This is a genomic window from Streptomyces sp. BK340, assembly GCF_007827595.1.
In the GTDB taxonomy this organism is placed as follows: domain Bacteria; phylum Actinomycetota; class Actinomycetes; order Streptomycetales; family Streptomycetaceae; genus Streptomyces.
Genome location: NZ_VISR01000025.1, coordinates 1 through 115,343 on the forward strand (window position 1 = coordinate 1; position 115,343 = coordinate 115,343).

The window sequence follows — 115,343 nt, forward strand, 5'->3', positions numbered from 1 at the left end:
TCGTACTGGACGTACTTGGGCTTTCGCCCGGTGCGGCGAGAGTGCGTGCCAGGCGTCGTGGGGCAGACGGGAATTTGACGACAGGGCCTAGGCGAGGGAGGAGGCCGGTTCCCCGGTCAGCTTCGCCTCCGCCGCCGCCAGGATCTCGGTGACCCGCAGGCCGAACGCGGCGTCGCAGGGGTGCGGGCGGCCGGTGCGGGTGGCGGCGAGCAGGGCGTCGGCGGCGCGGGTGAGGGCGGCCACGGCGCCCTCGGAACTTCTCGGCAGGAGCGACACCCCGGCCTCGCCCCGCAGTTCGAGGTCGGCCCCGGCCGCCGCGGGCGGTGCCGTCAGGCTCAGCGTGAGCGTGCTGGACGCGCCCGTGGCGTGGTCGAGGACCAGGTGCACGGTGTCGGAGGGACCGTACGCCGCCGCCAGGACCTGCCGTACGTCGCCGAGGACCGGGAGCAGGACCGACAGGGCATGCGGTCCCACATCCCACAGCGCCCCCTTCTCCCGCCGCCACGGGGAGGCCGCGAACGGGCTGTCGCTCGTGAACACCGCCCCCAGCCACTGCGCCCGCGCCGTGAACCAGCCAGTCGCGGCGGCCTGTTCGTCGATCCATGCCTCCGGTTCCTTCTGGAAGCGTGTGGTGAAGAACACGACCGAGGCCACCCCGGCCCGCTCCGTGGCCTCGGCCACGGCCCGCCCCTCGGCGACCCCCACCGCCAGCGGCTTGTCCAGGAGGAGATGACGGCCCGCCCGCGCCGCCCGCACGGCCAACTCGGCCTGTACGGAGGGGGGAAGGGCCACCGCCACCGCGTCCACGTCGGCGAGCAGCGCGTCCACGTCGTCGTACGCACCGACGCCGCACTGCTCTGCCAGCGTGGTGGCCGCCTCCGGGCGGCGGCCCCAGACCCCGGCGAAGTCCAGACCGGTGTGCCCGGCGAGCGCGGGGGCGTAGGCCGCCTGGGCCCACGGGCCGGTTCCCAGCAGTCCGATGCGCATCTCGCGTTCCTTTCCGCGGGCCGGTCGCCACGGCCTCACGATGCCGTGTTCCGGTCGCCGTCGACGTACGACGCCGCATGGTCTCCGTGCCCGGCCAGCCACATCGCGATGGTCTCGGCGATCGGCTGGCCGGTGTCCATCTCGACGAAGCCGAACTGGCCCGACTGGTTGCACTCCAGGAACCACCAGATCCCGTCCGAGTCCTCGGCGAAGTCGAAGGCACCGTACGCGAGTTCGGCGTCCTTCATGTAGCGGAGGACGGCCTCGGCCACGCGCGGGGGCACTTCCGCCGGGAGCCAGGGGGAGACCGACGGGGCGAAGCGGACGTCGATGTCGTCGGGGTGGCCGTCCGGGTCGGCCGGCTTGCGCGCGGCCAGCAGCCGCTCGCCGACGACCGTGAGCCGGATGTCGGCCCGCTTGGGGATCCGCCGCTGCAGCAGGGTCGGACCGAAGGCGACGGCCGCGAAGTCCGCGTCCGGCGCGACCCGGCTGGTGGGCACCGCCCGCGGCGGTTCCTGGGGATGCGCGCCGGAGACGGGCTTGACCACCAGGTCCGGGAACCGCTCGGCGAACTCCCGGGCCGCCTGCGGGAACGTGGTGATCAGGGTGGCCGGCACGGCGAGCCCGCTGAGCTGGGCGAGCCGCAGCTGCCAGGGCTTGTGGCGGGCCCGGCGGGCCGCGTCCGGATGGTTCATCCAGCGCGCGCCGGTACAGCGCAGCATGCCGTACAGCGCCTGGGCGGACTCCTCGGTCAGCCAGGCGGAGGGCTGGCCGGCCCGCAGGGCCGCGTCACCCGGCCTGCGCACCCAGATGGAGCGCAGGCCGTTCATGCTCACGAGGCGCCCGCCGACGGACAGGTGCCCGCGGCAGGCGCCCTGCACGTACTCGCCCGACAGTGCCACGCCGTTGGTGAGGTCGGCGGGATCGAGCCGGACCACGGGCACGCCGGCCCGGCCCAACTGGAGGACCACCATGTCCGCCGTCACGTCCTCTTCAGTGGTCAGGATGAGCACGGTCATCTCGCACAGGCCCGCGTTCAGTCGTCGAAGTGAGTCTTGGAGCCGGCCGTGGAGGTCGTTGTCCCCAGTGCCCTCAGAGTCGCGTGGTCGGTGGCGGCGATCCGCCCGTCCGGGAGGACGTTCAATTGCAGTCCGGAGTCGTACGCGTACGGAGCGGTGACGTCCAACTGCACAGCGGGGCGCGCGTAGTTGAGCGTGAACGGTTGCATGGTCTCTCCCTGATTCGGCTTTCACGTCCTTATACGAATCGAACGGGTGGTTGGTTTCCTTACACTCCGTAACCGGGGTCCGGAGAGGGTTCGTTCGGGGTACCAGACAGGAGGACGTCACCTCGGTTCAGAGGAGTTGCGCGGTCCGCCCACGGGTGTGCGGTGCCTTGCGTTCCGTTTCACTCCGTGAGGGCGCCGCGGGCCGCGGCGAGGGTCTGCTCGGCATAGCCGCGGCCGAACAGCACCACGTGCACCAGCAGCGGGAAGAGCTGGTGCAGGCCGACGCGCCGCCGCCAGCCGTCGGCCAGCGGTGCCGCCTCCTGGTACCCCGCCAGCACCCGCTCCAGATGCGGGCAGCCGAACAACTGGAGCATCGCCAGGTCGGTCTCCCGGTGTCCGCCGTGCGCCGCCGGGTCGATGATCCGGACCGCCCCGTCTGTGGCCCACAGCACATTCCCGTTCCACAGGTCGCCGTGCAGCCGGGCGGGCGGTTCGGCCGGTCCGGCGAGATCCGGGAGCCGCGCACAGACCCGCTCGATCACGGCGGCCTCCCCGGGCCGGATCGTGCCGGCGTCCACCGCGCCGCGCAGATACGGCAGCACGCGGTGCTCGGCGTACCAGCCGGGCCAGTCGTGCCCGGGCGTGTTGCGCATGGGCGCGAGGCCGATGTACGCCTCCTGCGGCCCACCCGGCGGCGGTGCGCCGAACGCCGGTGCCCCGGCGGCGTGCAGGGCCGCGAGGGCGTGGCCGAAACGTAACGCTGCCGCGCCGTCGGGCTGCCCGGTCGGCACGCGCTCGGTGACCATCCACCGCTCGTCGTGGCCGAGCACCTCCGGTACCCGGACCGCACCCGCGGCGCCGAGCCAGCGCAGCCCGGCGACCTCGGCGCGTACGGCGCCCGGGGCCCCGCCACGCTTGACCATCAATGCCGTTCCGTCCTCCAGTGTCACCTCGGCGGGCGACCCGGACGGCGTCCGCGTGGCTGTGACCCGGCGCCCGGTGAGCCGTGACGCCGCCTGTCCCGGATCCTCGTCTCGGTTGACCACGGCCCCAGCGTACGGCCCCGCAAATGAGGTTCCTCTGAGGGCGCTTCGACGGTTGATACGACTTATTTCAGCCAAACCCAGGCAGTAACTACCCGTGTTGATGCCGTACGACTAGCGTGAGGGCGCCGCGTCGCCACACCAGGGGCACAGGGCCCTGACGGGACTAGCGAGCGGCGGAGGGTTATCCCCCTTGACCACAGCATCCGTGCTGATGGCCGACGTCTTCGAGGTTCAGCCCTACACCTCCCACTGCGAAGTCATCTTCGGCGAGGGCGCACACGCCGTCATCGGCGTGTCGCCGGGCAACAGCTACTTCTCCGCCCAACGCCTGCACGACCTCGCCCGCTGGGGACTGGACCATTTCGACAGGGTCGACTTCGTCTACACCGACCTGTACGTGGCCGAGATGTACGAGGCGTCCGGCTACCCGCCGGACGAGGCCCGCCGCAAGGCCGTGAAGAATCTGCGGGGCGTGCGCGCGAAGGTCCGCGACGCGGTGACGGAGACCGACCCGGACGGTACCCGGCTCGACTGGCACCCGATGTCGGCCTTCCGCACCAACCCCGCCTACCAGGAGATCCACCGGCAGCTGAAGCACCGGCTGACGTCCGACGGCGACTTCCGGCGCGTCTGCAACGCCCTGGTGAGCCGTTTCCTGTCGGCCCGCGGCGAGCGGACGAGCGAGCGGCAGCGCGAGGTGTGCCTGGAGTACGTGTGCGCCGAGGCGCCCCTGTTCCTGGACACCCCCGCCATCCTCAAGGTGCCCTCGTCGCTCAACTGCTACCACCAGCTGCTGCCGATGGCCGAGCTGTTGTACTCCCGCGGCGCCGGACTGCGCGCCTCCCGAAACCAGGGCCACGCCATCGTGACGCCCGCCGCCCAGCAAGGAGCCGCGGCATGACCACCGCCCCCGACATCCGCACCGAAACGCCGCCGCCGGACTTCCCGTTCTCCTGGGACGGCACCCGTGTGCCGGCCGAGGTCGAGGAGCTGCGCGCCGCCACTCCCGTCCGGCGCGTGCGGACCATCGCCGGCGACGAGGCGTGGCTGGTCTCCTCCTACGACCTGTGCCGGCAGGTTCTCAAGGACGACCGCTTCTCCCTCAAGGACACCTCCGCGCCCGGCGTCCCCCGCCAGTACGCGCTCACGATCCCGCCCGAGGTCGTGAACAACATGGGCAACATCACCGGGGCGGGGCTGCGCCGGGCGGTGCTGAAGGCGCTCAACCCCAAGGCCCCCGGCCTGCTGGCCCGGCTGCGCGAGGACGCCCACCGCCTGGTGGACCTGATGGAGGCCGAGGGGCCGACGGTGGACCTGCGCGACGCGTTCTGCGAGCCGTACTCGGCGGGCATGCACTGCCGCATCCTCGGCATCCCGCAGACCGAGGCCCCGGCCTTCCTGCGCAGCCTCGACATCGCCTTCATGAACTCGGCGTGCCCGATCACCGGCGCGAAGATCAACTGGGACCGGGACATCACCCGGATGACCGCCCTGCTCGACGACCCGGCCACCCACGGGCTGATGGGCGAACTCGCCGCCCTGCGCGACGACCCCGACTACGCACACCTCACCGACGAGATGCTGGCCACCGTCGGCGTCACCATGTTCGGAGCCGGCACCATCTCCACCTCGGGCTTCCTCGCCATGGCCCTGGTCTACCTGCTCACCCACCCCATAGCCAGGGACCTCCTCAGGGACCGCCCCGACCTGATCGGTCCGGGCGTGGAGGAGCTGCTGCGGGTGAACCTCTCCATCGGCGACGCCCTGCCGCGCCTCGCCCTGGAGGACGTCCTGCTCGGCGACGTGCGGGTCCGCCGGGGCGAACTCGTCCTGGTCCTGGTGGAGGGAGCCAACCTCGACCCGGAGAAGTTCCCCGACCCGCACCGCTTCGACGTCCACCGTGACAACACCGCCGACCACCTCTCCTTCGGCGGCGGCGCCCACTACTGCCCCGCCACCGCACTCGGCCGCGCACACGCCCGGATCGCCCTGGAGGTCCTGCTCGAACGCCTGCCGGACCTCGCGCTCGCGGTGCCGCCGAGTCAACTGGTGTGGCGCACCGGCTTCATGAAGCGGATCCCCGAACGGCTCCCGGTGGCCTGGTAACCCACAGGCTCCCCGTACGTCCCGTACGGCGTCCCCGGTCCGGAACCCCGGACGGGGACGCCGACATGCGCCACCGTCACCGGCGTGCGGACTCCCGTCGTGTCAGCCCGACCGGATTGCCGGGCGGCAGCAGCCCCGAGTCCTCGACGGTGCGGGCCAGCGGCTCCAGCAGCTCGGCCAGGCGTGCGGTGCGCTGCGCACCGAGCGCGGTCCACGGGCGCTCGGCCGCCTCGTCGGTCCGCATCTCGATGTGCGCGCGCCCGGCGACACCCGCGCGGGTCAGCGATCCGTCCTCGGCGAGGAAGCCGCGCTCCCGCAGGGCGGCCTCGGCCGCCGCCCAGTCCTTCGGCTCCCATCCGCGGGTCTCCCGCAGGAACGCCCCGTCCGACTCCCCGGCGGCCGCCTTGAGCACCATGGCCTCGACCGGCCCGAGCCCCAGGCCCACCAGAACGGCGACATGCCCGTCGCCCCGGTGCTCGCGCAGGGTCGTCAGGGCCTGCCACAGCCGTACCGTCGGCCGCTCGGGCCGCTCCAGCGCCTGGTTGGCCGCGGCCAGCACCCGTCCCGGAACGTCCGCCGCGGCCGCCGCCTCCCACGCGAGATCGGCCGCCTCCGCCAGCTCCGCCGAGCCCGTCACTTCCGGCCCGAACAGACGGGTCATGGCCGCGTCCATGGCCTCCCCGCGGGCCGCCAGCACCTCCTCAGGAGCCGCGTACCCCCAGGCGTCGGGCAGCGCACGGGCCACCCGGGCGGGGTGGAAGACGAAGAAGGATCCGGTGACCACGGACGGCGACACCGCGCCCAGCGGAGCCGCCCGCAGCGCGAAGTACCCCATCCAGAACCCGCGCATCCCCAGCCGGTCCGCCGCCTGCCGCGCCTCGGGCGCGAAGTACACGAGATCGTGCACCGGTTCGTAGCGCTCCCACATCGTCCGTGCCGTCCCGCCCGCCACTGCTTCCTCCCACCGTGTCGGCCTGTTGCGCTGCCGGCACCAGCCTGCGTTGTGACTGCTGTCATAACAAGCGGGTTCGGGTCGGTTTCCCGCTCCTCGTGATCACTCGGGCAGGGCCTGGACGCGCCCGACGACATTGCCGAGCAGCCCCGTGAACCACACCCCGTGGTCGGGACCGGCGGCGATGCGGAACGGCACCGTGTCCGCGCCGCCCGGCACCGGGAAGACGGTGATCCTGCCGGCCGTGTCGACGTGACCGATCCGGCCGGCCTGGTCGGCGTACCACACCTGCCCGTCCGGGCCGAGGGTGATGCCGCTGGGACTGCTGTCCGGGCCGGGCAGCGCGATCCCGGTGACGTGTCCGGTGGAGTCGATCCGGTCGACCGAGTCCGAACCGGACGTGGTGAACCACATGCCGCCGGGGCCGGTGACGATGTCGTCGGGAAAGCCGGACGCGGAAGGCAGCGCGAACTCGGTGATCCGGCCGGAGCCGTCGATCCGCCCGATCTTCCCGCCGGTCAGCTCCGTGAACCACAGCGCTCCGTCCCCGCCCGCCGCGATGGAGTTCGGGCAGGCGCTCGGGGTCGGGACCGGGTACTCGGTGATCCGGCCGGAGGCGGTGATCCGGCCGATCCTGTCGCCGTCCGCCTCGGTGAACCACAGGGCGCCGTCCGGTGCGGACGCGATCCCGGCCGGGAAGCCGTCCGCCGTCGGTACCGGGAACTCCGTGAGCTGTCCGGAGGTGGTGATCCGGCCGATCCTGTTCGCCCTGCCCTCGGTGAACCACAGGGCCTGGTCCGCGCCCGTGGTGATGCCGAGCGGGAAGCTGTCCGGACCGGAGGTGGGGAAGTCGGTGACCTTGCCCTCGACGGTGACCCGTCCGATCCGCCCGACTCCTGGCGCCGCGAACCACACGGCCCCGTCCGGTCCCGTGGTGAGGCCGGCGGGGAGGGTGTCGGCCGTGGTGGTGATCGGAAACTCCGTCACATCTCCGACGTCGGCCCGGGCCGGGGCGGCGACGACGGCGATCCCGGCCAGGGCACCCAGCGATGCCGTGAGCAGTCGGCGGATGCCGCGTCCGAGCACGGCTGCGGGGGAGGGCATGGCACGGCTCCTTCTCGTTCTCGGCGGGGCGAGCGGCAGGGGGGGTGCCGCCGTGCCGTGACGGATCGCCGGACCACCCCATCATCGTCAAGTCCCCGACCTCGGACACCTGGTGGCTGTGGGGAGACACGTGCACGACGAACGGCGTCTGCTACGCCCGGCAGAGCACCGACCGGGCCTCGGGCACCTGGACCGGGCCGGGCGGACGCGACGTTCTCCGTGGGCCACTGACGGCGCCGGCCGAGCGGCGGGCGGGCGGGTGACGGGAACTGGTCCGAACGAGGGGCATTGCGGCGTGTCGATGGGACAGACGGGTGGAGCGATGACACGGCTGGGCGGCCCGGATGGTGCGCGGCAACCGGCTGGCTGACGGTGGTTCATGTCGAGGCCGGGTTCATCGAGCCGATGTCGAATCCGCTGCCCGGCCACGGCGGAAGGACCTCGACATGCGTTCTGCCCGCATCCTGCTCGCCACGGCTGCCGCCGCGGCCGCCCTCTCCTTTGCCGCACCCGGCGCCGTGTTCGCCGTGTCGGGTGGGGACGACGGCGGCCGTGACGACTCCTCGTACAGCAGGAACCAAGACAGCGATTCCAGCAACGACAGTGACTCCGGCGGCGGCCACGGCAAGGGCTCCGGCGGCGACCACGGCAAGGGGTCGGACAGCGACAACGACAACGACTACAGCACGGACCGCGACAGCGGTGGCAGCCACGACTCGCCGCGCGGCGGAATGCACACGGGCGGCGGTGCCCTCGCCGCGGTGCGGGGTGACGACGACTGGAGTTCGAGCAGCGACGACAGCAGGTTCGACCCCGAGACCTACAAGAACAAGGACGAGGACAGCGGCGGCAAGGGAGACAGCGGCAAGGGAGACAAGGAGGACAGCGGCAGCGGCAGCGGCAAGGGAGACAAGGACGACTGGGGCGGCGGCGGTGACGACCAGGACAAGCCGCGCGGCGGCATGCACACCGGAGGCGGCGCCCTCGCCACGCCCGGTGTCACCGCGGGCGGGCTCGCCGTGCTCGCGGTAGGCGCCACCGGCATGTACGCACTGCGCCGGAAGAAGGCCGCCGAGCCGGCGTCCTGACCGGACTCCCGCATGCCAGGGGATGCGGCCGCCGTCGGCGCACACCGTGCCGGCGGCCCGCCCCCCAACCCCGATCCGCTTGCTGCCGTGCCCGAGTGAGGTGGTGTCCGATGGCAGCAGATCCCTCCTCCCCGCCCCCCGACGAAGCGGCGACGGACGAGCCGACCCCCGGATTCGGCGGCCGCCTGACCCTGTGGGGCGTGGCGATCGCCGTCCTCGCCGTCAGCCTGTTCGGCGGGCATCACGGGGTGAACGGCACCCCGGACGTATCCCGTACCGCGGGCGCGACCGGTGCCGCGACGGGCGACTCCCACCAGGCAGGCCTGCCGCTGCCCCACTCCGTGCCGCTCCGGCTCCTCATCCCGAAGATCTCCGTGGACGCACCCTTCGCCGCCCTCACCCTCGGCCCCTCCGGGCAGCTCGAACCCCCGCCGACGGCCAACACCAACCTGGTCGGCTGGTACTCCGACGGCGCCTCGCCCGGGGAGGCGGGCACGTCGGTCATCGCCGGGCACGTCGACACGGTGACCTCCGCGGCCGTCTTCGCCAACCTCGACCAGCTGGAGACCGGCGACCGGTTCTCCGTCGACCGGGCCGACGGGCGGCGGGCGAACTTCGTCGTGGACGACACGGAGACCTTCGCCAAGGACGACTTCCCGAGCAAGCGCGTGTACGCCGACACGGCGCGCCCCGAGGTCCGGCTCATCACCTGCGCGGGTGACTACGACCACTCGGTGGGGGACTACACCGACAACCTGGTGGTCTTCGCCCACCTCGTGTGACGCCCCGGCGGACCGCTGCGGGTCAGAGGGCGCCGTCCGCGAAGGGGCCGCCCGGGGCGAAGGCCAGCGCGGCGAAGCGCTCGCCGATCCGGCGGTGCGTGGCGGCGTCCGGGTGGAGGTCGTCGGGCAGCGGCAGTTCGGCGCTGTCGGCCTCTCCGTACAGGTCGCGGCCGTCGAGGTGGTGGAGGTGCGGGTCCTCGGCCGCCCGCTGCCGCACGATCCGGGCCAGCTCCTCCCGGACGACCGTGAGGGTGAGCTTGCCGTACGCCCGCTCCGCCGGATCGCCGGTGGCCCGGAACCGCAACTGCCCCGAACCCAGGGAGCCGAGGTCCAGGGCGCACGGGCCGGGCGTGTCCTCGTGGATGGGGCACAGGATCGGCGAGATCACGAGGAGGGGGGTGTCCGGCCGGCCCTCGCGGATGGTGTCGAGGAAGCCGTGGACGGCGGGGCCGAAAGCGCGCAGCCGCATCAGGTCGGCGTTGACCACGTTGATGCCGAGCTTGACGCTGATCAGGTCGGCGGGAGTGTCGCGCAGCGTGCGCGCGGTGAACGGGTCGAGGAGGGCGCTGCCGCCCAGGCCGAGGTTGATCAGCTCCACCCCGCCGAGGGAAGCGGCGAGCGCCGGCCACGTGGTGGTGGGGCTCGCGGCGTCGGAGCCGTGGCTGATGGAACTGCCGTGGTGCAGCCACACCTTGCGGCCCCGGTCCGGCACCGGCTCGACGGGCGCGTCGGCGCGCAGGGCGACCAGCTCGGTGGTCTCGTTGTGCGGCAGCCAGATCTCGACGTCCTTCACCGTGGCCGGCAGGCCGGTCAAGCGCACGGTGCCGACCGGGCCGGGCCGCCGCTCGGCGGTGCCGGCGGCCATGTCGATCGTCAGGGTGTTGCCGCCGGTGACGGACGCGCTGCCGGCCGGGCGGCCGTCGACGAGCAGGTCGTACACGCCGTCCGGGCGCGGCGGGGCGCCGACGTAGACCCGTTTGGTCGGCAGCGTGTCGAGCTCGACGGCGGTGGCACGCGTGCGCAGGGCCAGCCGTACGCCCGACGGCTGGGACTCCACCATGTGCAGCTGCGGGTCGGCGCACTGGGCCCGAGCCCGGGCCGGAAGCCGGTGCGGCAGCAGTCCGTGTCCGGTGCGTTCCAGGTCGAGGGCGCCGCGTACGAGGTCGGCGGTCAGGGGGACGGTGAACCAGTCGTACGAGGACATCGGTGCGAGCCTGTCGGTAGAAGGGGCGGAGGGGGAGTCAGGGCGCCGGCCAGTTGCGCAGCAGTGCGTCGAGGACGTCCAGGATCCGGGTCCAGGACTCCTGCGAGTCGGGTGCGCTGTGGCTGAACCCGCCGGCCGACTCGAGGCTGACGTAGCCGTGGAAGACGCTGCCGAGCAGCCGGACCGCATGGGTCTGGTCGGGCTCGGCCAGGTCGTACCCGCGCAGGATCGCCCGGGTCATCTGGGCGTGCCGGCCGCCCGCGCTCGCGGCGGCGGCCTCCGGGTCGAGCCGGAACCGGGCGGCCTCGTAGCGGCCGGGGTGCTCGCGGGCGTAGTCGCGGTAGACGTTCGCGAAGGCCCGGAGGGCGTCCTTGCCGGCCCGGCCGGCCAGCGCTTCGGCGGCGCGGTCGGCGAGTTCCTCCAGCGCGAGCAGGGCGATCCCGGTCTTCAGCTCCTGGGAGTTCCTCAGGTGCGAGTACAGGCTGGCGACCTTGACGTCGAAACGCCGGGCCAGCGCGGACACCGTCACCTGCTCGAAGCCCACCTCGTCGGCCAGCTCCGCTCCCGCACGGACGAGACGCTCCGCGGTCAGTCCTGCGCGCACCATAATCTTCCTCCCATTTGCCGAAATTGATTATGCAGTTACCTAAACCTTTTAGGCAAATTGGATAGGGATGTAGCCGGGCTCGGTGCGTTGGGCATCGCCACGTGGTCGGCGGGGACCAAGCCGACCGTGGGCCGGAGGCCGGCGGCGAAGTGGAGGCCGGTCGCGAACACCCACTTTTTTGTGGGTACTTGGCAGCCCCGCCCCGCCGGGAGAGGCTGTTCTCCGAGGTCAGGGGTAGCCGGGCAGAGGGAGTGGAGGTGAGGGCGACAGGGCGTCAGGAAGCCGGCCGGGGCGCGACGAGCCGCTCCAGGCGGCGGTGGCCCCAGTCGGACAGCGGCCCCAGGGCCTCGGCCAGGTCGCGGCCGAACCCGGTCAGCGAGTACACGGTCTTCGGCGGCAGCACGTCGTGCACCTCCCGGTGCACCAGCCCGTCCGACTCCATCTCGCGCAGCGCCTGAGTCAGCACCTTCTCGCTCAGCCCCGGCAGCCGGCGCCGCAGCTCGCCCGGCCGGTGCGGACCGGACTCCAGCAGCCACAGCAGCGTGGTCTTCCACTTGCCGTCGATCACCGCGATCGCGGCGGTCACTCCGCACACGTTCGGATCCACGGAGGGCATGGCCCGCCGGGTCATCGGCCTGGGGCACGGCACGGACGGTTTCATCCGGGTCGCGGACGTGCTCCAGCGGCGCTGACGCCGGGGTGCGCCCCCCCGTGCCGGTGGATGTACGGAACGTGACGGACGCCGACCCGCGACTTGTGTGTGTGTTCGTGCGATGGAACGCTTCCCTCCGCCGGCCGCGACCACGGTCGGCGAAGCTGTGAGCATGGGTTTCCTGGGAGACGGACAGTCTCCCGGAGCCGGCCGTGGGACGAAACGGGGAGTGGACCGATGGAGCTGGAGCTTCGGCACCTGCGAGTGCTGTGCGCGATCGCCGACGCGGGCAGCGTGGGCCGTGCCGCAGCGCACCTCGGGTACTCGCAGCCTGCCGTGAGCACCCAGCTCAGACGCATCGAGCGCCACCTGGGTGAGCCGCTCTTCGAGCGGAGCGCGAGCGGAGTGCGGCCCACCCGTTACGGCGCCGAGGTGGTCGCCCAGGCCCGGGACGTGCTGACCCGCGCCGACGCCATCGGCCACCGCCCCGCCTCCGCCCGGCCGCGCCGTACGCTGCGCGTGGCCGCGACCAACTCGCCCATGCTCTCCGGCACGGTGTCCCGCGTCCGCACCAGGCTGCCGGATCTCTCCCTCGCCGTGACCAGCGTCTACGCCTCCTCGCGGATCGTCGAACTGCTGGAGGAGGGCACGGTGGACGCTGCCATCGCCGCCGACTACCCGGGCATGGAGCTGCGGCACTCCTCCGCCGTGCAACATCGCGGGATCGTCACCGAGCCGACGTTCGTCGCCCTGCCCTCGCGCCACCGTCTGCGCCAGTCCGCCCAGGTGCAGCTGGCCGACCTGGCCGAGGACGACTGGTTCGTGACCCCGGACGACGGCGCCGGCTGGCCCGGGGTGTTCTACGACGCCTGTGCCGCGGCCGGGTTCCAGCCCGTCGCCGTTCACGAGTTCCTCGGCGACCAGACCCAGCTGCAGAGCATGATCGCCGACGGCCTCGGTGTCTCCCTGGTGCAGCCGACGCTGCGCCCGATCCCGCACGTCACGGTCAAGCCGCTGGCCGGCTCCCCGCTGTGGTGCCGGTATGTGCTGGCCTGGCGTCCCGACACCGTCACCGCAGACGTCGTGGAGACGCTCTTCCAGTCGGCCCTCGGCGCCTACCGCGATCTGGTCGCCCAGGCTCCGCACTTGAGGACCTGGGCATCGCGGACCTGGAGCATCGCCGGGGCGTAGCGGCCGCCGGCGCGGCGGGCCGCGATGTTATGGGCCCGTAGTGTCATGTGCTATGTCACACGCCATTGTTGTGCGGGTGGCGCGCTGAGACAGTGCCACACACGCCTCAACACCCCACAGAGGCGCATCCCTTCGTGGAGGAATCCCGATGCGCTATCGCTTCGCGCTGCCCAGACGCATGGCCGGCGCCGCCGCCGTCTGCGTCACCGTGGCCGGCCTGCTGTCCACCCCGGCGCTGGCAGCACCCCGGCCGAACTCCGGTACCGCCGCGCACACTTCCGGCAGGCACGCCCCGGCACCACCTCCCACCGGCCCGACCGCCGGTGCCGACGAACGCCCCGCGACCCAGGCGAAGAGCCTCAGCCCCGCCCAACTCCCGCCCCATGCACCGACGTTCACCCGCAGCATGGAGACCGCGCCGCACGGCGTGACCAAGGCGGCCTCCTGCACTCCGGCCGACTTCGGCAGCCGTACCGGTTCCGCCCTCGTCTCGTTCGTGAAGGCGTCCTCCACGGACTGCGTGAACACCCTCTTCTCGGTCACCGGCAGGGACGCGCGCGACATCTTCCGCCAGGCGCAGATGCTGTCCGTGGCCAACGCGTTCACGCGTACGGCCGGGCAGTACCAGGGCGACAACTCCGGCAGCCTGCTGCAGCTCGTCCTCTTCCTCCGCGCGGGCTACTACGTGCAGTTCAACCACCCCGGCGACGTCGGGTCGTACACCTCCCGGCTCACCACCGCCGTCACGGGCGGCCTGGACACCTTCTTCGCCCGCTCGCGCTCCCGGGACGTGACGGCCGCGAACGGCGACATCCTCGGCGAGACCGTCATCCTCACCGACAGCGCCGACCAGCAGGGCCGCTATCTGTACGTCTACCGGCGGCTGCTGGGCGACTACGACAGCTCCTACGACGCCGTCGACAGCATGGTCAGGGCCGTCAACGACGTCTACACGCCGCTGTGGCGCGGCAACTGGAACCCGGCGTACGTGCAGGCGGTCGACGCCGACCCGCGCGTCATCGACACCCTGTACGACTTCGCGCTGGCCAACACCGACCAGCTCGGCACCGATCTGGCCTTCCTGGACTCCAACGCCGGGATGAACCTGGCCCGTTACGTCGAGCACCCGGAACTGCGCGAGACCGTGCAGCCGTTGACCAAGGATCTGCTGGACCAGACCGCGATCACCGGCCCCACGGCCGGGCTCTGGGTCGCCGTGGCCACACAGGCCAACTACTACGACAGCGCCGACTGCTCCTACTACGACGTCTGCGACCTGCCGGCGAAGCTCACCAGGGCCGTCCTGCCGGTCAGCCGCCAGTGCGACGCGAACGTCACGATCCTCGCCCAGTCCCTGACCGCCGCCGACCTCGACGCCGCCTGCGCCAGCGTGCTGAACCAGAGCACCTACTTCCGCGGCGTGGTCAAGGCCGACGGAGCGATACCCGGGCAGTACGTGTCCACGATCCGGCTCGTGGTCTTCGCCAGCCGGAGCGACTACCAGACCTACGCCGGCCCGATCTACGGCATCAGCACCGACAACGGCGGTATGACCCTCGACGGCGACCCCTCCGACCCGGCCAACCACGTCACGTCGATCATGTACCAGAAGAACTACGACGACGGCTTCGTGGCCCGGATCTGGAACCTCAACCACGAGTACACGCACTTCCTCGACGGCCGCGACGACATGAAGGGCGACTTCACCCGGCAGACCTCGGTGCCCGACGTGTGGTGGATCGAGGGCGTCGCCGAGTACGTCTCCTACAGCTACCGGGGCCTCGCCGACGACCAGGCGATCCAGGAGGCCGCCAAGCACACGTACCGGCTGAGCACCCTGTTCGAGAACACCTACGCCAACAGCGACGTGACCCGCACCTACCCGTGGGGCTACCTCGCCGTGCGCTACATGACCGAGCGGCACCCCGACGACGTCCGGCGCATGCTCGACCGCTTCCGTGCCGGTGACTACGCCGGCGGATATGCCGTCTACCACGACGGCATCGGCAACCGCTACGACGCCGACTTCGACCAGTGGCTCACGGCGTGCGCCGCGGGCGCCTGCGCCAGGCCTTCGGCGGCCTGACCGCCCGCGCCCGAGCGGAACGGCCGCCGACCGGAACCCCGGTCGGCGGCCGCACGTGTCACGCGGGTCCCCGGCGTCAGACCGCCGTGGCCGGGTACGTCGGGTACTCGACGCCCGAGACGTGCTGGACGACCCGGACGACCTGGCAGGAGTAGCCGAACTCGTTGTCGTACCAGAGGTAGAGGATGGCGTTGTCGCCGTCGACCTTGGTCGCGCCGGCGTCGACGATCGAGGCGTGGCGCGAGCCGACGAAGTCCATGGAGACGGCGTCGGGGGCGGTGGTGAAGTCGATCTGGCGCTTCAGCGGCGAGTTCAGCGAGACGTCGCGCAGGTAGTCGAGGACCTCGTCGCGGCTGGTCTCACGGCCCAGGCGCAGGCTCAGGATGGCGATCGAGACGTCCGGGACGGGGACGCGGATCGAGCTGCCGGTGATCGGGGCCTTGAGGTCCGGCAGCGCCTTGGCGACGGCGGAGGCGGCACCGGTCTCGGTGATGACCATGTTGAGCGGCGCGGAGCGGCCGCGGCGGTCGGCCTTGTGGTAGTTGTCCAGCAGGTTCTGGTCGTTCGTGAACGAGTGGACGGTCTCCACGTGACCGCGCAGGACGCCGAACTCGTCGTCCATCGCCTTCAGCGGCGGGACGATCGCGTTGGTGGTGCAGGACGCGCAGGACAGGATCTGCTCGTCCGGCTTGATGGTGTCGTGGTTGACGCCGTGGACGATGTTCGGGACGTCACCCTTGCCCGGCGCGGTCAGGACGACCTTGTCGATACCGGGGCGCAGGTGCTTGGAGAGGCCCTCGCGGTCGCGCCACTTGCCGGTGTTGTCGATGAGGATGGCGTCCTTGATGCCGTGCGCCGTGTAGTCGACCTCGGAGGGGTCGTTGGCGTAGATCACCTTGATCGCGTTGCCGTTGGCGACGATCGTGCCGGTCGCCTCGTCGACGGTGATGGTGCCGTTGAACTGGCCGTGGATCGAGTCGCGGCGCAGCAGCGAGGCGCGCTTGACGAGGTCCGCCTCACCGCCACCGCGGACGACGATGGCGCGCAGGCGCAGGCCGTTGCCGGACCCGGCCTTCTCGATCAGCAGGCGGGCGACGAGGCGGCCGATGCGGCCGAAGCCGTACAGGACGACGTCGCGGCCGGCACCGCGCTCGATCTTGTTGGCACCCGTGGCGCCGGCGACGGCCTCGGCGGTGAACTCGGCCACCGACAGACCGCGGTCGTCGGTCCGGTAGGTGGCGGCGAGCATGCCGATGTCGATCTGGGACGGGCCGAGATCGAGGGTGGTGAGGGTCTGCAGGAAGGGCATCGTCTCGGTGACCGAGAGCTCCTCGCCGGCGATCTGCCGGGCGAAGCGGTGCGTCTTCAGGATGCTGACCACCGACTTGTTCACCAAGGAGCGGCTGTGCAGCAGGACCGTCACGTCCCGCTCGCGGTGCAGCTTCCCGATGATCGGGATCATCGACTCCGCGATCTCCTCGCGGTTCTTCCAGTTGGTGAACGAGTCGTCGTTGACAGTCACAGATCCATCTTTCGAGCTAGGCAGCGCTCAGATGATAACAACAACCGGTTCGGGTCTTTACGGGGGTCCTGAATCAGGGTGGAAGACCGTAAGAAACCCGGGTCGTGATTTGCGCGCCCGCACCGCCGTGACCATGGTCTGAGGGTGATCACGTCCTCCGTACCCCGCCCCGAGCCGGCCGCCCCGTCCCGCACCTTCCGCGGCCCCTCCCTGCCCCTCGTAGCCCGGCACCGGTTCCCCGAAGGCGCCCTGCCGGCCCTCGCACTGTTCGCGGCGGTCCGCACCGCCGGCATCCTCGTCGTGATCGTCGCCAACCACCTCACCGGGCACCCGCTGGTCAGGAGCCTCGCCCACTCCTGGGACTCCCGCTGGTACCTGCACATCGCCTCCCACGGCTACGGGCACCTCATCTGGATCACCCAGAGCGGCGGGGTGCAGGCCGACTGGGCGTTCTTCCCGCTCTACCCCGGGCTCATCCGGGCCCTGACCACCGTCCTCCCGCTCACCCCCGGCCAGGCCGCGCTGCTCGTCGCCTGGGCCGCCGCGGGCGTGGCCGCCCACGGCATCTACGTCCTCGCCCACCACCTGTACGGGCGTGCCGTCGCCACCGCCCTGGTCGGACTGTGGGCCGTCCTGCCGCACTCCGTCGAGCTGACCATCGCCTACACCGAGTCCCTCTTCGCCGCGCTCGCCGTCTGGTCGCTGTACTGCGTGCTCAGGGGCCGCTGGCTGTGGGCGGGTTCGCTGGCCGCGCTGGCGGGTCTGTCCCGGCCGACCGGATTCGCGGTGGCCGCGGCCGTCGGCCTCGCCGCCGCGCAGGAGGTGCTGCGGCAGCGCGGCCGGGTACCCGCGACCCTGTGGGCCGGCGCCCTGATCGCCCCGCTGGGCTGGCTCGCCTACGTCCTGTGGGTGGGGCAGCAGACCGGCGACCCGCTCGGGGGCTACTTCAAGATCCAGAGCGCCTGGGACTCGCGCTTCGACTTCGGCGCCGGCGCCCTGCGCTTCCTCAGGGCGCTGTTCCTGCACGGCGGCGGCTTCGTCTACCCGGCCGCCCTGATGATCGTCGCGGTCTCCGTCGTCCTCTTCGGGCTGCTCTGCCTGGACCGCGCCCCGCTCGCCCTGGTCGTCTTCGCGGCGGTTCTGATCCTGCTCGTGGTCGGCGGCTCCGGCTCGTTCTCGTCCAAGCCGCGCTTCCTGCTGCCGGTCTTCCCCCTGCTGATCCCTCCGGCCCGTGCCCTCGCCCGCACCTGGCGGGTACGCCCGGCCCAGGCCCTGCTCGTCGGCGGCGCCCTGGCCGTCGTGTCCCTGCTGTACGGCGCCTACGTGACGGTCGTGGCCCACTCCCCGCTGTGACCCGCCGGGCGACCCGGGTACGGGCGGAAAGCGGCCGTCCTGCACGGGAAACACGGCTGCCGCACCCGGAATCGGCTGGATCCGGGGTGGGTTCACCGGAAAGATCGTGCGGAGTCCTGACGAGAGAGGCGTGTCGATGAAGCTGCACACCCGCGAGTGGGGGACCGGGGACCGGATCGCTGTCCTGGTCCACGGGATCATGTCCGACCACAGGACCTGGCGCCGGGTCGCGCCGGCGCTGGCGGACAAGGGCTACCGGGTCATCGGCGTGGATCTGCGCGGGCACGGTGCGAGCGGCCGGGGGGAGTACGGCGCCGAGATCTGGGCCGACGATCTCGTGGAAACCCTGCCCAAGGGCCCGGAGCTGGCGATCGGCCACTCGCTCGGTGCCATGGCGCTGGCCCTCGCCGTCGAGCGCCTCGTACCGGACCGGGCGGTCTACTGCGACCCGGCCTGGGAGCTGGGCGGCAACGCCGCCGCGGCCGCCATCGCCTTCCCGTCCTTCAAGGACGCGCCCCGTGCGATGATCACCGGCTTCAACCCGCGGTGGGAAGAGGCCGACGTGGAGATCGAGTTGGCCACGCTCGCCGTCTGGGACCCCACGACCGCCCACGCCCTCCCCGACGCCTACGCGGTCAGCCGGACCCCGGCCCGCCCGGTGGTGCCCTCACTGGTCGTGCTGGCCGACCCCAGCCGTCTGGTGTCCCCGGAGGCGGCGGGGGAGCTGGCGCGGAGGGGCTTCGAGATCCGCACCGTCCAGGGGGCGGGGCACACCCTCTACCGGGACGACTTCGAGGGGTTCATGTCTGCGCTGGACGGATGGATGTGAGGGGGCGTCCGCCGCACGGACGACGGGCCCGGTACGGCTGAGCCGCACACATGGGGAAATCCTCACCCCCCTTCCGGGGGTCTGCCGCAGTGCCCCGGGTGCCCGCCGCGTGATCGGCTGTGGGCACCGGATTCGATCGAGGGCGGCCGAGGGGTGGCGGACAGGTGCGGTATCGGTGGGGGTGTGCGGCGTGGGTCGTGGGTGTGGCGCAGTTCTTCGTCCTGCAGGGCGTAGCCGGGTCGGCGTGGGCGAGGCCGTACAGCTGGGCGCGGAACAACATCAGTGATCTGGGCAACGCGCACTGTGCCTGGCAGCCGGACCCCGAACCGCGCTACGTCTGCTCGCCCGAGCACGCGCTGATGAACGTCTCGTTCGTCACCCTCGGTGTGCTGTTCGCCGCCGGTGTCCTGCTGACCGGTGCCCTGTGGCGGCGCGGCGCGGCCGCGACCGCCTCCCGGCTGCTGCTGGCCGGTGCCGGTGCCGGGTTCGTGCTGGCCGGGCTCGCGCCCGCGGACATGCACGAGAACCAGCACGTCCTGGGCGCCCTGCTGATCATGGCGACCGGCAACCTCGGTCTGCTGCTCTCGGGTGCCGCCCTGGACCTGCCCCGTCCGCTGCGGTGGGGGAGCGGACTGCTCGGCGTCGTGGCACTCGCAGCCTTCGTGCTCTTCCTCTCCCACCAGTACCTCGGGCTCGGCATGGGCGGCATGGAACGGGTGGCGGCGTTCCCGCTGCTGGTGTGGGCGGCGGCTCTCGGTGCCCGGGGGCTGGTCGTGCGGGGCGCTCGGTGACCGTCGGTCCCAGGGGCGGATTCCCCTGAGGCGGGATCATTCAATAACGGTAAAATCTAGACGTTTGCCCTGACGGGCCACCGCCCATCCGGAGTGACCGATGCCCCGCAAGCGCTCCACGGACGACGGCGACGAGCTGCTGGCCAGACTCGGTTCGCTCACCGCCCAGGCACGCGAGCGCGCGGAGCTGCAGCGCACCCAGGTCGAGCTGGCCATCGCGCTGCAGCGCGGCATGCTGCCCCGGGACCTGCCCGCCGCCCCGGGCCTGCACCTCGCGGTCCGGTACGCACCCGCCTGCCACGGCCTCAACGTGGGCGGCGACTGGTACGACGCCTTCGCCCTGCCCGAGGGCCTCGTCGGGCTGTGCATCGGCGACGTGCAGGGCCACAACATCGAGGCCGCCGCCTTCATGGGCCAGGTCCGGGCCGGGCTGCGTGCCCTCGCCTCGGTGACCAGCGAGCCGGGCGAACTCCTCGCCCGGACCAACGAGCTGCTGCTCTCCCTGGGCAGCGACCTGTTCGCCACCTGCACCTTCCTGCGGCTCGACCCGGCCACGGGCGTGCTGGAGAGCGCGCGGGCCGGGCACATCCCGTTCATCTGGGCCACGGCGGACGGGAAGTCCGGCGTGGTGGACGACCAGGGCGGGCCACCGCTGGGCGTCGAGCCGGGGATGGAGTACCCGGTGACCCGGCACCGGCTCACCACGGGCGGGGTGTTCGTCCTGCTCACCGACGGTGTCGTGGAGGGCCCGTCGCTGAGCATCGAGGACGGCCTGGACCAGGTGGTGCGGCTCGCGGGCATCGCTGCCGTCGCGGGACTTGAGGCGCATGCGCTGGCCGCGGCCGTGATCAAGGGCGCGGAGAGCGTGGGGCACGAGGACGACGCCGCCGTGCTCGTCGTGGGCCTCGACGGGCCGGGGGCGTGGCTGTCCGACCGGTGGGGCGCCCTGAAGCCCGGCTTTCAGCCATAGAGCGGGACCGGACGGCCCTCGCCTCGCCGGCTGCGGGCCATCGGTGTGAGATTGCTGCTGTGGTGGGTTTCGAGGATCTGCGCCGGCCCGGCGGCTACGTCGTCCGGGTGCTGGCCGTCGCGGCCTGCTACTACGGCGCGGCGCGGCTCGGGCTCCTGCGCCGGCTCGTCGTCGAGGGCTCCGTGTTCACCCCCATCTGGCCGCCCACCGGCGTCGCCGTCGCCGCCCTGCTGATCTTCGGGCTGGGCTGCTGGCCCGGAGTCGCGATCGGGGCGCTCGGCGCCATCCTGTACCTGATCACCCCCAGCATCGACGTGCTGGGCTTCCTGGTCGGAAACACCGCGGCGCCCGTGTGCGCGGCGCTGCTGCTGCGCCGCGCCGGCTTCCGCACCGACCTCGGCCGGTTGCGTGACGGCCTCGCCCTGGTGTTCCTCGGCGCGCTGACCGCCATGCTGATCAGCGCGACCATCGGCGTCGGCCTCCTCGTCCTCACGGGCAAGCTGGCCGAACACAGTTTCTGGGCCGTCTGGCTGGGGTGGTGGGTGGGCGACGCGATGGGGGTCCTGATCGTCACCCCGCTCCTGCTGCTGCTGCTGTTCAGGTCCCGCTGGCCGCCGCCGCTCGTGCGCTGGAAGGAGGCCACCGCGCTGGCGATCGTGACCTTCTGTGTCGTACCGCTGGCCGCCTACAGCTCGATCAGCCTGCTCTTCCTCGTGTATCCGCTGATCATCTGGGCCGCCCTGCGCTTCCAGCTCGTGGGCAGCATGCTCTGCGCGCTGGTCACGTCCGTGCTGGCCACCGTCGCCGCGACGGACGGCGTCGGGGCGTTCGCGGGGCTGACCCGGATCGAGGTCATGGCGAAACTCCAGGCCTTCAACGGCGCGATGGCCCTCACCGCGCTGCTGCTGTCGGCCGTCATCACCGAGCAGCGCAACACCCGCCGCTCCGTCGAGCAGGCCTGCCAGGAACTGGCGCAGGTCCTGGAACACCTCACCGCGGGCGAGCTCCCGCCACCCCACCCGCCCCCGGAACCCGACGACCGGTCGTGGCCCAAGGCCTAACCGCCCCGGCCCGCATCGATTACTCACACTTGGTTGAACAGTCCAGACTGATAAACCTATTGTTAGTAAACGTGGACGTGGAGAACAGGACCGAGAACGGCACCCGCCCCCCGGGCCCGCCGCAGGACAACACGGCGCTCGCGGCCGCGCTGCGGCTGGCCATGGGCCGGACCGTCCGCAGGCTGCGCCAGGCGCACGCCGTCGGGGACGTGACCCTCTCCGGTGTGTCCGTGCTGTCCCGGCTGGCCACCGCCGGGCCGGACTCGCCGGGTTCGCTCGCCGAGCTGGAGCGCGTCCGCCCCCAGGCGATGGCCACCACGCTCGCCGGGCTCGAACAGCGCGGACTGGTCAGCCGTACCCCCGACGCGGCCGACGGACGGCGGGCCGTCGTGTCGATCACCGACGCGGGCCGCGCCGTGCTGGCGGAGCGCCGCTCCGAGTCCGTGGCCCGGCTCGCCCAGGCCCTGGACGGGTTCACCCCACAGGAGCGCGACGCCCTGCGCGCCACGCTGCCCCTCCTCGACCGGCTGGCGGAGCAGCTGTGAGCGGCCAGGCGCCGGGCAGCGCCCCGGGCGGGTCCGCCGACGGCCCGCGCGGCCGCCTGCTCGCCCGCTCCGCCCGCCTCCGCGACACCCCACCAGGACCCGGCTACAAGTGGGTCGCCCTGTCCAACACCACACTCGGCGTCCTGATCGCCACGATGGACGCCTCCATCGTGATCATCTCGCTGCCCGCGATCTTCCGCGGGATCGGCCTGGACCCGCTCGCCGCGGGCAACATCGGCTATCTGCTGTGGATGATCCTCGGCTATCTGCTGGTCTCGGCCGTGCTGGTCGTCGTCCTCGGCCGGCTCGGGGACATGTTCGGCCGGGTCCGCATCTACAACCTCGGCTTCCTGGTCTTCGCCGGTGCCTCCGTCGCGCTGTCCCTCGACCCGTTCCGGGCCGGCGCGGGCGCCCTGTGGCTGATCCTGTGGCGCATCGTGCAGGCCTTCGGCGGCTCCATGCTCACCGCCAACTCGGCCGCCATCCTCACCGACGCCTTCCCGGCCCGGCAGCGCGGCATGGCCCTCGGCATCAACCAGATCACCGCGCTCGCCGGGCAGTTCCTCGGCCTGCTCGCCGGCGGCCTGCTGGCCGCTGTCGACTGGCGTGCCGTCTTCTGGGTCAGCGTCCCGGTCAGCGTGACCGGCACGATCTGGTCGTACCTCAGCCTGCGCGAGACCGCGGCCGGCGGACGCGGCCGGATCGACTGGCTCGGCAACATCACGTTCGCCACGGGCGCCGGCATCCTCCTCGCCGGCATCACCTACGGCATCCAGCCCTACGGCGGCCACGCCACCGGATGGACCAACCCCTGGGTGCTCGCGGGCCTGATCGGCGGCGTCCTCCTGCTGCTCGTGTTCTGCGTGGCCGAGACCCGGGTCGCCGAACCGATGTTCCGGCTGTCCCTGTTCCGGGTGCGGGCCTTCGCCGCCGGCAACCTGGCCGCCCTGCTGACCGCGATCGCCCGCGGCGGGCTGCAGTTCATGCTCATCATCTGGCTGCAGGGCATCTGGCTGCCGTTGCACGGCTACGACTTCGAGGACACCCCGCTGTGGGCCGGCATCTTCATGCTGCCGCTGACCCTCGGCTTCCTGATCGCCGGCCCCGTCTCCGGGTACCTCTCGGACCGGTTCGGCGCCCGCCTGTTCTCCACGGCCGGCCTGATCGTGGTCGCCGGCTCCTTCCTGGGCCTGCTGGCGCTCCCCGTGAACTTCGCGTACGGCCCGTTCGCCGCGCTGCTGTTCCTCAACGGCTTCGGCCAGGGCATGTTCTCCGCGCCCAACACCTCGTCCGTGATGGGCAGCGTCCCCGCCCGCTACCGGGGCGTGGCCTCCGGAATGCGCTCCACCTTCCAGAACTCGGGCACCGCCCTGTCCATCGGCGTCTTCTTCTCGCTGATGGTCTCCGGGCTGGCCTCCTCGCTGCCGTCGACGCTCAGCAGCGGGCTCCAGGCACACGGCGTGCCCGCCGGCACCGCCCACGAGGTGGCCTCACTGCCCCCGGTCAGCACCCTCTTCGCGACCTTCCTGGGCAACAACCCCATCGGCCACCTGCTCGGTTCCGGCGGCACGCCGGCCCACCTGACGGCAGCCCAGCGCGCCACCCTGACCGGTCACACCTTCTTCCCGCAGCTGGTCTCCGGCCCCTTCCACCACGGCCTGAGCATCGTCTTCGGGGTCGCCGCCGGCATGGCCCTGGTCTCGGCCCTCGCCTCCGCCCTGCGCGGGGGGCACGAGCCCGTCGGCGACGACACACCGAAGGGCTCCCATCCCGCGTACGCCCGCAAGGGGTAGTGGTCCGAGAGGTTCGTGTACGTGTACGACGTCCCCCAGCTGGAGACCGTCCAGGGCGCCGACTGCTCCTTGACGACCTCGCAGGCGCGCGGCCAGCCGGCCCAGCAGTCCGAGGGCCAGGATGATCGCGCCGAACTCGATCAGGAAGACCGCGGAGGAGTGCATCCGCCTCGCTCCCGGCCGAGTATCGCGGCGGCCGCGTCGACGCCCTCACGGGTGCCGATCATGATCAGGGTGTCCCCGCCGGCCAGCCGGAAGCCGGGAGAGGGGATCGCCTCGGCCGGTCGCAGTACGGCCACGATCGACACGCCGGTGTCTCGGTGCACATCCGGGTGTCGCCGAGCAGCCGCCCGTTCCAGTGCGACGTGGCGGACAGCCGGGCCCGCTCGGCCACCAGACCCAGTTCGGTGGTGTATGGACAGCAGGTTCGGGCTGTGGTGTGTCGGCTTCAGCGCCTCGGCCAGCGCCTCCGCCTCCCCGCGGGTGAGCCGGACGGACAGCGCGCAGGCGTCGGGATCGTCACCGCGGTAGGCGCTCAGCGTTCTCGGCCCGTCGCGACGGGCCACCACCGACGGCCGGCGCCGCTGCCGGGTCGTGAGGTCGTACCGGACACCGATGCCCGGCAACGGTGTCGTACTCGTGCGTGCGGCACCCATGGCCGCCCCCCGCCCCATTCGCAGGTTTCTTGGTGAAACCATTACCGGAAGCCTGACCTGACGGCGAAATGGCCGTCGCAGGGTTCCGGGTGGGCAGGGGGGTGAGCGGGTTACGAGGCGGAGCGGAGGCCGTTCTCGCCGTGCCCCTGGTCGGGCTGGCAGCTGAGGCACAGTGCGTGGTCCCCGTCGCGGGTGACGACGGTTCCCCATCCGAGGCACTGCGTGCAGTCGCGGGCGAGACGCAGGTCGGGGTGCGGGGACGGGAAGGGACTGTGGTGGGCTCCGTAGGCCATGCGGGAAGCGGCTCCTTGAGATCGCGGAGGCGGGGGCCGGACTGCTTCCATTATGTCCTATTTTTTTCTCTTATGTCAGTGACGGGTGTCACTGCGTGCCACGCTTCAGCCCAGATTGCCCAGCCGCGCGTCCCGCCACAGGTCCACACCGCCGTCGGTGGCGTACTTGTCGATCTCGGCCAGTTCCTCGGCGCTGAAGTCGAGGTTCTCCAGCGCGGCCACGTTCTGCTCCAGCTGCTCGACGCGGGAGGCGCCGATGACCAGCGAGGTGACCCGCTCGTCCCGCAGTGCCCAGGCCAGCGCCATCTGGGCCAGGGTCTGCCCGCGCCGGGCGGCGATGTCGTTCAGGGAGCGCAGCCGCTGCCGCATGTCCTCGGTCAGCCATGCCCGGTCGAACGACGTGCCGGCCGCGGCCCGCGAGCCCTCGGGCACGCCGTCGAGGTAGCGGCCGGTCAGCAGGCCCTGGGCGAGTGCCGTGAACCCGATGACACCGAAGCCCTCCTCCTCGGCCGCGTCCAGCAGGCCGTCGGTCTCGATCCAGCGGTTGACCATGCTGTACGACGGCTGGTGGATCAGCAGCGGGGTGCCGAGCTCGCGCAGGATCGCGACGGCCTGGCGGCTGCGCTCGGAGTCGTAGGAGGAGATGCCGACGTACAGCGCCTTGCCCTGGCGGACGGCCGTGTCGAGCGCGCCCATCGTCTCCTCCAGCGGCGTGCTCGCGTCCAGCCGGTGGGAGTAGAAGATGTCCACGTAGTCCAGGCCCATGCGGCGCAGGGACTGGTCCAGTGAGGCCAGCATGTACTTGCGGGAGCCGCCGCCCTGCCCGTAGGGGCCGGGCCACATGTCCCAGCCGGCCTTGGTGGAGACCACCAGCTCGTCCCGGTACGGCGCGAGGTCCTGCTTCAGCAGCCGGCCGAAGTTGATCTCGGCCGCTCCGTACGGCGGACCGTAGTTGTTGGCCAGGTCGTGGTGGGTGATCCCGAGGTCGAAGGCGCGCAGGGCGATCTCGCGCTGCGTCTCGAAGGGGCGGTCGTCGCCGAAGTTGTGCCAGTAGCCCAGGGACAGGAGCGGGAGGTCCAGTCCCGAGCGGCCGGTGCGGCGGTAGCGCATGGTGCCGTTGTAGCGGTCGGGGTCCGCGACGTGGTTCATCGGGTCGTCTCCGGGTGGTGCCGTAGGGGGGTGCCCTTCGTGTGCGAAGGGGCTCGTCCACCCTGCGCCTTCATGATTCGTAAGTCCAACCGCTGCCTCGCATGGCATTGAGCGGTCCGGTTTCTGAATCCGGCACGGTACGGCCGTGCTGTTCGATCCTACGAACTTCTCCCGAGACGGGTTACCGGCCCCCTCGGTGTTTGATAGGAAACTTTCCTACCAGTGCCGGTACGGACCAACCTCCCACCCCCCACCCCTACTTGGAGTCCTAGTGGAGCACACAGAGCGCGAATCGGCAGTCTCCGCCCGTCTCTCCCGCCGGACCGTCGTCGCCGTCCTCGGCGCCGTCGCCTCCGGCGCCCTGCTCGGCGTCGAGCGCGTCGCGGCGGCACCGGCTGCCGCGCCCGGCCTCGACGACCCGGCGAAGAAGGAGACAGCCATGCGGCTGGTCTCCAGCGCGGAGAACTCCTCGCTCGACTGGAAGGCCCAGTACAAGTACATCGAGGACATCGGCGACGGCCGCGGCTACACCGCCGGCATCATCGGCTTCTGCTCCGGCACCGGCGACATGCTCGACCTCGTCCAGCTCTACACCGACCGCAAGCCCGGCAACGTCCTGGCCAAGTACCTGCCGGCCCTGCGCCGGGTCAACGGCAGCGACTCGCACAGCGGCCTGGACCCCGACTACCCCAAGGACTGGCGCAAGGCGGCCCAGGACTCCGCGTTCCAGCAGGCGCAGAACGACGAACGCGACCGTGTCTACTTCAACCCCGCGGTCGCCCAGGGCAAGGCGGACGGGCTGCGCGCCCTCGGCCAGTTCACCTACTACGACGCCATCGTCATGCACGGCGACGGTGACGACCCCACCAGCTTCCGCAACATCCGCAAGCGTGCCCTGCGCAGCGCCAAGCCGCCGGCGCAGGGCGGAAACGAGACGACGTACCTCAACGCCTTCCTCGACGCCCGGGTGTGGGCCATGAAGCAGGAGGAGGCGCACAGCGACACCAGCAGGGTCGACACCGAACAGCGGGTCTTCCTGCGCAAGGGCAACCTCGACCTGAACACCCCACTGGACTGGAAGGTCTACGGGGACAGCTACCACATCGGCTGACCCAGGACAGGCGCGGCAGCTCCACGGCACCGGCCACCGGAAGCGTCGCTTCCAGTGCCGTGGCCTGCCGCGCCGTGAGGCGCTGGACCACGGCCGCGGCCACGGCGGCCCGGGCACAACGGGCAAGCTGCCATGGGGCCCTGACGGTGGGTGCGGACACGGGGGACACCTGCCTGTCGGAAACGGCACGCGCGCGGATGCGGCCGAGCCGGAAGACCGGCGGACCGGATCGTGGGGCAGACGGCCCCGCGCCGCTCCCCGCGTCGGGTGGCGCACTCGCCTGCCGGCCCCCTGACGGGGAAGGATGGGGTCGGAGCGATCGATCACACCGATGCGGAGGAGCGGACTCATGCCGCACGAGCGAGCCGGCCGGCCGGCCGGTCCCGAGGACCTTGTCGACGTGGCCCGGCTGGTCACGGCGTACTACGCGCTGCACCCCGACGCGGCCGACCCGGCGCAACGGGTGGCGTTCGGCACCTCGGGGCACCGGGGTTCGTCCCTGGCGACCGCCTTCAACGAGGACCACATCGCCGCCACCAGCCAGGCCATCTGCGAGTACCGCGCCGCCCAGGGCGTGGACGGCCCCCTGTTCCTCGGTGCCGACACGCACGCCCTGTCCGAGCCCGCGAAGGTCACCGCCCTGGAGGTGTTCGCGGCGAACGGCGTGACCGTACTCATCGACAGCGCGGACGGCTACACCCCCACGCCCGTGGTCTCGCACGCGATCCTCACCCACAACCGGGGCCGCAGTTCGGGCCTGGCCGACGGCGTGGTCGTCACCCCCTCGCACAACCCGCCCGCCGACGGCGGCTTCAAGTACAACCCGCCCAGCGGCGGCCCGGCGGCCTCCGAGGCGACCTCCTGGGTCCAGGACCGCGCCAACCAGATCATCACCGGCGGCCTGAAGGACGTACAGCGGCTGCCCTACACCCGTGCGCTCGCGGCCGGCACCACCCGGAGGTACGACTTCCTGGGGGCCTACGTCGGCGACCTGCCGAACGTCCTGGACCTCGACGCGGTCCGAGCGGCCGGCGTGCGCATCGGCGCCGACCCGCTCGGCGGAGCGTCCGTCGCCTACTGGGGCCGGATCGCCGAGGAGCACGGCCTGGACCTGACCGTGGTCAACCCGAACACCGACCCCACCTGGCGGTTCATGACGCTGGACTGGGACGGCCAGATCCGCATGGACTGCTCCTCGCCCTATGCGATGGCCTCCCTCATCGAGCAGCGCGACCGCTTCCGCATCGCCACCGGCAACGACGCGGATGCGGACCGGCACGGCATCGTCACCCCCGACGCGGGCCTGATGAACCCCAACCACTACCTCGCGGTCGCCATCTCCTACCTCTACCGGCACCGCGAGCAGTGGCCCGCCGACGCGGGCGTCGGCAAGACGCTGGTCTCCTCCACGATGATCGACCGCGTCGCCGCCGACCTGAACCGTCAACTGGTCGAGGTGCCGGTCGGGTTCAAGTGGTTCGTGGACGGGCTCGCCGCCGGCACCATCGGGTTCGGCGGCGAGGAGTCGGCCGGCGCGTCCTTCCTGCGCCGCGACGGCTCGGTGTGGACCACCGACAAGGACGGCATCCTCCTCGCCCTGCTCGCCTCCGAGATCACGGCGGTCACGGACAGGACGCCGTCCGAGCACTACGCGGACCTGACCGCCCGCTTCGGCGAACCCGCCTACGCCCGCATCGACGCCCCGGCCACCCGTGAGCAGAAGGCGCTGCTGGCGAAGCTGTCCCCGGCCCAGGTCACCGCCGACACCCTCGCCGGAGAGGCGGTCACCGGCGTCCTGACCGAGGCGTCGGGCAACGGCGCCGCCATCGGCGGGATCAAGGTCACCACCGCCAACGCCTGGTTCGCGGCCCGCCCTTCGGGCACCGAGGACGTCTACAAGGTCTACGCCGAGTCGTTCCTCGGCCCTGACCACCTCGCCCGGGTGCAGGAGGAGGCCAAGGGCGTGGTGCTGGCCGCGCTCGGCGGCTGAGGCCCAGGGCCGTACGACGGATACGACAGATACGACGGCGTGCGCTCATCGGTCGCACCGGTGTGCGCACGCCGTCACCGCGTGTGCTCAGCCGCGGCCACGACCCCGCTCCAGCCGGTCCAGCACGGCCTGTGCCATGGCGGCCTCGCCCTTGGCGTTCGGGTGTGCGGGGGCCGCGGGCGAGGCCGGCTGCAGCGGCTCGATCCAGCGGTCCGCGGGCGCCTTGCACATGTCGTGGCCGACCGTGGGGCCGTAGGTGTCGACGTACTCGGCCCGGTTCCACGCGGCGACCAGGCGCAGCATCAGGTTCAGCCGCTTCTCGGTGTCCCGCAGGTAGGGGAAGTCGCGCTGTCCGAACGGCACCGAGGGGAAGCAGCCGCTGCCGTCGTCCGGCAGCAGGTCCGGATAGCCGACGAGGACCACCCGCGCGTGCGGGGCCCGGGCGTGCACGGCCCGCAGCACCCGGTCGATCTTCGGCGCGGTCTCCAGAACGGTCAGCGCCAACCGGTCGTAGCCCCCGGCCTTGTACGAGCGTTCGCAGGGGTTGCCTGTCGGGTCCTGGGCGCCGAGGCGGGCACAGGTGCCGATGATCGAGCCGAAACCGACGTCGTTGCCGCCGATCTGCACCGTCACCAGGTCGGTGTCCCGTCCCAGCGCGTCGAGCTGCGGGGCATCGGTGCCCTGCGGCTTCCACATCTCGTTCGTCGTGGCCCCGGCGCAGCTCACGTCCTTGAACACGGTCGCCTCGCGCTGCGCCGCCACGAGCGAGGGGTAGTTGTGGTCGGAGCGGGCGCAGTCGGCGTCCGTCTGGCGCGGGATGAGCGGGCCCGAGGTGTAGGAGTCCCCGAGGGAGACATAGGTGAGCTCGTGGCCCTGTGCCGCCGCGGGCACCGTCGACGCGGCGACGAGGGCGCAGCCCCCCAGTGCCGCCCCCAGCACGCCGGTTCGCCGCCGGCCTCTCGCCCCGCCCGGCGCATGCGTGTCGTTCGCCATGGATTCCTCCCCCTGAGGCCGTGACATCGCACGGCTCCGCCCTGAAAGAGCGGTCCGCGCGCTCAACTGGGTCTGTATACCGTCCGGTAGGTCTCACGGACCAGAAGCGGGAAGCAACATTCGCGCCGGGAAGCGGGGTGGGTGCGGCGCAGGCGCGGCGGCCGTAAAGCGGTGTCTGGCAAAGAACCGACCCACTCCGCAAACGGGGGCCCGCGTTCCGCGCGCTCGGTACTGCGCCGAGTTCAGCGACGGCAGCAACACCGGCTCCGGACCCGTCCACACGCCCGAGACGCGCGTGCTCTGCGCCTGACGGACCAACCGGACGGAGGGTGCGAGTGACCTGAATCGGACCCTCGGGCCAGATCTTCATCCGGTCTGGACCACTGGCGCTTCGCCCGGCGGGCCCCAGCGGCCCGCCGGTGCGCCGTCCGGGGCCCGGCCTCCGGCTACATCCGTCTCGCCGACTTGACCGTCACCTTCGAGGGCCCCTGGTCCACGTACGTCTCGGCGTTCACCCGGCCGGTCTGGACGGCACGCCATCCGCCCGAACGGTTCTGTCATCTCGTCTACGGCGTACCCGAGGCCCTGGTCCCGCTCGCCGTCCGCACCGCGCACGAGCGCGGCGCGGCCGTCTGCGGACCGGTCACCGGTGAACCGCCCAACCCCTGGTCCGAGTTGACTCCCGCGCTGACCGGGGCTCAGGAGTGACCAGCTCAGCCGGTGTGGAAGGCTTCGAGGGTCCGCAACAGCCCGACGGAGGAGAGTCACCGGCATGGCCGTCATCCACCACACCACCATCACGCCGACCAAGGTCGAACTCCTCACCGCCTGGCTGCCCACCCGGCCCTGGTACCGCGGCGCTCCGGACGCCCCCGTGCTGACGAAGTCCGGCGGCTTCCGGCTGGACGACCCGGAGGGCGAGGTCGGCATCGAGTTCATGGTGGCCACCGACACCTCCACCCCCGAGCCGACCGCCTACCTGATCCCCCTCACCTATCGCGGCGCGCCGCTGGAGGGGGCCGAGGACGCGCTCGTCGGCACGATGCAGCACGGCGTGCTGGGCAAGCGCTGGGCCTACGACGGCTGCCACGACCCGGTGCTGGTCGCCGAACTGCTCTCACTGATCGAGGGCAAGGCGCAGGCGATGGCCCAGAGCATCAGCGACACCCCCGACCGTGAGGTGACCCGCTCCTACGAGGGGGAGCCCTTCTCTCCGCAGGACTTCACACCCCGGCCCACCGACGACGAGCAGGGCACCCACCTCCCCGCACCGCACGGCACGATCCTCCATCTCCACCGCGTCCTGCGGCCCGTCCCCGAGAACATGCCGCTGCCCGAGCAGGGAGCGCTCGGCCATGTCGCGGGCGGCTGGCCGGGACCGGACGGCACCCGGCTGCGAGCGGTGTTCATGCGCCTGGACACCCACTGATCGCACCGCCGCCGGGGAGATCGACATGCCGGGGGCCGGCGGCCGGGGTGTAGTGGGGCGGAGGAAGGTGAGCCCATGCCCGGACGACCCGGCCGCCCCGATCCGCTCCCGAAGGCGCTCCTCGTCGTGACGGCCGCCACGGGAATCGTCGACGCGGTGGCCTACCTGGGCCTCGGGCAGGTCTTCACCGCCTTCATGACCGGCAACATCCTCTTCCTCGGCTTCTCCCTCGCCGGCGCGGAAGGGCTCTCGCCGATCGGATCCGGTACGGCGCTCATGGCGTTCAGCGTCGGCGCGGTCGTCGGCAGCCGTCTGGGCGCCGCGCTCTCCGGGCGGCGGCGCCGCTGGCTGTTCACCTCGGCCGCACTCGCGGCCGCCCTTCTCGTGACCGCGGCGCTGACCGCGATCGGCCTGCGCCCCGTCGGCGCGCATCCGGAACCGCGCCACTACGTCGTGACCGCGCTGATCGCGCTGGCCATGGGGATGCGCAGTGCGACGATGTGGCGCCTCGGGGCGGTCCTGAACACCACGCTCATCACCGGCACCCTCGTGACTCTGATCAGGCGGTCGCCCCTGGGCGGCGGGACCGGGGACGGTGCCCAGCGCTACCGCGCCGCCGGCCTGCCGGCGGTCCTGGTGGGCGCGGTTGTCGGCGCCCTCCTGCTGCGGGTGAGCATCACCGTGACCCTGCTGCTCGCCGCAGCGGGCGTGCTCGCCGGCATCGGGGGATACGTGGCGCATCCGGCGTCGCGGTCCTGACCCGCACCGCACCGCCTCAGGTCATCAGGAGCACCGCCACCCACTTTCCGGAGCCTTCTGGCATGCCCTGGTCAAATCTGTCACTCTTTCGGCAGTCCTCGCCCTGACCCCATGAGGGCGCGGCGCACCACCCCGCACAGCGATCGCGCAACCCCAACCCCGCGGCCGCCCCGGCGCACCCCAGCCGGCCGGGCGGCCATCGAGCAGGCCGGAATCCCGGCCGCCGCAAAGGAGTAGCGTGTGAGACCGACCCCCCACAAGGCCCTCGGCGCCGGTGCTCTCACCGTCGCCGCGCTGGCCGCCCTCTCCCTCCCCGCCACCCCCGCCGCCGCCCAGCCCGCCGGGCAACCGGTGGCCGCCGCCTGCACTCCGGCGCAGACGGTCACCAACGGGGGCTTCGAAAGCGGCACCTCGCCCTGGACCCAGTCCTCGTCGAGCGTGATCACCAGCCGCACCGGCGAGAGCGCCCACGGCGGCTCCTCCTTCGCCTGGCTGAACGGTGTGGGCAGCACCCACACCGACACGCTCTCGCAGAGCGTCACCATCCCGAGCGGGTGCAGCTCCGCGACCCTCACCTTCTGGCTGCACATCGACACCGACGAGACGACCTCGTCCATCGCGTACGACAAGCTGACGGCCAAGATCGGCAGCACCACGCTGGCGACGTACTCGAACCTCGACGACAACACCGGCTACGTGCAGAAGTCGTTCGACGTGTCGTCGTTCGCGGGCCAGACCGTGAACGTGTCCTTCACCGGAACCGAGGACTCCAGCCTCCAGACGAGCTTCGTCCTGGACGACGTCGCCCTCGCCACCTCCGGCGACACCACCCCGCCGCCGGCGGACTCGACCCGCACCCCCGCCGCGCCCTCCTACACCGTCAGCCTCAGCAGCGACACCAGCGGCACCGTCTGGAACGGGCACGAGAGCGTGTCCTTCACCAACGCGTCCGCCACCGCGCTCAGCGAGGTGTACCTGAGGCTGTGGGACAACTACCACGGCACCTGCTCGGCGATGCCCATCACGGTCACCAACGTCACCGGCGGCACCGCGGGCGCGCTCTCGGCCGACTGCACGGCCCTGAAGGTCACCCTGCCTGCACCGCTGAACCAGGGGCAGCCCGCCACGATCGGCTTCGACCTGGGGGTCACCGTGCCCAGCGGCGCCGACCGGTTCGGGCACGACGGCGCCTTCAGCTTCATCGGCAACGCCCTGCCCGTCCTCGCGGTGCGCGACAGCGCGGGCTGGCACCTGGACCCGTACACCAACAACGGCGAGTCCTTCTACTCCCTGGCCGCCGACTTCAAGGTGACCCTGGACCACCCCAGCACCCTGCTGGTCCCGGCCACCGGTACCTCCACCGACACCCCGGGCTCCAGCGGCCGTACGGTCACCACCGCCACCGCCTCCAAGGTCCGTGACTTCGCCTGGGCCGCCGGACCCTTCACCAAGATCTCCGGCACCTCGCCGGGCGGCGTCCCGGTGAACATCTACTCCGTCTCGGGGATCAGCTCCTCCAGCGCCCAGTCGATGCTCAGCACCGCCAAGACCGCCGTCGACGCCCACGCGGCACGCTTCGGCGCCTACCCCTACGGTGAGCTGGACGCGGTCATCGACAACAACTACTGGTTCGGCGGGATGGAGTACCCCGGCTTCGTCCTCGACCTGGTGAGCACCACGGCGCTCACCCATGAGATCGGCCACCAGTGGTGGTACGGCATCGTCGGCGACGACGAGTACAACAGCCCGTGGCTGGACGAGGCCTTCACCGACTACGCCACCGACCTGGCCCTCGGCAAGACCGGCAGCAACTGCTGGAGCAGTGTCTCCTGGGCCTCCAGCGCGGAGAAGATCACCAACTCGATGGCCTACTGGGACGCGCACTCGTCCCGGTACTCCACCGTGGTCTACGGCTACGGCAAGTGCGCCCTGCACGACCTGCGGCGCGTCCTCGGCGACACGGCCATGGCCAAGCTGCTGAAGGACTACGCGACCGCGCACTGGTACGGCGTCTCGACGACGGCCGAGTTCAAGGCGGCCGCCCAGGCCGCCACGAGCACCGACCTGACCTCCTTCTGGACGCAGCACCGCATCGACGGCTGACCCACGCCGGAGCGGCCGGTCATGGGCGGCGCCTGCCCGGCGCCGCCCATGACCATGCGGGTAGGACGGCCCGGCCACTCACTTGGCGTAAATACCCGGCCGATATGGCGTAGTTGGTCGGGATCCGGAGTGCGGGGTGGTCAGCCTGCAGGTCTGATGGATCCCGTGACGAGCCATATAGCCCGAAATCGCCGCCGCTCACGCTGGTCCGTGGCCAGCGCACTGACCGGCCTCCTGCTGACCCTGTCGATCCCCGCGGCCGTGCCCTCGGCGGCCGAGTCCACAGTCGAGCGCGGCAGCGCCTACATGGGCATGGGGGTACTCGCCCACGACGGCGAAACCGCCACCGACGACGGCCCCGTGTCGGTCCCACGGGTGACCCAGACCGAAGGCGTCGACGTCGCCAGCTACCAGGGCGACGTCTCCTGGAGCACCCTGTGGAACAGCGGCGTGCGCTGGGCCTACACCAAGGGCACGGAGGGCACGTACTACACGAACACCTACTTCAGCCAACAGTACGACGGCGCCTACGACGCCGGCCTGATCCGTGGTGCGTACCACTTCGCGACCCCGGACACCACCGGCGGCGCCGCCCAGGCCGACTACTTCGTCGACCAGGGCGGCGGGTGGTCCAAGGACGGCAAGACGCTGCCCGGCGCGCTCGACATCGAGTGGAACCCGTACGGCGACGCCTGCTACGGCAAGTCCCAGAGCGGGATGGTGAGCTGGATCCGCGACTTCCTGGACCGCTACAAGGCCCGCACCGGCCGCGCCGCCGTCATCTACACCGCCACCAGCTGGTGGAGCGACTGCACCGGCAACTATGCGGGCTTCGGTGCCACCAACCCGCTCTGGGTCGCCCGGTACGCCTCGTCGGCGGGGACGCTGCCGGCCGGCTGGTCGTCGTACACGATGTGGCAGTACACCTCTTCGGGCCCGACCGTCGGTGACCACGACAGGTTCAACGGATCCCTGGACAAGGTGAAGAGCTTCGCCGCCGGCTGACGCGCCGTCGGCAGTGCTCGGGCGGCCGGCCAGGTGCCAAGTGCCCTGGCCGGGCGGCCGTTGTGTTCCCGGGAGACGCCCCGCGCCGGCCGTGTTCCGCAAGTGACCCACATGGCGCGCACCCCGGACGCCGACGCCCCCCGGCATCCACGACGTGCTTCGGGCCGAGCGGAGAGGGCAGGATTCGAACCTGCGCGGGCCGTGAGGCCCGACCTCGAGACGTACTCGCCGGTCCCCGATAAGCCACTCCGGGCACCTCTCCTCGCTCCCGGCCCGGTCTCCCGTGCCGTTCACGAGAACAACAGTGACAGGGACCGCTGACGGCACGCTGACACGCCGGGTCGGGACCGGCCTGCCGTCAGGTCACCTCCGAGGCGGCCCTCGTCACTGGCCCACCCTTCCGTCGACGCACTCGCGCAACAGGTCGGCGTGCCCGCAGTGCCGGGCGTACTCCTCGATCCTGTGCACCAGCAGCTCCCGAACCGGGATCCTGTCCTTCCCCACCCGCTCGCCCAGGTCCGGGTGCCGGGCCAGCGCGGCGTCGGTCGCCGCCTGCTCGCGCTCCAGATCGGCGTAAGCGGCGTCGACCACGGCCTGCTCGGCGACGGCTCCGTCGAAGTCCCCGTCACGCACGCCGTACAGCTTCGGCAGCGGGTCGCCGTCGGTGATCCAGTTGCGCCAGTCCCGCTCCACCTCGGCGAGGTGCCGCACCAGGCCGAGCAGCGACATCGTGGACGGCGGAACCGACCGACGGGCCAGTTGCTCCGCGTCCAGGCCCTCGCACTTCATCCGCAGGGTCAGGCGGTAGTTCTTCAGGTAGTCCAGCAGCGTCGCCGACTCGCCGTCCGGAACGGGGCCTTCGCGGGGGTCGTCGTCCGGGTCGGCCCACATGTCGGGGTAGACGGTCGCCTGGGTCCACCGCGCGGGTTCGTCACTCATGCGTCGCATGGTCGTCTGCGATGGCCCGGCCGCGCCACCGAGTTATCGCCGTCGCCGGGAACACTCCACACGAAGTCCTCACCGGCCTGGGCGAGTTGACCAGCAAGGTCCACACCGCCCGACGCGGCGCCCGGGTTCTCCCTCTGCTGCTCGGCGCGCTCACGAACGCCCCGTGACAGGCGGCGGCTGCACCGTGATCACGCAGGGGTCGCCGGTCCACTGGCCCCTCGGACTCGCCCTCGCCTACACCGCGGCGGCGTTCTTCTGCATCCGCCGCTCCTGGAACCGCGGAGTCGGCGCCCCGGTCCGCTGACCAGGCCCGTCGCGCGGGGGAGTCCGTCACGCTCACGGTCACCTTCCAGGTGCCGTCCCCGTTGTCGGCGCAGCCGGACTTCAGTACGGGTGCGGATCCTGCGTGGTGATGTCGGTGCCTCTCTCACAACCGGGTATCTGCTCCCGTCCAGGTCGGACTTCTGCCCCGATGGGCTCTCCACCCTGCTGCCGGACATGGCGCCTGTCGGGAGGCGTACTCCGTCCGGGGCGTTCGCAGCTTGCCGGAAGGAAGTACTCGGCCTGGTCGGGGCAGTGGGGCACTGGTGTGCCTATTGAGCCGGTCGGCTAGCTGTCGCCGTGTCGGATCGGAGAACAGCCCCAGGTGGCGGCGCCGACCCTCACCATGCCAGTGATCATGAAGCGAGGCGCTGTTGCGTCTCTACTCAGAGAGGAACGAGGAGAATGCGTCGTGGCATTCCTCTGTCGGTGATGCTGTCAACCCTGGCAGTTTTGGCCTGCCCCACATCGGCCTCCGCCGAAGACACCCCGGTGACGCTGGAAGTGACCGGTGGCGGCCTGGGTATCACCGTGCCGTCGGGATCGGTCGACCTGGGTTCGACCATTGTGAGTTCCAGCCCGCAGACGGTCTCCAACCAGCTGGGTAACGTCACTGTGACGGACCAGCGTGGCGGCACTGCCGGCTGGACCGTCACGGCACAGGCCGTGGACTTCACGGGGCCCAACAACACGACCATCTCGGTCTCCGCGCCGAACTCCAGCACGTACCACGCCCCTCAGGCGAGCGTGATCGGTACGGCCACGGTGACCCCGAGCGACCTGAGCCCCATGTACCCGCCGGGCCCCGTGCAGGTCGCCACCCAGGTCTCCGGCTCGAACTCGGCCACCTGGAACCCGACGATCTCGATCAGGGTCCCCGCGAACTCGCTTGCGGGCACGTACACCTCGACCATCACGCATTCCGTGGCGTGACGTAACAGACCCGAGGATTCTTCTGGTGCACAAGTACATTCCGGCTGGAGCGCTGTGTCTGCTGGCGCTGGCCGGGACCATCTGCGGCCCTCCGTCCGCGATCGCGGCACCCCGTGCCGCGGGGGCGGGGGGCTCAGGCGGCTACGGCAGCTTCTCCGTGCGGCTCCTCGACGTCCCCGCGGCCCTGGTCAACGACACACGCGCACGGCAGTACATCATCGACAACCTGCGACCCGGCACCACCATCCGCCGACGCGTGGAGGTGGCGAACACCTCCGACGAACCGGCGCGCGTGGTGATGTATCCCAGCTCCGCGCGTATCATGCACGGGTCGTTCGTCGGAGCGCTCGGAAGACGCAGAAATGAACTGACCTCCTGGACGTCCCTGGACAGACGGCGGCTCATCGTGCGGCCCCACTCCACGGCCCGCACGTCCGTGACGATCCACGTACCCAGGGACGCGGCCCCCGGCGAGAGATACGGCGTCGTCTGGGCACAGATGTCCGGGGGAAACGGCCCTGGTGTCAACCTGGTCAACCGCGCCGGCATCCGGCTGTATCTCTCCGTCGGCGGTCACAACCCACCACCGACCAGATTCAGGGTCGGCACGATGACCGCCGAACGCGACCGGGCAGGCCGCGCCATCGTCAGAGCTCAGGTCCACAACACCGGAGGCCGCGCCCTGGACCTGAGCGGGACCCTGAGCCTGACCAAAGTGCGAGGGAGCATCAGCGCGGGCCCTTACCCGGTACAGCTCGGCACCACTCTCGCACCCGGCCAGTCAGAGACCGTGACCGTCCTGGTGACCGACCAGGTGGCCAACGGCCCCTGGACGGCGACACTCCACCTCAAGAGCGGCCTGTACGAGGACACCTACCGCGCCTCCATCACCTTCCCCCGTCACCCAGGCCAAAGCCGGTCGGCCAGGGCGCACGCCGTCACCGGCAGCGCCATGGCCACTTACGGAGGAGCGGCCGGGCTCCTCCTGGCTGGTGCCGTCCTGCCTGTCACCGTGATGCTGCGCCGCCGAAAGGCAGCGGCACAGCGCACGTGAGATGACGCCCGGTGTGCGGTGCGCGGTGTGCGGTATGCGCTGCCGCGGTCAGCCGCAGCGGCCCCGACACGGGCGCCGATCCATCAAACGGGAGTCCAGGCGCCCATATTGAGGCCCATTCCCTCCGGCAGGAGGGGGCAGCCGTGTGCCCGGCCACGCAACCGGTCGACGAGCCTGACCGGAAGTCGACGGTCGGGCGCACGGCGTTGAGGATCCGGGTGGACTCGGGCGGTCCGAGCCCACCCGTGCTGACCGCGATCGCGGGCCCCCCGCCCCGACGGCCGTCATCGCGGCGGCCACCGTGCCCGAACGGGTCGCCGTGGCCCCGGCGTCGGGGCCGAAGTTCGTCCCTCCGAGACGACCAGGTCGGGCACGTGGGTGCCGAACCCGGTGGAGACTCCGAAGGCTCTGCGCGGTCGCGATGGGGCCGGCTGCGTCTGCCGGGGGTGGCCGGGCTGGGCCACGTGGGCCGCCGGTGGCCGGCCGCGCCGATGCGCGTGATCGCCTGCTCCTACGTCACCCAAGGGCTCGACGGCAGCGCCACGGCCTTCGTCGGCCGGCTGCTGCTCTCCCTGCTCCCGGCCGGCGCCGACGAGGAGATGCACAGCCGCGGTCTGATCCACCAGGCCCTCACCCCCGCTCGCTCCGCTCCGCGCCACCCTCGCGGTCGCGGTGCCCGGAGGTCGCGCCGAGCGAATCGGCCGAAACGAACCCGTCCCCGGCCGGTGCGCGGGGCACGGAGCGGGTGCGACCGGGAGATTCCGGCGACCCGGCCGGAAGGACAGCCGGGCAACCCGGTCTGCGTCCGGTGCTGCGTCTTCTTCCCTATGGGCCCTCGTGCGGCGACGGCAGTCTGCTGGAAAACACGGCTTGGAGGCGCACAGTGACAGCAGGCCCGGCCCCCGCGGGGGCACAGACCGACGGCGACACCCTCACGGCATCCTTCGCGCAGCGTCGGCTCTGGTTCCTGGACCAGCTGGCCGGACATTCGACCGGGTCGATGCTTCCGCTCGTCCTCAGGCTGCGCGGGAGCCTCGACGTGCCGCGCCTGGAACGGGCCCTGTCCGGGATCGTGGAGCGGCACGAGGTACTGCGCACCCGGTTCACCTCCGTCGGCGGGGAGCCGGTGCCGGTCGTGGACGCCTCCGGCGGGATCGTCCTGGAACGGACCGAGGCCAACGGCCCCGACGACCTCTTCGCCCGGTACCTGGGCCGCCCCGTGAACCTGTCCACGCAGCACCCGGTCCGGGTCACGCTCGCCCGGGTCGCGCCCGGCGAGCACCTGTTGCTGGTCGAGGTCCACCACATCGCCGTGGACGGCTGGTCCTGGGGCGTCCTGCTGGACGAACTCGCCGCCGGATACCGAGGCGAGCCCGTCGCTCCGCCCGCCGTACGGTACGCCGACGTCGCCCGCTCCCAGGCCCTGCGGCTCTCCGGGGCCCGGATGGAGCGGCTGCTCGGCCACTGGCGCGACCGCCTCGCCGGTCTGACCCCGCTCGACCTGCCCACCGACCGGCCGCGCCCCCAGGTCTGGGACGGGTCCGGCGGCGTCGTCCGCTTCGACCTGCCCGCCGACCTGGTCGCCGACGTCGACGCCCTGGCCCGCTCCCGGCGCGCCACCCGCTACATGCTGCTGCTCACCGTCTACCAGGCGCTCCTCGGGCACTGGTCGGGCCGCACCGATGTCGCCGTGTGCAGCACGCTCGCCGACCGTGCCCAGCGCGGTGCCTCCGGCCTCATCGGCCCGCTCGTCAACACGGTCGTGCTGCGCACAGACCTGGCCGGCCGGCCGGGCTTCGCCGCGCTGCTGGACCGCGTGCGCGGGCGGGTGCTGGCGGACCTCTCGCACGCCGAGGCACCGTTCGACCACGTGGTCGCAGCGCTGGGCGGCGGGCGGGACCTGTCCCGGCACCCGTTGGCCCAGGCCTCGTTCACCCTGCTCAACAGCCCGATCCGCCCGGTCCGTATGCCCGGCCTGGCCGTGGAGCTGGTCGAGCCGCCGCTGACCGAGACCCCGCTGGACGTGTTCCTCGACCTCACCCTGCGCACGGACGGCAGCATCGCCGCCGTCCTGCAGTACGCCACCGCCCTCTTCGACGCGGCCACCATGCGGGCGTTCGCCGACGCCTATGTGGCCCTGCTGCGGGCCGTCCTGGCCGAACCGGACACCCCTGTACCGGAGTTGGCGCGCACCCTGCCCACGGCGGGGCCGGCCCGCCCCCGCCCCGAGTGGCGGCACGCTCCTGACCGGCCGGCCGGCCCGCCGCCCCCGGTCGCCTTCCGCGGGCCGTCCGAGGCGACGGCCTTGATCTGCGGCGACGACCGCGTCACCTACGCCGACCTGGACGGCATGACGGGTGGGCTCGCCGCCGCGCTCAGGGCTGCCGGGGTCGGCCCCGGCAGCCCGGTGGGCGTGCTGCTGCGCCGTGGTCCGTGGTCCGTTGCCGCGATCGAGGGGGTCTGGCGGGCGGGCGGGACGTACGTCCCCCTGGACCCCGAACTGCCGTCGGAGCGGCTGCGGTTCATGGCCGAGGAGGCGCAGCTGGCGTGCGTGGTCGCCGATTCCGCGACCGTCGAGGCTGCCGCGTCCCTGGCTCCGGCCACCGTCGACGTCACGGTCGTGACCCCGGCCGCGGACGGGCCCCGGCACCGCCCCGACCCCCGCGAACTGGCCCACGTCATCTTCACCTCCGGCTCCACCGGACGCCCCAAGGCGGTCGGTGTCGAACACGCCGCCCTCGCCTCCCATGTGACCGCCGTCCGCGAGCGGCTCGGCATCACCGCCGCCGACCGGGTGCTGGCCTTCGCCTCCTTCTCCTTCGACGCCTCACTGGACCAGCTGCTGCCCGCGCTGACCTCCGGCGCCACCGTCGTCGTGCGCCCCGACGAACCCTGGCTGCCCACCCAGGTCCCCGAGGTCGTCCAGCGGCACGCCCTGACCGTCGTCAACGTGCCCCCGACGTACTGGGCGGAGCTGACCCTCTCCCTCGACCGGCGTCTGGCCGCGGCGCTCGCCTCCCTGCGCCTGCTGGTCCTCGGCGGGGAGGCCGTCCCCGCCGACACCCTCGCCGTCTGGCGGGCCGCCGTCCCGTGGGTGCGCGTGTGCAACGCCTACGGGCCCACCGAGACCACCGTCACCGCCACCACCTACGAGGCCGCCGACCCGCCCGCCGGCAGCGTGCCCATCGGCCGCCCGCTCGGCGACCGCCGGGTGTACGTCGTCGACACCGACGGCGAGCCGGTCCCGGTCGGCGTGTCCGGCGAACTCCTCATCGGCGGCACGGAAGTGGCCCGCGGCTACCTGCGCCGCCCCGCCCTCACCGCCGAGCGCTTCGTGCCCGACCCCTACGGGCCGCCCGGCAGCCGCATGTACCGCACCGGCGACCTCGTGCGCTGGCAGGTCACCGGGGACCTGGAGTTCCTCGGCCGCAGCGACGACCAGGTCAAGATCCGTGGCTACAGGATCGAACTCGGCGAGATCGAGGCGGTGTTGCGCGCCTGCCCGCTGGTCGCCGCGGCCGCCGCCCGCCCCGACCGGGCCACGGGCCGCAGCCTCGTCGGCTACGTCGTACCGGCCGGGGACGCCCGGGCCGCCGTGGACCGGGCGGAGCTGCGCGCCTGGTGCGCCCGCTACCTGCCGCACTACGCCGTACCCTCGGAGTTCGTCGTCCTGGAGGCCCTGCCGGTCGGTGTCTCCGGCAAGCTCGACCGCTCCGCCCTGCCGGACCCTGCCCACGCCCGGTCCGCCGACGCCGCCTACGCGCCGCCCCGCGACGAGACCGAGCGGATCGTCGCCGATGTGTGGGCGGACGTGCTGGGCCTGGACCGGATCGGCATCGACGACAGCTTCTTCGACCTGGGCGGACACTCCCTGCTGGCCACCATGGCAGTCTCGCGGATCGCCCAGCGCCTGGGCCGCGAGATCGAGCTGCGCACGGTCTTCGAGCACCCCACCGTCCGGGGCTTCGCCCCGCGCGTCAGCGCTGCCCGTGCGGCCGCCGGCACCGAGGTGGTCCCCGTCGACCGAGCCCGCCCGCTGCCGCTGTCCTTCGCGCAGGAGCGCCTCTGGTTCCTGGACCGCACCTCGGACCGGGGCGACTCCTACCTCCTCTGGTACTGCTGGCGGGTCCGCGGCGGCCTCGACCGTGCCGCCTGGCAGCAGGCCCTGGACGATCTCGTAGAGCGGCACGAGGTGCTGCGCACGGCGCTGATCGAGTCCGACGGCCGTCCCGTGCAGGAGGTCTGCGATCCCGTACGGGTCCCGCTCCACTGGGAACAGGCACCGCCGGCCACGGACGAGCAGGCCAGGCTGGCGGCCGTACGAGAGCGGGCCGCGGCCCTCGCCACCCGCCGGTTCGACCTCGCCCGGCCGCCGCTGCTGCGGGCCGGAGTGTGGGAGCTCGCCGCGGACGACCACGTCGTCGTCCTGGCCCTGCACCACGCGGTCACCGACGGCCTGTCCAAGGGCGTCCTCCTCGACGAACTCGCCCTGCACTACCGGGCCCGGCGGACGGGACAGCGTGCCCCGCTGCCGCCGCTGCCGGTGCAGTACGGCGACTTCGCCGTCTGGCAGCGCGACCGCGCCGACAGCGGAGCGCTGGAGCCCCAACTCGCCTACTGGGAGCGCGCCCTGGAGGCAGCGCCCGCCCTGGAGCTGCCCACCGACCGGCCCCGGCCGTCGGTGTTCACCGGCCGCGGCGGCGCTGTCGAGGTCGACCTGCCCGCCGACCTGGCCGACCGGGTGGACGCATTCGCCCGCGAGCGCGGCGCGACCAGGTTCATGGTGCTGCTGGCCGCCGCCCAGGCCGTCCTCGCCCGCTGGTCCGGACAGTCGGACGTGTCGGTCGGCACTCCCGTCGCAGGACGCGGTCGGCTCGAACTGGAGCCGCTGGTCGGCTTCTTCGTCAACACGGTGGTGCTGCGCACCGACCTCTCCGGGCGGCCCGCCTTCGCCGCGCTCGTGGACCGGGTGCGGGATGTCGTCCTGGGTGCCTTCGACCACCAGGAGGTGCCGTTCGAGCGGGTCGTGGAGCGACTGCGCCCGGAGCGCGACCTGTCCCGCAACCCGCTGTTCCAGGTCATGGTCGACGTGCAGGACGCGAGCACGGGCGGCTCGGGACTGCCCGGGCTGGACGCCGCCGCCTTCGAACTGCCCTGGACCTCGGCGAAGTTCGACCTCACGGCCACCTTCCTGGTCCGGCCCGGCCGGTTCGCGCTCAACGTCGAGTACGCCGCCGACCTCTTCGACGCTCAGACGGCCGCCCGGTTCGCCCACCACGTCGGCATGCTGCTCCGGGCCGTCCTCGCGGACCCCGGAATCCGGGTGGACGAGGCACCGCTGCTCACCGCGCGGGAGCGGCGGCGGCTGGTGGCCGGGGCGGGCCGGGACGCGCGGCCGGCGCCGGCGTTCCGGGTGGCGGGCCGGCCGGACGCCCCGGCGGTCGGGTGCGAGGGCCGGACACTCGACTACGGACGACTCGACGCACTGACCGGTGGCCTGGCCGCCGATCTGGTCGCCGCCGGGGTCGCGCCGGGTGCCGCCGTGGGCGTGTGCGTGGGCCGGGGCGTGTGGTCGGTGGCCGCGATGCTCGCCGTGTGGCGGGCGGGCGGGGTGTACGTTCCGCTCGACTCCCGACTCCCGGGGGAGCGAGTGCGGTTCATGCTCCAGGAGGCGGGAGTGCGGCACGCGGTCGTGGACGCGGTGACCCGGGAGACGCTCAGCGGGCTCGGGGCCGTGACCGTCGACGTCGACCGGGTGCGACCGGCGCCCGACGGCCCCCGGCACGTCCCCGACCCGGGCGACCTCGCCTACGTCATCTTCACCTCGGGCTCCACCGGCCGCCCCAAGGCCGTCGGTGTCGAGCACCACGCCCTGAACGCCCATGTGGCCGCCGCCCGCGAGGAGTTCGGGCTGACCTCCGCCGACCGGGTGCTCACCTTCGCCTCGACCTCGTTCGACGCCTCGCTGGAGCAGATCCTGCCCGCGCTGAGCACCGGGGCGACGGTCGTCGTGCGTCCGGACGAGATCTGGTCCCCGGAGGAACTCGCCGCCCACGTCGCCGCCGAGCGGGTGACCGTCATGGAACTCACCCCGTCCTACTGGGCGGAGCTGGTGGCCCGCCTGGACACCCTGGCTCCTCGACTCGCCTCGCTGCGGCTGCTGGTCACCGGGGGAGAGGCGCTGCCCGCCGACCCCCTGCAGCGCTGGTTCGCGCACCTGCCCCGGGTGCCCGTCGTCAACACCTACGGCCCCACCGAGGCGGTGATCTCCGCGACCGCACACCGTGTCGACCGGGTCCCGCACGGCCGGGTGCCCATCGGACGCGCCCTGGGCAGCCGGCGCAGCTACGTGACGGACGCCCTCGGTGACCTCGTCCCCGACGGCGTGCCCGGTGAACTCCTCATCGGCGGAGCCGAGTTGGCGCGGGGCTACCTCGACCGGGCCGCCCCCACCGCCGAGCGCTTCGTGCCCGATCCGTTCGGCGCGCCCGGCGGCCGGCTCTACCGGACCGGCGACGTGGTGCGCCGGCTGCCCTCCGGGGACCTGGAGTTCCTCGGCCGCAACGACGACCAGGTCAAGATCCGCGGGTTCCGCGTCGAGCCGGGAGAGGCCGAGGCGGTGCTGCGCCGCCATCCAGGTGTCCGGGCCGCGGCCATCGTGGTCCGTACCCTGCACGGCGAACCGGCCCTCGTCGGCTACGCCGCCGGTACCGGCCTCTCCGCGGAGTCCCTGGAGACCCACAGCCGGGCCCACCTGCCCCACTACCTCGTCCCGTCGGCCTTCGTGCTGCTCGACCAACTGCCGCTGACCGTGCAGGGCAAGCTGGACACCGCCGCCCTGCCCGAGCCCGTGGCACCCGCACCGCACGCCTTCGTGGCGCCGCGCACCCCCGCGGAGACGGTCGTCGCACAGATCTGGTGCGAGGTGCTCGACCTGCCCCGGGTCGGCGTCCACGACGACTTCTTCGCCCTGGGCGGGCACTCCCTGCGCGCGGTGGCCGTCACCTCCCGCCTGCGGACCGCCTTCGACTGCCCGCTCCAGGTCCGGGACCTCTTCGAGCACCCCACGGTCGAGCGGCTCGCCGCGGAGGTGGAGCGCCGTCTGCTGGAGCTGATCTCGCAGATGAGCGACGACGAGATCGATCTCTCCCTGACGGCCGACTTCTGAGCGCCGGGGCCCGGCCCCCCTTCGCCAGCTTCTTTCCAAGAGTGAGAACGGAGTGCCCTCATGACCACCTCGGACGTGCGTCCCGGCCCCCTCGCCCCCGGCAGCGGCCTGTCACCGGCGGCACGCCGCCTGCTGGAGCAGCGGCTGCGCGGGGCCGCGGCCCGGGCCGACGGCCCGCGGCGGATCCGGCCGCGCCCGGACCGGATCCCGCTGTCCGCCGCCCAGCAGCGCCTGTACTTCCTGGACCGGCTCGACCCCGGCGCGCCGACCTATCTGCTGCCCGCCGCCTGGCGGTTCACCGGCCCGCTGGACGTGCCGGCACTGCGGGCCGCCGTGGCCGACCTGGTCGACCGGCACGAGCAGCTGCGGGTGGTCTTCCCCGAGCAGGAGGGCGTCCCGTACCAGCGTGTCCTGCCCGCCGACGGCACGGTGCTGGACGTGGCGGACGTGACCGGCCCGGCCGGTGCCGACCGAGAGCGGCGCCTCGCGGCCGCCGCGCACGCGGCCGCCGTACGCCCCTTCGACCTCGCCCGCGAACCGGCCTTCCGCGCCACCCTCGTACGGGCAGCCGACGACGACCACGTGCTGGTCCTCGGCATGCACCACATCGTCTCCGACGGCTGGTCCCTCGACCTGATCGTCCGCGACCTGGCCGAGCTGTACCGGGCCAGGACCGAGGGCCGTGCCGCGCGCCTGCCCGAACTGCCCCTCGACTACGCCGACTACGCGCTGTGGCAGCGGGAGAGCGACCGGTCCGCCGACCTCGACCACTGGTGCTCCCGGCTCGCCGGCCTGACCCCGCTGGACCTGCCCACGGACCACCCCCGCCCCGACACGCCCGGCGGGCGCGGTGCCGCCCACACCGTCACCCTGCCGTCCGCACTGACCGACGGGCTCACCGCGCTGGGCGGCCGTGCGGGTACGACTCCGTACATGACGGTGCTGGCCGCCTTCCAGGCCGCGCTGGCCTTCCACAGCGGGCAGAGCGACGTCGCCGTCGGCACGGTGGTCGCCAACCGGGAGCAGGCCGAGACGGAGCAGCTGGTCGGCTTCTTCGTGAACACCCTGGTGCTGCGCGGCGACCTCTCCGACGACCCGACCCCGACGGCCCTGCTGGCGCGGACCCGTGACCGCGTCCTGGAGGCGTTCTCCCACCAGTCGCTGCCGTTCGAGCAGGTCGTCGACGCCCTCAGCCCGGAACGCGACCTCGCCCGCAACCCGCTCGTCCAGGTCCTCTACACGCACACCGACGTCACGCAGGGCGGGTTCGCCCTGGGCGGTGCGAGCGGCACGCCCCACCGGATCTCCCTCACCACCGCCAAGTTCGACCTCACTCTGGACCTGCGCGACGGGGACGGCCGTACCGACCTGGTGTTCGTCTACCGGCCCGACCTGTTCGAGGAGGCCTCCGTCGCCGCCCTCGCCCGGCACACGGTGGCCCTGCTGGAGGCCTTCTGCGCAGCACCCGACACCCCGCTCGGCGCCATCGACCCGCTCAGCCCCGCCGAACGCGCCCACCTGCTCGGACCCGAGGGCCCCGCCAACTCCGGCAGCGACCTCCTCCCGGCCCCGCGCACCGCGCCGGACCGCCTCGCCGAGCACATCGCCCGCACCCCGCACGCGGTGGCCGCGACCGGCTCCGGCCGCTCCTTCACGTACGCCGGACTCGACGCCCGGGCATCGGCGTTGGCCTCCCGGCTCCGCGCCTCGGGCGTCACCCGCGGCTCCCTCGTCGGCGTCTGCCTCGACCGCACGCCCGACCTGGCCGTCGCCCTGCTCGCCGTCTGGCGGGCCGGAGCCGCCTACCTGCCGCTCGACCCCTCCCACCCCAGAGCCCGGCGAGAGTTCACCGTCACCGACTCCGGCATCGAGTGGGTCGTCACCGACGCGGCCACCCGCACCGCCGTGGAGGGGCTGCCGGTGAACCTCGTAGAACTGGACGCCGAGGCCGGCACCGGGACCGACGGCGAGGACGTCCGCCCCGACCCGCAGGACCTCGCCTACGTCATCTACACCTCCGGCTCCACCGGCCGGCCCAAGGGTGTCGAGATCACCCACGGCAACCTCGCCTGGCTGCTCGGCGCCGCCGACCGGCACTTCGACTTCGGGCCCGCCGACGTGTGGACGCTCATGCACTCCCCGGCGTTCGACTTCTCCGTGTGGGAGCTGTGGGGCCCGCTCACCAGCGGCGGTCGTGTCGTGGTGCTCGGCGCGGACGAGGTGCGCGACCCGGCGGCCGTGCACCGGGTGCTGCGGGACGAGGGAGTCACCGTCCTCAACCAGACCCCCGCCGCCTTCAAGGGCCTGCGCGCCCACCTCGGGAACGCCGGCGCGGACTTCTCCGAACTCGCCCTGCGCACCGTGATCTTCGGCGGCGACGCCTTCGACGTGCGTGACTACCGCGACTGGTTCACCACCCCGGGACCGCGTCCCGCCCTGGTGAACATGTACGGCATCACCGAGACCACCGTGCACGTCACCATCCGCACCATCACCGGCGAGGACGTGACGGGGGCGGTCCGCTCGCCGATCGGGCGGCCGCTGTCCGGCCAGCACGGCTACGTCCTCGACACCTGGGGCCGGCTGGTCCCGGCGGGCAGCGTCGGCGAGCTGTACGTCTCCGGTGGCGGGGTCGCGCGCGGGTACCGCAACCGGCCCGAGCTGACCGCGGAACGCTTCCTCGACGACCCCTTCGGGGAGCCCGGCGCCCGCATGTACCGCACCGGCGACCTGGTACGGCTCCTGCCGGACGGCCAACTCGCCTATGTCGGCCGCGCCGACCACCAGGTGAAGATCCGCGGCTACCGCATCGAGCCCGGCGAGATCGAGACCGCCCTGCGCACCCTGCCCGGCGTCGCCGACGTCGCCGTGGTCGCCCGACGGGACGGCGACGGAGCCCGGCTGGTCGCCCATGTGGTCACCCCCGAGGCCCGGCCGCTCGACGCGCCCGCCCTGCGGGAGGGGCTGCGGCTGACCCTGCCGGACTACATGGTCCCGGCGCTGTTCGTCCGGCACGAGCGGCTGCCGCTGACCGCCAACGGCAAGGTCGACCGCGCCGCGCTGACCGCCGTCGTACCCACCACGGCAGGGCAGGGCACCACACACCTGCCGGCCGAGGGGCCCGTGGAGCAGGCCCTGGCCGGTGTGTGGACCCAGGTGCTCGGAGCCGAGCACGTCGGCCGCAGCGACAACTTCTTCGACCTCGGCGGCGACTCCATCCTCGCCCTGCGCCTGGTCGGCCTGGCCCGGCAGGCCGGCCTCGGCCTCACCGTCGCCGACGTCTTCCGCGCCCGCACCCTCGCCGACCTCGCCACGCTCGTCACCGACGACGTCGACACCCCGGCCCCCGTCGCCCCGTTCTCCCAGCTCGACCCCGCCGACGCCGACCGTCTGCCGGACGGGCTCGCCGACGCCTACCCGCTCACCATGCTCCAGGCCGGCATGCTGCACGAGATGCTCGCCGACCCGCGGCGCGGCGCCTACCACAACGTCACCGACCTGAAGATCACCGTCCCCGAGGGCTTCGACCTGGACGCCTTCCAGGCCGCCGTGGACGCGGTGGTCGCCGGACACCCCATCCTGCGCACCTCCGTCGACCTCGTCTCGTACCGCGAACCGCTCCAGCTCGTGCACCGCAGCGCCCACCTCCCGGTCGGCTACACCGATCTGCGCGGGCTGCCCCGGGAGGAGCAGCGGGCACGGCTCGGCCGGTTCGTGGACGAGGAGTTCGGCCGCCGCTTCGACCTCGCCGCCGCACCCCTGGTCCGTATCCACCTTCACCAGGTGACCGACCACGACCTGCGGCTCGTCCTCACCGACTGCCATGTCGTCCTGGACGGCTGGAGTCTGACCTCGCTCGTCGCCGACCTGCTCTCCCTGCACCGGGAGGCCGTCGCCCACCGCACCGCGCCACGGCCGCCGAGCGCCCCGGCCTTCGCCGAGTACGTCGCCCTGGAGCGGGCCGCGCTCGACAGCGAGCAGTCGCTGGAGTACTGGCGCGGGCGGCTCGCCGACCTGCGGCCGGTCCGCCTGGGCCGACGCCCGGCCGGCCCGGACGCCGGGCAGCCGCCGGTGCACGAGGTACGCCGCTCCTACGCCCACCTCGCCGAGAACATCGGCAGGCTGGCCAGGGAAGCCGGAGTGCCCCGCCGTACGGTCCTGATGACCGCCTTCCATCACACGATGAGCCTGTTCGCGGAGCGCGACGACAGCGCGCTCGGCCACTGCATCGGCCTGGTCACCAACGGGCGGCCCGAGGTTCCGGGCGCCGACCGGATGCGCGGACTCTTCCTGAACACCGTGCCGTTCGGCGTGTCCCGCCCGCGCGGCAGCTGGCTCGCCTATCTGCGGGACGTGTTCACCGCCGAGCAGGAGATGCTGCCGCACCGCAGGGTCCCGCTGGTGCGGATCGCCCGACTTCGGCCCACCGAGCCGAGCTGGACCGACACGGTCTTCAACTACGTCAACTTCCACCGGCTTTCGCACGAGTCCTGGGACGAATCCCTGGAGATCGCCCGGACCATGTTCCCGCTGCTGGTGAACGCGAGCGTCAACGCGTTCACGCTGGACGCCGACCCGGAGTTCGTCGCACCCGCCACCGCCGAGCAGCTGGCCGACGTGTTCTGCGCCCAGCTGGAGGCGATGACCGACGACCCGCACGCCCGGGTGACCCGGCCCGCGCTCACCGGCGCCGCCCGCACCGTCGCCCTCGACGTCTGGGCCCGGGGGCTCGACACCCCCTCCTCGCCGCTGCTGTTCCACGAGCACATCGCCGCCCACGCCGCCCGCACCCCGGACGCGGTCGCCGTCGAGCACGGCGGACACCGGCTGACGTACGCCGGACTGCAGGCACAGGCCGAGGTGCTGGCGCGACGGCTGCGCCGGCTCGGGGTGGGCCCCGAGACGGTGGTCGGCATCTGTGCCGAGCGCGGACCCGACCTGGTGCGTGCCGCCGTCGCCGTGCTGCGCTCGGGCGGCGCCTTTCTGCCGCTCGATCCGCAACACCCCACCGACCGGCTCGCGTTCATGGCAGAGGACAGCGGCATGCGCGTGCTGCTGACACAGCAGGCGCTGGACGGGACGGTGCCCTTCGACGGCCCTGTGCTGCTCCTCGACGCCGACACGCCCGCCGAACCGGCCGGCGCCCCCGTCACCGGAGGAACCGGTGCCGCGGGGCCTGCCACCGGGGAACCCGACGCGGACACCCTCGCCTACGTCATCTACACCTCCGGCTCCACCGGCACCCCCAAGGGCGTCGGTATCCCGCACCGCGGCCTGTCCAACATGCTCGAAGGCCAGCGCGACCTGGTGCGGCCCACCCCCGAGGACCGGGTGCTGCAGTTCGCCTCCTTCGGCTTCGACGCCTCGATCCTGGAACTCACCTGGTCCCTGGCCAACGGCGGCCGCCTGGTCACCGCCCCGAAGGACGCGCTCCGCCCCGGCCCCGACCTGGCCCGTACCCTGCGCGAGCACCACGTCACCGGCGCCATGCTGCCGCCCAGTGCCCTCGCGGTCCTCGGCGAGGACGACTTCCCCGAGCTGCGCGTGCTCCAGGTCGCCGGCGAGGCCTGCCCGGCCGAACTCGCCGACACATGGGCCAGGGGCCGCCGTTTCCACAACGTCTACGGGCTCACCGAGACCTCCGTGTGGTCCGTGGCCGCGGAACTGACGCCCGGCCAGGGCCGCCCGCCCATCGGCGGACCCATCCGCAACACCCGCATCCACGTCCTGGACGAGGACCTCCAGCCGGTCCCGGCCGGCGTCCCCGGCGAGATCCACCTCGGCGGCCAGGCCGTCGGCCGCGGCTACCTGGGCCGCCCGGCCCTCACCGCCGCCACCTACGTCCCCGACCCCTACGGCGCCCCCGGCGAGCGGCTGTGCCGCACCGGCGACCTCGGCACCCACCGGCCCGACGGCTCGGTGGAATGGCTCGGCCGCCGCGACTCCCAGGTCAAGCTGCGCGGCTTCCGCATCGAACTCGGCGAGATCGAGCACGCGTTGCGCGCACTGCCCGAGGTCCGCCAGGCCGTGGTGCTGCACCGCACCGACCTGCCCGGCGAGCCGGCCCTCGTCGCCTACCTCGTCGTGTCCGCTCCGATGCAGCCCACCCCCGAGGAGCTGCGCCGTGCCCTGCGCGCCTCACTGCCCGCCTACATGCTGCCCGCCCGGTTCGTCTTCCTGGACGAGATGCCCGTCAACCGCAGCGGCAAGATCGACAAACGGGCGCTGCCGCTGCCCCCGGCGGAGCAGGCCGGGAGCGAGACCGAGTACGTCGCCCCCGCCACGCCCGCCGAGAAGATCCTCGCCGAGGTGTGGCGGGAGGTCCTCGGACTGTCCCGCATCGGCGTCCACGACGACTTCTTCCGGATCGGCGGCAGCTCGCTCTCCACGGTCCGGGTATCCCTGACGGCCGCCGGACGCGGACTGACCGTGTCGGTCGGCGACCTGATCGAGCACCCGACGATCGCCCAGCTCGCCGCCCACGCCACCCGCACCTGCACGGACGGTGTACCGGCAGCCGTCACCTCCGAGGTCCGGCTGCGCGAGGGCACGGGAGAACCCCTGTGGTGCGTGCACCCCACCGGCGGCAGCGCCGCCTGGTTCGTGCCGCTCGCCCGCGCCCTGCCGCCCGGCCGGCCCGTGCACGCCTTCCAGGCGCGCGGCCTGCTCGGCGGCGTGGACCCGAGCACCGTGACCGGTATCGCCGCCAACTACGTCGCCGAGATGACCGACCGGGACGGCGAGGGCCGGCACGCCCTGCTGGGCTGGTCCATGGGCGCCAACATCGCCCTGGAGATGGCGACCCAGCTCCACCGGGCCGGACACCGCGCCGCGCCGCTGGTCCTCATCGAGCCGTACCTGCCCAACGCAGCCGCCCGCGCCCGCCTCACCGGCGTCACCAAGGACCTGCGCGAGGCACTGCGCCTGCGGGACCGGCTGCGTGAACTGCCTCCCTCACCGCGGCGCGACCGGGCCACGGCCGAACTCACCGCCACACTGCTCGGCGCCGGTATGAGCCCCGCCGAGGCCGCCCTGGTCGAGGACGCGCCGATCGAGGTCTGGCACTCCCTGCTCGCCGCGCTCGCCGCCTACGAGGTCCGGCCCTACCCCGGCCATGTGCACCTGGTGGTGGGCAGCGAAGCCGCCGCACTGCCCCGCGGCCGTACGATGCCCGGCCTCGACGTCGACTACGACACCTACGTCGCACGCTGGCGCGAGGTGGCCGAGGGCGGCCTCACCCTGCACATCAGCGACGGCGACCACATGTCGATGATGGCCGAGCCCAGGGTGGCCGGTATCGCCGGACTGCTCGTCGGGATCGAGGCGGAGGACGCCCGATGACCACCGTCGCCCCCGCATTCACCGAGCGCTACCTCCTCTCCCCGGACATGGTCGCCGAGCCCTACGGCTATCTGAACGGACTCCGCGACCACGCGCCGGTCCACTGGAGCCCGATGCACCACGCCTGGTTCGTCACGGGCTACGACCAGGTCATGCGCTGCCTGCGCGACCCGGCCGTCTCGGCCGACCGGGTACGGCCCCTGATGGACGCCGTCCCGCAGGGCGCCCGCGCGGACGCCGAACGGGCCTTCGGGATCCTGTCCCACTGGATGGTCTTCAACGACCCGCCGCAGCACCGCAGACTGCGACAGGTGTTCCAGGAGGCGTTCGCCGCCCGGGCCGTGTCCCGCTACCGCGCCTTCACCGAGAAGGCCACGGCGGCCGTCCTCGCCCGCCGGGCCGTCCCCGGCCGCTCGGGTGACCTGATGGCAGACGTCGCCAAGCCGCTGCCCGCCCTGGTCTTCGCCCGCTGGCTCGGTATCCCGCGCACCGACGCCCCCGCCTTCTGGTACTGGAACGCCCGCGTCGCCGACCTCGTCCTCGGTACCGCCCAGGAGGAGAGCGAGTACCGGGCCTCCCTGCAGGCGCTGGTGAGCCTGGAGGACTACCTGGCCGGCCTGGTCGCCCGGCGCCGCGCCGAACCGGCCGACGACCTGATCAGCCAGGTGCTGAAGGAAGGCCGGGTGGGGGACTCGGTCACCGACGAGGAGTTCGTCGGGATGCTCACCCAGATGGCGTTCGCCGGCGGGGAGACCACCAGCAACCTCATCGCCAACACCGTCCTGGCCCTGCACACCGACCCCGGCCGACTGGCCGTCGTCCGCGAGGACCCGGAGCTGGTGCAAGGAGCCGTCGAGGAGGCGCTGCGACTGGACGGGCCGTCCAAGATGTCCATCCGCACGGCCGCCCGGGACCTCGACCTCGACGGTCACACCCTGCGCGCCGGAGACCGGATCTTCCTGGTCACCGCCGCCGCCAACCGCGACCCGGCCCGTTTCACGGACCCCGACCGGTTCGACGTCCGCCGCACCGGTGCCACCCACCTCGGCTTCGGCTTCGGCGCCCACTTCTGCATCGGTGCCGCCCTGGCCCGGCTCGTGGCCGTGGCCGCCGTGGGGACGCTGGTCCGCGACCACCCGGACCTCACCCTGACGGATCCCGGCCGGCTCGCCTGGCAGCCCTCCCTGCTCAACCGCAGCCTCACCGCCCTGCCCGTCCGCTACTGACCGCGATCCGCGCCGCGGCACCCGGCCCGTCCCGCCGGATGCCGTGCCCCGCCGACCACGAAAGGCTCCACCATGGCCACCACCCTCGCAGGCGCCGGTCCGCGGCTGTGGGCACCCGCCCGGCACCGCCCCTTCCAACTCCTGTGGCTGGGACAGTCGTTGTCCCTGCTGGGCGACGGCTTCAGCGTCGTCGCCTTCTCCTGGATCACCCTCGGCCTGACCGGCTCCACCCTCACCCTCGGCTACGTCCTCGCCTTCCAGGCCGTACCCCGCGCCCTGCTCACCCTGGTCGGCGGCACCCTCAGCGACTCCTGGTCCACCCGCACGCTGATGGTCGCCTCCAGCTGGACCCGTGCCGCACTGATGGCGGGCGTCGGACTGGCCGGGCTTACCGGCCATCTGACGGTGTGGATGCTGTGTGCGGCGGCCGCCGCCTTCGGCGCCGTCGACGCCTTCTTCCAGCCCGCCCGCGTGTCCATCCTGCCTTCCGTGGTCGACGAACAGCTCCTCACTCCGGCCAACGCGCTGCTGGGCGCCGGATCACGGACGGCCGCCGTCGTCGGCCCGGCGGTCGGCGGCGTGGTCATCGCCCTGACCCGGGCGCCGGTCGCCTTCCTCGTCGACGCCGTCTGCTTCGCCCTGTGCGGCTGGTGCGTCGCGAGCATCCGCACCCGGCCGCGAACGGCCGGCCCGGAGAACGGCAAGGCCGCCGAGGCGCCCAAGTCCCTGGGCGCCCGCATCCGCGAGGGCGTGACCTACACCCTGCGCGACCCCCGGCTGCGCACCGTCGTCGTCCTCGACACCGCCGTCAACTTCTGTTACGCCGGGCCCTTCACGGTCGGCTTCGCCACTCTCGCCGACCAGGTGCTGCGCGGCGGCTCGGCCACACTGGGCGTGCTCAACGGCTCCCTCGCCGGGGGCGCGATGCTCGGCACCCTGGCCGGGGGCGCGCTCGGCGGCCGGCCCCGGGTCGGCCTGCTGGTGGCCGCTCTGGCGGGCTGGCTCGGGGCCGGGATGGCCGTGCTCGGGCTGGTGCACAGCACGCCGGCCGTGGTGGCGACCGTACTCGCCATGGGCTTCGCCATCGGATTCCAGGGCGTGTTCGGGCTGAGCTGGATCCAGCGCAACATCCCGCAGAACGTGCTGAGCCGGGTCGTCTCCGTCGACATGGTCCTCGGCTACGCGGCCGCCCCCCTGTCGCTCATCGTGTGCGGCGCGCTGGCCCGCGTCGGCACACTCGCCCTCTTCGGGGTGGTGGCCTGCGTGCTCGCCGTCACCGGTGTGGCGGTGCTCGGGTCGCGTGCGGTGCGGGAGATGCGCTAGGTGTATTGACGTGAAGCGTCGTTGACGCGGCCGACCCGGAAGCAGGGAGCGGCGAGCAGACCGACACCGGCCCCTCATTCACCGAGAGCCCACCGCCGATCGATGTTCCGGGCCGCCCGCTCGTTGTCCGCCTTCAGCCCGTCGAGCGCCTCGGCGTTCTTCTCGATGTCCCTGTTCTCGTACTCCGCCTCCGCCGCGAAGGAGACACCGAGCACATTGGTCTCGTACGCGCAGTCGGCCTCGGCGGCCGCCGTCCTGGACTCCTGCGGGGTGACCTCGGCGCGCAGTGCCGCCGCGGTGCGCCGCCCGGACAGTTTCCACCGGCGGTCCGCGGCCGCGTCCAGGGGGGTCGCGTACGGATGGCCCTTCCGTCCCATGCACGCCGACCACTTCCTGAACACCGCGAGTACGCGCGGATCCGACTGCGAGGCCCTGAAGTCCCGGGCCTTGAGATCCGTTGCGAGGCCGCTCCGCTCCTGCCCCGGCGAAAGCCCCTTGGCCTGCTGCTCCTCGGCCGCTCGCTCACCACAGGTCGTCATCGCCTGACGCAGCGGCTTCGACAGCGACCCGAGGGAGACGGGTGCGGCGGCTCCCCGGGTGAACGGCGGGAGGTGATAGCCGTACCGGCGGGCCGTGGCCCGGTCGCTGATCGCGTACCGCCGGGTGTCGTAGTACCGCCAGAGCCGCACGTACCCGGCCGCCGCCTGCTGTCGGGTGACGTTCGTCGACGGGGGAGTGAACCCCTTGTCCCGCAGACAGGCGTCGCGCAGCCCGAGCAGCAGCACCTCCAGCTTCCCTGCGTGCTCGTGGTCGAGGAGATAGGTCTCCAGCGGCAGACGCAGCTCGGCCATGCTCTTCGGCGTGGGGGTGGCCACCGGTGCACCGGCCGGAGCGGTCCCGCCGCCCGAGGAACATGCCGCCGTGGACGCCAGCACCAGCAGTGCCGCCGAAGTCCCGCGTGCGAAAGAGGAAAGCACAAGCCGTCTCCCAACGAGGTCGAGCCGGAGTCCACCCAGGAGGAACGGGCCCGGCCGAGCGGTCTGAGCCGTCCGGCCGAGCCGTTCACGGTTCTCGCGCGATCCGCGTCAGGTGCAGTTGGCGGTGGCGTCGAAGGAGTTCTCGTTGTTGCGCAGGGCGGACGTCAGATTGCCCCCTCGGCCGGCGTGCACCCAGTTGTAGTCGCCCCCGGAGTTGGCGTACACCCACGTCGTGGCACCGCAGTTGGTGGTGTAGCTCCCGATCGAGGCGGCGTTGTTGCGGACGGCGTGGCCGTCGCTGAACTTGTAGCCGGACAGGTCGGAGTAGTAGCCGTAGCCCTTGAAGATCCCCCCTGCGCCGTTCGGGCTGTAGTAGAGACAGCCGTACGCGCCGGTGTAGTTGCAGTGGTCGGACCAGCTGTCGACGTTCCAGCCGGTGGCCGAGGCCGGCGCGACGGCCGCTCCGACTCCCACCAGCGCCATGGCGGCCACCAGGCCGGCCTTCCTTCGTATCCCTCGCAGACGCATGCAGGCGTCCTCTCTCATCAGGTCCGGTTCGCCGGGCTGCCCTTGGTGGGCGCCCGGTACGGCCGCCGTCGCCGGCTGGGCCGTGCCGGGCAAGCGTCGCCGGGGCGGCCGGACCGCGGCTTGTACGAATGCGACCCGTGCGTCCCTGACGCCGGATATCGGCCAACTACTTGCCGATTGACCCGCTCGTCCCCCGAAACCCCTAGGCTCGCTGCCGTGTCCGCGTCGATCGAGGGGGGATCGGCTCATGCACGAATTTCTCGCGTGCCCGGCGGCGACGGGCCTGCGCGACCAGGTACTCGGCTATCGGGGCTTCCGCTTCGACGCGATCGGAGCGCGGCGCAGACTGCTGGTGCCCGACGGGGTCGTGAAGGTGATGCTGGGCTTCGGTGACAGCCTGCGCGTGCTGGACCCGTCCGACCCGGCCCGCTCGTACTGCGCCGCCTCCGTCGCCAACGGCGTCCGGACCACCGCCGCGATCGGCGAGCACACCGGCGGCATCCACGGGGTGACCGTGCTGCTCACCCCGCTCACCGCCTACCGGCTGTTCGGGGTGCCCATGTCCGAGTGGGCGCAGCGGTGCGTGCGTCCGGACGACCTCTGCCGCGCACCCTGGTCCGGCCTCCCCGCCCGGCTGGCCGAAGTCCCGGACTGGCGCGGCCGGTTCGCACTGCTGGACCGGCTGCTGCGGGCCGCACTGGAATCGGGCCCCGCCGCCAGCCCCGAGGTGGCCTGGGCCTGGCGCACCCTCCAGGACACGGACGGGCGGGTACGGGTGGAGGAACTCGCCGCCCGGACCGGCTGGAGCCGTCGCCACCTCGAACGGCGCTTCCGCTCCCAGACCGGGCTGACCCCGAAGGGCGCGGCACAGGTGATGCGGCTGCAGGCGGCCCTGCGGCTGAAGGAGGCCGGAGCGAGCTGGGCCGACGCGGCCGCGCAGGCCGGCTACCACGACCAGCCGCACTTCGACCGCACGTTCAAGGCGATGACGGGCCGCACCCCGAGCGCCTTCCGCGCCGACCGCACGGCCGCGTCCCCGTGCGACGCCCAGGACTTCGTGCCGGGTCAGGTGACGAGCGCCATCCTGACCCGGCGGACGTGGCCTTGTCCCGGGTGGTGAGGCGGAGGCCGGCCGAGGCTCAGGTGACGTTCACGTAGTCACCGGGGGCGTTGGCCGACCCCGTCGTACCGGTCCCCGCGAAGCTCCAGCGCCAGTAGCCGTCCGCGGTGGCCGTCGCCGTGGTCTTCAGGGCCCCGCCGGTTCCGCTGGTCACGGTCTTCACCGTGGTGTAGGTGGTCCTTCCGGCCTTGCGGAACTGCAGCTTCACCTTCTGGCCCGCATAGCCGTCGTAGGTTCCGCGGTCCCAGTTGGCCCGGGTCAGCGCGCCCTTGACGGTGAGGGCCTCGCCCGCGGCCACCGGCTCGGGAGAGGCGTCGGCGGTCAGCCGGGCGGAACGTTTCATCAGGAAGGTGCTCGCGCTGTCCAGGTTGATGTAGTCGCTGTCGTTGGCGTCCACCGAGGTCCAGACGTGCCAGGTGCCGGCGGTGGAGTTGTCGTGGGCCGTACGGGGGCCGATGGTGATGTCGGTGGTGCAGGTGGAGGTGCTCTCGCTGATGGGGTCGGGGGAGCAGGCCATCGGGGTGTCGGAGCCGGGCCCCGCATGGCCGTCGGGGTTGTCGAACGAGCCGTGGTAGACCCATCCGAAGGCATCCATGATCCCCGAGTTGTCGGCCGCGGTGATGCTCAGCGTGAAGGTCTTGTAGCCGGTGGCGCCGACCACGACCGGCTTTCCGCCGTTGACGACGACCTTGACGATGTGGGTGTCCCCCTGGCCGGAGTCGGCGTCGGCCGTCGTCACGGTGAGGGCGGACAGGACCAGCGCGCCCGAAAGGGCGGTGACGGCGGAACGTATGAGCATGTGTCCTCGCATGGGATGAGTGGTCCGCCCGGGACCGGGACAGAGGCCGGACGACAACTAGGGACGCCGGACGGCGTCAGACGGTTCGCAGCGCGGCCGACCGGGCGCACAGGTCCGCGCGGTTGACCGCTCCCGTCTTCGTCATGAGGCTCGCGATGTGCTTCTCGGCCGTGCGCGGCGAGATGAACAGGCGGTCCGCGATGTCCTTGTTGCTGAGCCGCTCCGCGAGCAGCCGGAAGACCTCGAACTCCCGGACGGTGACGCCCTGCGCGCGCAGATGCTCGGGGATGCCGCTGGTGCCCGAGCGGTGCTGGTGCACGGGAGCGCCGAGCCGGCGCAGCGCGGCCCGGCAGGCGCCCGCGACGGCCGCCACGTCCCGTTCGTGGAAGTAGTGCTCCGCCCGCCGCAGCCACCCCACCGGATCGCCCCAGCCGTCCTGGTGCGCCGCGTCCGCGATCAGCCGCAGCCCGAGATGCTGCGCCATCGGATACGGCTCCGCCACCGCCAGCGCCGCCTCGACCGTGGCGGCGGCGCGAGCGCCCTCGCCCTCGCGGCCCAGCAGCACGGCGTCGGCGAGCATCACGAACTGACGGTTCCAGCGCATCCGGGCGACCGCGGTGGCGGTGATCTCCTCGTGCCGGGCCCGGTCCGCTTCCCCGGCGAGCAGGTCCAGCAGCAGGACGAGGCCGTGGGTGCCGCTGAGGTGGTAGGTGGACGGGTTGCCGGCCTCCAGGGCCAGCACCTCGCGCAGCTCCGCCCGGCCCAGCTCGCGGTCCTCCTCCATCAGCGCGCAGAAGGCGCGGGCCAGGCCGAAGCAGAGCGGCTCCTCCTGTGAACCGGACCCGTCCCACTCGGCGAACGCGGCCAGCGCCGCCTCCATCGCCGTACGGTCGCCCAGGTGCGCCTCCAATGTGGCCTGCGCCATGAGGACGTAGCGCACCGCGGGGGCGAGCCGCAGCCTGCGCACGACCACCAGGCACTCGGCGGCGGCCTCGCGGGCGGTGTCGTAGCTGCCGCGCAGCACACTGTCGAGGACGAGGATGCCCTCCACCGTGTGCACGATGTTGACCGAGCCGAGCCGCAGGGCCTCCGCCCGGGCCGCCAGCAGGCCCGAGGTGTCGCCCTCGGCCAGCCAGACGTTGCCGCCCATCCGGGTCGCCGCGTACATGCGCTGCAACGGCAGCCGGTGCCGCTCGGCCGTGGCCAGGGCCTGCTCCAGCATCGCCTGCGACTCCTCCGGGTCCCGTTCGCGGGCCACGGTGGCGAGCAGCTCCCGGGCCTGGCAGGCGACGACGGGCAGACCGTACCGCTCGGCGGTGTCGGCGGCCGAGCGGGCCAGCTTCTCGGCGTGCTGGGTGCGGTCGGGGCCGGGCGTGTCCAGGGCGAGATAGGCGGCGGTGACGTCGACGGCCGCCGCGGTCGCGTCGTCCGGGGCCGCCGCCAGCACCTTCCGGGCCCGGGTTATCTGCCGGTTGCCGTCGCTCCAGCGGCCGGCCGTGTGGGCGACCTTGGCCAGCCGGGTGTGCAGGGTCGCCAGCCGGGCCGCGCTCAGTCCGGAGCCGTCGAGCACATGGAGGTCCTCGGCCAGGTCGAAGGCGCGGGCGAAGTCCCCGGACTCTGCGAGCGCCGGCAGCAGGTGTTCGAGCACCCCGGCCCGGGCCTGCGGGTCGCTGCCGTTCGCCAGCAGGTCCTCGGCCCGGCTGAGCAGGGTGACCGCCGAGCCCAGCGCGCCCGCCGCCAGCGCCCGCCCGCCGGCCTCGGCGAACAGCCGCCCAGCCTCGGCGGTGTCACCGGCCTCGCAACGCAGCCCCGCGGCCAACGCACACCAGTCACCGGCGAGTTCGGGGTGCAGCCCCTCGACCGCCTCGGCGCCCCGCCGGGCCAGCTCGGCCCGCTGGCCGGGCGTCATCTGGGTGAACAGGGCCTCCACGGTGAGGGAGTGGCGGAAGGAGTACCAGTCCGGGGCGGGCTCGTCGGGCAGCACCAGCCGGGCGGCCACGCCCGCGTGCAGGTGGCTGAGCAGGGCACGGTCGTCGATGCCGGTCATACGCTGCAGCACGGTCAGCGGGAAGCGCCGGCCGAGGACGGCGGCCGCCGACAGCAGGGTGAGGCCCTGTGCGCCCAGCCGGTCGATACGGCGGAGGATGCCGCGGGCCAGCGTGGATGAAACGTCACTGCGTAGATCCCCGACCGCCCGCCAGCCGTCCGGGCCCTGCACCAGCGTGCCGGCCCCGATCATGGACTGCAGCAGCTCCTCGACGAGGTACGGGCTGCCCGCGCTGTCCTCCCACAGCCGCCGCAGGACCGGTTCGGGCACCTCGTCGGGGGCGGGCACGCCGAGCTGGGCCGCGATCATGTCGTGCACCTGGGGGCGGGTCAGCGGCGGCAGTTCGACCAGGCTGGCGGCGCCGCGCCGGCGGGCCGACTGCGCCAGGTCCAGGGCGTCGCTGAAGTCCGTCCGCACGGTGGCCAGCAGCAGGACCGGCGTGTACTCCAGGTTGTCCACCAGGTACTCGAGGACGCCGAGCGTCTCCGGGTCGGCGTCGTGCAGGTCCTCCAGCAGTAGGAGCTGGCCCTGGCCGCGGGCGGCGGCGATGAGCAGACGCAGGACCGCCTCGCCCAGGATCACCATCGAGCTGCTCTCCCGCTCCCCGGTGTCCCAGTCGGGAATCAGCTGCCCGAGGACCGGGCGGTAGGGCCCGAGGACCAGGTCGTCGAGGGGTTCGCCGCTGCGGAACAGCGACATCAGTGCCTCGGTGAGCGGCCGGAACGGCACGGCCGGACCCGTCGTGCTGCTGCGGCCGCGCAGCACCCGCATCCCGGACCCGAGAGCGCCGCCCACGGCCTCTGCCGCCAGGCGTGACTTGCCGACCCCGGCCTCGCCGACCAGGAAGACGACACCACCGCGACCCTGCCCGGCGTCGGACAAGGCACGCTCAAGCAAGCCCAGTTGGGAATCCCGCCCGACCAAGGAAAGCGCATGGGAACGCATGAACGCAGATGATAATCGGAATTTCGGGACGTGTGGCATGTCGCCCGCACACGTTCCGGTTCCCGTGCGAAAGCGATGGTGCGGGCCCCGCCGAAGGGGCCCGCACCACCGCTGGGTGTCACTGCCGACGAGGCGTCACCGCGGGGCGGAGACCGAGGTGTCCAGTGTGCTCAGCGTGATGACGATCCCGCTGGTCAGCACCATCCCGGCCAGCACACGGGCGCGGGCGCAGGCGCGGTTGCGGCCCTTGAGGGCGATCCCGCCCGCCGCGTCCTGCTCGACGGCGGCGGCCTCGGTGACGTCGGCGTCGGCGGTGGTGGTGAGCTGCTTGTCCATGACGGTGATCCCCTTCGGAAGACCCGTGCGGGCGAGCACGGGGTGGGAGGTGGAGGAAGCCCATGGTGCTGACGAGCGGTCGAGCGAAGGTGCGTGGGTCGGTCAGTGGATCGGTCGGTGATCAGGATGTCCCAGCAGCAGAGCGGAGGGGACGGACTCGGGGCGGGCCAGGCGGAGCAGGCCGTAGCCGATGCCGGACAGTCCGGTCAGCAGCCCGGGGGAGGGCACGTGGTCGGGAGTGGCACATCGGTGGCCCTGAGCCTCGACGAGGGCGAGCACCTGACCGGTGCGCCGGGTGAGGGTCCCGGCCGCGGTCGTGTCACCCCGTTCGGCGAGCACGGCCAGGGCCTCCAGCGTGCCGAGGGTGCCGTGCCCGAGACTCAGGTCGGGGTACACCTCGGTCTCCGTCAGCCGGTTCCGGAGCGAGGACACGTCGTGAGCCGCGGCGGCAGCCGCCACCCCGGCGAGTCCGGAGCACCAGGACGGGTCCTGCGCGGTGGCGGGGGTCTCCTGGAGCGCGGCACGGAGCATGGCGTGGGCGGTGGCCGCGTGCGCGGCGGCGCGTCCGGGCCGGCGGGCCGCGTACCGGAGCAGCGCCGAGCCGACGCCCGCGCCGCCTTCCGCGAATCCGGGTACCCCGTCGGCGTCGGCCGCCGTGGCCAGCAGCCGGTCCGCGACCGCGTCCGCCAGCCGCAGGGCGGTGGGCGCCCCGGTCGCCTCGTGCACCGCGACCGCGGCGGCCAGCGCTCCGGCCGTACCGCCGGCCAGACCCGGATCGGGGCAGGCCGCCACGGCGTGGCCCAGCGCGGTCAGTGCATCCGGCAGACAGTCCGTCAGGTTCCCGTCCAGCAGGGCCGACAGCCGCACCAGGGCGTACAGGATGCCGCCGAGCCCGTCGTACGCCCCGGGACCGGCCGCGGCACTCGACTCGGGATCGGCGGCCAGCGCCTTCAGCAGAGCCGGCAGGGGCGTCACGGCCTCCCGGGCCAGCGGCGCGTACCTGCCGCCTCCGGCCAGCGCGTCCGCCTGGGCCAGGAACAGCGCGACCCCGCAGTAGCCCTGCGCCAGTCCGGCGCCCATCGGCAGCACCGCCCAGTGCGGGCCCGAAACCCGCTCCAGACCCAGCCAGTTGGTCCGGCCTTCCGAGCGCACCGCACGGGCGGCGATCTCGTCGGCGATCCCGCAGGCCGCGGCGAGCAGCCCGGACGGCTCGGGCACGACCGCGGGCACCGGTGCCACGGTCAGTTCGGACCTGGGCCGGTCCTGCGGAGCGTGGGCGCCGCGGGCCGCGAGCGTGGCGGCCACGATCCACTCCTGGTCGTGGCAGTCCACCTCGTCCATCCGGGCGATCTTCTCCCGGACCGCGGTCAGACTCGCCACCGGGAGCAGACCGGGAAGCCAGGTCCCATCGGCCGCCCGGACCCCGGTCCCGGACGGCCGATGGGCGAACAGGGGTACGTCGCCGCGCCAGAGGTCCGCCGTCTCGTGCTCGACGAGCCGCCGGCGCGCCTCGTCCTGCTCGGACTCGGTCCACAGGACGGCGAACACACCTTCCCGGGCCAGTGCGTCACCGAGCAGCGACGGATGGGTGGACTCCTCCAGCAGCGTCGCGTACAGCCGGGTCGAACGGACGATGAGGCGCGCCGGGCTGTCCGCCCGTGCGGCCAGCGGCCCGTCGGTGCCGACGAGTTCACGGCCGTGTGCGGCGATGGCCGCGTAGCCGGTGCGAAAGCCCTCGAGCAGGGCGGCCCGGTGGTCCGCGCCGTCCAGCGGACGACCGTCGGGCAGCGGCTGGTTCTGCGCGGCCGGGCTGAGCACCGGGGCGCGCACGGCCCGCATGGTGTCCGTGCCGCTGTCCTCCCAGCGCAGCCCCTCACTCGGGTAGGTGCCGTCGGTGGACCGGCCGAGCGCCGAGATGTCGAGCGCCCCGTGCTCGCCGATCAGCAGGTGGGGCAGCAGGCAGGTGCGGTGCACGGAGGCGTGCAGGGCGTCCGCGGCCGGGTCGGCACCGGCCGTCATGGCCTGCGCGAGCCCGGTGTGCAGCAGTGTCTCGGCGTCCACCAGGACCGGCTGGTCGCCGCAGGCGATGACGTTCTCGTAGTGCATGTCCGCACCGTCCACCGCGTACAGCAGCGCCAGCAGCGCACCCTGCCGCCGGTAGAAGGCGTCGGTCTCGGTCACCGACCGGCACCAGCGGTGTTCCACGAACTCCAGCCAGCCGTACCCGTCCCGGCGCAGACCGCGCGGGCTGCGCAGTCCGAGCCCGCTCACCCTGGCGTTCAGCCAGGCCACCAGGTCGTCCAGGAGAGCGTGCTGCTCCAGCGGCCGGGGCTTGTACACGATCCGGTCGCCGTTCGCGAAGTACAGGATCGCGACCGCCCGGTTGCCCTGGTGCGCGTCACCCAGGCCGAGGTCGGCGCGGGTGAGCGCGCCGGGGACCCGGCCGTCGAGGAGACCGGCGGTCAGGTCGTCCCGGTCGGCCCGGAACCGTCGTACGAGTTCGGCGGCGGCCTCGGCGGCGTCCAGCGCGGTCTGCCCGAGCATCCGGGCCAGCACCGGGTAGGCGGCGAACAGCCCGCCCAGACCCTGCCGGGTGCGGGTCAGGGAGAGGAACGAGGTGAACCGCTCGCGAGGTCCGGCGCCGGCCAGCCGGCCGGCCCGCCGCGCCGAGGTGAGTTCGTGGACCAGGGTGCGCGCGGCCTGCCGGACCAGCTGGTACGTCAGCCGCTCCTCGAATGCGCCCCGCCAGACCGCCCGTTCGGCCTCCGGCAGCCCCTCCAGCAGGCTGTCCAGCCGAGCGGCGGCCGGGGTGACGAGCGGCCGTACGACGGGGGCGAAGGCATCGGGTCCCGAGCCGCCGTCCGTGCCACCCTCCACCGCCTCCTCGGCGGCCGCGTCCAGGGACTGTTCGACGTAGTACGCCCAACGGGGCTTGTCCGCACGGGCCGCCAGCCGCTCGGCGGGCTCCAGCGCGAGCGCCGCCGCCGTGCCCGCGTCCACTCCGAGGTGGGCGAGCCGAGCGGCGAAGCCCTCCGCGTCACCGACGGCCCAGGGGGCACGGACGGCGGTGGGCCCGGCCGGCGCCGCGGGAAGGTCCGGGGCGGCGAGCCGTTCCGCGAGGGACAGCGCCGGGGCCCACCAGTCGAGCGGCAGGCCGGCGCTCCGGGGAGTCGGGAGGCTGGCGGTCTCAGTCACGAGACGAAGGTCGCAGAACCGGTACGCCCCCACATGGGGAAGTGACCCCCATATTCTCCCGGGGCCCCCGCCCCACTGGGGGACGACCCCACCCCAGATGGAAGAAACCGCAGGCCGGCAGGGGTGTCGGCGTAACCCCCAGGTACGGGTGCCGAGTTCGCCCCGGGTTCGTGACGACCCGGCTCACCCGCCCGTACGGCCCCCGCACCCGCCCTTCGGACGGCGTGCGACCCCCGTGCCCCCGCACTCCCCACCCCCACCCGGCCTCCACACAACCTCCCCGGACCCGCTCTACACCGCCGTGGCCGGATCCCTCCCGCCTTTCGCCGGGGGCAGGCAGCCACCGGGCGGGAAAGGTGGGGGACTACTACCGATGCTCCGAACCGGCCGGCGCAGCAGGGTGTTGTGCAGTACCCCAGACCGCCCGTCACTCTGACGACCGGGCGGACGACCTTCCAAGGAGAGCAGATGGGAGCACCCGTACCCGTCGGTGTGGTCGCCCTCGACCCGGTGCTGGAGGCCGGCACCCGCAGTTCCCTGCTCGTGTGCCCGGGGCTGGCCGTGTGCGAGCCCGGCGACGCACGGGTCGCGGTCCTGACCGTGGACCGGCTCGGACCCGCCGAACTCGACATGGTGCGCACGACCCGCGCCCACCCGAACCGCCCGGCCGTCGTCCTGGTGGCAGGCGCCCTCGCCTCCGGTGACGCCCTGCACGCCCTCGCCGCCGGCGCCCGCGGTCTGCTGCTGCGCCGGGAGGCCGACTCCGCGCGCCTCGCCCACGCGGTGCTGGCCGCCGCCCGGGACGACTGCACCCTGCCCCCCGATCTGCTCGAACAGGTCCTCGACCGGCCGGGATCGGCCCGGCACGCCACGGGCGGCTGGGCGGGCAGCGCCCTGTCGGAGCGAGAGCGCTCGGTCCTGCAACTCGTCGCCGACGGGCACGAGACGGCGGAGATCGCCCAGCGCCTCGCCTACTCCCCGCGCACGGTGACCACGGTCGTCCACGACATCACCCAGCGCTTCCGGCTGCGCAACCGCGCCCACGCGGTCGCCTACGCACTGAGGGCGGGCCTGCTGTGACGACTGCCCTGACCGCCCCCGCCACCGGCGGCGCGCTCCGGATGCGCGTCCTGTCGCCGCGCCACGCGGACCGCGTCCGCGCCCTCGCCCGCCGCGCCGGCCTGCACCAGACACCCGGCCCCGATTCCCCCGCCCCCACGGTGATCGTCGCCGACGATGCCGAGCAGGCGCTGCGGGGGGTCCGTGACCCCGGTCCGCTGCTGCTCGTGTGCGACAACGTCACGCGCAGGGGCCTGATGCTGGCCCTGCGCGCCGGAGCGGTCGTGCTCAGAGCCGCGGACCTCACCGAGGACACCCTGACGGCAGCCCTCCGCAGCACCGGCCATCCGTACCGGAGCATCCCCTACCCGGTGCTGTCCCAGGTCCTCACCAACGGTCCGCAGCCCGGCGCGCCGGTGCCGACCGGGGCGAATCCCGCCCTGACGGCCCGGCAGACCTCCGTGCTGCGCCTGATGGCCGAGGGGAACGCCAACGCGGACATCGCCCGGCTGCTGTCCTGCTCCGAACACACCGTCAAGAACGTCATCTACGAGGTCATGTCCCGCCTCCAGGCCCGCAACCGCGCCCACGCGGTGGCCCACGCGGTACGCCACGGCCTCATCTGATGCCGTGCCGCCGGCCTGCCGACGCCGCGAAGACGCCTCAGAACGACGGTGTCGGCAGCAGCCGCGGCTCGATGCGCTCCTCGACCGCCCGATCGCCCTGCCGGGAGACCAGATAGGCGCCCTTGCCCGGCAGTTCCGTCACGGCCTCGACCAGCTCGGTTCCCCGGTAGACCAGCCCCACCCCGTCGTCGGTGCAGTGGGAGGCCGGAAGGGTGCCGTCCGCGACGAGGCGGTGGATCAGCGGGCGCCGGCCCTCGTCGGAGTCGTAGTGCACGCCGTTGCCGTAGGGCAGCAGGCCGAGGGCGTCGGTGACCGGGCGCAGCTCGGGCCCGTAGGAGTCCGTCGCGCCGCCCCGGAACCAGCAGATGGAGCCCGCGCTCACCCCGGCGAGCACCACGCCCGCCCGCCAGGCGCGGCGCATCACGGTGTCCAGGCCGTGCACCCGCCACACGGCGAGCAGGTTGGCCACCGAGCCGCCCATCACCCAGACCACGTCGTGGCCGAGGACGGTGCCCTCGACGTCGTCGACGTTCGGCATGGGGAACAGCTGCAGCGGCGTGAGGTCGAAGCCCGCCACCCGGGCCGCCTCGGACACCCGCGCCGTGACGTGTTCCGCGTCCCCCGTGGCCGTGCCGACGTACAGGATCCGCGGGCGCCTGCCGTGCACGCCGGAGAGATCGACCGCGTGGTGGACCAGGGCGTCGAAGAGCACCCGGGTGCGCCCGCCGACGCGGTGCCCTCCCGAGGTGGCGAGGATGGTCGGTTCGGGTGCCGTCACGTGCGTGATCGTATCGCGGTGACTCCGGGGGAGACATGGAGGAATCGTGGAGGTGAACATCACGAGGTTCGGGTGTCGCGCTCGAACAGCCCAGTGGGGGCCGGTCGTTGGACCGGCCCCCACTGCTCCCCTCCGGTGAGCTCCTCCTACGGACTGCGCAGGGCCACGGCGGCCGCGTACCCGGCCGGTACGAGGACGTCCCGCAGGGTCCAGTCCGCCGCCGGTGCGACCGGCAGCGGTCCGGAACCGACGTAGTCCAGCGCGGGATCGCGCACCAAGCCCGTGCCCAGCCCCTTCAGATAAGCCTCCTTGCGGACCCAGGCCCGGGTGAACGCCGCCGGACGCTCGTGCGCGGGCAGCAGGGCCAGCTCGTCCCGCTCCGCCACGTGCAGCGCGGACTGGGCGCTCAGCACCGCCTGCGCCGTGGCCAGCCCCTCCACGTCGACGCCGACCGGAGCGGCGGCCAGCGCCACCAGCACCAGTCCCCCGCTGTGCGACAGGGAGAAGTGCACACCCGGCGTCCGCAGCGCAGGCCGGCCGTGCGGTCCGCCGCAGCCCGCGCACGGTTCGCGCACCAGCGGCAGCGTGTCGGCCCGCATGCCCAGCAACACGCTCAGCACATTGCGCAGTGCCGCGTGCGCCACCACGTAGGCGTCCCGGTCCCGGGCGTGCCGGAACGCGCGGGCACGCGCCCGCTCCTCCGCGTCCAGCAGCTCCTGCGCACAGCGCAGCGCGTGTTCGTCCAGGGCACCGACCTGAGCCTGGTACAGCTCCAACGGCCCGTCCAGCGTCCGGGGCCGAGGCACGTACGCCTGGCGCCGCAGACCCGACAGGTCCAGCACGGCGGGGCAGAGCCGGCCCGGCGGCGGGGCGTTGGCGGGGCGGGTCAGGAGCGGACCCGGGAGGCGCTCAGACATCAGCCCCGGCCAGCCGGCGGCGCAGGCTGAGCGGGCGCATGTCCGTCCAGATCACGTCGATGTGGTCCAGGCACTCCTGCCGGCCGCCCCGCCGGCCCTCCGGGTACCAGCCCGCGGGCAGTTCGCGGTCCGCGCGCCAGATCGAGTACTGCTCCTCGTCGTTGCGCACCACGAGGTACACGTCGTCGCTGTCCGGCCCGGCCTCCTCGCCGCCCGTACCGGTCGCCAGGTTGTCGTGCGTCACGGTGAACCTCCCGCAGATGATGGGCCGGCCGCAGGTCAGGGGCCGACGAGGTCAGCGTGCCCGCGGCCGCGCACCCCGGGCAGGGACGAACGCGCCGATCCGGTGGCGCGCGTTGCTGCCGGATCTTCTCTGGTGGCGGGTGGCCGTACCGCGGGACGGTGCTGACCGGTCGCGGGGAGCCCGGCACCCGGAACACCCCCGGCGGCGCCTGCCGCCCGGCCGAGCCACGCGATTCCCGCGCACCACTTTCCGGAAGGAGCCACGCGATGTCGGACGAGCACGCACCTGTCCTGCTGCCGGGCGGAGGCTGGCGGCTGTGGGAACAGTTCGCGCTGCGAGGCCCGGGCTTCCCCGCCGACGGCGTCCTGCGCCTCGCCCCGCCCGGACTGGCCGAGGCCGCCGACAAGTTCGGCCCCGACACGGATCTGTCCGGCACCGAGTGGCAGGCCTTCGCCCAGGACGTCTCCGAGGCCGCCGTACGCACCGCCCGCCACCTGCAGGAGATCGCCGCCCAGCCCCGCTTCCAGGCGGCCCTGGCCTGGCAGAACCCGGCCGTGCTGCGTACCGGTATCGCCCCGTTCCTGCGCTGGACGCCGACGGCCGAGGGCCGTAGCAGCATGCCGCGGCAGCGGGAGGAGCTGGTCGCCCACTACTGGCAGCGGTTCTGCGTGAAGAACGACACCATCGGCTTCTTCGGCCCGGTCGGCTGGGGCCGCTGGGACCTGTCCGGCCCGCAGGCCGTCACCGTCGACCCCGGGCAGGGCTTCCTCGCCGCGTCGGAGGTGTACTTCTCCGGCTGGGCGATCGACGCCCTCGCGAAGGTGCTGGCCGAGGACCGGGACCTGATGCGCTGGATCCCGCCCCGCCGGGTGTCCTTCGTACGCGGCGCGGACGGCGCGGTGCGGGTGCCGGGACGGCCGGCCCAGCAGATCGGCGCCGCCGAGCTGGCCGTGCTGGAACTGTGCGACGGCACCCGCCACCCGGACGCGATCGCCGGCGCCCTGGGCATCGATCCGGGCGAGGCGGCCCGGATCGTGGGCGAACTGGTCTCCCGCCGCTGGGTGCACTGGAAGCTGGAGGTCCCCGCCGCCACCCACCCCGACCGCGCCCTGCGCCGCATCCTGGAGCGCGTACCCGACGAGGCGGCCCGCGACCGGGCGCTCGCCAGGCTCGCCGTGCTGGAACGCGGGCGGGACGCCGTACGGGACGCCCGTGCCGACGCCACCGCGCTGACCGCGGCGATCGGCGCCCTGGAAGCCGACTTCGCCGCGCTCACCGACAGCGAGGCCCAGCGCGCCAAGGGCGAACGCACCGCGCCCTGCCGGGGGTTGGTGTACTCCGACGCCCGCCGGGCGGCGACCGCCACGGCCGGCGCCGGACTCCTCGCCCATCTGGAGCCGCTCCAGCTGTGCCTGACCGCCGCCCGCTGGATGACCAACCGCTTCGCCGACGCCATCCGGACCCGCCTGCGCACCGTCCACGACCGGCTGCACGCCGACGGCGCGCCCGTGGACCTCGCCTCCCTGTGGCTGCACACCCTGCCCTCCCCGCACCCGGACGCCGGCGACCTCATCGACACTGTCCAGGCCGAACTGCGCGCCAAGTGGTCGAGGGTCCTCGACCTGCCGCCGGGGGCGCGCCGGGTCCGGCTGTCCACGGCGGAGCTGGCCGAGCGGGTGCGGCAGGAGTTCGACGAACCGGGCGACGGCTGGTCGCTGGCCCGGTACATCAGCCCCGACGTCCTGGTGATGGCCGAGGACGACGAGGCCCTCGCGCGCGGCGACACCGAACTGGTCCTGGGGGAGATGCACTGCGCGCTGAACACGATGGGTGCCTCCCTGTTCGTGTACCAGCACCCCGACCGGGACGTGCTCCTCGCCGAGACCAGCCGCGACTTCCCCGGCCCGCGCCTGCTGCCCGTGCTGCCGAAGGAACTGCCCCTGAAGTGGTCCTCGCGCAGCCGCCCCGCCCTGGACCGGCCCGAGGACCACTACGTCGCCCTCGTCGACCAGACCGGCGACCCGCACCGGCCCCGCACCGTGCTCGGCGCGGACGTCACCGTCGAGGACCGGGCCGGCCGGCTCACCGCCGTCCTGCCCGACGGCACGGCGTACGACCTCCTCGACGTGTACGCCAACACGCTCACCCAGCGCGTCATGGACCGTTTCACCCTGCGCCCGGAGGGCGAGCACACCCCGCGTATCACCGTCGACCGCATGACCGTGGCCCGTGAGACCTGGCAACTCCCCGTCTCCGGAGTGGACTTCGCCGACGAGAAGGCGGAGGCCACCCGCTTCGTCCGCGCCCGGCACTGGCAGCGCCGGCATGAACTGCCCCGGTTCGTCTTCGTCGTCTCCCCGGCCGAACCCCGTCCGTTCTACGTCGACTTCGACAGCCCCGTCTACGTCACCATCCTCGCCAAGGCGGCCCGCAGGCTCGCCCGCAAGGACCCCGGGGCCCGGCTCAAGGTCAGCGAGATGCTGCCCACCCCGGAACAGGCCTGGCTCACCGACGACGAGGGCCGCCGCTACACCTCCGAACTCCGTTTCGTGGCCGTCGACCAGACCGTCGTAGGCACCGGGGAGGCGTGATGCGGACCGTAGCCGACGACATCGACGCCCATGCCCGGCGTCACCCGCGGCGGATCGCGCTCACCACGCCGTCCGGTGACGTGCCCTACGCCCGACTCGCCCAGCACATCGAGGAGACGGCCCGGATCCTGCGGGCCCACGGCGTCGGCCCGGAGACGGTGTGCGCCGTGGCCGTCGGGCACGGCACCCGGGCGGTGGCGGCCATGGCCGCGGTCCTGCGCTGCGGGGCGGCCTTCCTGACGCTCGACGTCGGGCAACCGCGCGACCGGCTGGCCGCGTTCACCCGCAGCGCGGACGCCACCCTGCTGCTGACCACCTCCGGCCTGGCCCCCGCCCTGGGCCTGCGGATGCCGACCGTCCTCCTCGACCAGCCGCACCCGGTGCCCCCGGACCACACACCGCCCGGCCCCGTCGACCCCCGTGCTCTCGCCTACGTCAGCCACACCTCGGGCAGTACCGGGGAGCCGAGTGCCGTACTGGTCGAACACCGCGCCCTGGACGCCTACTTGCGCGACACGGCCTCCGCGTTCGGCCTGGACGAGGACACGGTGGCCCTGCAGACGGCACCCCTCGGGTACGACGCCTCGATCCGGGACACCTTCGCCCCGCTGCTCGCCGGCGCCCGCCTGGTGATCGTCGACCGGGCCCGGCTGCTGCGCCCCGAGGAGTTCGTCCGCACCGTCCGCGAGCACGGCATCACCGCCGTGCTGAGCACCACCCCCTCCTTCCTGTCCCACCTGCTGGGGCAGCAGGGGCCGGGCGAACCGCTGGCGGGCGTCGGCCTGGTGGCGTCCAGCGGGGAATCGCTGCGGCCCTTCCTCGCCGCGGGCGGCCGCTCCCTCGTGCCCGGCTCGCTGGTCAACCAGTACGGCCCGACCGAGTGCACGATGACGACCACCCGGTACGCCGTTCCCGCCCGGCCCGACCCGTCCGCCGACCCGGTGGGCACGCCCCGCGCCGGAGCCGTGATCCGGATCCTGGACGCCGGCCTCGCGCCCGTTGCCGACGGAGCGGTGGGCGACGTGTACATCGGCGGAGCGGGCCTGGCCCGTGGCTACGGCGGGCGGCCGGCCCGTACGGCGGAGTGCTTCGTGCCCGACCCCTACGGTCCGCCCGGCGCCCGCCTCTACCGCACCGGCGACCTGGGTCGGTGGGGACCCGAGGGCCTGCACTACGCCGGCCGCACCGACCGGCAGGTGAAGATACGCGGCTACCGCGTCGACCCGGCCGAGATCGAGGGCGCGCTGCTGGCCCACCCGGCGGTCACCGGAGCCGTGGTCACGCCCCACACCGACGACCGGGGCCGCGCGTATCTCCTCGCCCATGTCACGGGCGAGCTGACCGGCACGACGGACACCGCGCTGCGCGCCCATCTCGCCCGTCTGCTGCCGCCGCACCTGATGCCCCGTCGCTTCGCACGACTCGACACGCTGCCCACCACACGAGGCGGCAAGGCGGACCGCAGGTTCCTTGCCGACACGGGGAGTGCGGGGAGGGCTGGGAGTGCTGGGAGTGCGGGGAGGGCTGGGAGTGCGGGGAGTGCGGGGAGTGCGGGGAGTGCGGGGCGAGTCGGGAGCGTCCGGCGAGTCGGGAGCGCCGGATGACCGCCACCGACGTGCGCCAGGGGGAGGCCGTCCGCCGCCCGGCATCGGCCGAGGTGGGCTCCGCCCTCCCCGCCCGGCCCCCCGGCCCCGCCACCCCGGCCCTCGGCCCGGCCGACCTGCGTGCCGCCGCCGAGCGCATCGCCCCGTACGTCCTCCGCACCCCCTTGCTGCCCGGCCCGGCGACGGCGGTGGACGGCCCGCGTCTGCGGCTGAAGGCCGAACACCTCCAGCCCGCCGGCTCGTTCAAGGTGCGCGGCGCCGCCAACGCCGTCCTCGCGCTGGGTGCCGACCGGGTCGTCACCGGATCCTCCGGCAACCACGGCATCGCGCTGGCCCGGCTCGCCCGCACGCTCGGCATCCGGCTGACGGTGGTCCTGGCGGCGGGCGCGGCTCCCGCGAAGGCCGCCGCCATCCGGGCCCTGGGTGCCCAGACCGTGCGGGTGGGCGGCGGGGTGGCCGAGCGGGAGGAACGCGCCCGCGCCCTGGCCGGGGAGCAGGATGCCGTCCTCATCCCCTCCTCCGACCACCCGCTGGTCGTCGCCGGACAGGGCACGGTCGGCGCGGAAGTGCTCGCCGACGCCCACGACACCCGGACGGTCTATGTCCCGGCGGGCGGCGGCGGACTCCTCGCGGGAGTCTGCCTCGCCGCCGCCGACCACCCGGTGCGTGTGGTCGGCGTCGAGCCGGCGGCCACCCCTCGCTACGCCCGTTCCCTGGCCGCGGGCCATCCGGTCCAGCTGGCACCCAGCACCACCGTGGCGGACGGGCTGCGCGGACAGCGCCCCGGATCCGTTCCCTATCCGATCATCCGAGACCGCGTCGACGACCTGATCGCCGTCGGCGACGCCGAGATCCTCGCCGCCGCGGCCCTGCTGCGCAGGTACGGCATCGACGCCGAACCCAGCGGGGCGGTGGCCCTGGCCGGCGCCCTGCGCGCCGGCCGCCGCGAACGCGCCGTGGCCGTCGTCTCCGGCGGCAACACGCCCGCCCGCCTGCACGACCTGCACCTCACCCACCCTCACCCGAAGGAGCACACGTCATGACCACGAACACCGCCACCAGCACCCTCGACCTGCTCGTCGGCATCTTCCAGGACGTCCTGGCCCTCGCCGACCTCACCGCCGACACCGACTTCTACGAGGCGGGCGGCGACTCGCTCACCGCCTTCCAGATCACCGGCCGACTCCAGGAGGCACTCGGGGTGGACCTCCCGGTCTCCCTGGTCTTCGCCTACCCCACGCCCCGCGACCTGGCCGAGGTCGTGGACACGGACTACGGCGCCGCCTGACGGCCCCGGGGTGCGGTCGCCGGGTCGCACCCCTCAAGGCAAGGAAGGCCGGAAAGGCCAGGACAGTCCACCCCGTTCGTCGAGGAGAGCCCTGCCATGACCGAAGACCTCGTGCCGTCCCTCGGCCGCTGGCGGCTGTGGGAGCAGTTCGCCCTGCGCGGACCGGGCTTCCCCGCCGACGGTGTGCTGCGCCTCGCCCCGCCCGGACTGGCCGAGGCCGCCGACAAGTTCGCCGCCGGTGACGCCCTGGACGGCGCCCGCTGGGCGGACTTCGCCCACCTCTTCGCCGAGGGCGCCGTGGAGACCGCCCACATCCTGCAGAACATCGCCCGCGTCCCCGCCTTCCGGGAGGCGGTCGCCTGGCAGAACCCGACCGTGCTGCGTACCGGTATCGCCCCGTTCCTGCGCTGGACGCCGACGGCCGAGGGCCGTAGCAGCATGCCGCGGCAGCGGGAGGAGCTGGTCGCCCACTACTGGCAGCGGTTCTGCGTGAAGAACGACACCATCGGCTTCTTCGGCCCGGTCGGCTGGGGTCGCTGGGACCCGGGCGCACCGGGCGTCACGCTCGACACCGGGCACGGCCTGATCGCCGACTCGACCGTCTACTGGGCCAGTTGGGGAATCGACGCGCTGGCGAAGACCCTGGACGCCGACCCCGCCCTGCGCGAGTGGATCGCACCCCGGCGCGTGCCCTTCGTCGCCCTGGACGGGGACGGGGACGGGTGCCGGGTCAGGGTGCCGGGGCGACGCCCGGTGCCCCTCCCGGCCGACGCCGCGGCCGTCCTCGCCCGCTGCGACGGCACCCGCCCGGCCCGGCACATCGCCGCCGAACTGCCGGACACGGATGTGCCCGCCGTCCTGGACGACCTGGTCGCCCGCCGCTGGGTGGTGTGGCGGCTGGAGGTACCCGCCGACACCCACCCGGACCGCGCCCTGCGCTCCTGGCTGGCGTCCGTCGGGGCACCCGAGCCGCGCCGCCGGGGCCTCGCGGCCCTGGACCGGCTGGAGGAGGGCCGCGCCCGCGTCGCGGCGGCCCGGGACGTCGACGAGCTGGTCGAGGCCATGACCGGCCTGGAGCGCACGTTCGTGGAGCTGACCGACACCCCCGCCGTGCGCGAGAAGTCCGCGTCGACCGCCCCGTGCCGGGCGCTGGTGTACTCCGACACACGCCGGGCAGCCACCGTCCGCATCGGCCCGGCCGTGCTCGACGCCCTGCGCCCGCTGCGGCCCCTCATGGACAGCGCCGGCTGGCTCACCTCCCGCCTCGCCGAGACGGTGACGGCCGAGGCGCAGCAGGTGTACACACGGCTGGCCGCCGAGGGTCCGGTCGACCTGGCGTCCTTCTGGTTCGCGTGCCTGCCCGTACTGCACGGCCCGGCGCGCACCGCGGCCGTCGAACTCCAGCGGGAGTTTGCCGAGCGCTGGCAGCGCGTTCTTGCCGTGCCGGCCGGGGCCCGCCGCGTGGACGTACGACTGGCCGACATCGAGGCCCGGGTCGGAGAGGAGTTCGGGACGACGGGCGGCGGCTGGACGGCCGCCCGCTATCTCAGCCCGGACGTGATGCTGGCCGCCGACGGCGCCGAGTCGGTCGCGCGCGGCGACTTCACCCTCGTCCTCGGTGAACTCCACGTCGCCGCCAACACGTTGGGCGCCTCGCTCTTCACCCACCAACACCCCGACCCGGACGAACTGCTCCGCCTCACCGACCGCGACCACCCCGGCCCGCGCCTCATGCCCCTGATCCCGAAGGAGCACCGCTCCCGCCTCTCGGCCAGGATCCGCCACACCCTCGTACGGCCCGAGGACCATCAGGTGGCCCTGGCCGACTTCACCGCGGACCCGGCCAGGCCCCGCACCGTCCGCAGCGCCGACGCCACCGTGGAGGAGCGCGACGGCGGACTCGTCGTCCGGCTCCCGGACGGCTCGGCATTCCCTGCGACGGACGTCTTCTCCCACGTCCTGACGACCTTGGCGATGGACCTGTTCCGGATCCTCCCGGACAGGGACCACCACTCGCCCCGGGTGAGCGTGGACCGCCTGGTGGTCGCCCGGGAAACCTGGCGGGTGGCCGCCGCCCGGGCGGAGTTCGCCGACGACAAGGACGAGGCCCGCCGCTTCGTCCGCGCCCGCCACTGGCGGACCGAACTGGGCCTGCCCCGCTTCGTGTTCGTCGTCTCCGCGACCGAATCCCGGCCGTTCTACGTCGACTTCGACAGCCCCGTCTACGTCACCATCCTCGCCAAGGCCCTGCGTCGCCTGGCCCGCAAGGACCCGGAAGGCACCGTCACGATCACCGAGATGCTGCCCACCCCCGAACAGACCTGGCTCGCCGACGACGAGGGCCGGCGCTACACCTCGGAGCTGAGGTTCGTCGCCTTCGACACCGAGCCCAGGCCGTAGTGTTCGACCACATGCACGAGCCGGGAGGTGTCTTCATGGTCGAGGAGCCGATCGACCTGATCCGCCTGGAGGACGGGGGCAACAGTGTCGTCCTGCGGGTCACCGGGAAGGAGACGGGAAGGCATCCCGGCGAAACCGACGTCCTGGCCGGGGAGTTCCAGGTCGACACAGGCTTCGTCCGTGGCAGCCTGGAGACCTGGCTCTTCCCGGAGGACCTGCGGCAGTGGCAGCAGGCCCTGGACATGCTCGACGCCGGACAGGACGCCGCGTGGCGTGAGGGCACCCGCGCCCCATGGCTGTTCATCGAACGAGTCGAGGACGACGACCGGTGCCGAGTCACGATCAGGGACGACTCGATGTCCCTGACGACAGTGACCGTGGCCGTCCCGTTGCCCGACGCCTGGTTCGACGAGGCGTACGACCGCCTCGACCGGGTCTGGAAGACCTGGCGTCTGAACGAGGACTGAGCCGGGGGCGGACGAGGCCGCCGTCACGCAGAGCGGGCTACCCGTGCTGCGAGGGCGGCACGGGGCCCGCGAACGGGGGCAGCTGCCGGAAGCGCTCGTCGAGGGTGGCCGTCGGCGTGATGCGGTGCAGTGCGGCTCGCACCCGGGTGAGGGGGTGGTCGGGGAAGAGCGTGTCCCACTGCTCGTCGTCGGCGACGTGAGACGGCAGTCCGCCGAACTGACCGCCGGCGGAGTACGGGTGGGGACGGAAGTAGGCCTCGGGCCCCACCTGGGCCATCACCGTGGCCTCGCGCATCCCGGTCATCGCGCCCTCCGCGGCCTGCACCTTCAGGACCGTGCTGCAGCCGCCCTTCGGTACGGTCCACGAGCCGAGGAACACCTGCCCGTGCGGCCCGGCCGGCCGGGGCACCTTCACCAGCTGACGGACCGCCGGGACGCCGTGCACGGTGCCGGGCACCGCCTCGATGAGCCCGCCGCCGGCCTGTGCCACGCCCGCCGCGAGCCTGGTCCGCAGGTGTTCGAACTCGTGCAGCGGGGCGGGCAGATCGGGGACGAGAGGAAAGAAGTGGACCGACAGGACGAGTCCCGCCGCATCCGTCCACACGCCGGGCTCACGCTCGGTGAAGCCGGTCAGATCCAGGCCGGTGATCGGAGTCATGGTGATCATCATGCCGGGTTCGGAGGACCCGCCGGCGGCCGGGGCTCAGTCGTCCTCCTCCTCGTCGAAGGTCTCGAAGTCCGCGAACTCGGCCGGGTCGTCGTCCTCGTCCAGGACACACAGGCCGGCCGTGCCGTGCCTCCCGCGCTGCCAGGCGGGCAGCGTGTCGATCAGGCCCTGTTCCAGCGGCGGCCCCTGGTCCGCGTGCCGGGGCCAGAAGACGAGCGGCCAGTCGTCGGGTCGGTCGCCCTCGGTGAGCCGGCCAGGTGGTCGCCGTCGATGGAGTCGGCGATAGGCAGGAAACCGCCGGGCGCCGGAAAGGTGGCGAGGGGATACCGCTCCGGGTGACCGGACTTCAGCGACTCGTAGGCCTCGAACGCCTCGTCCGCGAAGGCGGTGAAGCGCGGCGCCGTCGTGCGCAGCGGCTCCGGGAACCGCAGCCAACCGCTCCAGCAGCCGCTGCCGTACGTGGGGTATCGCCGAGATGAGCGCCAAGGCCGCGAGTAGTTGATCTTGGGGTCGTCAGGAGGCCGGCCACCACCCGTTCGGCCCAGTGTCGTTGGTGGTGATGTTGACCGTCATCCGGGGCCTGGGGTGGGTCCACCTGGGGGCGGGGCTGACCGGGCTGTTGTTGCGGTGCGCCGGGCGGGGTCAGGGGGGTGTGAGGGTGTCGAGCCGGGCGGCGAGGTCGGGGTGGGCGGCGGCCAGATGGGGGCGGGCGGCGGCCAGGGGGGCGATGAGGTCGGCGGGGTCGTCGTGGGCGAGGGCCGCGTGGAGCTCGCTGATCGGGCGGCGGGCGGCGGGGGGCAGGTCGGTGAGTGCGGTGATCTGGCCGGCGAGGCGGCGCAGGTCAGCCGCGTTGCGGCGGGCCCAGGCGGCGGCGGTGCGGTCAGCGGCCCGGGCCCGTCGGGTGGCCGTCACACGTTCTTCGCCGGTGGTCCCGGCGGGGCCGGGACGGCCGCGCAGGTAGCGGCGCTCCGCGGCTTGGCGGCTGGCGACGCCGAGGGGGTGGGCGAGGTCGGCCCAGCTGGCGCCGGCGTCGCGTGCGGTTTCGATCAGGCCGGTTTCCCATCCGGCGAGCTGCTCGCGGACCTGCCGCAGCAGCATCAGGGAGGCCAGCGCCTGCTCCGGCCTGGGACCGGGGGTATCGGGGATGCCCTTGGACTCTTGCTGGGCGACGCGCAAGGCGTCGTCTATGGCGTCAAGGGCCGCCGCGGCGGCAAGGAACGACGCCGGGCTGTGGGCGTCGGTGCTGGGCGAGGACGGCTGGTCGGCCGGATTCACGGGCACCTCCCTCGGGCTTGTCATCAGGCAGACGACATCATGTTTGTCATCCATTGGATGACATGTTACAACGGTGTCAGTGAGGCGCATTGGCAGTAACTGCCTGAACCTGCTGGAGGTGTTTTCACGATGTTGATGCGCACCGACCCCTTCCGTGAGCTGGACCGGCTGGCGCAGCAGCTGATGGGCCCGGGTACCTGGTCGAGGCCGTCGGCGATGCCGATGGACGCCTACCGTGAGGGCGACGAGTACGTGGTGGCCTTCGACCTGCCGGGCGTCACGCCGGACGCGATCGACATCGACGTCGAGCGGAACATGCTGACCGTCAAGGCCGAGCGGCGGCCGGTGGCGAAGGCCGACGACGTGCAGATGGAGCTGTCCGAGCGGCCGCTGGGCGTCTTCTCCCGCCAGATCGTGCTCGCCGACACCCTCGACACCGAGCACATCAAGGCCGACTACGACGCGGGCGTGCTCACCCTGCGCATCCCGATCGCCGAGCGCGCCAAGCCCCGCAAGATCTCCATCGGCGTCGGGACCGGCCACAAGGAGATCTCCGGCTGACACCGGCCGGACAGGTGCGGAGGACGGGCACCTGATCTCCCCCTCACCCGCCCTCCGCACCCCCTACGGGCAGTCCGAAGAAGTAAGGGGTGGCGGTCGAGATGACTCTGCGACGCGAAGCGTTCCTCGACCACGTCAAGGAACGCGGCGAGTACGGCACTGCGGAGGAAGCCGAGCGTGTGGCCCGGGTGGTGCTCGCCCTGCTCGGCGCGCACCTGGTCGGCGAAGTCCGCGCCCAGCTCGCAGCCCGCCTGCCGGAGGACTTCGCCCTGATCCTGCTCAACCCGCTGCAGAGCGCCGAACCGCTGCCCCCGGACCGGTTCGTCCGGGCGACCGCAGCCTGGATCGAGGGCGCCACCGAGCAGACCGCGACCTGGGACGTCAGCGCCGTCCTGTCCACGGTCGCCGACACCGCCGGCGACGACCTGCTGGGGCAGATCCTGCTCCAGCTCCCCGCCGGCTACGACCTCCTCTTCGGCCGCCCCCAGCCCACCTGACCAGCGGTACCGCACACCGGCACCGCTCCACCCCGGCTTCACGAAAGGCATGCACCACAGTGATCACCGACGTGCGCGTACCGTCTGAGCACCAGCAGCCGTACGGGACGGCGTACGAGCAGATGCTGGAGAAGGTCCGCTACGAAGGCGCCTACCCCACCCGTGAGAAAGCAGAGGAAGCCGTCCGCCTGGTCCTTGCCGGGCTGGGACGCCAGCTGACCGGCGACGAACGCGTCGACCTGGCCGCCCGCCTGCCCCTGGAGGCCGCACGCCTCCTGACCGCGCAGATCCCCGACACCCAGCCGCTAACCGGATGGGCCTTCGTCAAGGACCTCGCCGCCCGCTCCGGCGCCTCCCTGGCCACCACCCGCTGGGACACCGGCTCCGTCTTCGCAGCCGTCGCCGCCCACGCCGGCCCCGACCTCATCACCCGCATCCTCCACCAGCTCCCCACCGGCTACGCGCTGCTGTTCGGCCAAGCCGAACTCAACCCGGCCGCGTAAACGGGCACCCGGCGCCCGGCGGGCCGCGACAAAGGACCTCCGGTCAAGCTGGGTGAAGTCCCCGATCACTCAGATCGGGGACTTCCGCTTTCCGCCCGCCCGACATGTAGCTGTGCGTGATGACCGTCGCAGGCTGCGATTCTCATAAACGACCGGTTGCGAGAGTTCTGCGAGACGCCCGGAGGCGATCACGTTTCCGCAGGTCGCCGCTCGCGGAAGTCCTCTCAGAACCTGAGTGTTGTGCGAGACAGTTCCGACAGACTTCCCGGGTGGATCTGACGCCCGATCAAGCCGCAAACGCGGTAGAACGAAACGACTGCCCGAAGTGTGAAGCCCCGGCCGGCAGTCCCTGCCGCAGCCGCGGCGGGAAGACCGCGACGAAGTACCACACGGGGATCACTCGCCGTCCCCTCCGTCCCGGGCCTGCGTCAGCAGCTGGGCCGCACCCAGGCCGTCAGCGTGGCCCGACCCGACGGGCATCGGCGGGACCAGGCGGTGCGACGGTTGGTGCCGGGTTCTAGGCTGCGGGTATGAGCGAGACCAAGACCCCGACGCCCCGCGAGGCCTTCGAGCTGTTGCTGGCCGGTAACCAGCGCTTCGTCGCGGGATCCCCTGAACACCCGAACCAGGACGCCGCGCGCCGTGCCGAGATCGCACCGTCCCAGCGGCCCTTCGCCGTGCTGTTCGGGTGCTCCGACTCCCGGCTGGCCGCCGAGATCATCTTCGACCGCGGCCTGGGCGACCTGTTCGTGGTGCGCACGGCGGGCCACGTCGTGGGGGCGGAGGTGCTGGGCAGCATCGAGTTCGGCGTGGAGGTGCTCGGCTGCCCGCTGGTCGTGGTCCTCGGCCACGACTCGTGCGGCGCGGTCGGCGCCGCGTGCTCCGCCTTGGAGAACGGTATGACGCCGGCCGGTTACATCCGGGACGTCGTCGAGCGGGTGACCCCCAGCGTGCTGGCCGCGCGGGCCGCCGGACAGGTCGAGCCGCAGGAGGTCCTCGCCGAGCACATAAGGCACACCGCCGACCTGCTGCTGGACCGCTCCCGGGTCCTCGCCGACAAGGTCGCCGCCGGGCAGGCCGCCGTGGTGGGCCTGCGCTACCGCCTGGCCGACGGCAGCGCGCAACTCGTCGCCTCCCGCGGCCTCGATGCGCAGGTCCCGACGTCCTGACTGCCCCCGCCGTGGCTGCTCAGCGTGATTTGCCGTAGTCGCAGGGACCTGGCGCGGGCCGCGGGCTGCGAGGTGTGCCGGGGATGGGGAACGGTCGTCACCGACGACTGGCGGCACGAGCTGTGCCCGGCCTGCCAGACCGGCAGCGCTCAGCCGAATCCGTCACGAACGGGCCTGGCCTCCGCTCCCGAGAGCAATAAGGGCACGGCGCCGATGCTGGTCACACGGTGGACCGGGGACCCGCAGCGCGGCGGAGCCGGTTGGCGATCGCCAGTCCCAGCCCCTCCTCCGCCGGCAGGGACGCGACGATGAGGTCGCACCCCTGCTGGTCGAGCTCGCGCAGGAACCCGTACAGCCCGCGCGCGTAGGCGTCCATCGAGGCAGGGACTGCCACCACGGCGTGGGCCTTCACCGGAGCGTCGGCGAAGGAGGCAGGCAGAAAGACGCCCACCCGGTGCCCCAGCTCCTGAGCGAGTTCCGCTTCGGCGACGACCTTCTCGGGCTCGACGAGGACGACCCGCGCACGCGGTGCGTAGTGGGAGGGATGCTGGCCCGGCACCCGAACCGGGCTGGTCGAGGGGACCGTGAGCGGGTGGCCCAGCACCGCTTCGAGGTCCTCGAGTGTCACCCCGCCGGGACGCAGGATGCTCAAGGTCTCGCCGGTGGCGTCGACGATGGTGGACTCGACACCGACCTCGCAGGGGCCGCCGTCCAGCACGAAGTCGACGGCGTCGCCGAGCTCGGCACGGACGTCGTCCGCGGTGGTGGGGCTGACCTGGCCGAAGCGGTTCGCGGACGGAGCCGTGACACCGCCGCCGAAGGCCGCCAGCAGCGCGAGGGCGACGGGATGATCAGGCACGCGCACAGCGACCGTCTCCAGGCCGCCAGTCGCTTCCAGCGGCACACGGGGACCGCGCCGCAGGACCAGCGTGAGGGGCCCCGGCCAGAAGCGCTCGGCCAGCAGGCGCGCCGCCTGGGGCACGTCCTGGACCCAGTCGTCCAGATGCTCCGCGCCGCCGATGTGGACGATCAGCGGGTGGGAGGGCGGACGTCCCTTGACCTGGAAGATGCGCGAGACCGCGGCGGGGTCCTCGGCGTTGGCGCCCAGTCCGTAGACGGTCTCGGTCGGGAGGGCCACCAGGCCGCCGGCGCGCAGCACACCGGCCGCCTTCTCGATGTCACTGGTTCTTGCCGTCACCCTCGCAATTCTAGGAGCACAAAGGCCGGCATCGGTCGTGATCAATCTCAGGGCCAATAACGGATGACGGCCGCCCTGGCCGCCCTCCCCACTGCCTCAGATCAACTACTGGCGGCCTTGGCGCTCATCTCGGCGACACCCCTACGTCTCCATCAGCCGCACGTACTCCCCGGGAAACCGCGTGCCCAACTGCTCGAACAGCCCTTCCCAGGTGCCGTCGCCGAGCCGTGCCCCGGCCGGTGGCGGAGTCGGCAGGCGCAGCGCGTCCAGTCCCGTACCGGTCTCCAGGGCGACCCGGCGCTCCGCCTCGGTGAGCCGGGGCGGGACGGGGACGGGCGGGGTCCACGGTCCGGCGGTGGCGAGGAAGGCGGTGCGCGCGAAGGTGCCGGGCAGAGGGCCCGTCAACGGTCCCGGTGGGGAGGGGAGTTCCCAGCTGTCGCGGACGGTGTGACGGAGATACCGGTGAGCGTGAGGTCGTACCGGTGCCAGGCGAGCAGTCCGCTGCCGGGCACGGGCCCCTGGTGGGTGACGACCACGGTCCACTCGTCGGGGTCGTCGGACACCGAGGTGTCCCAGAACAGCGTGTCGGAGCCCCGGCTGCAGCCCCAGGCCGACGGGCACGGGAGCGGGCGGGTGTGCGGCGTCCGGCTCGGCGAACCCGGCCAGGTCCACGGGCACGTGCGTCCTCCGGGTGGTCATCGGAGGGGCAGGTCGGTGCCGCACGCGCAGGTGTACGCGCAGTGCGAACGGCTGCTCGCGGCCGGGCTGCTGGCCCAGGTGCGCCAGGAGAGCGGGCGCAACCGCCGGGTGCTGACGCTGACGGACGGCGGCCGGCGAGCCCTGCGGCAGTGGCTCTCCGACCGCGGGTTCGTGCCCGTGGAAGCCCGCGAGCGCGGCATCCTCAAACTCTGGTTCGGGTCCGCCCGGAGCTGCTCGTACCCGTCCAACTCGCGGAACACGAGACCGCCTTGGGGGAGTGCGAGGCACGTCGACTGGTCCTCCGGACCCGCCCTCAGCCTGGTCGCCATGGTGGCCGGCCTGCTGACCGCCGGGGCGAGCGGCCGTTTCCTGCTGAAGGCGGATGCCACCGGCGGCCGGGCGGCGGGCAGCGCCTGGCAAGGAACTAGGCTCGGAGCGTGCCCCCTGTGGAAATCGTCCAGCTGCTGGTCTCGCCCGCTCACCGGTTCGAGGGCCGTCCGGGCGACGGCCTGACCGAGCTGCCGCCCGAGGACCTGGTGAAGAGCGCCGAAGTCCGCTCGGGACTGGGCATCGTCGGGGACCGGTACTTCAACCATCCCGCCCACCGCAACGCGTCGATCACCCTCATGGCCGTCGAACGACTGCCGCAACAGGGCCCGGGCGAGGCGGGCCTGCTGCGCACACGCCGTAACGTCCTGCTGCGCGGCGTGGACATCGACGCGTACATCGGCTCGACGGTCTTCATCGACTGCGGCACCGGACCCGCTGACCTGGAGGTGCGCAGCGCTGCCCGGCCCTGCGCCTGGATGGACACCACGCTGGGACCCGGAGCGCAGCGGGCGCTGCGCGGCGGCGGGGGAGTGCGCTGCCGGCCGCTGACCGACGGGATCCTGACCGTGGGACCCGCAGTGTTCGGGGTGCGGGAAGCACCGGAGACGTAGGCGAACCAGGCAGGGCGGATGAGTACGACGACTCAGGCGTTGCTCTGCGGAGATCATGAAGCCTGAGGGCATGACAAGCCCCTCACCCGGCCACTCGCCGATCCCCCCGCTCCCGTACCCCGCCCGGGCGCCGCAGCCCACACCCCAGCCCGCGCCGCCCCGGCCGCGCCGTCGGCTGCTCGTGGGCGCGGTGGCGCTGGTCCTCGTCGCCGCGTGCGCCGTGGCCGCCCTCTGGTGGAGCAGGGGTGGGAAGAACGACCCGCTTGCGGGCCGTCCCCGGGTCACCGACACGCGCGCCGGGCTCACCTACGCCGTGCCGGAGGGCTGGAAGCACGACGCGGCCAAGGACAAGGACCTGATCGACGCCTTCTCCTCGACGATGAGCAGAACCTCCGGCGCGGCGTCCTCGGGCGGCGGGACCGTACTGGCCGGGCGGGCCGGACAGGCCGTACCGCGTGCCGAGCTGCGCCGGGCGGCCGAGAGCGCAGCCCGCTCCAACGCCGAGTTCTTCTACCCCGACCGGCCGGTCACCCTGGAGGAGTCGCACCCGACCGAGGTGGACGGCCGGCCCGCCCACACGGCCGTCCTGGGGATCCGCAACGGCCAGGACGGCACCGCCCGCCTGGAGATGACCCTGGTGACCGTCGACGGCGCGCGCACCGCCTTCCTCCTCGGGGTCGCCACGGACGAGTCCGACACACAGACCACGGCGGACATCCACGCGGTCGTCGCCGACGCCACCGTCAACTGACGGCACCGGCCACCGGGATCAGCAGCCGGAGGAGACCAACCGCCCTTCGCCGGCACCGGTCTTCACCCAGGCCGCCTCACGGAGCAGCCGCAGTCCGCTGAGGCCGGCGACGACCGTCGAACCCTCGTGGCCGAGGACACCGAGCGGCAGCGGCAGGGTGGCCGCGATGTCCCGGCTGGGCCGGCCCGACACCCCGGACCCGGACCGCCCGGCGGGCCGGCCGCCGTGAGGGTGGTGGTCACCGGCCGCTGTGCGCCGGGCGCCGACGGGCTGGTCTTCGACCGGCTGGTGAACGGCGGGACCGTGACCGGGCCGGAGATCCACGGCCTCGTCGCGGCGGCCCTGCGCTGAGCCCTACGACGACCACGACGCGGGCTCACGCGGTCCGGCCCGGAAGCACCCGTCTCCCCCGCAGGCGGCGGCATTCCTCAGGATCGAAGGGGAGTTGTCGTGCCCGCGGTCAGGGCGGCACCGCCCGCACCGCGCGCAGTACCGCCCAGACGACCGAGATGAGCGGGACGGCGACGACGGCTCCGATCACCCCCGCGACGATGCTGCCCGCGATGACGGACACGGCGACGACGAGCGGGTGCAGCCGGACCGCCCAGCTCATCACCAGCGGGTGCAGCACATGCCCTTCGAGCTGGCCGATGACGACGATGAGCACGAGCACCGCCGCGGCCGTCAGCGGCCCGCGCCCGGCGAGCGCGATGATCGTGGCCACGCCGAGCGCGACCGGTGAGCCCACCAGGGGCACGAACGTGGCGAAGAACTCCAGCAGCGTCAGCGGCAGCGCGAGCGGCACCCGTAGCACGAGCAGCGCGATGCCGACGAGCACGGCGTTGGTGGCCGCCACGATGATGATCCCGCGCGTGTACCCGGCGAAGGTGCGCCAGGCGGCACTCCCCGCCCGGTCCCAGGCCGGCCGGGCAGTGCCCGGCAGCAGCTGGTCGCGCGCCCAGCGCCACATGCGCTCGCCGGAATGCATGAAGAAGGCGGAGGCGAACAGCGCGAGCGCGGCGCCCGTGACCACCTCGACCACCCTGCCCAGTCCCGACAGGGCGCTGCTGAGCAGGCTGGCCCGGTGCGCGGAGACGTAGTCGGTCACCTGGCGCTGCAGATCGGAGAGCCGGCCGGGGCTGAGCCGGAACGGCGGACGCTGCAGCCACAGTTCGATGCGGTGGATGCCGCCCCGGAACTCGCCGGCCAGCCTGGCCGACTCGCTCGCCACCGCGTTGCCCACGAGCGCCAGCAGGCCGAGCAGGATCAGCAGGCTGCCGACGAGTGCGAGGGCGACGCTCACCGGCCTCGACAGGACGCGGTCGAGGAAATCGACGATGGGGCGCAGCACCGAGGTGACGACGAGGGCGAGGAACAGGGCGACGGCGATGAGCTGGAAGCGGCCGAGGATGCTGAAGACGCCGTAGACGACGATGCCGACGAGGATGAGGCGCCAGGCGTAGGCCGCGGCGATCCGCAGCCATGGCACCGTGCGCCCGCCGGCCGGGCCGTCCGGCTCGGACCGGGCGACCGCCGGGAGCCGCACGGAGTGCGCCGGCCGGCTGCCGAGTACCACCGCACCGGAGCGACGTCCGCCGCCCGTCCGCCGACCCGCACCGCCCACCAGGCCTCCCGCCTCCTCCTCGCACCCGCATCCCGACTGCCGGGCACATTCAGAGAACGGTAAGGGCTGGCCGGAGAACGGGGCGGCGCAACGCGCGGTAACGAGGACTTCACAACCCGTGGGCGCGCTCCACGGGCAGCAGCTCCCTGATGTCCGCCGGCAGCGCCCCCGCGATCCGCTCGGTCAGCTCCGGAGCCAGGGCGGCGTCCAGCACCTCCAGTACGGCCGCGGCGTCGCGCAGGGCCGTGTCCTCGTCGGTGCCGGCCCGGTCGGCGATCCGTCCGGCGAAGACGGGCAGCCCGAACCGCTCACCCGCGGTGCCCGAGTCGGCGCCGCCCGACGTGTCCGCCGCCAGCCGCATGTCGGCCGCCAGATCCGGCGGCAGCTGAGCGGCCACATGGCGGGCGAGCCCGGACGGCAGCCGTTCCGAGAGCGTGCTCACCACGGCGTGCGTCGCCCGCTCGGCCGCCCCCCGGTCGGGCAGCTGGGCGAGTGCCTGCACCTTTCCGATGATCTCGTCGTGATGCATGAGGCCGGTTCCTTCCTCACGCCATGGGATCACTTCCAGCGTGGGGGCGGGCCCGTCGGGGGCCCGGCCCGTCCTTCCATCGTGCCGCCGGGGCACGGCCCTCGCATCCGCGCCCGCGCGGCCCGGCGGACCGCCCCGAACACGATCCGGATGGACGAAGAGGCCCCGCCGCGGCGAACGAAACGCCGCAGGGGTTCTTCACGGCTCCCCCAAGAGGGACGAACATGCCATGTCATGGACATTTTGCTCGTGGCCAGCGCGTTCAACAGCCTCTCCCAGCGGCTGTACGCCGAACTCTCCGACCTGGGACACCGCGTGGACGTCGTACTCGCCACGCACGGCACGGACCCGGTCCGTGCCGCCGTACAAGAACTGCGCCCGGACCTGGTCGTCGCGCCGATGCTGAAGACGGCCCTGCCGGAGGACGTCTGGCGGGAGCGGACCTGCCTCATCGTGCATCCGGGGCCGCCCGGCGACCGCGGCCCGTCCGCGCTGGACTGGGCCATCGCCGACGGGGCGCCACGCTGGGGCGTGACGGTGCTCCAGGCCGAGGCGGCCATGGACGCCGGGGACATCTGGGCCGCGGAGCCGTTCCCCGTGCCGTCCGTCGGCAAGAGCGACCTGTACCGCAACGAGGCCTCCGACGCCGCCGTGGCCGCCGTCCTGCTCGCCGTACGCAGGTTCGCCGACGCCTCGTTCAAACCGCGCCCGCAGACCGGCGACCCCGACACCTCCCAGGCCCCCGTGCACGTCGTGTGGCGCGACTCCTTCCGGCAGGATCGGCGGCGGATCGACTGGGCGCGCGACAGCACCGAGACCGTGCTGCGCAAGCTCCGCGGCGCCGACTCGCAGCCCGGCGTCCTGGACGAACTCCTCGGCCACGAGGTGTTCCTGCACGGCGGGCACCCCGAGGACCGGCTGCGCGGCCGCCCCGGCGAACTCATCGCGACCCGGGCGGGCGCGGTCTGCCGGGCCACCCGGGACGGCGCCGTGTGGATCCCGGAACTGCGCCCGCGCAAGAACTCGGGCGACCCGGCGCCCTTCCGCCGCCCCGCCGCCTCCGTGCTCGCCTCGCTCACCGGCACGCTCGGACTCCCGGAAGCCGGCGTCCCGGTCGAACTGTCCCCGCGCCGCCGCACCTGGACCGACATCCGCTACCGGCAGCGCGGCGGCGTCGGCTTCCTCGGCTTCTCCTTCCCGGGCGGAGCGATGAGCACCGACCAGTGCCGCAGACTGCTCGCGGCCTACCGGTACGCGCAGGCCCGCCCCACCTCCGTCCTGGTGCTCGGCGGCGCCCGCGACTTCTTCTCCAACGGCATCCACCTGAACGTCATCGAGGCCTCCGCCGACCCGGCCGAGGAGTCCTGGACCAACCTCACCGCCATGGACGACCTCGTGGAGGCCGTGCTGCGCACCACCGACCGGCTGGTGGTGGCCGCGCTCGCCGGCAACGCGGCCGCCGGCGGCGCCATGCTCGCCCTCGCCGCCGACCAGGTCTGGTGCCGTACCGGTGCCGTCCTCAACCCGCACTACCGGCGGATGGGCCTGTACGGATCCGAGTTCTGGACGTACTCGCTGCCGCGCCGTGCCGGGGCCGACACCGCCCACCGGCTGACGGAGGAGGCCCTTCCGCTGAGCGCCGCGTCGGCCGCGCGGCTCGGGCTGGCGGACCGGCTCGTGCCCACCGGGCCGGGGGAGTTCGCCGCCGAGGTCGAGCGACTGGCCGCCGCCCTCGCAGCGGACCCGGACCTCGGGCGGCGCATCGCCGCCAAGGCCGCGGCACGCCACGCGGACGAGCAGGTACGGCCGCTCGCGGACCACCGGCGGGACGAACTCGCCCGGATGTACGCCATCTTCTTCGATCCCACGGCCCCGTACCACGCCCTGCGCTCGGCCTTCGTCCGCAAGAAGCCCACCGGCGACGCCCGCCCCCTCGCGCCGGCCGTCGGAGCCGTCAGGTGAGCCCCGCACGGTCCCCGCTGCTCGTCGCGGGCGTCGGCAACATCTTCCTCGGCGACGACGCGTTCGGCCCCGAGGTGATCCGTGCCCTCGACCGGCGCCCGCTGCCGCCCGAGGCGCGGGTGCGGGACTTCGGCATCCGCGGCATGGACCTCGCCTACGCGCTGCTGGACGGCTGCGCCACCGCCGTCCTGGTCGACGCGGCCCCGCGCGGACACAGCCCCGGCACCCTCACCCTGGTCGAGGCGGAACCGCCCGACGGCAACGCCGTGCCCGAGGCGCACGGCATGGACCCGCAGAAGGTGCTGGCCCTGGCCGCGCACCTGGGTGACGAGCCGCTGCCCAGGGTCCTGGTCCTGGCCTGCGAGCCCGGCGTCCTGCCGAGCGGCGACGAGGACATCCTGCCCGGGATCAGCGCACCCGTGCGGGAGGCGGTCGACCGGGCCGTGGACGCGCTGCACACCCTGGTCCCCGTACTGCTGGCCGACCCCGCCGCACCCGCACCGCCGTTGGGCCGCACGATGGAATCCGGGCCCCCGCACGCGGCTGCGCTGCCCGGACTCGCGGCCGACGGAGCCGAAGATCGGTGAGACCCCGTGCCGTACCTGACACGGCCGGGGCTTTGCCGCACGACTCCGAGGAGCTGCGCCCATGTGCCGGTCCGACGTCAAGCAGGCCGTCCTGGCGAAGAACGACGACCTGGCCGCGAGCCTGCGCGACGATCTGACGCGACAGGGCGTCGCGGTGGTCAACCTGCTGTCCAGCCCGGGCAGCGGCAAGACCGAACTCCTCGGGCGGATCCTGGCCCGAGCGGTGGAGCGCGGCGTTCCGGTCGCCGCGCTCACCGCCGACCTCGCGACCGAGAACGACGCCGTCCGGCTGGCGCGTTCGGGCGCCCCCGTCCAGCAGCTGCTCACCGACGGACTGTGCCATCTGGAGGCCCGGCAGGTACGCGGGCGCCTGGAAGGCTGGCTGCCGGCGGACACCGCGGTGCTCTTCGTGGAGAACGTCGGCAACCTCGTCTGCCCGGCCTCGTACGACCTCGGCGAGACCCTGCGGATCGTCCTGATGGCGGTGACCGAGGGCGAGGACAAACCGCTGAAGTACCCGACCGCGTTCGGCTCGGCCCACCTGGTCGTCGTCACCAAGACCGACCTGGCCGAGCCGGCCGGCTTCGACGAGATGACCTTCCGGGCGAACGTCCAGCGGGTCAACCCGGGGGTGGAGATCGTACGGTCGTGCGCGCGCACCGGCGACGGCGTCGACACCCTGCTGGCCCACGCCCTCGCCGCCCGGCACGGCGCCCCGCCGCACCGGCCTCCGCTCGCCCCGCATCCCCACGGTCACCACCACGCCGCCTCCGCCCCCGTCTCGTGACCGCACCCGTCTCCGGACCGGTCCGCCGCCGGATCACCGTGCGAGGCACGGTGCAGGGGGTCGGCTTCCGGCCGTTCGTGCACCGGCTGGCCGCCGACCTGGAGCTGGCCGGGTTCGTCAGCAACACCGCGAACGGCGTGCTCATCGAGGTCGAGGGCCCGATGGGCGAAGTGGGCAGGTTCTTCGACCGGTTGACCGAGCAGCCGCCCCCGCTGGCGGCCGTGACGGGTGTCGGCTTCGAGGACGTCCCCGCCACCGGCGTCACCGGCCCGTTCACGATCCGCCCCACCGAGCAGTCGGCGGGCCGCACCCAGCTCCCGCCCGACACTGCGACCTGCGCCGACTGCCTGCGCGAGCTGGCCGATCCGGCCGACCGCCGCCACCGCCACCCCTTCATCACCTGCACCCACTGCGGCCCCCGCTTCACCATCGCCACGGGGATGCCGTACGACCGCGCGGCCACCACCATGGCCGGCTTCCCGATGTGCCCCTCCTGCGCCCGGGAGTACGGCGCCCCCGACGACCGGCGCTTCCACGCCCAGCCCGTCGCCTGCCCCGACTGCGGCCCGCGGCTCCGCCTGATCCCCGCCGACGGAACCGACGTCCGCCCGGCCCGGGACACGGACGCCCTGGCCACGGCTCGGGCGCTGCTGGCCGCGGGCCGGATCGTCGCCGTGAAGGGCGTCGGCGGCTACCACCTGGCCTGCGACGCCACCGACCCACGCGCCGTCGCCACCCTGCGTGCCCGCAAGGAACGCGGCGGCAAGGCCTTCGCCGTGATGTGCGCCGACCTCGGGACGGCGGAGCGCGTCGCGGCCCTCTCCGACGCCGAACGCGCCGCACTCACCAGCGCCCGGCGCCCCATCGTCCTGCTGCGCAGACGCACCCCCACGGACGGGCTCCGCCTCGCCGACCAGGTCTGCCCGGGCAGCCCGCACGTGGGCGTGATGCTGCCCTACACCCCCGTGCACACCCTGCTGTTCGGGCTGCCCGGCGATCCCCCCGGCCCCCGGGCACTGGTCATGACCAGCGGCAACCGCTCCGGCGAGCCCATCGTCACCGACGACGCCGAGGCGCTGACCCGGCTGGCCTCACTCGCCGACGCCTGGCTCGCCCACGACCGGCCCATCGCCTCCCCGTGCGACGACTCCCTGCTGCGGGTGCGCCCCGACGGCACCGAACAGGTGCTCCGGCGCTCCCGCGGCTATGTCCCCCGCCCGCTGCGCCTCCCGCTCCCGGTCCGTCCCACGCTCGCCGTCGGCGGCGACCTGAAGAACGCGCCCTGCCTGGGCGAGGGGGACCTCGCCTGGTTCGGTCCGCACATCGGCGACATGGGCGACCTGGCCACCCTCGAAGCCGCAGAGAGGGCCGAACTGCACCTCGGCCGCCTCACTGGAGTCACCCCCCGACTGGTGGCCGCCGACCGGCACCCCCGTTATCACTCGACGGGTTGGGCACGGACACGATCGACCCGACTCGGACTCCGGTCACCGACGCTGGTCCAGCACCACCACGCCCACATCGCCTCGGCGATGGCCGAACACGGCCTCGACGGCACCACCCCCGTCATCGGCGTCGCATTCGACGGCACCGGGTATGGCGACGACGGCACCGTGTGGGGCGGCGAGGTGCTGCTCGCCGACTACACCGGCTACCGGCGCTTCGCCCACCTCGCCCCGGCCCCGCTGCCCGGCGGGGACGCGGGCGTCGCCAACCCCTGCCGGCTGGCGCTGGCCCGGCTGTGGGCGGCGGGTCTGCCGTGGGAGCGGGACCTGCCGAGTGTCGCCGCGTGCTCGGAGTCCGAACGCACCGTGCTGCGACAGCAGTTGGAACGCCAGGTGGCATGTGTCCCCACGTCCGGTATGGGCCGTCTCTTCGATGCCGTGTCGTCTCTGGTCGGCGTGTGCCACCGCGCCGGGTACGAGGCGCAGGCCGCGCTGGAGCTGGAGGCCGCTGCGACGGAGGCGTGGCACGCGGACACCAGGGCGTACCGCTTCGGTTTCCGGACCCTCCCGCCACTCCACGAAGTCCCCTCCGTCCGGCCTCTCGGCGCACTGGACCGGGCGGGCAGATGGGAGATCGCACCCCCGCTGCGGGCCGTCCTCGCCGACCTGCGGCGCGGCACCCCCACCCCCGTGCTCGCGGCCCGATTCCACCGGGGCGTGGCCCGGGCCGTCACGGAGATCTGCCGGCGGGCCCGCGGCACGACCGGCCTGACCACGGTCGCCCTCACCGGAGGCGTCTTCGCCAACGCCCTGCTGGAGGAGGAGTGTGCCGCCCTGCTGGCCACGGACCGGTTCACGGTCCTCCGGCACCGCGAAGTACCCCCCAACGACGGCGGGTTGGCACTCGGTCAGCTCATGGTCGCGGGAACAGCAACCAACCACGAGACGGAGTGACCCATGTGTCTGGCAGTGCCCGGCAAGGTCGTGGCCATCGACGACGGCGCCGACCCGCTCACCGGGCTGATCGATTTCGGCGGAGTGCAGAAGCAGGCGTGCCTCGAGTACCTGCCCGATGTGCGGGTCGGTGAGTACGTCATCGTCCACGTCGGGTTCGCCCTGCAGCGCCTGGACGAGGAGTCGGCCCGGGCGTCCCTGGAGCTGTTCGAGCAACTCGGACTGCTGGAGGAGGAGTTCGGCGACGCCTGGGAGCAGGCGGCCCGGCAGGAGAGCGGGAGTGAGGCCCAGTGAAGTACATCGACGAGTTCAACGACCCCGATCTGGCACGCCGGCTGCTCGACGAGATCCGGGCCTCGGTCACCCGCCCCTGGGCGCTGATGGAGGTCTGCGGCGGCCAGACCCACTCCATCATCCGGCACGGCATCGACCAACTCCTGCCGGAAGAGGTGGAGTTGATCCACGGTCCGGGCTGCCCGGTGTGCGTCACACCTCTCGACATGATCGACAAGGCGCTGGCGATCGCCGCCCGGCGGGACGTGATCTTCTGTTCCTTCGGCGACATGCTGCGGGTGCCCGGCACCGACCGGGACCTGTTCCGGGTCAAGGGCGAGGGCGGTGACGTACGGGTGGTGTACTCGCCGCTCGACGCTCTCGAACTCGCCCGCAGGAACCCGGACCGGCAGGTCGTCTTCTTCGCGATCGGCTTCGAGACCACCGCCCCCGCCAACGCCATGGCCGTGCACCAGGCCCGCCGCCAGGGCGTGCACAACTTCACCCTGCTGGTGTCCCATGTCCGGGTCCCCCCGGCGATCGACGCCATCATGTCGGCGCCCGCCTGCCGGGTGCAGGGCTTCCTCGCCGCCGGGCACGTGTGCAGCGTGATGGGCACCGCCGAGTACCCGGACCTGGCCGAGAAGCACCGGGTCCCGGTCGTCGTCACCGGCTTCGAACCGCTCGACATCCTCGAGGGCATCCGGCGCGCCGTCCACCAGCTGGAGCGCGGTGAGCACCGGGTGGAGAACGCCTACCCCAGGGCCGTACGCGAGCAGGGCAACCCGGCGGCCCTGCGCATGATCGAGGAGGTGTTCGAGGTCACCGACCGCAACTGGCGCGGCATCGGGCCGATCCCGGTCAGCGGCTGGCGCCTGACCGACGCCTTCCGGGCCTACGACGCCGAGCACCGCTTCGACGTCGCGGGCATCCGTACCGAGGAGCCCGCCGCCTGCCGGGCCGGCGAGGTGCTGCAGGGCCTGATCAAGCCGACCGAGTGCGCCGCGTTCGGCACGACCTGCACCCCGCGCACCCCACTCGGCGCCACCATGGTCTCCAGCGAGGGCGCCTGCGCCGCCTACTACCTGTACCGCCGGATGACCGACGCCCCGGCACGGCAGGGATCCCGCATCCCGCAGGAGGAGATGAACCCCGTTGGCTGACCTCGCCACCGAAGCGGCCGAAGCGACGGAAGCGCCCGTCGACCCCGCGAACTGGACCTGCCCCGCACCCCTGCGCGACCAGCCGGTCGTGGTCATGGGCCACGGCGGAGGCGGCGCGCTGTCCGCTGAGCTGATCGAGCAGGTCTTCACGCCCGCGTACGGCAACCCCACCCTGGCCGCCCTCACCGACTCGGCCGTCCTCGACCTGGGCGGCGCCCGGCTGGCCTTCTCCACCGACTCCTACGTCGTACGGCCGCTGTTCTTCCCCGGCGGCTGCCTGGGCGACCTCGCGGTCAACGGCACCGTCAACGACCTGGCCATGAGCGGCGCCCGCCCCGCCTACCTCTCCACCGCCTTCGTCCTGGAGGAGGGCGTGGAACTGTCCGTCGTCGGCCGGATCGCCGGCGCCATCGGTGCGGCGGCCGAGGCGGCGGGCGTCACCGTCGCCACCGGCGACACCAAGGTGGTCGAGTCCGGGCACGGCGACGGCGTCTACGTCACCACCGCCGGCATCGGCCTCGTCCCCGACGGCGTCGACATCCGCCCGCAGCGCGCCCGGCCCGGCGACGCCGTCATCGTCAGCGGCCCGATCGGCCTGCACGGCGTTGCCATCATGAGCGTGCGGGAAGGGCTGGAGTTCGGGGTCGAGATCGCCTCCGACACCGCGCCGCTGGCCGGTCTGGTGGCCGCCATGCTGGCGGTCACCCGGGACATCCACGTGCTGCGCGACCCCACCCGGGGCGGGCTCGGCGCCTCGCTCAACGAGATCGCCCGCGCCTCCGGCACCGGCGTACGGCTGCGGGAGCGGGCCATTCCGGTCCCGGACGAGGTCGCGAACGCCTGCGGCTTCCTCGGCCTGGACCCGCTCTACGTCGCCAACGAGGGCCGGCTCGTCGCCTTCGTGCCCCGGGAGGAGGCCGAGGCCGTGCTCGCGGCGATGCGTGCCCATCCGCAGGGCACCGGCGCGACCCTCGTCGGGGAGTGCGTCGAGCAGCATCCCGGCATGGTCGTCGTGGCCACCGGACTCGGCGGCACCCGGGTGGTGGACCTGCCACTGGGGGAGCAACTGCCCCGCATCTGCTGAGCCGCCCGGACAGCGGTCGGCCCCGCCGGAGCCCGGGCTCCGGCGGGGCCGACGGCCGTCAGGGCCGGGCCGTGGCCGCCTCGACGTCCGTGATCTCCAGTTCCCTGCCGCTGCGCAGGTCCTGCGAGGGCCGGTCGCAGCGCGGGCACCAGAAGAAGGGCGGCATGCCCAGCGCGAACTCCTCCGCGCACCCGCCGCACCAGGCCCGCGCCGTCACCTGCTCGACCACCAGCCGGGCCGCGGTGAGGGCCGTGCCGTCGCGGGCCACCTCGAAGGCGAAGTGCAGCGCGTCCGGCACCACTCCGGCCAGCTCGCCGACCCGGACGGTCACCGACGAGACGTCGTCGGTGCCGTCCGCCCGGGCGATCTTTTCGGCCTGTTCCACGATCGCCGTGGCGATCGACAGCTCGTGCACGGCCGGATCAGGGGTAGCGGCGGTTCGCGCGGACGCCACCGGTCATCCGGTAGATCCGCAGCTCACGCACCACACCGGGCAGCTCCTTCACGAACAGGGCCAGTGCCAGACCGCCCACCAGAGCGGCCTGCGCGAGCAGTACCTGACGTCCGGACATCGCCGACCTCGCTCTTTTCGCCGTTCGGCAGCGTTTGTTCACGCTCTCTCCCTGCTCTCTCATCCCGGTGAGATGTTCGGCATCACGTCCAGCAGGGCGTCATGCCGCTTCGAGTGGATCCCGGTGGAGCGGCGCGCGTCGGCGGTGCCGTCCTCGTGGTGTCCGCTCTGGTGTCGGTAGGGGCCCCGGTTGCCCTGGTGCAGGCCCGGCACATGGCTGGGCGTGTCGGGCCTCGCCTGGGGGCGGCCCACTTTGATGCTGCCCATGTCTGTTCTCCTTCCAGGTCCTCACGAACGCTCGGTGAGCTCCGCGAAGAACCGCTCCACGGCCGGCCAGACCCCGTCGCCACCGGACAGGCCCCGCCACTCGCGGCGGACGAGGGCGACCATCCGGAAGCAGTCGTCGACCGGCACGATCCAGTGCTCGTCGAGGCCCCGCACGGTGTTCATCAGCAGCGCCTCCACGTCGGGTGCCATGGAAGCGAGCTGCGGAAACGTGGCGGTCAGCCGCTGCCAGGCCGCCGTGTCCACCTCCCAGCGCATGGCCCCGGCCGGGCTCGGTCCCTGCGCGGTGACCGTGCCGTCGGAGCGCGGCACGAAGAACACCAGGCCCACCGGCACGCCCAGGACCGCCGTGTCGACCGGCGGCAGCCGCAGCCGGCGCCGGGGCACGAGCCGGTAGTGCCCCTCGCCCGCCCCGTCCCCGGCGAACAGCACCGAACACGGGCCGCACACGCAGCGCACCTCGGCGGCCTCGATGTCGTACAGGTGGGGGTGCGCGTCGGCCACTGGGGCGGCACACAGTTCGCACACCTCGGCCTCGGCGGTCGCCGTGCGGCCGGCCGCCGAGCGGATGACGCGGGCCAGCGCCCCGTCCGTGATCACCGTGTCTCCTGCGGCTGCTGAGCGGTCCGGCGCGTCAGCGTCGTCAGGGGTACGAAGGCCGGGGCCGCCCGCCGCTCGTCGGCGACCGGCTCCACCGCCTCCAGCTCGGGGGCGGCGGCCAGCACCGCCGCGCGGACGGCCGCGGTGACGTCGGCCGACCCGCTGCCGCACCCGGAACCGCAGCCGCCGCCGGTGCTCACCCGCACCCGGGCCACCCGTCCCTCCACACCGGCCCACTCCAGGTCGCCGCCGCGCTCGCGGACCGCCGGCCGCAGCCGCTCGACGGCGCGGGCGGCCCGCGCGTCGGCGGACTCGGGGTGGATGGCGTGCAGCACCAGCAGGTGCCCCAGCAGCTCGTCGTCGGCCAGGAGCCCGCGCAGCCGCTCGTCCGCGTGGTCCAGGACCCGGGCGAGCGCCTCGCCGTAGACCTCGGTCAGCAGCGTGACCGACTCCAGCGCCTCACGGGCGGCCGGGCCGGGCACGGACTCCAGCCCGGCCAGCACCTCGTCGAGCCGGGCGAGCCGCGCCTCCACCGCCGGATCCGGGAGCCGTACGGCGGGGTCAGGCATGTCCGGCTCCGTACGTGGGCGAGTGCACCGTCGACAGCGTCTTGCCCTTGCCCATGTACATGTGCACCCCGCAGGGCAGACACGGGTCGAAGCTGCGCACGGTGCGCATGATGTCGACGCCCTTGAAGTCGTCGGGCCCGTTCTCCTCGAAGATCGGCTGGCCCTGGACGGCGTCCTCGTACGGACCCGGGGTGCCGTACATGTCGCGCGGGCTGGCGTTCCACGGGGTCGGCGGGTACGGGTGGTAGTTGGCGATCTTCTTGTCGCGGATCACCAGGTGGTGCGAGAGGACACCGCGCACGGCCTCGTGGAAGCCGCAGCCGATCGCCTCGTCGGGCACCTCGAAGTTCTCGAACACCTTGGAGTCGCCGTCGCGGAGCATGCCCATCGCCTCCTCCAGGAACTGCAGGGCCATGGCGGCGGCGTAGGCGACGAAGTACGGCCGGGCACGGTCCCTCTCGATGGTGTTGCTCCACTTGGGGATGTGCCACTCGAGCGTGGTCTCCGGCAGCGTCTCGCCCTTGGGCAGCGAGATGCGCACGCTGCTGCCGGTGGCCTTCACGTACGGCGTGTCGACCAGACCGCTCAGCGCGGTCGTCCACAGCCGGGCGAGGGGCCCGCCGCCGGTGTCGAGGGCCAGGTGCTCACCGGTCCCCGAGTGGTGCCAGCGCGGGCTCATCACCCAGCTGTACTTGCCGCCGAAGTCCCGCTTCTGCGGCACCGGCACAGTGGTCTGGTTCCACGGGTGACGCATGTCGACGGGGTTGCCGAGCGGGTCGTGGGTGACGAACGGCTGCTCGTTGACCCAGTCCTCGTAGAAGGAGCTGCCGAGCATGATCCGCAGGCCGAGGTTGATGTCGACCAGGTTGTTGGTGACCAGTTCGCCGTCGACGACGATGCCGGGGGTGACGTACATCGCCTTGCCCCACTCGTTCATCGTCGCGTAGCGGTAGTCGACGACGTCCGGGTTCTGCCAGGCGCCCCAGCAGCCGAGCAGGATGCGGCGCTTGCCGACCTCCTCGTAGCCGGGCAGCGCCTCGTAGAAGAAGTCGAAGACGTCGTCGTTCATCGCCACGGCCTTCTTGACGAAGTCGATGACGCGCATGAGCCGGCTGAGGTAGTCGGTGAAGGTGTTGGGCTGCGGCATCGTGCCGACACCGCCCGGGTACAGCGTCGACGGGTGGACGTGCCGCCCCTCCATGAGGCAGAACATCTCCCGGGTGACCCGGCTGACCTTCAGCGCCTCCTTGTAGACCTCGCCCTCGAAGGGGTTGAAGGCCCGCATGATGTCGGCGATGGTCCTGAAGCCGTGGACGTCCCCGCGGGGCGCGTTCGTACGCTCGGCACGGGCCAGCACAGCGGGGTTGGTGGCCTTGACCATCGCCTCGCAGAAGTCCACGAACACCAGGTTGTCCTGGAAGATCGTGTGGTCGAACATGTACTCGGCCGCTTCGCCGAGGTTGGTGATGTGCTCGGCCAGCTTCGGGGGTTTGACGCCGTAGGCCATCTGCTGGGCGTAGTTGGAGCAGGTGGTGTGGTTGTCGCCGCAGATGCCGCAGATGCGCGAGGTGATGAAGCCGGCGTCGCGCGGGTCCTTGCCCTTCATGAACACCGAGTAGCCGCGGAACAGCGACGAGGTGCTGTGGCATTCCACGACTTCCCGGTTTGCGAAGTCGATCTTCGTGTAGATGCCCAGGTTGCCGATGATCCGGGTGATCGGATCCCAGGACATGTCCACGATCTGCTCGGGTTTGCGTTTGGTGGACCGGGAATGTGTGGTCGTCATCTGCGGTACTGCCCCTTGCTGTTCGGGTGCGGCTGGTCGGTGGCGGGATGCGGGACGAGCGGCGTCGTGGCCGGCGTCACGGGCGGTAGCGCGGGTCGTAACCGCTGGTCAGCTTCTGCTTGTTGTGACGCCACTTGGGCTCGTGGTTCACCATGTCGTTGGTCAGGCCGCGCAGGCGGCGGATGACGGCGCCGTAGGGCTTGATGACGAGGGAGGACAGAGTGCCTCCCGGGGGCTCGTCCATGAAGGGCATGAAGGCGTCGGGGAAGCCGGGCATCGTGCACCCGATGCAGATCCCGCCGACGTTCGGGCAGCCGCCGATCCCGGACATCCAGCCCCGCTTGGGCACGTTGCAGTTGACCACCGGCCCCCAGCAGCCCGTCTTCACCAGGCACTTGGGCGAGTTGTAGTCGAGGCCGAAATCGCCCTGCTCGTAGTACGAGCCACGGTCACAGCCCTCGTGCACGGTCCTCCCGAACAGCCACTGCGGACGCAGCATGTGGTCGAGCGGGGGCGGGGGAGCGGCACCGGCCGCGTGCTGGAGCACCCAGATCAGGGTCTCCATGAAGTTCTCGGGCTGGATGGGACAGCCGGGCACGTTGACGACCGGGAGCCCGGCCTGCGACTTGAACTCCCAGCCCAGGTAGTCCGCGAGGCCCATGCAGCCGGTGGGGTTGCCGGCCATGGCGTGGATGCCGCCGAAGGTCGCACAGGTGCCGGCGGCCACCACCGCCCAGGCCTTGGGCGCCAGCTGGTCGATCCACCAGTTCAGCGGCAGCGGCTGGCCGGTCTCCAGGTCGTTGCCGAAGGACGTCCAGTAGCCGTCGCCCTCGATGATGTTCTGGTTCGGGATCGAGCCCTCGATGACGAGGATGAACGGGGCCAGGTCGCCGCGCGCAGCCGCCCGGTACGGGGCGAGGAAGTCCTCGCCGCCCAGGCTCGGCGAGAGCACCTTGTTGACCAGGTTGACCTTCGGCAGGCCCGGGATGAGGCCGAGCACCACGTCCTCGAGGGAGGGCTGGTCGGCGGCCGTCAGGGAGACGGTGTCGCCGTCGCAGCTCATGCCCTCGGAGATCCAGAGGATATGGATCTCGTCGATCGCGTCGCGCTCCTGGGTGGCACTGGTCTGGGTGGTCATGTCGTCCGCCTTTGCTGCGGTCGGTGGGGGAGTCGGTGAGCGGCGTGCGCCGGCAGGTCAGGGGTGTCCATCGAGCCGTCCCTCCTCCGGCCCGTCGGCCGGACATCGGGGCCGCGGGGACTGCGGCCGGGGTGGGTGGACCGGGTCGGCGGGACCCGGCGCGTGTGCGCCGCCGAGCGGTTCGACCTCGTCGGGCCGGAAGTAGTGGAAACGGCCGTACCAGCCGTGCAGTTCGGCCGCGGGATCGTCGTCGACGGTCACCGCGAGGTGCACGCTGCCGTCCACGTCGTGGAAGACCGCGGCCACCCGCGCGGTCCGCCCGTCCAGGAACATGTCCTGGGCGTCGGCACCCCGGCCGCGCGGCCGCAGCCGCACCCGGCTGCCACCGCCGACGGGTACGCCGTCCACGAGCACCGTGTCGGTCGTCGGGGAGAGCCCCTGGTCGGCGCCCTCCTGCCACCACGCGGGCCGTTCGGCCGGGTCCTCGGCGACGGCGGCGGGTGTGACCGGAGTGAGTGAGCGGATGGCGCCGTGCAGTCGGGCGAAGACCTCCTGGGGCATGCTGTCGACACGGTCCAGGATCCGCGCGGCCCGCGGGTCGGTGGCCCGCGCCTCGGCCTTCTCCTCGTCCGTCAGGAGCATGGTGCGCAGCGTCAGGATCTCGTCGATCTCCGCCGCGTCGTGCAGGTCGCCCGGGCTCTCCGGCGCCACCTGCGGACGGTCCGGGAGGATGATCGGGGAGGACAGGACGACCCGACCGACCGGTCCCGTCTCCTGCGGCTCGCCGCCCAGGACAGGAAAGGTGAACGCGTTGCGGCAGTCGCGCGCGGGGGCCTGCAGATCCGTGGGCGGATCGATCAGGGAGACGAACTCCACGCCCTCGCCGCCGAGCAGGGTGTGCGCGGCGAGCAGCGCATGCCGCAGCGCATCGCCCCGGGCGGCCTGGACATCCGGTGCGCGCCCGGTGTTCTCGGTGCGCACCCGCAGCCGGCAGACGTCGTCGGTGACCCGCTCGGCCACGACCGTCGTACGGGCCCGGACCTGTTCACGTCGCCGCACGACGCGCCCGGCACCCCCGGGCAGCGGCTCCGTCTCCTCACCGGGCGGCGCCCCGGCCTCGGCTCGGCACTCGCCGCGCAGCAGATCGGCCAGCGGCCACTCGAAGCCGACCTCGTGCGGCACCGCCTCGTCGAAGGTGAGATGGGCCGTGCCGTCGTCCGTCCGCAGGGACTCGACCGGGCGGTACTGCCCGTCCGTACCGGCCGCTTGCACCTGCTTGTGCTGCATCTGGAGGTATCGCACCCGCACCCGCACGACCGCTCCGGGCTGCCGCACCCGCACCAGGCACTCGGTCTGCTGGTACCAGGAGTCCGCGGAGCCGGAGAGGCCCGGGGTGAGGGGCCCGTCCGCCTCCGCCCAGTCCCGGGGCAACAGCACCCCGAACTGCCAGCGGACGCGGTTCTTGGCCGAGGAGCGGCGGTACGGGTAGAGCAGGTAGCCCTCGTAGAGGACGGCATCGGCGACCGCGCTCACCTGCGCGAAGGCGTCGCCGGACGGGTCGTTGCCCGTCACGGCGGTACACGCCACGCCACTCACGCCGCCCGTCCCGGCCATTCCGCCTCCTCGTTACAGGTGCACCCGCCGATTCCTTCCACCACGGTCACACCCCTCACGGGTGCTCGCCCTTCCGGCGGACCGGGATTGGGCCGGGCGGGGGACAAAGCCGCGTACGAGGGCTGGGAGGCCGGAGCCGCTCACCGGTCCAGGCCGGTGTGCACGCCTGTCCTGCCAGGTCGAGGCAGCAGCGGACGAAGTCCTGTACGACCGGATTGCGGTCGTCGGCGGGTGCCCAGGCCACGCCCACCCGCGTCGGACTCACCCTGGTGACCGGTCGGTACACGATGCCGGGCCGGGCGTAGAACCGTGCGGCGGACTCGGGCGCGAGGGCGATCCCGTAGCCGCTCGCGATGGCGTTCAGCCAGTCGTCGGGCTGCTCGGTCACCGCGCCGACGCGGACGGGCCGGCCCTCGCGCTCGTCGGCGGCCGGCCAGTGGTCGCGCCACGCTCCGGTCTCCCGCGGAGCGGCGACGAACGGCTCGTCCCACAGCTCGCGGAAGGCGACGGTGTCGCGTGCGGCCGGCGGGTGCGTGGCGGACAGGGCGACCCAGCGCGGTTCGCTGAACAGCTGCTCGACACGCAGGGTTTCCTGGCCGGCACTGGCCTCGGCAGCGCTGGCGATGGCTGTGATCGTCCAGCGTGGGCGCCGACTTCCCGGCGGCGCTCGGCGAACGCCTTCGGAGCAGGCGGTGGACGCGCTCCGCGAGGTCTTCGTGGAGCTGAGGGGTCGTCACCCGCGGCCGCACTCGGACGGGTTGCACGTCACGCACGCGGATCTGGCCGGCTCGCCCCTCGGCACCTGAAGGCGCTCTCACGGCAGCCGCTCCAGTGCCACCAGCGCCGCGTCGTCGCCGAGGTCGCCGTCGACGTGGTGCAGGAGGGCTCGGCGCAGGGCGGAGACCATGGCGGGCAGCGGGCGGTCCGCGTGGGTACGGGCGTGGGCGGGGAGGTCGTAGAACCGGCCCCGGCGGTCCCGGGCCTCGACGAATCCGTCCGTGTACAGCAGGAGCCGGTCGCCCGGGGCGAAGGGCAGCGTTGTCGCGACCGGTTCCACGGCCAGGAGGTCGCCGAGTCCGAGCGGTGGCCCGGGCCGGTCGGGCAGGTGAGCCCGGACCTGGCCCGCGCGCACCACGAGCGGCTCGGGATGACCGCAGTGGACGATGCGGGCGACCGCCTCGCCGGGCGGGAACTCCACCAGCAGGGCGGTCGCGAACCGTTCCGTGAACAGCGCCTGCGTGCCCTGGCCGTCCAGTGCCGCGATCTCCCGTCGGGCGCGCGAGTCCAGGCCCTGGGCCACCCTGGCCAGGGACGCCTCACGGTCGGCCAGCTCCCGGAACGCGCCGAGCAGGTTCGCGGATGCCTCGACGGCCGTCAGCCCCTTGCCCCGCACGTCGCCGATGAGGATGCGGGTGCCGTAGGGCGTCTTCAGCGCCTCGTAGAAGTCGCCGCCGATCCGGGCCTCCGACTCGGCCGGCAGGTAGACGCCGCACAGGGCCAGCGAGCGGATCCGGCCCGGCAGCGGGTGCATCAGCGCACGCTGTGCCGTCTCCGCGACGGAGCGGACCTGCCGCAGCTGCCGTTCCCGGCGCCGGCGCAGCGAGCAGGTGGCGAGGGAGGCGAGCCCGACCACGGCCAGGGTGCCCAGGACGACGTCCGAGTCGGGGCGGCCGAGCTGCCCCGCGGCCATCTGCAGCAGCGCCGTCAGGGCGAGCGCGGCGCAGGCGAGGGCCGTCGTCGCCCACATGGGGAGCAGGGCTGCGGCCAGGACCGGCACGGCGGCCATCACCGGCGAGACATGGAGCCAGTCCGGCGTCAGCAGGTCGGTGAGGGCGACGGCAACCAGGAGCAGGACGGGGGCCGGGGTGAGGGGCAGCCGGGTCCGGACGGGCGGGGCGGGGCCGGTGAGGTCGGTGGGCGCGGTGTCGCCGTGCGGGTGATCCGTGGGGTGAGAGGTCATCGTCGCTGTGCGGGCCGCAGCGGGCTGAGCACCCGGTGCTGCCGGGTCGGAGCGGGTACGGAGGTGGTCAGGCAGGACAGGACCGCGTCCAGGTGATGGACGAGATGGCGGTCCTGCTCACGGTCGACCGGTGAGTCACGGTCGGGTCTGTCCAGACGGGCGAGGGCGTGCCGGGCCGCCGGCAGCGCGGGGTGGGGCCGCCCGCCCCGGCAGCCGTAGACGCACAGGGCCGTCGTACGCAACAACCCCGCGTACGGCCCGGCGAACCCGTCGGCGGCGGGAGCGCCCTCGCCCGGCGGACCGGGCCGGTTCACCGCGGGTCGCGTGTCGAGGATGCGTCCGGCCGCGCACACCTGCTGCTCCACGTCGGCCAGCGTCCCCATGACGCGGCGGTCCAGGTGCCAGCGGCGGCGCCGAGCGATGGGGCGTACGTTCCAGCGCACGCTCTCGTGCGCCTCGTCCACGGCGGTACGGGCTTCCGCCAGCGCGACGTCGAGTTCCCGCTCCCAGCCGGAGCCGAGCACGTTCCGCGGCCGCTCCCGCCGGGCGACCGCGTCGGCCAGACCGTCCAGGTGGCGGGCGAGCAGAGTGCGCAGCCGCTCCACGGCGTGCTCCGCGGACCGGACCCGTACGGCCGGGAACAGCAACGCGCTGCACGCCAGGCCGAACGCGATGCCCAGCATGATCTCGGCGAGGTGGGAGACCACCTCGGCGGGATGCCGGCCACGGACCAGGGCGAAGGTGATCAGTGCCGTCGTCGGCAGATGCAGGCCCTGGTGGCCGAGCAGCTCGTGCCGGGCCAGCAGCACCGAGGCGAAGACGACGAGGCCGAGACCCGCCATTCCCGGCTCGACGTACAGGGCGGCGGGTACGGCGACGGCCACGCCGAGCAGGCATCCCGCGGCGTACCGGGTCGCCGCGGCGACCGTGCGCACCACCGTCGCCTCGACGATGAGCAGTGCCGCCACGGCGCCCACATAAGGATGGGGTGTGTGCAGCAGGTTCACGCACACCTGCCAGGTCAGCCCTGCTGCCACCGTCGCCCGCGCGGCGTCGGCGCAGCCGGCTCGTCCGAAGGGCATAGCGAGGGCGGATATCCGTGCACTGCGCATGCCTTTCGTGCTCCTTCCCTCAGCCGGACTTCCCGTGCCCGCCCGGGCGGGCACGGGGCAACAGCCCCCCAGAGTAATCGGACAAATGGGGCATCTGGCAAATAAGGAGCAGATCAAGGTTGTGGTGGGCGGAGAGGGCAGGATTTGAACCTGCGTGGGCCCCGTGGGGCCCGACCTTGAGGCGTGCTCGTAGGTCCCCGATCAGCCACTCCGGGCACCTCTCCCTGTTCCCGGCTTCCGGATTCCCGTGCCGTTCACATCAACTACGGTGCCGGACCCCGCTGACGCGACGGTGACGTCTCACTGACGTGCCGAGCCCGCTGCCGGGCCCACTCGTGGCGACCGCACTATGGGGTCCGGCCCCATAAGCGCAGCCGTGCCAGGCTCCTAGCATCTGCGGCCATGCAGACCAGAGCCGCACGCCTGACAGCCGCCCTGGTGGCCCTCGTGGCCGCCTTGGCCGCCGGACTCCTCACCCCCCGCACGGCGGCCGCTGCCGCCTCCCTCGGCGAAGTCACCGGGTTCGGTTCCAATCCCGGTGCGCTGCGCATGTTCCGCTACGACCCCCCGGATCTGCCGGCGAACGCCCCCGTCGTCGTCGCCCTGCACGGCTGCACCCAGGACGCCGGGTACGCCGTCAGCAGCGGCTGGACCACGCTCGCGGACCGCCGGCACTTCTCCGTCGTGGTCCCGCAGCAGTCCGCGGGCAACAACCTCGGCAAGTGCTTCGACTGGTTCCGGTCCGGGGACATCGAGCGCGGGGACGGCGAGGCCGCCTCGATCGCGCAGATGGTGGACCGCCAACTCGCCGACGTCCAGGGCGACCCCTCGCGGGTGTTCGTCACCGGCCTGTCCGCCGGGGGCGGTATGACGGCGGTGATGATGGCGGCCTACCCCGAGAAGTTCCGGGCGGCCGGCATCGTCGCCGGGCTGCCGTACGGCTGCTCCGAGGCGGCCGGTGGACCTTACCCGTGCATGTACGGGTGGGCGAATCAGATCCCGGCCCAGTGGGGCGACCGGGTCCGCAGGGCCCGCCCCGGATACACCGGCCCCTGGCCCACGCTCACCGTCCTCCAGGGCTCCGCCGACGCCACGGTGAAGCCGTCCAACATGACGGACCTGGTCAGGCAGTGGACCGACGTCCAGGGTGCCGATCAGAGCGCGGACGTCTCCGACACCGTGGCGGGGTACCCGCACCAGGTCTACCGGACCCCCGCCGGGCAGGCCGTGGTGGAGACCTACAGCGTCACCGGAATGGGCCACGGGCAGCCCGTCGACCCGGCGACCGGCTGTGGCACCGCGGCCCCGTACGTCCTCGACGTCCACCTCTGCGCCGCCTACCGGCTCGGCCTCGCCTGGGGGCTCGGCTGACCACGGTCAACCCTCGGTCCGACCGGAGGCCCGCCGCTCGCGCCGCGTTCGGCGGGCCTCCACCAGCAGTGGCAGCAGGGAGACGACGACGATGAGCGCGACCAACGGCAACAGGTACTCGTCGACGCGGGACGCCGAGGAACCCAGGAGATATCCGGCGAGTACCAGGCTCTGGGACCAGAGCAGGCCGCCGAGGGTCTGCCAGACGGTGAACGTCCGCACAGGGACGCCGAGCGCGCCGGCCGCCGGGTGCAGCACGGAGCGCAGCATCGGGACGAAGCGGCCGAGCACCAGCGCCTTGCGGTATCCGTAGCGGGCCAGCATCCGTTCCGCCCGGGCCGTGCCCTCCTTCACCCGCCGCCGCGAGGTGCGGGCCAGCAGGGGGCGCCCGCCGTGCCGCCCGAGCAGATAGCCCGCCTGGCCGCCCGCCACGGCGCCGACGGCCGCGCACAGCAGGACCTGCCACAGCACCAGCCGCGCCGGCTGCTGAGCGCTCGCCGCGCACAGCACACCGGCCGGGAACAGCAGCGTGTCACCCGGCAGGAAGAAGCCGACGACCAGCAGGGACGACTCGGCGAAGATCACCGCCAGGACGCCCAGCGCACCGAAGGCAGCGAGCAGCGAGGCGCTGTCGGTCGGATTGACCGCGATCACCGCCCTCGCCTCCCGGCCCCGCTCGTCCGTCGCTTCCCTCAAGTGTCACGTGGCCGGGGTCCGGCTGCCCGGACAGCGGAGTGGACGGGACCGCAACGGGCGGGAAACACCTTCGCCGGGCCCCGGCTCCTGGACCGTCCGGCTCTTCCCGGAGGTGCCGTCCGCCGGCGGACGGTCCCGCGCCCACCCGGGTGACCTGCGGGGTCCCGGGCGCTGCTCGGTGGCCGCCGCGCGGGCCGCCCAGCTCGGGCGGCAGCGGGTCGACGCAGCTCCTGCAAGGCCGACTGGGACGTGGCCGCCGACAAGCGGCGCGCGCTCGGCGCGATCGCCCGCCGCGCAGGGCTGCCCGACCCGCAGTCGGCATCCGCTAGCCGGAGTACTTCCTGGCCGTCACGGACCCCCGGCTGATCCGGCTGGAGACGGACGTCCTCCGGGCGCACGTCGCCCAGTACAAGTTCCGCACCCGCACCGCCCACGACGGCTCCACACGGACGGACGTCTTCGACCCGGCCGCCCTGGTCACCCGTCACGACAAGCGCTACCCGCTGTTCCACACGAAGGACCGCGTCGTCAACACCACCGGCGGCATGGGCTACGACATGGTCCCGTTCGGCACCGGTGTCATCGACTACCGTTCGTCCTTCCTGGCGGCAGGCACGGGCGGAGGGCCCTGCCGCGCCGTCACCAGGCCCTCCGTACCGGCCGGACCAATGTCCGGACACCCTCTGTCAGGTCCGTGGCCCCAGCCTTACACTGCCGATCCGCAGTATTTCGGGGGAAGTTGACGGGGGGAGACCAGCATGTCCGATCCGTACGGTCCGCACCAGGGATTCGCCGTACCACCGATGCCCTCGGCGCCACCGCCCGCGCCGCCCGACGGCGGGCGGGCGGCAGCCGTCGCCGTACTCAACCTGAGCGGACTCGGCCTCGGGTACGCACTCCTGCGAAGATGGGTCCTGACGGCCGCCTGCCTGGCGGCGACCGCCGTCCTGCTGTTCGTGGCCCTGCCCGCCGACGCCGACGGCGTCCCGGGGGCCGCGCTCACCGTCTACGTCCTGCTCCTGCTGGCGGCCGCCGTCCACGGAGCGATCGCCGGACTGCGCACCCGGCTCACCTGGCCGGGCCGAGCGCCCCTCGCCCTCCTGCTCGGCGTACTGCTGCTGACCGTACCCGCAGGTGGCGTGGTCTGGTACGACGACGCGCACGAGGAAGCCGTGCAGCAGGCGCTCCTCGACCGCCTGGACCAGGCCGACCATCTGGTGACCAAGGCCGGCCGGCACAGGTTCGCCACCGCCCGGGGCGACTACGGCTCGGCTCTGGAGATCTACCGGGACCTGGCGGCCGAGCACTCCGGCTCCCGCGCCGCCGCCCAGGTGCCCGACCGCATGCGGAGCTTCTACACCACGGTCGGCGCGGCCTACGGGCACCAGGAGTACTGCGACGCCATCGAGCCGCTGAAGTACCTGCGCACGGTGCCCCGCTTCATGCCGAAGAAGGAACTCGGCTCGCTCGGCCAGTGGCCCGACGACCGGCTCGCCACCTCGTTGTACGAGTGCGGACGGGCGGGCCTGACGGCGGGTCAGGCGGACTGGGTCACACGCTTCGACGACCTGCTGACCACCTTCCCGCAGTCCGGGCCGGCGGCGAAGGTCGCACCCGCCGTGGACGCGGCGGTGAAGAAGGCCGAGAAGGACGTCGACGGCGGCGCCCCCTGCGCCGCCGTCGAGAAGCTGCGCGACCTGAACACCCGGATCACGGACCTCTCGGGGTCGGCGGGCAGTGCGGCCGACGGTCTCACGCAGTCCGCCGACCGGGCCGACCGGAGCGGCGACGCGGGGGAGTACGCCTGCGGCGTCGACCAGTACCGGGACCGCGACTTCGACGCGGCCCAGAAGACGATGGAGCAGTACGTCTCCGACAACAGGAACGGCAAGAACCGGGACCGGGCCAAGAAGATCGCCATCGGAGCCGAGGTGGCCCAGACCCTGCCGGCCGCCGGGAAGAAGCTGCCCACCACCGCCTCCGGCGGCAGCATCACCGTCACGGTCAAGAACGACAGCCCCGACGACGTCACCGTCCTCTACACCGGACCGGTCACCGGCAGCTTCACACTCAAGGGGTGCGGCAGCTGCAAGTCGTACGGCCTCGCAGACACGCTGAGGATCGGCTTCAAGCCCTGCAACGGCGGCAAGAACTATCCGCAGCGGACGCTCAGTCTCCCCGTCGGCACCACGTACTTCGTGCACAAGCCGCACGGTGACAGCACCGCGACGCCGGCCTCGGACACGGCCAAGCTCCGGTCCGGGTACATCTACACGGAATGCGCCTACACGACACGGACGCTGGGCTCCAGCTACTGACCGTGCGGGGCGGGCCGAGGCCCGCCCCGCCGCTCGTCAGTCCCGTCGCCCGGCGCGTCGGCGTACCACCAGGACGGTGCCCGTGCCGAGGACCACGGCCCCGGCCGCGGCGGCCGCGAGCGGCAGGACCGAGCCGGTACCGGTGCTCGCCAGGTTGCCGCCCGTGGCGGCGGATCCCGAGGTGCCGGTGGTGGCGGTGCCGCCCGTGGTGCCGGAGGAGGATCCGGAAGCCGAACCGGACCCGGACCCCGACCCGGTGCCGGACCCCGAATCACCGGTGGACCCCGCATCACCGGTGGACCCCGTGGCGGACCCGCCGGTGGAGCCGCCGGTGGACCCCGTCGAGCCGCTGCCGCCCGTGGAGCCGTCACCGGACACGTCGAGCCGGATGTCCGCGGTGTCGTTCGCCTTGTCGGTGTCGAACGGCCGGGGCTCTCCCGCGAGTGCCACCGAGCCCTTGGCCCCGGCCACCAGCTTGTTGATCTTCAGCCGGAACTCGTACGTCTCGCCGCTGTTCTCGTCGACCCACGCCTCGCTGGTGCCGCACTCGTACGTCCGCGACCCCACGCTCTTGCAGAACCCGTCGGTCTTGGCGACCGACGTACCGGCCGGCACGGTGATGTGCACGCGGGTCGCCCCCGCGCCGATCTCGCGCAGCACCCAGCCGGGCCCGGCGTTGGTGAACCTCACCACCAGCGGGACCGTGTCCCCGACCCTTCCCTCGAGCCGGGCGCCGGTCACCTGGAAGTCGGCCGTGTTCTTCGCGGTCACCTTCACGGTCGCCGCGTCCCACTCCTCGTGCCGGGCGGAGCCGGGTGCGGCCGGAGTCTCGTCGGGCCGCTCGACCAGCTTCACCGCCGGGCCCGTACCCCGCACGGGCGGCGGGCCGGCGTCCGTGAACGCGGGGTCGTACGCGGCGACCGTCACCCGCAGCTCGTCGTAGAGGGCGCGGTCGAGTGCCTTCAGGGTCAGGGTCCGGTCGGGTGCGTAGACGACACCGGGCTTCACCTGCTGGTCGAACTCGCAGACCACGTCCGAGGAACTGGGCGCCTCGTCGAAGGACGGGATCTCGTAGCGCAGGCAGTTGGCGGGCACCTCGGTGTGGCTGAGCCCGCGGGTGACGGAGTAGGACATCCACACCTTGCCGAGCGCCTCGCTACCGGTGTTGGTGAAGGAGGCCGGGACCGTGACCTCGGCGCCGGGGCGCACTCCGTCGAGCGGCGCGATCCTGCCCAGCACCAGACCGGGTCTCGCGTCGGCGGCGCCGGCGGGCGCGGCCCCGAGCGCGATCAGGGCGACGGCGCCGAGAGCACCGGCGGTCTGGCGGAGTAAACGGGGGCCGGAGAGCGTGGGGGGCATGAAATCCTCTGTGTGAATCGACTGCCACGGACAGCTGAACCGTGCGGGAACGCGCGTTCCCGCACGGGAGACCTCCGTCATCGCCTGATGGTTGTACGGAGCCCGGGCCGCAGGTCACCGCCTGGCGTGCCGAACCAGCCACTCCAGGGCCGCGGCCGCGTCGCTCAGGACGGAGAGGTGGCCGTCGTCCGGGCGAAGCCGGAGTTCCGAGCGTGGGCAGCGGTTCGCCAGCCACTCGCCGTGGGTGCTCGGCACGATCCTGTCCCGACCCCCGTGCAGGACGAGGACCGGCGCGGTGACCGACCCGGGGTCGCAGCCCCACGCGTGAACGTGGGCCAGGTCGTCGTCGACGAGTCCGCCCGGACCTGCGGCCACGGCCGGCTTCACGACCTCCTCGAACCAGGACCAGTCACCGGCCAGGGCCGCGTGGTCGGCCGAGGTGAACATCCCGGGGTCGTAGACCGCCTCCGCCTCGTACTGCTCCTTCGCCTCGCGGCCCGTGGCGGCCGCGGTCAGTGACGCCCGGCAGGACGTGGCCATGCCGGCGAACCAGTCGAGCCCCTCGGCGTCGAACGGGGCCAGACCCGACACCTCGACCACGCCGAGCACCCGTTCCGGCAGTACGGCGGCACACGCCAGGGCGTGCGAGGCGCCCCCGGAGTGACCCATGACGGCGAAGCGGTCGATGCCGAGCGCATCGGCGATGCGGGCGACGTCGGCGGCGGCCGATGCGATGCCGCGGCCGTCGAGCGGGGTCGAACCGCCGTATCCGGGGCGGTCGTACGACACCCAGCGGACCCCGAGCCGGGCCGAGGCGGGGAAGAGGGGCCTGGGCGGCAGGCCCACGTTGGGTGTGCCGTGATGCCAGAAGACGGGGAGAGCGCCGGATGGGCCGGCGCCGGTGTCGTAGACGTGCAGTCTGCGCCCGTCGGGCAGCTCCAGGTCCGATTCGGTCACGTGGATGTTCGTCACTGCGCGGGTCCTTCCGGGCGGGTGCCGGGTACTCGACGCGTAACAGACCCCGCGGACTCCCGGAACTCATCGCCCGGCCGAGCGGCGACAGTCCGTGGGCGCGGCGCCCTCAGGTCCGAACCGGGCGGAGCGGCCGGGCCGGTGGTCCGGGTCTTCGGCGCTCCAGCCATTCCTGATACGCCGGGGCCTGGTGGGCCGCCTCCCAGTAGGCCTCCTCCAGCTCTCGGGCGCCGTGGTCGAGTTCGGCCGCCGTCCGGGCCGCGAGCAGCAGCCGCACCCCTATCGGGTCGCCCTGCAGCGGCCGGACGGCGAGGTCGGGGCGGGGGCGCGCGGTCGGCTGGCTGACGGTCACGACCTCGCCGATGGCGGCCAGGGAGTAGGCGCTGAGATAGTCGCCGTGCAGCAGGTCGGGTTCGATCCCGGCCTTGCGCAGCACCCGGCACAGACCGTCCCACTCGCCGTCGACGGAGGAGTCGATCATCCAGCGCTCGTGGGCGAGGTCGGTCAGGGGTATCTCGCGCTGCGCCGCCGCGGGGTGGTCGGCGGCCAGGGTGACGAACTGCGGTTCGCGCTCCACCAGGACCCGCAGGCGCAGCCCGGCCGGGACACGCAGCGGGCTGCCCTCGACCTCGTGCACGAAGGCCAGGTCGAGCCCGCCCTCGGCGACCATCCGCAGCAGGGCGTTCGCGGACACGTCCATCCGGAGGCTGGGGTCGACCGCCGGGACCCGGGCGCGCAACCGGCGGAGCCAGCCCGGCAGGGCCCGGCTGGCCGTGGCGCCGATGCGCAGCCGGGGACCGCCCGCCGCGCGAGCGGCCGCTGCCCTCGCCTCGGCCACGATCGCGGCGAGTTCGGCGACGAGCGGCCGGGCGCGGCTGACCACGAGGTGGCCCAGCGGGGTGAGGCGGCTGCCGGTACGGTCACGGGTGAAGAGCCGGCCGCCGAGCGTCTGCTCGATACGGCGCAGCTGGGTGCTCAACGAGGGCTGGGCCATGCCCAGTTCGCGAGCGGCCTGGTGCAGACTGCCGGCGTCGGCGATGGCGCACAGAACGCGCAAGTGCCTCACCTCGAGCTCCATGCACGGAGCGTAAGGGCAGGGGCTGATGGGGCGCCAGATGTTCAAACGCCAACGGAACGGCTGGAGTTGGGCGTGATAGCCGGGCGCTATCCCCAGTTGCCATCATCCGCCGGCCGCCGGGGCGGCGGAAACTCAGGGGCAACCGATCGTTCACCACCCCACACGAACGAGTAGGAGCACCCCCCACATGACGTCGATCCGTACGTCCTCCCCTGCCGCGAAGGCCTCCAGGAGAGCGCTGGCGCTCGGCCTGGGCCTGGCGTTCGCCGCACTGGGCACCGCGATCCCGGCGAGCGCCCAGACCACCGGCTCCACCGCCACGCCGCACGCCCGCTACACGGGCCACGCCGGCGAGGCCGGCAACAGCAAGGCGTTCTTCGAGGCCGTGCTGGCCTCGGTCGCCGAGAAGCAGGCGGCGCACCCGCACCTGCGGTCGGTGACCGTCTACTACGACGCCTCCCAGGCGCCGAGCTTCCGTTCGCAGATATCGAGCGCCGCGTCGATATGGAACAGCTCCGTATCGAACGTCAAGCTGCAGGCGACCTCGGGCGGCGCCGACTTCGCCTACTACGAGGGCAACGACCCCGAGGGGTCCTACGCCTCCACGGACGGTCACGGCAACGGCTACATCTTCCTCGACTACGCGCAGAACCGGCAGTACGACTCGATCCGCGTCGCCGCGCACGAGACCGGTCACGTGCTGGGCCTGCCGGACCACTACAGCGGCCCGTGCAGCGAGCTGATGTCGGGCGGCGGCCCGGGCACGTCCTGCACCAACCGCTACCCGAACTCGGCCGAGCGAGCCCGGGTCAACCAGCTGTGGGCCAACGGCCTCGCCAAGGCGCTCGACAAGCTGAACAAGGTGCACTGACCGTCCGAGAACCGTCCGCCTGCGACCGGAGACGGGCCGTGCCACCCCGGTACGGCCCGCCTCACGCGGGTTCGTGGCCGCCGGCCGCCCGGTCCGCGCGGTCGACGGCCTCGGCGAAGTACGGCCAGCCGTCCACCGTTGCGTTCCGCGCGGCCGGCTGTGCCTCCAGGGCGGGCGCCGCGGCGTCCAGGAGGCGGCGTACCGTTCCGGGCTCGTAGAGATTGAGGTGGCTGCGGTCCGGCAGGCGCACCACGGTGCCGGACTCGAAGTACGTGTTGGAGACCACCCCGTTCGCGCGAGGAGCGAAGACCAGGGAGAGCCGGCGGCCGGCGTTCTCGGCGGTTCTGCCGGTGAAGAAGGACAGGGTGAGGCGGCAGTCCTCGTAAGCGGGCGCGATGTGCTGCCGGACGGACCAGTACCAGACCGTCTCACCCACGGCGAGGCGACGCAGGCGGCGCTCCGTCCTCACGTCCGGTCGAACCAGGCGAGTGCCGCGATGCGCCAGCCGTGCGGAGTGCGCACGAACTGCAGGGTCTTGGTACCGCCGCCCTCGTAGGGCTCGCCGTTCATGATTCCGGACTTGCGGTACTCACTCACACGGGAAGCGATGTCGCCCACGATCTCGGTGTGTTCGGAGGTCTCCCACTCCGAGAACTCGACGAGCCGGCCGTCGGAGAGCAACTGCCGGCGGGGCTCGATGAACTCGTCCACGGTGTAGACGGTGAAGTCCGGTCCCGTCATGACGATGACGCCG

101 protein-coding genes and 8 pseudogenes (1 of these 109 running past the window's edge) are annotated in these 115,343 nt (G+C 72.9%); 55 read left to right on the forward strand and 54 right to left on the reverse strand.

Translation table 11 applies throughout. The annotated features are described in order from the left end of the window. Positions 1–87: 87 nt before the first annotated feature. From FB157_RS33780 to FB157_RS33795, 4 genes are all read right to left on the reverse strand, one after another. Positions 88–987, reverse strand: a complete 900-nt coding sequence (locus tag FB157_RS33780) for a Gfo/Idh/MocA family protein (protein ID WP_145884487.1) — start codon at positions 985–987, stop codon at positions 88–90. Between the two features lie 35 nt (positions 988–1,022). Next, complete coding sequence (gene tgmB, locus FB157_RS33785) at positions 1,023–2,006, reverse strand: ATP-grasp ribosomal peptide maturase (protein WP_145884488.1); 984 nt, start codon at positions 2,004–2,006, stop codon at positions 1,023–1,025. Positions 2,007–2,023: 17 nt separating this feature from the next. Further along, complete coding sequence (gene tgmA / locus FB157_RS33790) at positions 2,024–2,215, reverse strand: putative ATP-grasp-modified RiPP (protein ID WP_014670659.1); 192 nt, start codon at positions 2,213–2,215, stop codon at positions 2,024–2,026. Between the two features lie 179 nt (positions 2,216–2,394). Then, positions 2,395–3,261, reverse strand: coding sequence for a fructosamine kinase family protein (locus tag FB157_RS33795; protein WP_145884489.1), 867 nt, complete (start codon positions 3,259–3,261; stop codon positions 2,395–2,397). Between the two features lie 190 nt (positions 3,262–3,451). On the opposite strand from FB157_RS33795, the gene FB157_RS33800 reads away from it, so the two are divergent. After that, the gene (locus tag FB157_RS33800; RefSeq protein ID WP_261386711.1) at positions 3,452–4,162 is read left to right on the forward strand and encodes a tRNA-dependent cyclodipeptide synthase; all 711 of its coding nucleotides are present in this window, start codon (positions 3,452–3,454) and stop codon (positions 4,160–4,162) included. After that, positions 4,159–5,367, forward strand: a complete 1,209-nt coding sequence (locus tag FB157_RS33805) for a cytochrome P450 (RefSeq protein ID WP_145884490.1) — start codon at positions 4,159–4,161, stop codon at positions 5,365–5,367. Before FB157_RS33800 ends, FB157_RS33805 begins: the two co-directional genes overlap by 4 nt. A gap of 76 nt (positions 5,368–5,443) precedes the next feature. On the opposite strand, the gene FB157_RS33810 is transcribed toward FB157_RS33805, so the two are convergent. After that, positions 5,444–6,319: an SCO6745 family protein gene (locus FB157_RS33810; RefSeq protein WP_145884491.1), complete on the reverse strand. Its 876-nt coding sequence runs from the start codon at positions 6,317–6,319 to the stop codon at positions 5,444–5,446. A gap of 102 nt (positions 6,320–6,421) precedes the next feature. Beyond that, positions 6,422–7,423: a hypothetical protein gene (locus FB157_RS33815; RefSeq protein ID WP_145884492.1), complete on the reverse strand. Its 1,002-nt coding sequence runs from the start codon at positions 7,421–7,423 to the stop codon at positions 6,422–6,424. Between the two features lie 446 nt (positions 7,424–7,869). Here FB157_RS33815 and FB157_RS33825 point away from each other — a divergent pair, with 446 nt between their 5' ends. Further along, on the forward strand, positions 7,870–8,511 hold the full coding sequence (locus tag FB157_RS33825; RefSeq protein WP_145884494.1) for a hypothetical protein: 642 nt from the start codon (positions 7,870–7,872) through the stop codon (positions 8,509–8,511). A 110-nt stretch (positions 8,512–8,621) separates the two neighbouring features. Further along, a complete protein-coding gene (locus FB157_RS33830) occupies positions 8,622–9,293 on the forward strand; it encodes a class F sortase (RefSeq protein ID WP_145884495.1) in 672 nt (223 codons plus the stop codon). A 22-nt stretch (positions 9,294–9,315) separates the two neighbouring features. Here the strand turns inward: FB157_RS33830 and FB157_RS33835 are convergent, their stop codons facing one another. The 3 genes from FB157_RS33835 to FB157_RS33845 all read right to left on the reverse strand — a co-directional run bounded on the left by FB157_RS33835 (position 9,316) and on the right by FB157_RS33845 (position 11,720). Further along, complete coding sequence (locus FB157_RS33835) at positions 9,316–10,497, reverse strand: GDSL-type esterase/lipase family protein (protein WP_145884496.1); 1,182 nt, start codon at positions 10,495–10,497, stop codon at positions 9,316–9,318. Between the two features lie 37 nt (positions 10,498–10,534). Further along, positions 10,535–11,104 carry a TetR/AcrR family transcriptional regulator gene (locus FB157_RS33840; protein WP_145884497.1) on the reverse strand — a complete coding sequence of 190 codons (570 nt, stop codon included), beginning with the start codon at positions 11,102–11,104 and terminating at the stop codon, positions 10,535–10,537. A gap of 274 nt (positions 11,105–11,378) precedes the next feature. Then, entirely contained in the window at positions 11,379–11,720 is a 342-nt protein-coding gene (locus FB157_RS33845; protein ID WP_398947679.1) for a winged helix-turn-helix transcriptional regulator, read from the reverse strand. A 273-nt stretch (positions 11,721–11,993) separates the two neighbouring features. Here FB157_RS33845 and FB157_RS33850 point away from each other — a divergent pair, with 273 nt between their 5' ends. Together FB157_RS33850 and FB157_RS33855 are read left to right on the forward strand one after the other, a co-directional pair. Further along, positions 11,994–12,947, forward strand: coding sequence for a LysR family transcriptional regulator (locus FB157_RS33850; RefSeq protein WP_145884499.1), 954 nt, complete (start codon positions 11,994–11,996; stop codon positions 12,945–12,947). Positions 12,948–13,095: 148 nt separating this feature from the next. Next, positions 13,096–15,033 carry a collagenase gene (locus tag FB157_RS33855; RefSeq protein ID WP_145884500.1) on the forward strand — a complete coding sequence of 646 codons (1,938 nt, stop codon included), beginning with the start codon at positions 13,096–13,098 and terminating at the stop codon, positions 15,031–15,033. Between the two features lie 76 nt (positions 15,034–15,109). Here FB157_RS33855 and FB157_RS33860 read toward each other — a convergent pair whose 3' ends face one another. Beyond that, the gene (locus tag FB157_RS33860; RefSeq protein WP_145884501.1) at positions 15,110–16,555 is read right to left on the reverse strand and encodes a glyceraldehyde-3-phosphate dehydrogenase; all 1,446 of its coding nucleotides are present in this window, start codon (positions 16,553–16,555) and stop codon (positions 15,110–15,112) included. Positions 16,556–16,699: 144 nt separating this feature from the next. Here FB157_RS33860 and FB157_RS33865 point away from each other — a divergent pair, with 144 nt between their 5' ends. The 7 genes from FB157_RS33865 (at position 16,700) to FB157_RS33895 (ending at position 23,897) form a co-directional block, all read left to right on the forward strand. Then, positions 16,700–17,908: a hypothetical protein gene (locus tag FB157_RS33865; protein ID WP_186581813.1), complete on the forward strand. Its 1,209-nt coding sequence runs from the start codon at positions 16,700–16,702 to the stop codon at positions 17,906–17,908. Positions 17,909–18,044: 136 nt separating this feature from the next. Then, positions 18,045–18,737 carry an alpha/beta fold hydrolase gene (locus FB157_RS33870; RefSeq protein WP_145884503.1) on the forward strand — a complete coding sequence of 231 codons (693 nt, stop codon included), beginning with the start codon at positions 18,045–18,047 and terminating at the stop codon, positions 18,735–18,737. Between the two features lie 197 nt (positions 18,738–18,934). Beyond that, positions 18,935–19,528 (forward strand): DUF998 domain-containing protein, encoded by a 594-nt coding sequence (locus tag FB157_RS33875; RefSeq protein ID WP_186581814.1) that lies wholly within the window; start codon positions 18,935–18,937, stop codon positions 19,526–19,528. Positions 19,529–19,628: 100 nt separating this feature from the next. Further along, positions 19,629–20,498 carry a PP2C family protein-serine/threonine phosphatase gene (locus FB157_RS33880; protein ID WP_145884505.1) on the forward strand — a complete coding sequence of 290 codons (870 nt, stop codon included), beginning with the start codon at positions 19,629–19,631 and terminating at the stop codon, positions 20,496–20,498. A gap of 59 nt (positions 20,499–20,557) precedes the next feature. After that, positions 20,558–21,559 (forward strand): MASE1 domain-containing protein, encoded by a 1,002-nt coding sequence (locus FB157_RS33885; protein ID WP_145884506.1) that lies wholly within the window; start codon positions 20,558–20,560, stop codon positions 21,557–21,559. A gap of 161 nt (positions 21,560–21,720) precedes the next feature. Further along, positions 21,721–22,104, forward strand: coding sequence for a MarR family winged helix-turn-helix transcriptional regulator (locus tag FB157_RS33890; RefSeq protein WP_145884621.1), 384 nt, complete (start codon positions 21,721–21,723; stop codon positions 22,102–22,104). A 155-nt stretch (positions 22,105–22,259) separates the two neighbouring features. Next, positions 22,260–23,897: an MFS transporter gene (locus FB157_RS33895; RefSeq protein ID WP_261386720.1), complete on the forward strand. Its 1,638-nt coding sequence runs from the start codon at positions 22,260–22,262 to the stop codon at positions 23,895–23,897. Here FB157_RS33895 and FB157_RS49725 read toward each other — a convergent pair. The 5 genes and pseudogenes from FB157_RS49725 to mgrA form a co-directional block, all read right to left on the reverse strand. Further along, positions 23,873–23,977: pseudogene (locus FB157_RS49725) on the reverse strand (sphingomyelin phosphodiesterase); the annotation flags it as partial. The gene FB157_RS33895 and the pseudogene FB157_RS49725 overlap by 25 nt on opposite strands. Continuing rightward, positions 23,928–24,062 (reverse strand): annotated as a pseudogene (locus FB157_RS49730) (cation:proton antiporter); the annotation flags it as partial. The pseudogenes FB157_RS49725 and FB157_RS49730, both read right to left, overlap by 50 nt. Beyond that, a pseudogene (locus FB157_RS33900) lies at positions 24,038–24,553 on the reverse strand (cation:proton antiporter regulatory subunit). The pseudogenes FB157_RS49730 and FB157_RS33900, both read right to left, overlap by 25 nt. Positions 24,554–24,663: 110 nt before the next feature. Beyond that, positions 24,664–24,846, reverse strand: a complete 183-nt coding sequence (locus tag FB157_RS33905) for a hypothetical protein (RefSeq protein WP_145884508.1) — start codon at positions 24,844–24,846, stop codon at positions 24,664–24,666. A gap of 105 nt (positions 24,847–24,951) precedes the next feature. Beyond that, complete coding sequence (gene mgrA / locus FB157_RS33910) at positions 24,952–25,995, reverse strand: L-glyceraldehyde 3-phosphate reductase (protein WP_145884509.1); 1,044 nt, start codon at positions 25,993–25,995, stop codon at positions 24,952–24,954. A 271-nt stretch (positions 25,996–26,266) separates the two neighbouring features. Here mgrA and FB157_RS33915 point away from each other — a divergent pair, with 271 nt between their 5' ends. Next, positions 26,267–27,106 carry a chitosanase gene (locus FB157_RS33915; RefSeq protein WP_145884510.1) on the forward strand — a complete coding sequence of 280 codons (840 nt, stop codon included), beginning with the start codon at positions 26,267–26,269 and terminating at the stop codon, positions 27,104–27,106. 349 nt (positions 27,107–27,455) lie between these two features. After that, positions 27,456–29,096 (forward strand): phosphoglucomutase (alpha-D-glucose-1,6-bisphosphate-dependent), encoded by a 1,641-nt coding sequence (gene pgm / locus FB157_RS33920; RefSeq protein WP_145884511.1) that lies wholly within the window; start codon positions 27,456–27,458, stop codon positions 29,094–29,096. A gap of 87 nt (positions 29,097–29,183) precedes the next feature. On the opposite strand, the gene FB157_RS33925 is transcribed toward pgm, so the two are convergent. Then, complete coding sequence (locus tag FB157_RS33925) at positions 29,184–30,089, reverse strand: SGNH/GDSL hydrolase family protein (protein WP_186581815.1); 906 nt, start codon at positions 30,087–30,089, stop codon at positions 29,184–29,186. A gap of 435 nt (positions 30,090–30,524) precedes the next feature. Between FB157_RS33925 and FB157_RS33930 the strand changes: the two are divergent. From FB157_RS33930 to FB157_RS33950, 5 genes and pseudogenes are all read left to right on the forward strand, one after another. Continuing rightward, a pseudogene (locus FB157_RS33930) lies at positions 30,525–30,797 on the forward strand (hypothetical protein); the annotation flags it as partial. A gap of 64 nt (positions 30,798–30,861) precedes the next feature. After that, positions 30,862–31,518, forward strand: a complete 657-nt coding sequence (locus FB157_RS33935) for a maltokinase N-terminal cap-like domain-containing protein (protein ID WP_145884512.1) — start codon at positions 30,862–30,864, stop codon at positions 31,516–31,518. Positions 31,519–31,593: 75 nt separating this feature from the next. Continuing rightward, positions 31,594–32,277 (forward strand): YoaK family protein, encoded by a 684-nt coding sequence (locus FB157_RS33940; RefSeq protein WP_145884513.1) that lies wholly within the window; start codon positions 31,594–31,596, stop codon positions 32,275–32,277. A 240-nt stretch (positions 32,278–32,517) separates the two neighbouring features. Beyond that, positions 32,518–34,380, forward strand: coding sequence for a M1 family aminopeptidase (locus FB157_RS33945; RefSeq protein WP_145884514.1), 1,863 nt, complete (start codon positions 32,518–32,520; stop codon positions 34,378–34,380). Between the two features lie 156 nt (positions 34,381–34,536). Further along, on the forward strand, positions 34,537–35,385 hold the full coding sequence (locus tag FB157_RS33950) for a lysozyme (RefSeq protein ID WP_145884515.1): 849 nt from the start codon (positions 34,537–34,539) through the stop codon (positions 35,383–35,385). A 169-nt stretch (positions 35,386–35,554) separates the two neighbouring features. Here the strand turns inward: FB157_RS33950 and FB157_RS47650 are convergent. Both FB157_RS47650 and FB157_RS33955 read right to left on the reverse strand, forming a co-directional pair. Then, a pseudogene (locus FB157_RS47650) lies at positions 35,555–35,647 on the reverse strand. Positions 35,648–35,769: 122 nt separating this feature from the next. After that, a complete protein-coding gene (locus FB157_RS33955) occupies positions 35,770–36,333 on the reverse strand; it encodes a DinB family protein (protein ID WP_145884516.1) in 564 nt (187 codons plus the stop codon). Between the two features lie 163 nt (positions 36,334–36,496). Here FB157_RS33955 and FB157_RS48070 point away from each other — a divergent pair, with 163 nt between their 5' ends. From FB157_RS48070 to FB157_RS33985, 7 genes are all read left to right on the forward strand, one after another. Next, positions 36,497–36,637 carry a hypothetical protein gene (locus FB157_RS48070; protein ID WP_222440993.1) on the forward strand — a complete coding sequence of 47 codons (141 nt, stop codon included), beginning with the start codon at positions 36,497–36,499 and terminating at the stop codon, positions 36,635–36,637. 509 nt (positions 36,638–37,146) lie between these two features. Further along, entirely contained in the window at positions 37,147–37,587 is a 441-nt protein-coding gene (locus tag FB157_RS33960) for a WxL domain-containing protein (RefSeq protein ID WP_186581816.1), read from the forward strand. Between the two features lie 25 nt (positions 37,588–37,612). Continuing rightward, positions 37,613–38,641 carry a peptidase gene (locus FB157_RS33965; protein ID WP_145884518.1) on the forward strand — a complete coding sequence of 343 codons (1,029 nt, stop codon included), beginning with the start codon at positions 37,613–37,615 and terminating at the stop codon, positions 38,639–38,641. Between the two features lie 883 nt (positions 38,642–39,524). Continuing rightward, complete coding sequence (locus tag FB157_RS33970) at positions 39,525–45,809, forward strand: non-ribosomal peptide synthetase (protein WP_145884519.1); 6,285 nt, start codon at positions 39,525–39,527, stop codon at positions 45,807–45,809. Positions 45,810–45,869: 60 nt separating this feature from the next. Continuing rightward, on the forward strand, positions 45,870–53,150 hold the full coding sequence (locus tag FB157_RS33975; protein ID WP_145884520.1) for a non-ribosomal peptide synthetase: 7,281 nt from the start codon (positions 45,870–45,872) through the stop codon (positions 53,148–53,150). Further along, on the forward strand, positions 53,147–54,376 hold the full coding sequence (locus tag FB157_RS33980; RefSeq protein ID WP_145884521.1) for a cytochrome P450: 1,230 nt from the start codon (positions 53,147–53,149) through the stop codon (positions 54,374–54,376). Before FB157_RS33975 ends, FB157_RS33980 begins: the two co-directional genes overlap by 4 nt. Before the next feature lie 72 nt (positions 54,377–54,448). Then, positions 54,449–55,699: an MFS transporter gene (locus FB157_RS33985; RefSeq protein WP_145884522.1), complete on the forward strand. Its 1,251-nt coding sequence runs from the start codon at positions 54,449–54,451 to the stop codon at positions 55,697–55,699. Between the two features lie 74 nt (positions 55,700–55,773). Here FB157_RS33985 and FB157_RS33990 read toward each other — a convergent pair whose 3' ends face one another. Both FB157_RS33990 and FB157_RS33995 read right to left on the reverse strand, forming a co-directional pair. After that, positions 55,774–56,550 carry a hypothetical protein gene (locus FB157_RS33990; RefSeq protein WP_145884523.1) on the reverse strand — a complete coding sequence of 259 codons (777 nt, stop codon included), beginning with the start codon at positions 56,548–56,550 and terminating at the stop codon, positions 55,774–55,776. A 234-nt stretch (positions 56,551–56,784) separates the two neighbouring features. Next, positions 56,785–57,204, reverse strand: coding sequence for a hypothetical protein (locus FB157_RS33995; RefSeq protein WP_145884524.1), 420 nt, complete (start codon positions 57,202–57,204; stop codon positions 56,785–56,787). Between the two features lie 247 nt (positions 57,205–57,451). On the opposite strand from FB157_RS33995, the gene FB157_RS34000 reads away from it, so the two are divergent. Continuing rightward, on the forward strand, positions 57,452–58,324 hold the full coding sequence (locus FB157_RS34000; protein ID WP_145884525.1) for an AraC family transcriptional regulator: 873 nt from the start codon (positions 57,452–57,454) through the stop codon (positions 58,322–58,324). A gap of 19 nt (positions 58,325–58,343) precedes the next feature. Here the strand turns inward: FB157_RS34000 and FB157_RS34005 are convergent, their stop codons facing one another. The 4 genes from FB157_RS34005 to FB157_RS34020 all read right to left on the reverse strand — a co-directional run bounded on the left by FB157_RS34005 (position 58,344) and on the right by FB157_RS34020 (position 65,646). Continuing rightward, entirely contained in the window at positions 58,344–59,123 is a 780-nt protein-coding gene (locus FB157_RS34005) for a calcium-binding protein (RefSeq protein ID WP_145884526.1), read from the reverse strand. A 76-nt stretch (positions 59,124–59,199) separates the two neighbouring features. After that, on the reverse strand, positions 59,200–62,154 hold the full coding sequence (locus tag FB157_RS34010) for an AAA family ATPase (RefSeq protein ID WP_315903858.1): 2,955 nt from the start codon (positions 62,152–62,154) through the stop codon (positions 59,200–59,202). Between the two features lie 96 nt (positions 62,155–62,250). Next, the gene (locus tag FB157_RS34015) at positions 62,251–62,451 is read right to left on the reverse strand and encodes a hypothetical protein (protein ID WP_145884528.1); all 201 of its coding nucleotides are present in this window, start codon (positions 62,449–62,451) and stop codon (positions 62,251–62,253) included. A gap of 102 nt (positions 62,452–62,553) precedes the next feature. Then, positions 62,554–65,646: a type 2 lanthipeptide synthetase LanM family protein gene (locus tag FB157_RS34020; protein ID WP_145884529.1), complete on the reverse strand. Its 3,093-nt coding sequence runs from the start codon at positions 65,644–65,646 to the stop codon at positions 62,554–62,556. Between the two features lie 468 nt (positions 65,647–66,114). On the opposite strand from FB157_RS34020, the gene FB157_RS34025 reads away from it, so the two are divergent. Together FB157_RS34025 and FB157_RS34030 are read left to right on the forward strand one after the other, a co-directional pair. After that, positions 66,115–66,726: a response regulator transcription factor gene (locus FB157_RS34025; protein WP_145884530.1), complete on the forward strand. Its 612-nt coding sequence runs from the start codon at positions 66,115–66,117 to the stop codon at positions 66,724–66,726. Continuing rightward, positions 66,723–67,331 (forward strand): response regulator transcription factor, encoded by a 609-nt coding sequence (locus FB157_RS34030; RefSeq protein ID WP_261386712.1) that lies wholly within the window; start codon positions 66,723–66,725, stop codon positions 67,329–67,331. Before FB157_RS34025 ends, FB157_RS34030 begins: the two co-directional genes overlap by 4 nt. A 37-nt stretch (positions 67,332–67,368) precedes the next feature. Here FB157_RS34030 and FB157_RS34035 read toward each other — a convergent pair whose 3' ends face one another. The 3 genes from FB157_RS34035 to FB157_RS34045 form a co-directional block, all read right to left on the reverse strand. Next, a complete protein-coding gene (locus tag FB157_RS34035; protein ID WP_145884531.1) occupies positions 67,369–68,109 on the reverse strand; it encodes a peptidase E in 741 nt (246 codons plus the stop codon). Between the two features lie 146 nt (positions 68,110–68,255). Continuing rightward, positions 68,256–69,026, reverse strand: a complete 771-nt coding sequence (locus tag FB157_RS34040; RefSeq protein WP_145884532.1) for a 4'-phosphopantetheinyl transferase superfamily protein — start codon at positions 69,024–69,026, stop codon at positions 68,256–68,258. Further along, positions 69,019–69,255, reverse strand: a complete 237-nt coding sequence (locus tag FB157_RS34045) for an MbtH family NRPS accessory protein (protein ID WP_145884624.1) — start codon at positions 69,253–69,255, stop codon at positions 69,019–69,021. The genes FB157_RS34040 and FB157_RS34045 overlap by 8 nt, the downstream gene beginning before the upstream one ends. A gap of 281 nt (positions 69,256–69,536) precedes the next feature. Between FB157_RS34045 and FB157_RS34050 the strand changes: the two genes are divergently transcribed. The 6 genes from FB157_RS34050 to FB157_RS34075 all read left to right on the forward strand — a co-directional run bounded on the left by FB157_RS34050 (position 69,537) and on the right by FB157_RS34075 (position 77,620). After that, positions 69,537–71,861, forward strand: a complete 2,325-nt coding sequence (locus FB157_RS34050; protein WP_145884533.1) for a lantibiotic dehydratase — start codon at positions 69,537–69,539, stop codon at positions 71,859–71,861. Then, positions 71,861–73,465, forward strand: coding sequence for an amino acid adenylation domain-containing protein (locus FB157_RS34055; RefSeq protein WP_145884534.1), 1,605 nt, complete (start codon positions 71,861–71,863; stop codon positions 73,463–73,465). Before FB157_RS34050 ends, FB157_RS34055 begins: the two co-directional genes overlap by 1 nt. Beyond that, positions 73,462–74,508, forward strand: coding sequence for a threonine/serine dehydratase (locus tag FB157_RS34060; RefSeq protein WP_145884535.1), 1,047 nt, complete (start codon positions 73,462–73,464; stop codon positions 74,506–74,508). The genes FB157_RS34055 and FB157_RS34060 overlap by 4 nt, the downstream gene beginning before the upstream one ends. Further along, positions 74,505–74,753: an acyl carrier protein gene (locus tag FB157_RS34065; protein WP_145884536.1), complete on the forward strand. Its 249-nt coding sequence runs from the start codon at positions 74,505–74,507 to the stop codon at positions 74,751–74,753. Before FB157_RS34060 ends, FB157_RS34065 begins: the two co-directional genes overlap by 4 nt. A 96-nt stretch (positions 74,754–74,849) precedes the next feature. Beyond that, entirely contained in the window at positions 74,850–77,153 is a 2,304-nt protein-coding gene (locus tag FB157_RS34070) for a lantibiotic dehydratase (RefSeq protein WP_145884537.1), read from the forward strand. 11 nt (positions 77,154–77,164) lie between these two features. Continuing rightward, complete coding sequence (locus FB157_RS34075) at positions 77,165–77,620, forward strand: DUF5959 family protein (protein ID WP_261386713.1); 456 nt, start codon at positions 77,165–77,167, stop codon at positions 77,618–77,620. A gap of 37 nt (positions 77,621–77,657) precedes the next feature. Here the strand turns inward: FB157_RS34075 and FB157_RS34080 are convergent, their stop codons facing one another. The 3 genes from FB157_RS34080 to FB157_RS34090 form a co-directional block, all read right to left on the reverse strand. Further along, entirely contained in the window at positions 77,658–78,278 is a 621-nt protein-coding gene (locus FB157_RS34080; protein ID WP_145884538.1) for a hypothetical protein, read from the reverse strand. A gap of 45 nt (positions 78,279–78,323) precedes the next feature. Further along, positions 78,324–78,773, reverse strand: coding sequence for a hypothetical protein (locus FB157_RS34085; protein ID WP_145884539.1), 450 nt, complete (start codon positions 78,771–78,773; stop codon positions 78,324–78,326). 156 nt (positions 78,774–78,929) lie between these two features. Continuing rightward, positions 78,930–79,562: a type III effector protein gene (locus FB157_RS34090; protein ID WP_145884540.1), complete on the reverse strand. Its 633-nt coding sequence runs from the start codon at positions 79,560–79,562 to the stop codon at positions 78,930–78,932. Between the two features lie 129 nt (positions 79,563–79,691). Here FB157_RS34090 and FB157_RS34095 point away from each other — a divergent pair, with 129 nt between their 5' ends. The 4 genes from FB157_RS34095 (at position 79,692) to FB157_RS34115 (ending at position 82,292) form a co-directional block, all read left to right on the forward strand. Then, entirely contained in the window at positions 79,692–80,123 is a 432-nt protein-coding gene (locus FB157_RS34095) for an Hsp20/alpha crystallin family protein (protein WP_145884541.1), read from the forward strand. Positions 80,124–80,224: 101 nt separating this feature from the next. After that, entirely contained in the window at positions 80,225–80,620 is a 396-nt protein-coding gene (locus FB157_RS34100; protein WP_145884542.1) for a DUF2267 domain-containing protein, read from the forward strand. A 59-nt stretch (positions 80,621–80,679) separates the two neighbouring features. After that, positions 80,680–81,123, forward strand: coding sequence for a DUF2267 domain-containing protein (locus FB157_RS34105; RefSeq protein ID WP_145884543.1), 444 nt, complete (start codon positions 80,680–80,682; stop codon positions 81,121–81,123). A gap of 530 nt (positions 81,124–81,653) precedes the next feature. After that, on the forward strand, positions 81,654–82,292 hold the full coding sequence (locus FB157_RS34115) for a carbonic anhydrase (RefSeq protein WP_145884544.1): 639 nt from the start codon (positions 81,654–81,656) through the stop codon (positions 82,290–82,292). A gap of 220 nt (positions 82,293–82,512) precedes the next feature. Here the strand turns inward: FB157_RS34115 and FB157_RS34120 are convergent, their stop codons facing one another. The 3 genes from FB157_RS34120 to FB157_RS48865 form a co-directional block, all read right to left on the reverse strand. After that, positions 82,513–83,490, reverse strand: a complete 978-nt coding sequence (locus FB157_RS34120) for an L-threonylcarbamoyladenylate synthase (protein WP_145884545.1) — start codon at positions 83,488–83,490, stop codon at positions 82,513–82,515. A 141-nt stretch (positions 83,491–83,631) separates the two neighbouring features. Next, positions 83,632–83,895, reverse strand: coding sequence for a hypothetical protein (locus tag FB157_RS48860; protein ID WP_261386714.1), 264 nt, complete (start codon positions 83,893–83,895; stop codon positions 83,632–83,634). After that, positions 83,892–84,053 (reverse strand): hypothetical protein, encoded by a 162-nt coding sequence (locus FB157_RS48865; protein WP_261386715.1) that lies wholly within the window; start codon positions 84,051–84,053, stop codon positions 83,892–83,894. The genes FB157_RS48860 and FB157_RS48865 overlap by 4 nt, the downstream gene beginning before the upstream one ends. 151 nt (positions 84,054–84,204) lie before the next feature. On the opposite strand from FB157_RS48865, the gene FB157_RS34130 reads away from it, so the two are divergent. The 3 genes from FB157_RS34130 (at position 84,205) to FB157_RS34140 (ending at position 85,881) form a co-directional block, all read left to right on the forward strand. Further along, positions 84,205–84,702, forward strand: coding sequence for a PadR family transcriptional regulator (locus tag FB157_RS34130; protein WP_261386716.1), 498 nt, complete (start codon positions 84,205–84,207; stop codon positions 84,700–84,702). Then, complete coding sequence (locus FB157_RS34135; protein WP_145884546.1) at positions 84,627–85,130, forward strand: molybdenum cofactor biosysynthesis protein; 504 nt, start codon at positions 84,627–84,629, stop codon at positions 85,128–85,130. Before FB157_RS34130 ends, FB157_RS34135 begins: the two co-directional genes overlap by 76 nt. Positions 85,131–85,200: 70 nt before the next feature. Then, positions 85,201–85,881: a hypothetical protein gene (locus tag FB157_RS34140; RefSeq protein ID WP_145884547.1), complete on the forward strand. Its 681-nt coding sequence runs from the start codon at positions 85,201–85,203 to the stop codon at positions 85,879–85,881. An 18-nt stretch (positions 85,882–85,899) separates the two neighbouring features. Here FB157_RS34140 and FB157_RS47655 read toward each other — a convergent pair whose 3' ends face one another. Next, positions 85,900–86,073: a hypothetical protein gene (locus tag FB157_RS47655; RefSeq protein WP_186581826.1), complete on the reverse strand. Its 174-nt coding sequence runs from the start codon at positions 86,071–86,073 to the stop codon at positions 85,900–85,902. A 33-nt stretch (positions 86,074–86,106) separates the two neighbouring features. On the opposite strand from FB157_RS47655, the gene FB157_RS34145 reads away from it, so the two are divergent. Continuing rightward, positions 86,107–86,232, forward strand: coding sequence for a hypothetical protein (locus tag FB157_RS34145; RefSeq protein ID WP_385173746.1), 126 nt, complete (start codon positions 86,107–86,109; stop codon positions 86,230–86,232). A 109-nt stretch (positions 86,233–86,341) separates the two neighbouring features. Here FB157_RS34145 and FB157_RS34150 read toward each other — a convergent pair whose 3' ends face one another. Beyond that, positions 86,342–87,505, reverse strand: coding sequence for an AI-2E family transporter (locus tag FB157_RS34150; RefSeq protein ID WP_398947696.1), 1,164 nt, complete (start codon positions 87,503–87,505; stop codon positions 86,342–86,344). 109 nt (positions 87,506–87,614) lie between these two features. Beyond that, on the reverse strand, positions 87,615–88,034 hold the full coding sequence (locus FB157_RS34155; protein WP_145884549.1) for a DUF2267 domain-containing protein: 420 nt from the start codon (positions 88,032–88,034) through the stop codon (positions 87,615–87,617). A 234-nt stretch (positions 88,035–88,268) separates the two neighbouring features. On the opposite strand from FB157_RS34155, the gene FB157_RS34160 reads away from it, so the two are divergent. The 7 genes from FB157_RS34160 (at position 88,269) to hypE (ending at position 96,289) form a co-directional block, all read left to right on the forward strand. Beyond that, entirely contained in the window at positions 88,269–89,996 is a 1,728-nt protein-coding gene (locus tag FB157_RS34160) for an enoyl-CoA hydratase-related protein (protein WP_145884550.1), read from the forward strand. Further along, on the forward strand, positions 89,993–90,583 hold the full coding sequence (locus FB157_RS34165) for a hydrogenase maturation protease (protein WP_145884551.1): 591 nt from the start codon (positions 89,993–89,995) through the stop codon (positions 90,581–90,583). Before FB157_RS34160 ends, FB157_RS34165 begins: the two co-directional genes overlap by 4 nt. Before the next feature lie 61 nt (positions 90,584–90,644). Then, positions 90,645–91,370, forward strand: a complete 726-nt coding sequence (gene hypB / locus FB157_RS34170; protein WP_145884552.1) for a hydrogenase nickel incorporation protein HypB — start codon at positions 90,645–90,647, stop codon at positions 91,368–91,370. After that, the gene (hypF, locus tag FB157_RS34175) at positions 91,367–93,769 is read left to right on the forward strand and encodes a carbamoyltransferase HypF (RefSeq protein WP_145884553.1); all 2,403 of its coding nucleotides are present in this window, start codon (positions 91,367–91,369) and stop codon (positions 93,767–93,769) included. Before hypB ends, hypF begins: the two co-directional genes overlap by 4 nt. Positions 93,770–93,772: 3 nt before the next feature. After that, a complete protein-coding gene (locus tag FB157_RS34180) occupies positions 93,773–94,063 on the forward strand; it encodes a HypC/HybG/HupF family hydrogenase formation chaperone (RefSeq protein WP_145884554.1) in 291 nt (96 codons plus the stop codon). After that, complete coding sequence (hypD, locus tag FB157_RS34185; RefSeq protein WP_145884555.1) at positions 94,060–95,205, forward strand: hydrogenase formation protein HypD; 1,146 nt, start codon at positions 94,060–94,062, stop codon at positions 95,203–95,205. Before FB157_RS34180 ends, hypD begins: the two co-directional genes overlap by 4 nt. Then, a complete protein-coding gene (hypE, locus tag FB157_RS34190; RefSeq protein WP_145884556.1) occupies positions 95,198–96,289 on the forward strand; it encodes a hydrogenase expression/formation protein HypE in 1,092 nt (363 codons plus the stop codon). The genes hypD and hypE overlap by 8 nt, the downstream gene beginning before the upstream one ends. Before the next feature lie 58 nt (positions 96,290–96,347). Here hypE and hypA read toward each other — a convergent pair whose 3' ends face one another. The 12 genes and pseudogenes from hypA to FB157_RS47665 form a co-directional block, all read right to left on the reverse strand. Then, positions 96,348–96,704 carry a hydrogenase maturation nickel metallochaperone HypA gene (gene hypA / locus FB157_RS34195; protein ID WP_145884557.1) on the reverse strand — a complete coding sequence of 119 codons (357 nt, stop codon included), beginning with the start codon at positions 96,702–96,704 and terminating at the stop codon, positions 96,348–96,350. 7 nt (positions 96,705–96,711) lie between these two features. Beyond that, positions 96,712–96,861, reverse strand: coding sequence for a hypothetical protein (locus FB157_RS47660; RefSeq protein WP_186581817.1), 150 nt, complete (start codon positions 96,859–96,861; stop codon positions 96,712–96,714). Between the two features lie 59 nt (positions 96,862–96,920). Beyond that, positions 96,921–97,127, reverse strand: a complete 207-nt coding sequence (locus FB157_RS34200; RefSeq protein WP_145884558.1) for a hypothetical protein — start codon at positions 97,125–97,127, stop codon at positions 96,921–96,923. Positions 97,128–97,148: 21 nt separating this feature from the next. Continuing rightward, positions 97,149–97,745 carry a DUF5947 family protein gene (locus FB157_RS34205; RefSeq protein ID WP_145884559.1) on the reverse strand — a complete coding sequence of 199 codons (597 nt, stop codon included), beginning with the start codon at positions 97,743–97,745 and terminating at the stop codon, positions 97,149–97,151. Then, entirely contained in the window at positions 97,742–98,314 is a 573-nt protein-coding gene (locus tag FB157_RS34210; RefSeq protein ID WP_145884560.1) for a NifU family protein, read from the reverse strand. Before FB157_RS34210 ends, FB157_RS34205 begins: the two co-directional genes overlap by 4 nt. Further along, positions 98,307–100,100: a nickel-dependent hydrogenase large subunit gene (locus FB157_RS34215; protein ID WP_145884561.1), complete on the reverse strand. Its 1,794-nt coding sequence runs from the start codon at positions 100,098–100,100 to the stop codon at positions 98,307–98,309. The genes FB157_RS34210 and FB157_RS34215 overlap by 8 nt, the downstream gene beginning before the upstream one ends. A 76-nt stretch (positions 100,101–100,176) precedes the next feature. After that, positions 100,177–101,238, reverse strand: coding sequence for a hydrogenase expression protein HypE (locus tag FB157_RS34220; RefSeq protein WP_145884562.1), 1,062 nt, complete (start codon positions 101,236–101,238; stop codon positions 100,177–100,179). 57 nt (positions 101,239–101,295) lie between these two features. Beyond that, positions 101,296–102,852 carry a hypothetical protein gene (locus FB157_RS34225; RefSeq protein ID WP_145884563.1) on the reverse strand — a complete coding sequence of 519 codons (1,557 nt, stop codon included), beginning with the start codon at positions 102,850–102,852 and terminating at the stop codon, positions 101,296–101,298. Between the two features lie 181 nt (positions 102,853–103,033). Further along, positions 103,034–103,450 (reverse strand): annotated as a pseudogene (locus FB157_RS34230) (LysR family substrate-binding domain-containing protein); the annotation flags it as partial. A 216-nt stretch (positions 103,451–103,666) separates the two neighbouring features. Next, positions 103,667–104,812, reverse strand: a complete 1,146-nt coding sequence (locus FB157_RS34235; protein WP_145884565.1) for a PP2C family protein-serine/threonine phosphatase — start codon at positions 104,810–104,812, stop codon at positions 103,667–103,669. Continuing rightward, positions 104,809–105,924, reverse strand: a complete 1,116-nt coding sequence (locus FB157_RS34240) for an FUSC family protein (RefSeq protein WP_145884566.1) — start codon at positions 105,922–105,924, stop codon at positions 104,809–104,811. The genes FB157_RS34235 and FB157_RS34240 overlap by 4 nt, the downstream gene beginning before the upstream one ends. Before the next feature lie 129 nt (positions 105,925–106,053). After that, a pseudogene (locus FB157_RS47665) lies at positions 106,054–106,148 on the reverse strand. A gap of 178 nt (positions 106,149–106,326) precedes the next feature. Here FB157_RS47665 and FB157_RS34245 point away from each other — a divergent pair. Beyond that, positions 106,327–107,295, forward strand: a complete 969-nt coding sequence (locus FB157_RS34245; protein ID WP_145884567.1) for a PHB depolymerase family esterase — start codon at positions 106,327–106,329, stop codon at positions 107,293–107,295. A 6-nt stretch (positions 107,296–107,301) separates the two neighbouring features. Here the strand turns inward: FB157_RS34245 and FB157_RS34250 are convergent, their stop codons facing one another. Continuing rightward, entirely contained in the window at positions 107,302–107,949 is a 648-nt protein-coding gene (locus FB157_RS34250; RefSeq protein WP_145884626.1) for a DedA family protein, read from the reverse strand. Between the two features lie 267 nt (positions 107,950–108,216). Here FB157_RS34250 and FB157_RS48870 point away from each other — a divergent pair. Both FB157_RS48870 and FB157_RS34260 read left to right on the forward strand, forming a co-directional pair. Then, positions 108,217–108,605: pseudogene (locus FB157_RS48870) on the forward strand (sugar phosphate isomerase/epimerase); the annotation flags it as partial. A gap of 144 nt (positions 108,606–108,749) precedes the next feature. Further along, positions 108,750–110,309 (forward strand): hypothetical protein, encoded by a 1,560-nt coding sequence (locus FB157_RS34260; protein WP_145884568.1) that lies wholly within the window; start codon positions 108,750–108,752, stop codon positions 110,307–110,309. A gap of 36 nt (positions 110,310–110,345) precedes the next feature. Here FB157_RS34260 and FB157_RS34265 read toward each other — a convergent pair whose 3' ends face one another. The 3 genes from FB157_RS34265 to FB157_RS34275 form a co-directional block, all read right to left on the reverse strand. Then, complete coding sequence (locus FB157_RS34265) at positions 110,346–111,668, reverse strand: hypothetical protein (RefSeq protein WP_145884569.1); 1,323 nt, start codon at positions 111,666–111,668, stop codon at positions 110,346–110,348. Positions 111,669–111,782: 114 nt separating this feature from the next. After that, entirely contained in the window at positions 111,783–112,631 is an 849-nt protein-coding gene (locus FB157_RS34270; RefSeq protein ID WP_222440994.1) for an alpha/beta fold hydrolase, read from the reverse strand. A gap of 118 nt (positions 112,632–112,749) precedes the next feature. Continuing rightward, positions 112,750–113,718: a LysR family transcriptional regulator gene (locus FB157_RS34275; protein ID WP_145884570.1), complete on the reverse strand. Its 969-nt coding sequence runs from the start codon at positions 113,716–113,718 to the stop codon at positions 112,750–112,752. 187 nt (positions 113,719–113,905) lie between these two features. Between FB157_RS34275 and snpA the strand changes: the two genes are divergently transcribed. Beyond that, on the forward strand, positions 113,906–114,589 hold the full coding sequence (gene snpA, locus FB157_RS34280; RefSeq protein ID WP_145884571.1) for a snapalysin: 684 nt from the start codon (positions 113,906–113,908) through the stop codon (positions 114,587–114,589). Positions 114,590–114,650: 61 nt separating this feature from the next. On the opposite strand, the gene FB157_RS34285 is transcribed toward snpA, so the two are convergent. Together FB157_RS34285 and FB157_RS34290 are read right to left on the reverse strand one after the other, a co-directional pair. Continuing rightward, positions 114,651–115,058 (reverse strand): hypothetical protein, encoded by a 408-nt coding sequence (locus FB157_RS34285; RefSeq protein WP_145884572.1) that lies wholly within the window; start codon positions 115,056–115,058, stop codon positions 114,651–114,653. Continuing rightward, positions 115,055–115,343, reverse strand: partial view of a nuclear transport factor 2 family protein gene (locus FB157_RS34290; RefSeq protein WP_145884573.1) — the 3' portion only. Its footprint extends 110 nt past the window's final position; only the last 289 of its 399 coding nucleotides appear in the window; its start codon lies beyond the right edge, outside the window — the gene reads right to left on this strand; it ends in the stop codon at positions 115,055–115,057. Before FB157_RS34290 ends, FB157_RS34285 begins: the two co-directional genes overlap by 4 nt.

Bases quoted from the DNA above. Each gene is read 5' to 3' on its own strand.
- FB157_RS33780 (WP_145884487.1), bottom strand. From the start codon at position 987: ATGCGCATCGGACTGCTGGGAACCGGCCCGTGGGCCCAGGCGGCCTAC.
- tgmB (WP_145884488.1), bottom strand. From the start codon at position 2,006: ATGACCGTGCTCATCCTGACCACTGAAGAGGACGTGACGGCGGACATG.
- tgmA (WP_014670659.1), bottom strand. From the start codon at position 2,215: ATGCAACCGTTCACGCTCAACTACGCGCGCCCCGCTGTGCAGTTGGAC.
- FB157_RS33805 (WP_145884490.1), top strand. From the start codon at position 4,159: ATGACCACCGCCCCCGACATCCGCACCGAAACGCCGCCGCCGGACTTC.
- FB157_RS33815 (WP_145884492.1), bottom strand. From the start codon at position 7,423: ATGCCCTCCCCCGCAGCCGTGCTCGGACGCGGCATCCGCCGACTGCTC.
- FB157_RS33825 (WP_145884494.1), top strand. From the start codon at position 7,870: ATGCGTTCTGCCCGCATCCTGCTCGCCACGGCTGCCGCCGCGGCCGCC.
- FB157_RS33830 (WP_145884495.1), top strand. From the start codon at position 8,622: ATGGCAGCAGATCCCTCCTCCCCGCCCCCCGACGAAGCGGCGACGGAC.
- FB157_RS33835 (WP_145884496.1), bottom strand. From the start codon at position 10,497: ATGTCCTCGTACGACTGGTTCACCGTCCCCCTGACCGCCGACCTCGTA.
- FB157_RS33840 (WP_145884497.1), bottom strand. From the start codon at position 11,104: ATGGTGCGCGCAGGACTGACCGCGGAGCGTCTCGTCCGTGCGGGAGCG.
- FB157_RS33845 (WP_398947679.1), bottom strand. From the start codon at position 11,720: ATGCCCTCCGTGGATCCGAACGTGTGCGGAGTGACCGCCGCGATCGCG.
- FB157_RS33850 (WP_145884499.1), top strand. From the start codon at position 11,994: ATGGAGCTGGAGCTTCGGCACCTGCGAGTGCTGTGCGCGATCGCCGAC.
- FB157_RS33855 (WP_145884500.1), top strand. From the start codon at position 13,096: ATGCGCTATCGCTTCGCGCTGCCCAGACGCATGGCCGGCGCCGCCGCC.
- FB157_RS33870 (WP_145884503.1), top strand. From the start codon at position 18,045: ATGAAGCTGCACACCCGCGAGTGGGGGACCGGGGACCGGATCGCTGTC.
- FB157_RS33880 (WP_145884505.1), top strand. From the start codon at position 19,629: ATGCCCCGCAAGCGCTCCACGGACGACGGCGACGAGCTGCTGGCCAGA.
- FB157_RS33890 (WP_145884621.1), top strand. From the start codon at position 21,721: ATGGGCCGGACCGTCCGCAGGCTGCGCCAGGCGCACGCCGTCGGGGAC.
- FB157_RS33895 (WP_261386720.1), top strand. From the start codon at position 22,260: ATGGACGCCTCCATCGTGATCATCTCGCTGCCCGCGATCTTCCGCGGG.
- FB157_RS33905 (WP_145884508.1), bottom strand. From the start codon at position 24,846: ATGGCCTACGGAGCCCACCACAGTCCCTTCCCGTCCCCGCACCCCGAC.
- mgrA (WP_145884509.1), bottom strand. From the start codon at position 25,995: ATGAACCACGTCGCGGACCCCGACCGCTACAACGGCACCATGCGCTAC.
- pgm (WP_145884511.1), top strand. From the start codon at position 27,456: ATGCCGCACGAGCGAGCCGGCCGGCCGGCCGGTCCCGAGGACCTTGTC.
- FB157_RS33925 (WP_186581815.1), bottom strand. From the start codon at position 30,089: ATGGCGAACGACACGCATGCGCCGGGCGGGGCGAGAGGCCGGCGGCGA.
- FB157_RS33935 (WP_145884512.1), top strand. From the start codon at position 30,862: ATGGCCGTCATCCACCACACCACCATCACGCCGACCAAGGTCGAACTC.
- FB157_RS33940 (WP_145884513.1), top strand. From the start codon at position 31,594: ATGCCCGGACGACCCGGCCGCCCCGATCCGCTCCCGAAGGCGCTCCTC.
- FB157_RS33950 (WP_145884515.1), top strand. From the start codon at position 34,537: ATGGATCCCGTGACGAGCCATATAGCCCGAAATCGCCGCCGCTCACGC.
- FB157_RS33955 (WP_145884516.1), bottom strand. From the start codon at position 36,333: ATGCGACGCATGAGTGACGAACCCGCGCGGTGGACCCAGGCGACCGTC.
- FB157_RS33975 (WP_145884520.1), top strand. From the start codon at position 45,870: ATGACCACCTCGGACGTGCGTCCCGGCCCCCTCGCCCCCGGCAGCGGC.
- FB157_RS33980 (WP_145884521.1), top strand. From the start codon at position 53,147: ATGACCACCGTCGCCCCCGCATTCACCGAGCGCTACCTCCTCTCCCCG.
- FB157_RS33985 (WP_145884522.1), top strand. From the start codon at position 54,449: ATGGCCACCACCCTCGCAGGCGCCGGTCCGCGGCTGTGGGCACCCGCC.
- FB157_RS33990 (WP_145884523.1), bottom strand. From the start codon at position 56,550: ATGGCCGAGCTGCGTCTGCCGCTGGAGACCTATCTCCTCGACCACGAG.
- FB157_RS33995 (WP_145884524.1), bottom strand. From the start codon at position 57,204: ATGCGTCTGCGAGGGATACGAAGGAAGGCCGGCCTGGTGGCCGCCATG.
- FB157_RS34000 (WP_145884525.1), top strand. From the start codon at position 57,452: ATGCACGAATTTCTCGCGTGCCCGGCGGCGACGGGCCTGCGCGACCAG.
- FB157_RS34005 (WP_145884526.1), bottom strand. From the start codon at position 59,123: ATGCTCATACGTTCCGCCGTCACCGCCCTTTCGGGCGCGCTGGTCCTG.
- FB157_RS34010 (WP_315903858.1), bottom strand. From the start codon at position 62,154: ATGCCACACGTCCCGAAATTCCGATTATCATCTGCGTTCATGCGTTCC.
- FB157_RS34015 (WP_145884528.1), bottom strand. From the start codon at position 62,451: ATGGACAAGCAGCTCACCACCACCGCCGACGCCGACGTCACCGAGGCC.
- FB157_RS34025 (WP_145884530.1), top strand. From the start codon at position 66,115: ATGGGAGCACCCGTACCCGTCGGTGTGGTCGCCCTCGACCCGGTGCTG.
- FB157_RS34040 (WP_145884532.1), bottom strand. From the start codon at position 69,026: ATGTCTGAGCGCCTCCCGGGTCCGCTCCTGACCCGCCCCGCCAACGCC.
- FB157_RS34050 (WP_145884533.1), top strand. From the start codon at position 69,537: ATGTCGGACGAGCACGCACCTGTCCTGCTGCCGGGCGGAGGCTGGCGG.
- FB157_RS34055 (WP_145884534.1), top strand. From the start codon at position 71,861: ATGCGGACCGTAGCCGACGACATCGACGCCCATGCCCGGCGTCACCCG.
- FB157_RS34060 (WP_145884535.1), top strand. From the start codon at position 73,462: ATGACCGCCACCGACGTGCGCCAGGGGGAGGCCGTCCGCCGCCCGGCA.
- FB157_RS34065 (WP_145884536.1), top strand. From the start codon at position 74,505: ATGACCACGAACACCGCCACCAGCACCCTCGACCTGCTCGTCGGCATC.
- FB157_RS34070 (WP_145884537.1), top strand. From the start codon at position 74,850: ATGACCGAAGACCTCGTGCCGTCCCTCGGCCGCTGGCGGCTGTGGGAG.
- FB157_RS34075 (WP_261386713.1), top strand. From the start codon at position 77,165: ATGCACGAGCCGGGAGGTGTCTTCATGGTCGAGGAGCCGATCGACCTG.
- FB157_RS34080 (WP_145884538.1), bottom strand. From the start codon at position 78,278: ATGACTCCGATCACCGGCCTGGATCTGACCGGCTTCACCGAGCGTGAG.
- FB157_RS34095 (WP_145884541.1), top strand. From the start codon at position 79,692: ATGTTGATGCGCACCGACCCCTTCCGTGAGCTGGACCGGCTGGCGCAG.
- FB157_RS34100 (WP_145884542.1), top strand. From the start codon at position 80,225: ATGACTCTGCGACGCGAAGCGTTCCTCGACCACGTCAAGGAACGCGGC.
- FB157_RS34115 (WP_145884544.1), top strand. From the start codon at position 81,654: ATGAGCGAGACCAAGACCCCGACGCCCCGCGAGGCCTTCGAGCTGTTG.
- FB157_RS34140 (WP_145884547.1), top strand. From the start codon at position 85,201: ATGACAAGCCCCTCACCCGGCCACTCGCCGATCCCCCCGCTCCCGTAC.
- FB157_RS34155 (WP_145884549.1), bottom strand. From the start codon at position 88,034: ATGCATCACGACGAGATCATCGGAAAGGTGCAGGCACTCGCCCAGCTG.
- FB157_RS34160 (WP_145884550.1), top strand. From the start codon at position 88,269: ATGGACATTTTGCTCGTGGCCAGCGCGTTCAACAGCCTCTCCCAGCGG.
- hypB (WP_145884552.1), top strand. From the start codon at position 90,645: ATGTGCCGGTCCGACGTCAAGCAGGCCGTCCTGGCGAAGAACGACGAC.
- FB157_RS34180 (WP_145884554.1), top strand. From the start codon at position 93,773: ATGTGTCTGGCAGTGCCCGGCAAGGTCGTGGCCATCGACGACGGCGCC.
- FB157_RS47660 (WP_186581817.1), bottom strand. From the start codon at position 96,861: ATGTCCGGACGTCAGGTACTGCTCGCGCAGGCCGCTCTGGTGGGCGGT.
- FB157_RS34200 (WP_145884558.1), bottom strand. From the start codon at position 97,127: ATGGGCAGCATCAAAGTGGGCCGCCCCCAGGCGAGGCCCGACACGCCC.
- FB157_RS34210 (WP_145884560.1), bottom strand. From the start codon at position 98,314: ATGCCTGACCCCGCCGTACGGCTCCCGGATCCGGCGGTGGAGGCGCGG.
- FB157_RS34215 (WP_145884561.1), bottom strand. From the start codon at position 100,100: ATGACGACCACACATTCCCGGTCCACCAAACGCAAACCCGAGCAGATC.
- FB157_RS34220 (WP_145884562.1), bottom strand. From the start codon at position 101,238: ATGACCACCCAGACCAGTGCCACCCAGGAGCGCGACGCGATCGACGAG.
- FB157_RS34225 (WP_145884563.1), bottom strand. From the start codon at position 102,852: ATGGCCGGGACGGGCGGCGTGAGTGGCGTGGCGTGTACCGCCGTGACG.
- FB157_RS34235 (WP_145884565.1), bottom strand. From the start codon at position 104,812: ATGACCTCTCACCCCACGGATCACCCGCACGGCGACACCGCGCCCACC.
- FB157_RS34240 (WP_145884566.1), bottom strand. From the start codon at position 105,924: ATGCGCAGTGCACGGATATCCGCCCTCGCTATGCCCTTCGGACGAGCC.
- FB157_RS34245 (WP_145884567.1), top strand. From the start codon at position 106,327: ATGCAGACCAGAGCCGCACGCCTGACAGCCGCCCTGGTGGCCCTCGTG.
- FB157_RS34260 (WP_145884568.1), top strand. From the start codon at position 108,750: ATGTCCGATCCGTACGGTCCGCACCAGGGATTCGCCGTACCACCGATG.
- FB157_RS34265 (WP_145884569.1), bottom strand. From the start codon at position 111,668: ATGCCCCCCACGCTCTCCGGCCCCCGTTTACTCCGCCAGACCGCCGGT.
- FB157_RS34275 (WP_145884570.1), bottom strand. From the start codon at position 113,718: ATGGAGCTCGAGGTGAGGCACTTGCGCGTTCTGTGCGCCATCGCCGAC.
- snpA (WP_145884571.1), top strand. From the start codon at position 113,906: ATGACGTCGATCCGTACGTCCTCCCCTGCCGCGAAGGCCTCCAGGAGA.